The following is an 85,814-nucleotide window of genomic DNA, read 5'->3' as shown; positions in this document are numbered from 1 at the left end:
GGTTTGTGTCCCCTTCGTCTAGTGGCCTAGGACACCGCCCTTTCACGGCGGTAACAGGGGTTCGAGTCCCCTAGGGGACGCCACGATTACCCGCTTTGCGGGATTTATAAGGGTCATTCGATTATTGAATGACCCTTTTGTTTGTCTGCAGTTTTTTAATTCCAGCTCTTCAAGTTTCCCGTCGCCCCCTCTGCGTTACACTGCGCTCCTTATTTATGTACAGGGAGACAAGGCATGAGTTGGGATTTGGCAGCGCCGTTTATCATTGACCTGCAGGTGCAGGCCGAAGACATTGACGGGTTTGGTCATGCCAATAACGCGTCCTATGTGGTCTGGCTGGAACGCTGCGCTTGGCGCCACTCGCAGCGCCTGGGCTTGGACCTCACCGAGTACCGTCGCCTCGACCGCGCCATGGCGGTCTCCCGTCATGAAATCGACTATCTTGCCAGCGCCTACGAAGGCGATGAGCTGCAGCTAGCCACCTGGATTGTCGATTGTGACCAGCGCCTGCGCATGACCCGTCATTTTCAATTGGTGCGCCCCTGCGATGGTGTGACCCTGTTGCGTGCCCAAACCACCTTTGTCTGCATCGAACTGTCCACGGGCAAGGCCAGGCGCCTGCCGCCCGAGTTCCTTGACGGTTATGGCCCGGCTGTCGTGACGGCCTGACCGTCAGCGCCTGCGCATACCGATTGCCCGCAGAACCGCGTAAACTGCCGCACGTTTTTCATGAGAGTCACCCATGCAAATTGCTTTGGCGCCGATGGAGGGGTTGGTCGACAACATCCTGCGTGATGTCCTGACCCGCACCGGCGGTATTGATTGGTGCGTGACCGAATTTATTCGGGTCACCGAACGGCTTTTGCCCGAAGCCTACTTCCATAAACTCGCTCCCGAGTTGCAGCACAGTGCGCAAACGCGTTCCGGCGTGCCGCTGCGCGTGCAGTTGCTGGGCTCGGACCCGGCGTGCCTGGCCGATAACGCGGCATTGGCCTGTGAGCTGGGCAGCGGGGTGATCGACCTCAATTTTGGTTGTCCGGCCAAGACCGTGAACAAGTCCCGTGGCGGGGCGGTGTTGCTCAAGGAGCCCGAACTGCTGCACGCCATCTTGCTGCAAGTGCGTCGCACCGTGCCTGCGCATATTCCGGTCACCGCCAAGATGCGCCTGGGCTTCGACACGCCCGACAGCGCCAATGAGTGCGCAATCGCCCTGGCCGAAGGCGGCGCCAGCCAGATCGTGGTGCATGCGCGGACCAAGATGGATGGCTACAAGCCGCCTGCGCATTGGGAATACATTGCCCAGGTGCAGGAAGCGGTCAAGGTGCCGGTGTTTGCCAATGGCGATATCTGGTCGGTTGAAGATTGGCGTCGTTGCCGCGAAATCAGTGGCGCTGAAGACATCATGCTCGGCCGTGGTCTGGTGTCGCGCCCCGATCTGGCCGCGCAAATTGCCGCTGCCCGCGCCGGTGTTGAGGTAGTGCCGATGACCTGGGCCGATTTGCAGCCCATGATCCGCGACTTCTGGGCCCAGGCCGAGGCCCAGCTGACCCCGCGCTCGGCACCGGGGCGGCTCAAGCAGTGGCTGGCAATGTTGACCCGCAACTATCCTGAAGCGGTGGTGTTGTTCAATGCCATGCGTCGTGAAACAGACTGTGAGAAGGTCCGGCACATGGTCAACAACCCGCCTGTCGATGTGGCTTGAAGCGTCTGAAAAAAATTTCAAAAAAAGCCTTGAAATGGTTTTGACGGTCCCTATCTAAGGGGTACGCGATGCCGAAACCGGGTCGCGTAACAAAATCTCGCTGAAATCAGGAGGATGAAATTATGAGCAACGCTTTTTCAATGGCGCCACTGTTCCGTAATTCTGTCGGCTTTGACCGTTTTAGTGATTTGTTTGAAACCGCACTGCGCAACGATTCAAGCGGCGGCTACCCACCTTACAACGTTGAAAAACGGGGTGAAGACAGCTACCGCATCGTGGTAGCAGCTGCAGGCTTCCAGCAAGATGATCTGGACCTGCAAGTAGAGAAAGGTGTGCTGAGCGTCAGCGGCAGCAAACGCGAAAGCACCAGCGAAGAAGGCGTGACCTTCTTGCATCAAGGTATTGCACAGCGGGCATTCAAATTGTCCTTCCGCCTTGATGATCATATCGAGATCAAAGGCGCAAACCTGAGCAATGGTTTGCTGAGCATCGACCTGCAGCGGGTGGTGCCGGAAGAGGCAAAAGCCAAACGCATCCCGATCAATGGGGATTCGCAGCCTGCTCTGCAAAACTGATCTGAGCCTGTGCCAGGCAAGAACCCCGTCCAGGTGACGGGGTTCTTTCTATCCGCAGTTTGTAACGAGCAGTACGCAGGCATTTGTCCCCGATCCTCTCCCCGGGGCAAGTGCCTGCATTTCATCTCACCCGTACTTCTTCACTTACCCGCCTGACCTGCTGTCAGCTGGTTTTTCTGCAGGTTTTTTTCGGCTTTGTAGCGCAGGGCTACGTCGGGCACACCGCCACTTTTGCCGGTTTCCACCCAGTTGCGAATTCGACCGGCATCGGCGAAGTGGGTGTACTTGCCAAAGGCATCCAGAATGACCAGGGACACCGGGCGCCCACCCATTTCAGTGACCAGCACCAGGCAATGACCGGCCTGATTGGTAAAGCCGGTCTTGGTGATCTTGATATTCCATTTGTCTTTTCTGACCAGGTGATCGGTGTTGCTGAAACCCAGGCTGTAGTTGGGTTTGCGGAACGCCACGGTCTTTTCCTTGGTGGTGCTCAACTGGCTGAGCATCGGGTAATGCCGCGCCGCTGCCAGCAGCTTGCTCAGGTCGCGGGCAGTGGATACGTTGTGGATCGACAACCCGGTCGGCTCAACATAGTGAGTGCTCATCATGCCCAGGCTTTTGGCCTTGGCATTCATCGCCGCGATAAAGGCTACATAACCCCCCGGATAGTGGTGGGCAAGGCTGGCGGCTGCCCGGTTTTCCGAAGACATCAGGGTGATCAGCATCATTTCGTGACGCGACAGCTCGCTGCCGATTTTTACCCGCGAAAACACGCCCTTCATCTCCGGGGTGTCGCTGATATTGACCGAAATGGATTCGTCCATCGACTGCTTGGCATCCAGCACTACCATGGCGGTCATCAATTTGGTGACGGAGGCAATTGGCACGATGGCGTCAGGGTTGCTGGCAAAAATCACTTTGTTGGTTTGCAGGTCGATCAGCAGCGCACTGCCTGAGGCGATGTGCAGTTGCGAGGTATCCCGTGGGGCCGAAGTGCTTTCAGCCGCTGCGGCGATTGAAGAAGCACTGGTGCCTGCCAGAACTAAACACAGGCTCAAAATGGAAAAATGAATTTTCACGCAGAATGACTCAAGAAGGGTTGGGAAGTACCGGGCTGCAACGGCTGTTATACACATGACGTTACATTTAGTCAGTATGGATCAGTGGCGGCAGAAATGCCTGATTTTGCGGAGGTTTGTCAGAGAAAATCCGAATATACCGGTAAAAAGGTTGGGTGCCGCGGCGAGCCTAGCAGGAGGATGCTGTTGGTTGGCTGAACGGACTGGAGGCTTTGAAGTGCAGGCAGGCAGAGCCTGGTGCGCCACCTGCGAGGGCTTGGCCTCGCAGGCGTGCGTGCTTACGATTCCGGTTGATAATGCAGCAAGTCCCCCGGTTGACAATCCAGTGCGATGCAAATGGCTTCCAGGGTTGCCAGCCTGATGCCCTTTACTTTCCCTTGCTTGAGCAGTGACAGGTTCTGCTCGGTAATGCCCACCCTGTGCGCCAGGTCCTTGGATTTGACCTTGCGCATGGCCAGCATGACGTCCAGCTTGATCTCGATCGGCATTTTGGCCTCTTAAACGAACTGCTGATTTTCCCGCGCCAACGAACACGCCTTGTACAGGCTGCGGGCGATGATCATAAGGGAAGCCGAGAGGAACAAGGCAACAAGATGCGACGGCTCGAAGCTGATCGTGAGCAAGCGCTCGCCCGCAGGCCGCAAAATGGTGACCCAGACACTCATGACCGGGGTTAACAGGAGGCTGGCCAGCACCCATATAGAAACGCTTTTACCCACTTTACCCAGCAGCTCGGCAGATTCGGTCGAGAAATACTCGCCCTTGCTGTAGGCCAGAAACAGGCTGCGCAGGGCCAGCAAGCCTTTGGCGAGTATCAGCAGGGGGATGCTGGACAGGGTTATGGCACCAGCAACCTGCCACCAGGGCATCAACGGGATGTCGGCCTGCAGTGTCTCGGTCATGGCGCTCAGGTTGAACCCGCCCACATAAGTGCCTATGGCGTTGGGGAAAATCCAGTAAGCGATATTGGCCAGCAACATACCCGCGACAAGTGCCAGCGTGGTTGTGGCCAGGATGCGGCTGCGATTGGCAAGGGGATCGGTTTTCATCGAACAGTCCTTCTGGTTCTGCTTGTGGTTGTAAAAAGCCCGGAATCCGCCCAGGGAAAGCGTATTGCCCTGCGCAGTGAAACTATCGTATTGCGATAAAAAATTATTGTAAAACGATAATATCGCCCTCTGTATTAACAAATATTTCCACTGTGCCGATTAGGCAGGGCAGTGCAATTGTGTAAAATGCCGGCCCCTTGAAATTGACCGGTCGGCCTGATGACTCCTGAAGCGTTAACCACCCTGCACCAGCACTTATTGACTGCACTGCAGGCTGTGCCTGCTGAAACCCGGCGTTTGTTCCATGGGCGTGGACGTTGCTGGCCCGGGCTTGAGCAGTTGACGGTGGACTGGTTGCAAGGCGTGGTGCTGGTTTCTCTGTTCAAGGAGCCCGAGGCCCTGCAACTGGCTGCACTCAAGCAACTGCTGCAAGCCATCGTTCAGTCAGCCGCGTGGCAGGCCAGCGGTGCACACACACTGGTGCTGCAACATCGCTATACGCTGCAAAGCGACACCGAGTGGCTGGTGGGCGAGGCAATTGACGAGTGGACGCTGACTGAAGGCGGATTGCGCTATCGCGTGGACCTGGGCCGCAAACAGAACAACGGCCTGTTCCTGGACATGCGTTATGGTCGTGACTGGGTAAGGGCCAATGCCGGGGGCAAGCGAGTGTTGAACCTGTTTGCCTATACCTGCGGTTTTTCAGTGGCCGCCATAGAAGGCGGCGCCCAGCATGTGGTCAACCTCGACATGTCCCGTGCGGCCCTGAGCCGTGGCCGCGACAACCATCGCCTGAACGGGCATGACATGAGCAAGGTGACGTTTCTGGGTCATGAGCTGTTCAAGTCCTGGGGCAAGGTGAAAAGCACCGGGCCTTACGATCTGGTGATCATCGATCCGCCGTCATTTCAGAAAGGCAGCTTTTTGCTGACCAAGGACTACCAGCGCGTGGTGCGCCGCCTGCCGGAGTTGCTCGGTGAAAACGGCACAGTACTGGCGTGCATGAATGACCCGGCACTGGGTTCGGATTTTTTGATCGATGGCGTGACCCGTGATGCGCCGAGCCTGCGTTTTGTTCAGCGCCTGGACAACCCGCCGGAGTTCCCGGACGCCGATGTCGAGTGCGGCCTCAAGGCGCTGGTGTTCAGGCAGGGCGTTTGACAGGCAAAAAAAAGCCCGCAGGGGAGGTGCGGGCAAGGGGTTCATTGAATGAGCAATGAGCGCAGCGAATATACCGCTCGTTGCGTTCGAAGACTGTGAAACAAAATTCATGGTTCTGCGGGTGCTCGTGACCGTAGCAGCTGGCGCAGGAACAAGGCTGCGTCCGGCGGCGAAGCCGTCGTAAAGTCAGAACACAGGTTTTTACAGATAAACCGCATGCTCAGGTTTTACGATCGCTTGGCAATCGAACGCAGCCTCGTTCCTTCGGCAGCTGCTACGCAGGGGTTATTTGGTACGCGACGACTCAAACAGGAACCACACGCGGCGCTCGGCCTCGTCGATCCAGTTTTCCAGCAGGCTGGTAGTCGCCACATCGCCCAGCTCGGAGCACATGTCGTGAGTCTCACGCATATAGGCGGCCAGCTGGATATTGTCTTCGCGCAGTTCTGCCAGCATGTCTTCCGGTGTCACGAAGTCGGCGTCGTTGTCCAGCAGGCGTTGCAGCTTCTTGATGTGGCCGATGGAGCGGATTGTGGTGCGCCCCAGCTTGCGCACACGCTCGGCGATGGCATCGGTGGTCGCGTAGATCTGGTCAGCCTGCTCGTCGAGCAGCAGGTGGAAATCACGGAAGTGCGGGCCGGACATGTGCCAGTGGAAATTCTTGGTCTTCATGTAGATGGCGAAGGTGTCTGCGAGCAGCGCGTTCACTTCGGCTGCGATATCGATACAGGCTTTTTCGCTCAGTGCCGTAGGTGTCCGCAGATCGGCCTTTCTGCTTTCCTTGGCGGATTTCAGGTCTTTCATGGTGGTTCCTCGTGGCAGCGGTTGATCGGAATTAACGTCTCTTGAATGCGGCTGACTAAAGACCAGGTTTGCTCTCTCGTCAAACGCGGCGGGCTGTTTTCACGCGGTCCGCGTCAAGTTATGAGGGCAGCAGAGCAAGATCGTTCAAGACTTTTTACCCTGATGTTGCGACCCTTTGCCGCTGCTTACTGCCGGAATGTTTTTGATGCCTGATGCCCTTGCTCGAACCGCGTTTATGCGCGGCGCAATTGCCTGCCTGCCGCTGACCCTGGCGTGTGCCCCCTGGGGGCTGCTGGCCGGTTCCACCGCAATCGATGCCCAGTTGACCCCCGCGCAAAGCCAGGGGCTGTCACTGTTTGTGTTTGCCGGCGCGGCGCAACTGGTTGCCATTGGCATGATCAAGGGCGGTGCCAGTGCGATTTCGATTCTGGTCACCACCTTGCTGCTGACCTCGCAACACTTGCTCTATGCCATGCACTTGCGCCCGCTGGTGGCGCCGCTCGAGCCCAAATGGCGCTTCGGGCTGGGCTTTTTGCTCACCGATGAGTTCTTTGCCCTGGTCAGCCCCTTCGACCAGAATACCTTCAATCGCTGGTATGCCCTGGGTGTGGGGCTGTGCATGTATGTGGGCTGGAATATTTTCACCCTGCTGGGCGTGGTGCTGGGCAAGAGCATCCCGGGGCTGGATCAGCTAGGGCTGGAGTTCTCGATCGCGGCCACCTTTATCGCGTTGATTACCCCGGTGGTGCGCAATATCCCGACCGTGGTCTGCGTGGCGGTCTCTTTGTTCACGGTGGTGGTGTTCAGTCACTGGCAGTGGGAGTCGGCGATTGTGCTGGCCGGGTTGGCGGGTATGGTCGCGGGCTATGCCTGCAAGCGGCTGGGAGGGTACTGGGCATGATCTGGGCAATTATTGGCGGGATGACGTTGATCCTGTTTTTCAACCGCTACCTGTTTCTGGAACCACGCTTGCCGATTCGCCTGAATCGCGGGGTGAAGGAGTTTTTGGGCTTTGCCGTACCGGGGATGCTGACGGCGATTTGCGGGCCGATCATTTTCGTCAAGGACCATCAGCTGGATCTGAGCCTGGCCAACCCCTACCTGCTGGCCGGGTTGTGCGCCATCGGGCTGATGCTGTGGAGCCGCAATGTGCTGCTCAGTGTCGCGTTGAGTGTGGCGCTGTTTTATCTGTTTCGCTGGTGGCTTTGAGCTGGGCGGCGGCGCGCGAGGTAAACGGGCCGCTGACGGCAACGCCGTCACTGACCACATACCAGCATGCCAGCAGGCCGTCGGCACGCAGCGGGGCGGGAACGGCACTGCCGATCACCGACATGACATGAATCTTGGGCATACAGACCTCCTTCAACAATGGCGCTACCTTACGGGCTGTGCCGCTGCGCAAGAAATCATTGCGCGTGATAGTGGTCATTGATGTCGATGAGGTGTCAGTCAACCACCTGATCGAGCATGTGCATCACTTCCTGATCACTCAGCAGCCCTTCGCGAACCAGGTGCTGGGTCAGCAGGGAGAGCAGTTTGGCGGTGCGGTGACCTTCGAGCTGCTTGAGCTCGGTCAGAGTGTTGTACACCTTGCTGGAGGTGCAGAGCCCGACGATATGGTGCGGGTTTTGTGTAGGCATAAAGGTCGTCCTTGTTTTTATGAATGTGCCGATTGTTGCGCCAGCCAAGCTGCATGATGCCGCAGTCCGGGGCGTTACGGTGTCTTGTCCGCGACATTCACATGATCTATCCGGACCTGCCGGCAGCTGTCCAAGCCTGCCGGCTGCCAGCACCGGTTACCAGCGCGGCGGGCCGTAGTAACCCCGTGGCGGACCGTAGTACACCGGTTGCGGTCGACCGTAGTAGCCCTGATAGTAAACGGGCTGGGGCGGCTGGACATACACCGGTTGCGGTTGGTAATAAACAGGTGGGGCCTGTACGTAAACCGGCTGTGGCTGCACATACACCGGTTGCTGCACATACACCGGGCGCTGTTCGTGGCCAGCGATAACCGAGCCAACCACCGCGGCACCCACCACCGCGCCAAAAATTGCAGGCCCGGGGCCCCAGCCACCATGGGCCGATGCCTGCCCTGCAACAGCCAGGGTGCCGATAAGCAAAGCGATTTTGGGGATGCTACGCATCATGACGATTCCTCGAATTCCCGCCCCGACGATTCGGCCTGCACCAGACCGCAGTTAAAGCCGGGGATAACATTAAGACCGTATTTATTTTAAAAACTGCGAAGCGCCCGGGTAAATTTTGTGTAAGGTCTGCGGGCGCTGAGACGATTCAGCGTTGGCGCTCCACTATGATCCAACAAAACTCCCGGTACGGCTTGTGCCGTCCATCTAAAAGCATTCAGCAAGGAGATGAGCATGCAAATGAATCCGGACAAAGACACCCGACTGTGCATATCGTTGTCGGGTCGACCGGGTAATTTCGGGCTGCGTTTTCATAATCATCTATACGAACAACTGGGCTTGAACTTTTACTACAAGGCCTTCAGCAGCAAGGATCTGGCGGGCGCAGTGACCGGTATCCGGGCATTGGGCATTCGTGGTTGCGGCGTGTCGATGCCGTTCAAGGAGGCCTGCATCGAGCTGGTGGACGAACTGGACACGTCAGCCCGGGCCATTGCCTCGATCAACACCATCGTCAACACCGACGGCCACCTCAAGGCCTATAACACCGACTACATAGCCATTGCCCAACTGCTGGACAGCCATAAAGTACCCAAAGACACGACCTTTGCCCTGCGCGGCAGTGGCGGCATGGCCAAGGCGGTGGCATCGGCCCTGCGCGATGGCGGTTATCGCAATGGCCTGATCGTTGCGCGCAACGAGGCAACAGGGGCGGCGCTGGCGGCAAGTTGCGGTTATGAATGGCAGCCTGAGCTGGGCGAGCGCAGGCCGCACATGCTGATCAATGTTACACCTGTCGGCATGGCGGGCGGGGCCGAGGCCGATGATCTGGCTTTCGAGGCAGATGCCATTGATCGTGCGGATATTATCTTCGACGTGGTGGCGATCCCGGTTGAAACACCCCTGATCGTGCGCGGTCGTGCCCAGGGCAAGCAGGTCATCACCGGGCTTGAGGTTATTGCCATTCAGGCCCTGGAGCAGTTTGTGCTGTACACCGGTGTGCGGCCCACCGCCGAGCAGTTCCAGGCGGCCGTGGCATTCGCGCGCAGCTGATGGCGATTGGGGGCGAGTGAGCTCGCCCCCAAAACGCTTTTACTCCAGCTCTGCCAGACGGGCTTCGAGGGCTGCAATGCGCGCCTCAAGGGCTTCGAAACGCTCTATAGAGACTGCCTGCGCGCTTGAGCGTTCTGCAGGTTGCTGGCGTGCAGTCATGATGGTTTCGATATCGGCCGGGTCGCCCAGGGCGTGCATGTAACGGTCTTCGCGTTGGCCGCTCTGACGCGGTACCAGCAGGGCCAGGTCGCGGGCAATCAGGCGTTCCAGCTGATGCTGGACCTGTTCGGTGTCTTCAAAGTCGTGCATGCGCGAACTGCGGGTCAGCAACTCGTTGAGGGTTTGCGGACCGCGCAGGAACAGCAGGCCCAGCAACACCACTTGCGCAGGCACCAGCTCCAGCGCCTTGTCGACCTTGTGTTCCCAGCGATCAGCGCGGCTGCCCATCACCAGGCGGGTAAAACCACGCCCTTCGAGGACGCGCAGGCTTTGCCCGACCTGGCCCTGGGTCAGGTTGAGCACCGGCTCGCGGCTGGTTTTCTGGTTGCACGCCAGCACCAGGGCATTGAGCGTCAGCGGGTAGGTTTCCGGGTTGGTGGCCTGTTTCTCGATTAGGGAGCCGAGAATACGGATCTCGGTACTGTTGAGCAGAGGTCCTGCGTCAGCATCGTTTGGTACCTGTTCTGAGAACTGATCAGCGGGAACGTCCATTTTCATCTCCAATTTGAGTAACCGTTGCCAGCGACCATTGTGGTGTTTTTTGCGCGGTAGAGCGACTGGCATCTAGCCCCGTCTGTGGCAGAGAGTCTTTTTGCGTGTCAGCGGTTAACCACTTTGGCAGGCAGCGCGATCACCAGCAGGCAGCTCACTAGCAGGCAACTGGCGAAGAACCACAGCGCGCCGGAACTGCTGCCCGTTACGTCGATGGCGATACCCATCAGGGAATTGCTCACCAGCCCTGCGATATTGGCCAGCGAACACGCGAGGGCGAAGCCGGTAGCGGCAGCACGGCCCTTGAGAAAGGTGGCCGGCAAGCTGAAAAACACCGGTACGGCGCCAATGATGGCGGCCGAGGCAATGGCAAACAGCAAAACGATCACAAGCAGGTTGTCGCTGAAAAAAGTGCTGGCTGCCATCGCGGCCGCGCCAATCACAAAGGGCACAATGATATGCCAGCGGCGTTCTCGATGGTGGTCGCTGCTGGCGCCAATCATTAGCATGCCGATCAGGGCGGCAACGCTGGGCAGGGCGGTGAGCAGGCCAATATGGAAGTTGTCGGCCACACCGGCGTTACGGATAAACGTCGGCATCCAGAATGCCATTGCGTAGGCGCTAAGCAGGATGGAGAAGTCGATACCCCCCAGCATCCAGATCTTGAGGTTAAAGAACCCGTCGCGAAAACTGTGCTTGCTGTTCTGGCCTTCGGCGTTGTCCTGGTGCAGTTGCTGTTCCAGTAACGCTTTTTCGTCGGCGTTCAGCCATTTTGCCGTGTGATGGCTGTCTGGCAGAACCCAAAAGGTCAGGATGCCCAGCAGTACGCTGGGGATCGCCTCAAGCACAAACAGCCACTGCCAGCCGCGCAGCCCCGCCGTATTGTCGAAGGCGACCATGATCCAGCCCGACAGTGGCCCGCCAACGACACTGGACAGCGGCATGCCGATCATAAACAGGGCAATGATGCGGCCCCGTCGCTGGGTCGGGAACCAGGTGGTCAGGTAATACAGCACCCCGGGCAGAAAACCGGCTTCGGCCACCCCCAGCAGAAAGCGTACAACATAGAACTGGGCAGGCGTGGTGACCAGCAGGGTGCAGGCCGAAAGCAGGCCCCAGCTGATCATGATCCGGGCTATCCAGACCCTGGCGCCGACTTTCTCCAGAAGCAGATTGCTGGGTACCTCGAACAGGATATAGCCGACAAAAAACAGCCCCGCCCCCAGGCCAAATGCCGTTTCGCTGAACTGCAGGTCACCTAGCATCTGCAATTTAGCGAAGCCGATATTGATCCGGTCCAGATAAGCGGCCAGATAACAGAAGCAGAGAAAGGGAATGAGTTTGCGGGTGATTTTGCGATAGAGCGCCTGGGTCGGGTCCGCTGCTGGAGCTGTAGAGGGATGAGCGGAGGGCATATGGGTGTCCAGGGGCTGAGCTTGGGGTTGATCTTCATACACCAGATGGGCGCTGGCGTGTCTATAATCGGCGCACATTGCATTCCTGCCCACAGACTGTCGAGACTTCCATGACTATCTCTCTGTACGCCGCTTCCGTTCCAGTGTTCAAACAAATGCTCAACGCCCTGAGCGGTGTGCTGGCCAAGGCTGAAGCTCACGCAACGGCCAAGAACATCGACCCGAGCGTGTTTTTGCAGGCGCGCCTGGCCCCGGACATGTTCCCGCTGGTGCGTCAGGTGCAAATCGCCGTTGATTTCACCAAGGGTGTTTCGGGCCGTCTGGCTGAAATCGAATTGCCAAAATATGACGACAGCGAAGTGACCTTTGCCGACCTGCAAGCCTTGATCAGCAAAGTGCTGGCGTTTGTCGACGGGATCAAGCCAGAGCAAATCGATGGCAAGGAAGGCATCGAAATCATCACCCGTCAGGGCACGCCTAAAGAAAAACGCTTCACTGGCCAGGCTTACCTGCTGACCTACGGCCTGCCGCAGTTCTTCTTCCATGTGACCACGGCTTACGCGATCCTGCGCCACAATGGTGTTGAGATCGGCAAGCGTGACTACATGGGCGCGTTCTAATCAAGCGCACTGTGTCAGCGCCTTGGTCATTCAGACCTACCGGGTTGTAAGCATCGCAGGCAAGCCAGCTCCCACAGGTTCATTGGCACCCTCAGCGTCAGGTGCTGGCCTGATCCACTGTGGGAGCGGGCTTGCTCGCGATGGCAGCGCCCCGGTTATTTAGACAGACCGAGTTGCAAGCATCGCAGGCAAGCCAGCTCCCACAGGTTCATTGGCACCCTCAACGCCAGGTGCTGGCCTGATCCACTGTGGGAGCGGGCTTGCTCGCGATGGTAGCGCCCCGGTTATTTAGACAGACCGAGTTGTAAGCATCGCAGGCTTGCCCGCCCACATGGCCTCAGCCCTGTTGCAGCGGCTTGTCTTCCTGGGCCATACAGGCCGCCGCAGTAAAGAGTACGTCGGTGGAGGAGTTGAGCGCGGTTTCCGCCGAGTCCTGCAGGATGCCGATAATGAAGCCCACGGCCACCACCTGCATGGCAATCTCGCTCGGGATGCCGAACAGGCTGCACGCCAGCGGAATCAACAGCAGCGAACCGCCCGCCACACCCGATGCGCCGCAGGCGCAAATGGCTGCAACCACACTCAGCAAAATAGCAGTCGGAATATCGACCGCAATCCCCAGTGTATGCACGGCAGCCAGGCTCAACACGGTGATGGTAATCGCCGCGCCCGCCATATTGATGGTGGCCCCCAGCGGGATGGACACCGAGTAGGTGTCTTCATGCAGGCCCAGACGCTCGCTCAACGCCATGTTCACCGGAATGTTGGCCGCCGAACTGCGGGTGAAAAACGCGGTAATCCCGCTTTCGCGCAGGCACAGAAATACCAGCGGATACGGGTTGCGACGCAACTTCCAGAACACAATCAGCGGATTGACCACCAGCGCCACAAACAGCATGCAGCCAATCAACACTGTGAGCAGGTGCATATAACCCAGCAGGGCACCGAAGCCCGAAGAGGCGAGGGTGGCAGCCACCAGGCCGAAAATGCCCAGCGGTGCAAAGCGGATAACTACGCGCACGATCAGGGTGACACCGTTGGACAGGTCATTGAGTACGGTGCGGGTAGTGTCGCCGGCATGACGAATGGCAATGCCCATGCCGATGGCCCACGCCAGGATGCCGATAAAGTTGGCATTCATCAGTGCGCTGACCGGGTTGTCGACCACACTCAACATCAGGCTTTGCAGTACCTCGCTGATACCCCCGGGGGCGGTAATGGCGATGTTCTCGGTGGCCAGTACCAGATTCGACGGGAACAGCATGCTGGCGATAACGGCCACCACAGCAGCAGCAAAGGTGCCGAACAGGTACAGAACCAGAATCGGGCGGATATGGGTTTCCTGGCCGTGCTTGTGGTTGGCAATCGAGGCCATGACCAGTACAAACACGAGAATCGGCGCAACGGCTTTCAAGGCGCTGACGAACACCTTGCCGATAAAGGCCACCGAAAGCGCTGCCGAGGGCGCAAGCCATGCCAGCAAAATACCTGCAATCAGACCGATCACAATCTGGGTTACCAGGCTGGTGCGCATGAGCTTTTGCAGCAGGGTAGGTGGAGCGTCAGTCATAAAGGTTTCTCTAGTTGTTCTGGGTAGCGCATTGAAAAACTGTGGGGCGATCGGCGGCAAACGGGCAGGCTGATCGACGCAAGTCGGCGGGATACGAACTTTATCATAGACGTGTAGGTGCTTTCCTACGCAGGGGCAATCTGCCACATCCGTGGTTGAACTTGTTTCGGGTTACATCGCTTCAAGGTGAAGCATTCTGTTACCATTGCTCATCCCCCACTTTTCTTCAAATCAGCGGGCCTTTCGGGCTTTCGCTGGCCTCGTTGTCTCTGGAGTTATTCATGCTGTTGCCCATCCTGCTGCTGTCTGCGGCCGGCTTTACCGTGCTCACCACCGAATTTGTCATCGTCGGCCTGCTGCCTTCGATAGCCCGCGACTTGGAGGTCAGCGTGCCCCAGGCCGGTTTGCTGGTGACCTTGTTCGCCTTTACGGTCGCTGCCCTCGGGCCGTTTTTGACCGCCTACTTTGCGCGTTTTCAGCGCAAGCGCCTGTTTATCTCGATTTTGCTGATGTTCGCCTTCGCCAACACCGTGGCGGCGCTGGCGCCGAACATTTGGGTGATGGCTTTTGCGCGGCTGCTGCCGGCATTGGGGTTGCCGGTGTTTTGGGCTCTGGCTAGCGAAACGGCGGTGGATATCGTAGGCCCGGATTACGCCGGGCGGGCGATTGCCAAAATCGGCTTCGGCATCGTTTGTGCGACGGTATTTGGCATTCCTGTAGGCACCCTGATCTCGGATGCTTGGGGCTGGCGCAGTGCCTTCGGTATTCTGGCGGTGGTCGCCCTGGCCAAGGCGCTGTTGCTGTGGATCTATTTACCTGTCACCCGGGCAGTGAAAGAAAGCGTCACCCTGAGTTCGCAGTTTGCCCTGCTGCGCAGCCCATTGATGATTGGCCATATCGTGTTGTCCGTTCTGGTGTTCAGCGGCATGTTTACGGCCTACACCTATCTGGCCGATATTCTTGAGCGCCTGGCAGGCTTTGACGGCACGCTGGTGGGGTGGTGCCTGATGGGCTTTGGCGCCGTAGGCCTGATCGGCAACTCGTTGGGCGGGCGCATGGTGGATCGCCATCCGCTGATCGCCTCGATGGTGTTTTGTGCCTTTATGATCGGCGGCCTGGTGGCGCTGGTGCCGAGCATTCACTCAACCCTGGGCCTGGCGGCGGCCATGGGCATTTGGGGGGTGACCCAGGCGGCCATGTTTCTGGTCAGCCATGTGCGGCTGATGAAAGTTGCCCCCCATGCCCCGGCATTTGCCGCGTCGCTGAACATTGCCGGGGCCAATCTGGGGATCGGCCTGGGTGCGATGGTGGGGGGCCGGGTAATCGATAGCTATGGCCTGGGTAACCTGGGGTTTGCTGCCGCCGGGTTTATCCTGGTATCGATTCTGCTGGCGCTGGTGCTGATGACTGCCAAGGCGCCGCCAGTGTGTGCTAGCGCGGGGTAAACAACTCGCGGCGTGCCCCCTCGGTAATTGCAACGATGCCGGGGTGGCGGATCTTGCGCTCCACGGTAATGGCGTAGAAGGATTCGGTGACCGCCTCGGTGTGGCCGATCAGTTCGACATCAAACTGACGCATCACTTCCTGGGCAATCACGCTGGGTGCGATAAAGACGCCGATCCCCGACTGACCAAAAGCCTGCATCAGCGCGCTGTCATCAAATTCCCCCACGATTCGCGGCTGGATCTGCTGCTCGGCCAGCCAGCGCAACAAGCGGCTGCGCAGCATGGTTTCGGGCCCGGGGATCAGTAGCGGCGCGCCTTGCAGGCAATGCGGAAAGTTTTCGGCATAGTCTTGGGCCAGCGTCGCAGTAGCAAAAAAACTGATGCCGCACTCGCCCAGTTTTTGACTGAAACCCTTGATATCCAGGTGCGAAGGCATAGGGCTGTCGGAAATTACCAAATCAAGACGCTGAATAGCGAGGTCCGCGAGTAGCCGGTCAAGCTTGTCTTCGCGACAGGTGATGCGAATCGGTTTATCCAGCTCCATGGTCGGAGCAATCAGGCGGTACACAATCGACTTGGGCACCACGTCGGCCACACCCACTCGAAACAAGATCTGTTGTTCCTTGGGCGCCATGCGCAGCATGCTTTCCAGTTCACTGCCGACCTGAAAGATCTGCTCGGCATAAGGCAGCACCTGGCGTCCGGTCTCGGTCAGCTCCAGTTGGCGTCCGACCCGGCGAAACAACGGCAGGCCATAGGTGTCTTCGAGCAGGCTGATTTGCCCGCTGATCGTCTGCGGCGTGAGGTTAAGTTGCTCGCAAGCGCGAACAATGCTGCCGGTCTTGGCCACGACCCAGAAGTAATGCAATTGGCGGTAATTAAGCATCAGCGTCGCAACACTTCGTAAAAACCGAAGTATAGCGTTTAAAAATACGAATTTTCCTGAAGTGTTAGATTCTCTAGAATCCCGCGTTATGCGCAAGCCACTTTGGTGGCCGCCGGTTTAGAGAGGGAAATGACCATGAACATGAAAAAAGCAGCAGTAGCCGTACTGTTATCGGCAGGTTTGCTGACGATTGCGGGTTGCGACCAGGCTGAAAAAGCCGCGCAACAGGTGCTGAGCAAAACCGCTGAATCCGCTAAACAGGCAATTGATGACACTCACAAGGCTGCGGAGCAAGCGCTCAGCGAAGCCACCGGTGGGCTGATTGAAAAAGAAAAGCCTGAGCAAGAAAAGCAAGATTCATCTAAAGCTATTTAACTGGTCTTACTGCAGAGTCCGAATACACCTATGGAATATCTTTTACAACTGGCTGCCAGCCCCGCAGCCTGGGTCGCTTTAGCCACGTTGATCGTGATGGAAATCGTGCTGGGTATCGATAACCTGATCTTTATCTCGATTTTGACCAACAAACTGCCTGAGCAATACCGCACCAAGGCACGCCGTATTGGTATCGGCATGGCGCTGATCCTGCGTCTGGGCTTGCTGGGTACCATTGCCTACATCGTGCAACTGACCACGCCGGTATTTGAAGTGCTGGGCAAGGCCTTCTCGTGGAAGGACATGATCCTGATTGCCGGTGGTCTGTTTCTGGTGTGGAAGGCCACCAGTGAAATCCACCACAGCATGACCCCGCAAGTGGAAGAAAAAGCCGACAGCGTGTCGTCGAAAGTCACCTTGGGCTTTGCCGCTGCCATCGGCCAGATCCTCATGCTTGACCTGGTGTTTTCCATCGACAGCATCATTACGGCGGTGGGCATGACCGAGCACTTGCCGATCATGGTGATTGCAGTGGTGGTAGCGGTGATGGTGATGTTGCTGGCTTCGGAGCCTCTGGCCAAGTTCATCAACGACAACCCGACCGTGGTGATGCTGGCCCTGGCCTTCCTGATCATGATCGGCATGACCTTGATCGCTGAAGGGTTCGGTGCCCATGTGCCTAAAGGTTACGTGTATGCAGCGATGGCGTTCTCGGCCACGGTTGAAACACTCAACATTGTGGCGCGTCAGATCCGGGAAAGGCGTCAGGCTGCGCTGATCAAGTAAACGCAGGTTGATGCTAAAAAGCCGTCCACTCTCTTTGGGGTGGACGGCTTTTTTGTGGGTTCAATGTGCGCTTGCTGCGCCAGCTACCGGTTTTTCAGGGACATCTTGCGGTTTTGCCTGCACCTGCGGGTGATGATGGCGGCTAATACGCATCAGGCCCCAGAGCATGGCGCCAGCAACGGCCAGCCAACCGGCGATCAGCAGAAAAATAGTGAGTATCGGGCTCATCAGTGCCTCCTTTGCCCCCTACGGGCTCAAACACACGCTAAGCAGATGACAGTCTAGTCTGTGCAATGTTGCAGTCTATTGACCGAAGGTCGTGTAGGGCTAATCGATTCGCTCTATATCAGCCATTGGGCTGTGGCTTAAGGCTATACCTCGCATTATTGGCGCCCTATGATTGACGGTCATGGCGGACTTTGAGGTCTGGCGTTTATTAAGGGCGAGGCAATATGCGGGCAGTGACAGGGGCAAAATCGGCGCGGCTGTGGCTGATGGGGGTGTTTGCGTTAGCGATGGTGGGCTGCGCCAGTGTCGAACCTCCTGAGTTTCGACGCTTGCCAGAACGGGTAGAGCTCAATGGCGTGCCGTTTTTCCGCGGCAATGCCAACCAGGGTGCCCCGCAAATATTGGCGGGCATGCTCAGTGAGCAAAGAGTCCGCATCACCCCCGGACTTTTGGTCAAACCGCTGCAGTTACCGGGTGCCGAAGCCTCATTGCAATCTAATATCGAGCAGCTTGCGGCGGGTTACGGGCTGATGGTGTACCCGCTGGACAAATCCCTGTCTGCGTTGCTGACTCAAGTGGCAGCTGGCTACCCGGTGATGCTGCGATTTAGCGACGGCACCCTGTGGTCCGAGCCGCGCTACGCGATGCTGGTGGGCTACAACCGCGCCAAAGGCACGGTGTTGCTGCGTTCAGGTATGGAGCGTCGGCGGTTGATGGACTTCAGCAAATTCGAGTCGGCGTGGAAGGATGCTGGCGGCTGGGCCGTGCTGATCCTGTCGCCAACCCAGTTGCCGGCCAACGTCGACAAGACCCGCTGGCTGAAAATTGCCAATGAACTGTCCCGCTCGGGCCAGGAACAGGCCGGGGCTACAGCGATCAAGACTCTGGAGTCCCAAAAGTAAGCGTTGGCATCACCCTGTGGGAGCTGGCTTGCCTGCGATGCAAGCGACGCGGTGTGACTGGCACAACGCAGCGATGCCATCGCGAGCAAGCCCGCTCCCACATAGCCACCACAAGAGTTAAAAGCCGAACTTGTCCCGCAAGCTGTAATACCAGGCACCCAAAGCAGTCAGCGGTGTACGCAACAGCTGTCCGCCGGGGAAAGGGTAGTGGGGCAGATCGGCAAACGCATCAAAACGCTCTGCCTGCCCGCGCAGGGCTTCAGCCAGCACCTTGCCAGCCAGATGGGTATAGGTCACGCCATGCCCGCTGCAACCTTGTGAGTAATAGATGTTGTCACCGATACGACCGACCTGAGGCAGGCGTGACAGCGTCAGCAGGAAATTGCCCGTCCATGCATAGTCAATTTTCACATCCTTGAGCTGCGGGAAAGCCTTGAGCATTTTCGGCCGGATAATCGCCTCGATATTGGCAGGGTCCCGTGCGCCATACACCACGCCGCCCCCGAAAATCAGACGCTTGTCACCGGACAGGCGATAGTAGTCGAGCAAGTAGTTACAGTCCTCAACGCAATAGTCCTGTGGCAACAGAGTCTTGGCCAGCTCATCACCCAGGGGCTCGGTGGTGATTACCTGTGTACCGCAGGGCATGGACTTGGAAGCCAGCTCCGGTACCAGATTGCCCAGATAGGCATTGCCTGCGACGATAATGAACTTGGCTCGCACCTTGCCCTGGGGGGTATGCACCACAGGATTGGCGCCGCGTTCAATGCGAACAGCGGGAGACTGCTCATAAATGGTGCCGCCCAAAGACTCGACAGCCGCGGCCTCACCCAGCGCCAGATTGAGCGGATGAATATGCCCGCCGCTCATATCCAGCAGCCCGCCCTGATACTGATCACAGGCAACCACTTCACGAATCCGGCGCTGATCCAGCAGCTCCAGTGACGTATTGCCAAAACGCTCCCAGAGTTTTTTCTGCGCTTCCAGATGGCCCATCTGCTTGGCGGTGATGGCGGCAAACACGCCGCCGTCTTTCAAATCGCACTGGATCTGATACTTGGCCACACGCTCACGAATGATCTTGCCGCCTTCAAAGGCCATTTGCCCCAGCAACTGAGCCTGCTTGGCGCCGACAGTGCGTTCGATGACATCGATATCGCGGCTGTAACTGTTAACGATCTGGCCGCCATTGCGTCCGGAAGCACCGAACCCCACCTTCGCTGCTTCCAGGACCGTGACCTTGAAACCGGCCTCCAGCAAAAAAAGCGCACTCGACAGCCCGGTATAGCCGGCGCCGATAACACACACATCCGTTTCCACCTCGCCCTGCAGGGCAGGGCGCTCAGGGGCTGGATTGGCTGAAGCCGCATAGTAGGACTGGGGATAGGGGGTGTTCGACATTCTGCAGCCTCTGTTTTATATTTTTTACGAGTGAGGCCGATGCTACCTGAGTTGAAAACCGCCCGCCAGCCACTGGCGGCTGAGTGTTTTCGGGTTAAAAATAAAAAATTCGACTATTCATAGGGTTAGCTGCAAAAAAGGTGTTGACACCCCTCCGCAAATCTATAGAATGCGACCCCACAGCAGGCACGTAGCTCAGTTGGTTAGAGCACCACCTTGACATGGTGGGGGTCGTTGGTTCGAGTCCAATCGCGCCTACCAAACAAAATCCGCTCTGCTGGGCGGTCTAGAAGGGCTCACCGAAAGGTGGGCCCTTTTTTGTTGTCTGCGATTTGCAAAACCCCCACCTCAAAACGCCAAATCAGCCCCCACCTCCAGGTACTCGATACCTTTCTCTGTGTGCCCGTCCTGATAGTGTTTGGTCGCGCGGCTTTGGTGATGGATGGCATGACCTGGAAGGGGCGCAAGACCAGCAGCGAACAGGCTTTGTCCTGGCCACGCCGGGAAGTGCATCTGGATGGCGAGAACAAAGCCGCCAACTATTTGCCTGCGCGTATCCAGTACGGGCAGATGGCCTTGGCGGCCGAAATTCACGCCGACGATATTGACCCAATCGACAAACGCAAAGGGGCCGTGACATTGGAGCGTGTCGAGGGGGCCGTGACACGCGAGTACGCAACGATCCCGAACACCAGCAAGCGGTTATTGCCTGCGGCGCCTGATCGGCCCAGTGCGACGCAGTTTGCGGACTACTTGCTGCAACGAGGATTGTATTCTGTAAAGGTATAAACAGATGATGGCATTCGTAGTGGCCAGTACTAAAAGTTACTAGTAGAAGTTACTTTGAGTGCTTTAGTATGCTCCTCTCAAAAAGGGAGTGATGCATGTTACCTAATCCAAAAAGCAGTAATTTTCGCTCGGCTCTACGTAATGCGCGCAAGGATGCAGGGCTCACATTGACTGAGTTGGCTGATGCTGCAGGCATATCCAATGTTATGCCTGGACGCTACGAGCGAGGCGAATCTCAGCCTACGATGGGCACTTGGCAAGAGTTGAACAAAGCTCTGTTTGAGGTCGATGACGAGGAAGTTGAGGCAGAAGCGAAAAAGCAGGAAATCGGCGAATCACTTTCCGACTCGTCTATTGAGCAGATACTTGAAGAGCTAAAAAGCCGCGGATTCAGCACGGTTAACCTTTCCTACAGCTGATTCGTTGACCCAGCCCCGCTATCTAGTGGGGTTTTCTATCTCAGGTGCCACCATGACTTTCTATGACGAAATGGCCATGATGGCTCTGGAGATGATCACCGAGTTCGGCCAGTCGATACTTGTCGGTAATGTCCTTCCCGGCGAGTACGATCCCGAAACCGGAACGTCAGATCCTGACATTATCACTGAGCAAACTGCCCAAGGCATCCTGCTCGACTTCACTGGCCAGGAATTCCAGAACAACAGCCTCATCAAGCAAGGCGACAAGAAGCTCAAGATTGCTGCGCAGGGGCTTGAGTGGGTGCCTGACCTGCTGAGCAAGATGTCAATTCAAGGCCGCACCTGGTCAATCGTTCCTCCGCTCAAAGAGATCAACCCTGCCGGGACACCGATCCTCTATGAATTGCAGGTGCGATCATGAGCAATCATTACGCAGGCAAGAGCGGCAGTTTCTCAGCTCAAATCCGGGCCTTCGCGGATCGAGCGAAAGATGCCATTGATATGACGATGCGCGACATCATCATCAACATAGGTAACAGCGTTATCACGATGTCACCTGTGGGCACTCCTGATGTCTGGAAGATTAACAAGATCAGTCGCGAGTACAACCAGGCCGTCGCGGAACACAACGAAAACCTGCGCCAAAATCCGCAAAACTTCGACAAACGTGGCTACCTCAAGCGCGGCTTAAAGCTCAATGACGGCATGGGCATACGTGCGCCGCAGGGCTGTGTGGGCGGGCGCTTTCGCGGCAACTGGATGTTCAGTGTCGGATCACCTGACACCTCCACGGTGGATCAGGTAGACCCCCGGTGGTAGCCGTTCCATGGCACGTATCGTCAATGGTGCCCTGGAGTTCAATGCAGGGGAGACGGCTTACATCACCAACTCACTGCCTTATGCCATCCCCTTGGAGTACGGGCATTCAACCCAGGCACCGAGCGGTATGGTTCGGATCACCCTGGGCAACTTTCAAAAGATTGTTGAAGAGGCCATCAGGAAGAACCAGGTATGAGCCATAAGATTGTTCGCGCACTGTTTGAGGCCCGGCTGGCAGCTTGGGCAAAGCTGCAGAAGCCTGTACTGCGCATTGCCTATCAAAATGTGGTGTTCAAGCCTGCTGACGGCGAAACCTACCTGCGGGCTTTCTTGATACCTGCTCACACGGGGAGCGACGACCTCGCTGGCGAGCATCGGGTTTATACCGGTCTGTTTCAAATCACCATCGTCACACCTGCCGGAATGGGTTCCGGTGCGGGCGAAGGGTTGGCAGATGACCTGTCTGCTTTGTTTGCCCTCAATGATCGATTAACCCGGGGTGACTTCACGGTACTGGTGATGACCCCGGTCGAGCCTGGTCCCGAGCAACAAGAAGACACCGGCTGTGCGTTGCCTGTGTCGTTTCAGTACCGTGCCGACACGACTTGATCAGTACTTAGGATTTGGCGCGGCGGCTTCTGAACCACTTCACTAAATACCAAGGCGCGGCCAGTATCAGAACAAGAATCGCCGCCAGGGGCAGAGAGTCAACCCAGAGGGACGCTAGAAGCCTGGATTCGATCAACCAACCTTGTGCACTATTCGGATCGGTTTGGGCGTAGGCCGACAGCAGTGCAATCACTGAGGTGATTATCGCGAACCAAATGGCGCTACGAACTTGCTCTCGATTCATATGTGTTTGATTCCCGGAGTGGCATTAAGTAAGGCGCGCGATCCTATCAACCAGCCGTCATCCGGTCGATGGCTCTATTTGCCAATCCACTGACTTCATCCTAATACGCCCATACCCGAAAGAGTGCTGCGGGCTGCTGCTGGCCATCGGGCGCAAGCAGCAGTACTTCCCGTGCCGGAACATTGCCAGCGAGCCGAATGAAGAGTTTCGTCTCGATCCAGAAGACTACGCAGCAGCGGAAGACCTGGGCGAGGTGATCGGCATTGTTCACTCACACCCGGATGCCACCAGCCGGCCGTCTCCGCATGATCTGGCGATGTGCGAGGCTACGGCGTTGCCATGGCACATCCTGAGTTGGCCTGAAGGCGACTTGCGCACTATTACACCGACCGGAAACACGCCGCTGCTTAAGCGTCCGTTTGTTCACGGCGCGTGGGATTGCTGGCAGGTCTGTGCGGATTGGTACAAGCGCGAGTGGGGGCTGGAGTTTGAAGCTTTTAGACGGGAGGACGGCTGGTGGGAGAGTGCTGGCAACACCAGTTTGTACGAAGCCAATTACGAGGAGGCAGGTTTTGTGCGGGGCGACCAGCCACGGCGTGGTGACCTGATCGTTATGGCGATTGGGCGAACGGTTCACCCGAATCATGCTGGGATTTATCTCGGTGATGATCCGGAGCTGCCTGGAGAAGAATCAGGGGTGTTCGGGCCGGGGCCGTTTTTGTTGCATCACCTGTACGGCAGGCCGTCAGAGGTGATCGTTTATGGCGGCCCTTGGCTGGATCGGACGCAGCTGATCCTCAGGCACACAGATGCAAAATAACTAAAATGACGAGGCTTACCCGCAGGAGATCAACATGCACCAACTTAAAACTCAAATGACGAGTACTGGAGCGCTTGTGGTTACCGGTATTGGTACTGGAATTGAAACCAGTCAGCTTTTGATTTCAGCTGATAGATTTTCGATCAAGAGTGTTGAGCAATTTCTGGCAACAGAGAAAGCCGACCTGTTGGAGCGTCGACTTGCACGGATTGAGAGCAAATTAGGGTTTAGTCCTTTGGGTGATCGCTGAAAAATTCCGAGATCCTCTTGGGGTTCGGACGAACAGGACTGTTCTTGGGCATCGCCTCCGCCACGCGCAATGCAAAGACTCTTGCAGTCTCGAGGCCTTCTTTTCCTTGAGAAGCGGACAATTGATGAACAAGTCCGGAAATTACGCAATTGAGATTTTGTAGGTCTGAGCCATGCGCGTTGACGGCGTCGATCAGTTTCTGACTCAGTTCGCTTTGTTCCATTTTGCCTCCTTGGTAATCCGCGCCGAAATTAGCGCAACCCCAGTCCGTGGGCTTGCAGGCAAAAGACTGGGGAATTCTGTTGCGTAAGTGCTGGAGGCTACTACTACAGGCAACGGGGTGTTACTGAGGATTCGTACATGCTGCAACCATTTGCTAATCTATAGGCAATCTGCGTACACTTTACGCCAATGAAAACAGTCTTCTTTGAAACCACAAGCTTCACCGCCACGGTAGGTGATTACCTGACTGACGATGAATACCGGCAGCTTCAGGTAGAGATGCAGGCGAACCCGGCCGCAGGCGATGTAATGCCGCGCACGGGTGGATTCCGAAAGCTACGCTGGCAAGACGCCCGCAGAGGAAAGGGCAAGCGTGGCGGGTTGCGGGTCATCTATTACTGGCTGCTGGATGATGGTCAGTTCTGGATGTTCGCAATTTACGACAAGGATGAGCTTGAAAACCTGACCGCTGATCAGGAGAAAGCGCTGAAGGCGGCCATTGGTGCAGAATTGAAACAACGAGGTGGGAAATGAAAAAGCGCGATCTGTTTGCCGAGCTGATGCAAGGCGTGAACGAGATGGGCGAACATCGCGAAGGGAAGATCACCCTTCGCCAGTACGAAGTGGAGGCGATGCCGGCCCCCGAGGTGACTGCTGCCGAGATCGTTTCTCTGCGTGAAAAATTGCACATGTCCCAGCCAGTGTTTGCCCGGCAGATCAGAACCAGCCCGGACACACTGAAAAATTGGGAGCAGTCGAAGTCAAAGCCGAATGCCCAGGCAGCACTACTGATCAAGTTGGTCCAGCGCTTCCCTGATATGGTTGATCGCCTCAACGCTGTTTAAGCTGACCTGTATATGAAAGCCCGGCCCTCGCGCTGGGCTTGTTGCATCTGGTGCCTTACCAGCAAACGAGCCGCAAGCCGCCTACTAGATCTAATATTTCATCGGGGCGAATTGGCTGGATCTCCAATATGGAGATCAGACCATCAATCACCCTGCGCGATTCTTGACTGACCGGTTTTCCATGAGGCAGCAGCAAGTCTGCAATCGGATAGCACTCATTCGGCCAGTTTTTAAGCGCATTGATTAGTAGGTTACGTTTTTCTACCAGTGCGTAAGGACCATCGGCTGGATCTGCAAGCGCTAGCCTCAGTTTCGTGAATTCAAGTTGCATTATCTGCATCCTAGCCAGTAAAAAAACGCCCGGCAGCCCAGGCTTGGGCTACCTGTAATGGCGCTGGCGAAGCACTTCGGAGCAGCGCTTGGCGATTGTCAAAAAGTGCCAGCCAGTAAAAAGCATCAGCCCAACGGCACTGTACGCAGCGACTCCCAATGCTGTTATACCTACTTGGTTTGTAGCGTGTATGAGTTCTGGAGCAACGTCTTTGGCTACCCATAAGTAGTAACTGCCGGCCAGAAAACTTGGTCCACCAATTAGGGCAAGCGCCCAACTATTGAGCTCCGACCAGGGCCGCTTACGTTCGTTTCGAAATAACTGTAGAGCTTTATTAAGCGCCTTCAATTGGACTTCCTCAGACTTGGTTATAGGGCACAACGCTACTACTGTGGCGAGTATTTAGGTATTGGCATTTCATCCATGCTGGATGCCCATTCAGGTTCCGACAGAGCGTTATTCTTGGTGGTGGCATTTTGACGCTAAAGTTGCTTTTTTTCAAAGGAACTGAGTCATGGCCCTCAGAATCAGGAAGAGCATCAAAATTGCTCCTGGTGTTCGGATCAACATCAGCAAAAGTGGTGTGAGTACGTCACTAGGCGTGAAAGGTGCCACAGTAAACCTAAGTAAACGCGGTACGCGGGTCACGACCGGAATTCCTGGCACTGGAATATCTTCGTCGAAGTTCTACGGGGTCGGAAAGAGAGAGGCTACCCCTACGCCACCTACACCGGCGTGGGCGCATGTGGCCACCTTGCTAATTATCGCAGCAGTTCTTTGGTGGATATTCAGCTGAGGTCCACGCGCAGCCCTAATGTTTTCGGTGCCCTGAAATGAGAAAGCCCAGCTAAATGCTGGGCTTATTGTGTTTGATTGTTATTACCCGCGTTTGAGAGACACCATTGCATCCACAAACCGTTCAGCTTTCTTCTGCGTATCTACAAGAGAGCTGTTCATGACGTTCCCGCCAGTGCTCCGGGTCTGCACAACCCATCGGCCGCGTTTCGAGTAGAGGGCCACACTACCGATGGAGTTGTAGTAAATACGAGTCTGAACGGCTTTTGAGGATGTTCGTGAGCTGCCTGCTGCTATCGCTCCGCCACCGAGAGGGACTGCACTGGCAAAGCCGCTGGTGGTCGAAAGTATGCCGCTGCCATAGCCAATGTACTCATCAGTAAACACGACCTGCTCCGGCCTGGTCTTGAGAGGTTGTTCCATAAGCACCTGCTCGATTACCGAACGTGCCTGTTCTGGGCTGATCTTGGCCGGAGTGTACTCAACGACCTTTGATACGCATCCTGTGAGCAGAAGCATTAGTGCAGCTATGGCGAAGGGTCTCATCACAGGCTCCGTTATTGTTGGCGGGGCATTCTGCCATGACCGCGTTGCTGATGCTAAAGTCCCGCCAAATCAATAGAGGGAACGACATGCGAATTTTGATAGGTGCGTTGGCAGTAGCGTTGCTGGCGGGGTGTGCGTCTTCACCCATCCCGGTCAGCCAGGCAAAGCCGGTTCCATCGGATGAGCTTTATGCTTTCCAGTCAAAGCCCGCGGGTGAGAGTGGCGTGATTACAATCGTCCGGGATTCTGGAATGGTTGGGTCGGAGTTCAAAACTGTGCGGCTAATCACGCGTAACCTTCCTAGCATTCACGTCGACTGCCAGCATCCTGTGTCGATCCACATGACATCGCACAAATCGACCACCTGAAAGCTGCAACAAAAATTTTATTTATCAGGGCATAATGGCGTTTTGATATTGCCTACTGATTCGAAACTCAAGGACCCAGCATGCCGAAACTGAGCAAATACGAGCAACACGCTCTTAAAGAGATTCACAGCTGGAAGGCGCCGGACATCGGCTGGTTCGGCCAAGCATTAAAGGTGATAAACCAACCGCTCGACAAAGCGGGTGACCTTCTGTTCAAGACGCCTGTAGTTGGTTCCACTATTCAAAGCGCAATCGAGGGCCTAACGAGTGTATGCCACGACGCGGCTCAATGGAGTGTAAGGCCAGAAGCTATTTTTGAAGAGTTTCGCGGCGACGGGCACAGTACAATCAAAACTCATATGGATATTCACGACTTGGATCTGGCGCAAATCGATAAAGTCGTTGGCTTCTTGGGTGCTAAATATAAAGGTATTGCTTTAGTCGAGGGGGCCGGGGCAGGAGCTGTTGGCATAGCTGGCTTGGCGGTCGATATCCCTACGCTAATAACACTAAATCTTCGTGCTATAGGCGAGTATGCTGCGTATTACGGTTTTGATACCTCGCGTCAGGAGGAGCGGCTGTTCGCTTTCAACGTATTAGGCCTCGCATCCTCCCCAAGCGATAGCTCCAAAGCCCTCGCAATGGCTCAACTGATCAAAATTTCTCAAGATGTTGCAAAGAAGGCAACTTGGCAGGAGCTGGAAAAAAGTGTTTTCGTAAAGATTATCCAAGAAATTGCTAAATCTTTAGGCATACGCCTTACTAAAGCAAAGCTCGCACAAACCATTCCTGCGGTGGGTGCGATTGTGGGGGGAGGCTTCAACGCTTACTTCACCATGAAAGTCTGCGACGCAGCCTTCTACCTTTATCGGGAGCGCTTCTTAGCCCATAAGTATGGTCCTGAAGTAATTGAGGTTACCGTAAAACCTGCGGCCGACTATGATCCGCATTACGAAGAAGCTTCGCAAACGGTGTGAAAGCTCAAATTTTCGTCGATCGCCGGGTGTGCAATCAGCAAATTATGGGTTTGAGCCCATCCCCGGCATGGTATGCGATGCGCTTAGATAGGCGTAATGCTATGCAGTTTTACTGTCAATAGAGAGCTGCAGGGAGGGTGGGTTTATGGCCAGAGCCCAAGATAAAACACAGATAGAAAGCGGGCAGTAGGCTGTTGAAAATCACTGATTATTTCAGCGCCAAGGAGGCTCCAAACCACGGTTTTAAAGGACTTTTCACTTGTTTGCAGATCCGTTGTAATAAATATGAACGTTCGTTCGGCAGAACACTGCAGAAGTTTCGTACTTACTGGATCTTAGTCGCTGAAAAGCAATGCCGAGACTGCTCGCACTAAAGACAGAGTGAGATCACAAGGACGCGTCTCAACATAGACTACATGTCATCATAGGGAATGCACTAAACCTGTAGCAAAATACAGTGCTAAGTTATTGATTCTTATAGGGTAGTTGTCTCGGTTTTACGCAATCTGAATCACATGTAAACCCTATACATTTCAATAGCTTACGAAAGGTCATCAGTCAACCTTGACATGGTGGGGGTCGTTGGTTCGAGTCCAATCGCGCCTACCAAACAAAATCCGCTCTGCTGGGCGGTCTAGAAGGGCTCACCGAAAGGTGGGCCCTTTTTTGTTGTTCTCGTTTGGCCAATCATTGGGCAAACCACCAGCGCGCAGCAGTTTCAGATCGGCATGCCCCATCAAACCCTGAATGTCATCCTGAGCAAATCCCTGTTGCTCATATAGCCAGGCACCCAACGCTTGAATCTCATGAAAGGTTGGCCGCTCATTCACCGGAATGTGGTCATAGGCCTTCGCTTGCCCAAATCGAGCGAGTCGCTACTTGATTTGTTATTCAGCAGTTGAATACCGGTGCGTAGCGTTCTTCGCGCTTCTTGAAGTGGACAGGTGCCATCGGGACTTTCTCACCGTTCACGAAAATATCCGGAAAGGTTACGGTGAAGTCATCCATATCCCCATTGCCCAAGGGCGTTCCCTTGAAGCCCGCGTTGAATATTTTCCTCGGATCAAAACCGGTTTCCAGCTGTTCAACGCTGACCTGATAAGACTGCCCTGTGGCCAGTTGCACGGTGACCATAGGCGATGCGGCACTCACCCAAAGGTCGGGCGGGGTCTGTTTGAGCGCAGCGCTGCGTTGTTCCGGGGTGTTCAGGTTGAGCAGGTAAGGCGGTTTGTACAGGCGACCGAAGAGGCGCAGTTCCGTGTCAGTTGAGCGCTTGTTGCTTGGCCAGCTGGATGTACCCGGCGGTGCTGCATAAACCAGCACATGAACCCAGTCGAGTTCTTCAGAAAGAGGCGTATAGCTCATCGCCGCCTTTGGCCCGGGGCAGGTACGCTCGAGGAGGGCGTTTTGGCCCACGGCTGATTCTGGATGCAGATAGGGCCCTGTACTGCATCCCGCGAGCAGTACCAACAGCGCATACAAGGTGTGTTTTTTCATAGGGGCAACTCCATTTGCTGCGCGATAAGCCGCTAGTTCGACGTCTGGGCTGCTTGATTCAAGCTAAGAATTTATTTCGAAATTGCAAAATTGAATGCCGGCTCTTGTAGGCTCGCTTTGATCAATGCTGCGAGTTCACGCGTGGCGGGTGTGGGAGCCTCAGTACAGCTATGAATCATGTAACCAAGGTGTGGTACAGGAGGCAAGCCTGAAACGATGTCGAGATGGCCCGGTAGCCCGATGCGGGTTCTAAGCGTCAAGCCTAACCCAGCAGCAACGGCGGCCCATATACCGGCAACGCTGGGGCTGGTCAGGGCGATTCGCCAGGGGATATTCGCCGCATCCAGTGCCTGGGTGGCGGCACTGCGCAACACGCACGGCGCATCAAACAGGATCAATGGCAGCGGTGAGTCATCCATCATGGTTGGCAGTCGTGTGTTACGAGCCCCGATCCAGTGCATCGGTGTTTCACCCAGTCTCGTCGCAAGCGGCGAATTGCGCTCCGTGTCCCATGTTAGGGCCAAGTCCAGGCCGGCGCTTTCTACCATTGAAAGTAATTCAGCGTTTCGCGCAATCCTGACTTCAAGATTCACCATTGGGTAGGCTTGAACGAAGCGTCGCAGGATGTCGCTGAGGAAATGCTCCCCAAAATCTTCTTGAACTCCGAAGCGAACGGTTCCGGTCGTCTGGCTTTCATGCAGGCTCAAGAAGATCCCGTCGTTGAGCTCCAGTAGCCGGCGGGCGTGGCTGAGCAGGGTTTCTCCCACAGGTGTCAAGACCAGGCCACGTCCTGATCTGGCCAACACCGGGGTGCCCACCTGCTCTTCAAGTTTCTTCAATTGAGCGCTCACTGCGGACGTAGATCGACCGAGGCAATCCGCAGCCTTGGCAAAGCTGTTGAACTCAACGCCGGTAACGAAGGTGCGCAAGACATCGAGATCGAAAGTTGGACGGCGCATCGGATAATCCACAAATTTGGAACAGTTGATCCTATTAAATCTGATATTCGCAATTACCGCGACTTGATAGTTTTGTCCGATTGACAAGGTAATTCGGGGATTAAGGTCGTGAATACATTAAAGGATAGCGGGCGAGAGCACGTGGGCAGATTCCCGCAAAAGTTTGCCGATTTAACTGATCAAACCCTGTTTGGTGATATGTGGAAGCGAACGCAATTGACACCCCGTGAGCGCAGCCTGGTGACGGTGGCTGCCCTAGTGGCGCTGTACCGGCTGGAGCAACTGCCATTCCATTTGAGTCGAGCGCTGGACAACGGTTTGAGTGATGATGAATTGGAGGAAGTCATGACCCATCTGGCGTTCTATTCAGGCTGGCCGACGGCTGCTTCTGGCCTGAAGCAGCTCCGCGATGTGCAAGCCAGTCGTGCTCCCAGCCAAGGGTAACTATTTATGCCATTTGCACGTATTTCACTGCATCGCGGAAAGTCCGCTGCGTATCTGCAGGCGCTATCCCAAGGGGTGCATGACGCTCTGGTCGAGAGTTTTGAGGTGCCTGGCGCAGATCGCTTCCAGGTCATCCATCAGCATGATGTCGGTGAGCTGATTTTCAATCCCGAGTACCTGGGCGGGCCGCGCAGTCATGATTTTGTGTTGATTGCTATCACCGCTGGCCGTTCACGAAGCGTCGAAACGAAACAGCATTTCTACCGCACTCTGGTCGAGAAACTTAACGAGGCTACTGGGCTCAGCGAGGAAGATGTCATGGTGGTAATTACCACCACAGACAGTGAGGATTGGTCGTTTGCTGGCGGTCGGGGTAACTAGCTCGTGGACCTTGCGGGGATTTGCACCACCATGCTGTGCATCGTTTAATTCTGAGATAATGGTGAAACGCCACGCAGCCCTTGATCACGCGGGGCATGGTTTATCATGACTTGACCCAAGCATTAGGTGGTAGAGTCTTGGTTCTCGTTAAGGATGAGACCATGCCCGGGGAAGAGCAGGCCGTTTCTGAGCGCGCCGTAGCGTTTGCAAAGCTAAATCGAACTAGCGTTGCCCGGGAATTGGCATCCTTGGATCGATATCCGTGCGATGAGTACCCCGTCTCGGTGTTTATGGCGGGGTCGCCAGGAGCAGGGAAAACTGAAGTGTCCAGGGCGTTTATTCAAATGATGCAGGCCGGAGGATCGTGTGCGTTACGAATCGATCCGGATGATTTTCGGTGCTACTTCCCTGAATACACGGGGCTTAACTCCAGTCTTTTCCAGCGAGGGGTGACCATTTTTGTTGAGCGCACCTTGGACTTGGTTTACCAGCAGCGTCAGTCGTTTTTGCTGGATGGGACACTTGCGAATCTCGATGTAGCAAGGCGGAATATCTCCCGCGCTCTTGATAAAGAAAACAGGTCGGCCCAAATTATCTACGTGTACCAGAGGCCAGAACTTGCATGGGAGTTTGTGCTTGCAAGGGAGAAAAAAGATGGAAGGAACATTCCCTGTTTAGAGTTTGTCAGGCAGTTCTATGCTGCAAAGGCATCTGTTTGCGCGCTTAAGCGTGAATTTGACGCTGCTTTGCAGGTAGATGTAATCATCAAGGATATCGATGGTGGAAATGAAGACATTGGGATCGACCTTTCAGCTGGTGAAATTGACGGGTTCGTCAACCAGCCCTATGATCACCTCGAGCTTGAAAGAATTTTGAACGGAGTACCCCAATGAAAGGCGAAAATGCAGCAGTCGCTTCGACGAAGGTGAATGCCTCTTCGAAGATGTCTGAGTTTTTCCGCCACGGCTCCGTGGAGGAAAGGCGAGCGGTCTATCTCATGGCAGCCAATGTCGCCATCAACGAGCAGAAGGATGTCATTCGCTCAGTTAAGTCTGGCGAATTTCTGATCACGAAACGCAAATAGCCTTCTCCGGACGTCCTAAACCCAGCCCTCGTGCTGGGTTTTTTCATTTGGCAGTCTGCCAGTTGCCTCCGAGAGAAACCATCGCACCCACAAAGCGCTCAGCTTTCTTCTGTGTGTCTACGAGTCAGCTATTTATGACGCTCCCACCAGTACTCCGGATCTGCACCACCCAGAGGTCACGCTTCGGGTAGAGGCAACGCTATCGATTGAGTGGTAGTAGATGCTGAAGTGGCCCGGATTCTGCGTATAACGGGCAGTCACCAGACCCATTCAAGGACATAAAATGCTTATTGTCTTCAGCGGCCTTCCAGGCACCGGAAAAACGACTATCGCAAGCGAGCTTGCCGGCAGAACGGGTGCCGTCTACCTAAGGGTCGATACCATCGAACAGGCGATTCGAAACGCCGGCGTTCTTGCAAAAGAGGTGGGCAAGAGCGGTTACATGGTCGCCAATGAGCTTGCTCTGAGCAATCTTCGTTTTGGCCACACGGTTATAGTCGACTGTGTAAACCCGGTCGTTGAAAGCCGACAGGCATGGAGTGATATTGCTCAGCGCGCTGATGTGCCCTTGGTCAACATTCAGGTGATCTGTTCTGACAGGCGCGAGCACCAGCGTCGGGTGGAAACCAGGGAGGTCGATATTCCCGGGCTGACGCCCCCAACCTGGCAGTCTGTTCTCGATCATGAATATGAGGCGTGGGGCACTGCTCCATTCAGCATCGACACGGCCTTGACTTCAAAGGCGCAGGCTGTGGCGCTGATCACTGAAACGCTTTTATCCAGGGCGCGTCTGCTCTGAAGGCGTTCAATGCGCCCCCCGGTTCTCCTGGAGCCGGTTATCTGTCCGCATCGGAGTGCGATCTGCCTGATGCTTGTCAGCTGCGCTTGTGCGCTGGCCGGCAGCCCCGGATCACACTCCGATGCGACCTCCCGTGAGGGATCGGGCAGTTAGCGACAGGCTGTCGTTGGCGCTGGTTGTTCGGTGCGGTTCTATACCTGTAATTGAAGCTTGATCAGGTCAACTTGCACTGCTTTTTGCAGATTTATTGACCGTCGGTTGTCATTCTGCTCCCCAATTAACCAACACCAGGCAGGCGAAAGTGGTGGGGTCAGGTAGGGCGTGTGCCCCAGTACGCAGTCTTTGCGAGGGCGGGAGCAGCCGCGGGTGTCGAGGAATCATTGGTCGTTTTTATTGTCATATTTATGACCTTTTCTTTCAGGACGCTCAAATGAAGCGCACAACCCTATTGATCCTGGCCGTCTCAGGCGCTTTTCTGCTGGGCGGCTGCGCGCCTGTCTGGTACGACGGGGGGCGGCATGGTCACGATCGAGGTTACGACTCGGGCCGTGGATACGATCGCGGGCATGATGATCGGGGTTATGACCGCGGCTACGATCGTCGCGACAATGATCGCCGTTATGACCGCAATCGCGATCGTGATGACAGGGACGACTGATCCTCTGGTGCTTTAACTGCGCAGCGTGTCATCCACGCTGCGCTTCAGGTTATTAACTGCTGGCTCAATCAATTCCCGCCATTTGTTTCACCTCTGCAATATCCCTGCTTCGCGGAAACAAACCGGACATCTGCCAGCAATTGCGTTCAGGCAAGCTGTGCGCAATTAGTCCCGCCGCGCTCGTTCTGGCACCCGGGGCTGATGAGAACCCTCCTGTAAAACATCGTCCCGGGAATTCCTGCTCCATGCGAACCAGTCTTTCGCTGCCGCTGCTGGCTGCCTTGTCCATTTTGCTTGCGGCCTGTGCCAGCAAGACCATCCCGCCCGAAGAGTTTTCGGGCTATCTGTCCGATTACAGCCAGTTGGCGCAAAAGCAGTTGCCTTCCGGGCAGGCCGTACTGTCCTGGGTAAGCCCTGATCTGGATATCAGCCATTACACCGGCGTCTATATCGAGCCAAGCCAGTTTTACCCGTGGGTGCTACCGACCGGGCGGGGGCCACAGTCCACGCTGTCGGCCGTAACCGGTTATTACGATGCTGCGCTCAAGCGCGAACTGGGCAAGGTCATGACGGTTGTCGCGGCCCCGGGCCCTGGCACGCTGATTGTCAGGCCGGCCATAGTCTCGCTCTCGGCTAGTACCCAGGGCCTGCGGTTTTATGAGTATTTGCCCGTGACCCTGCTCGCCGCTGGGGTCAGCACGGCGGTCGGGATGCGTGATCAGGACAGTGAAATCAGCACCGAGATCGCCGTGATCGATGCCGCTGACCAGCAGGTGGTCGCGCAAGTGGTGCGCAAGGGGACAGGGTTGGCGCTGGAAAATGATTCTCAGGTCATGACGCTGGATGATTTCAAGCTGGTGCTCGATGGCTGGGCGCTTGATATGCGCCGCGAATACTTGTCCAGCCGCCATTGAGAGCCGGTCAAGGGTTGGTCCGGGGCTCGCCGAAAGGCGGGCTTTTTTTTGTCTGCGATTTGTCTGGCTCCTTCACACGACTTCAAGTGCCGCCTGAATCTGATCGGCGTACTTGCTCAGGTTATTCATCTCTGTCTGTAACTGACCGGAGCTGGCTGAGTTCAGGACCTTGGACTGGATCAAGGTCAAAGCAGCCGCGACGGCCAGTTCACGTTTGCCTTCCGGACTGGCAGCACCAAAGGGGGTATCGCCCCGGAGGTTTTTGAAGTGCTCAGACATGATGCTCTCCTTATCGTTGCGGGTTTGAAACCTGTTACTACCGGTAACCGGTAATAACTAAAGTTTAGGGTAGGATTGATGGCGCGCATCGAAAAGGGCCTGAAAACAGCCTGGTAGACATGGTTGTGCCCGAAAGTACCGGCATGAATCTGAGGAACCGATCAGGGTGACCAGCGGTGCACCGTTAGTCGCTGCGTAACGTTCAACTTTGTTCATAATGGCGCGCTAATTGCTGTCTGTCGGTCCGCCAATGGATCACTCGTCTAATTGATGTGCATTTCCTGCGCATTTTCCGGTCTTTCCGGCCTTCGCGTATAAGCCTCGTCATTACAAAGGATTGGGTTGATTGGTTGAGAGCGACGCGAGCAGCGCCAAATAAAAATAGCCGTATTCGTCAATAAAATGGCGAATAGCCTGATTATTTGTGCTTGCAATTACGATATTAATCCAAATTTGTTCAATTTATTGACGATATCATTGTGATGGCTTATTTTGACGCCCTGTTGCTGGCCATGCGTCGTGAATACTCAGTCCGGAAGGAACCTACTTATGAGTCGTACAGACGACATATCGAACTTGTTCAGCAGGTTCGGCGCCACTTCGGACAGTTATCACGAGTTCGACAGTCAGTTCGAATACCCCAATACGCCGCCAGCTCAAGTTAAAGCCTCTGAGCCTGAAGAAGTCACGGCCCCGGTACTTGCTGCTCTGCCACCGGTTGCGCCAGTCTGCGTGGCATTGGCGAAAGCCGAAGATCCGGCACCGCTGATGAGCACTGCCGACGTTGCCATCCCGCTGCGTAATTTGCTCGCTGAAGTAGCGCTTGCTCGTCAGGCCGAAACCGAGGCCCTGCAGGCACAATTGCGCACGCCGCAGTGCAAGGCTCGTGTCGTGGTGCTGGTCTCGGCCAAGGGCGGCGTTGGCAAGACCACGCTGGCCGCCAGCCTGGCAAGCAGCCTGCGTCTGGAGGGTGGCCAGACCCTGGCCATCGACCTTGATCCGCAAAATGCCCTGCACCATCACCTCGGCGTTGAATCCGGCGTGACCGGCATCGGCAGCGCCTGCTGGAGCAGCAATCTGCAGCAGGGATTCAACGATGTACAAGTGCTGCCCTACGGCGTGTTGAGCGATGACCAGCGCTGTGCCCTGGAGCGCGAAGTAAGCCAGGACCGCCACTGGCTGGCACGGCAACTGGAACGCATGGACCTGGGCACACATGACCTGGTGATTGTCGATACGCCCACCGGCCGCTCGGCGTACCTGCAGCAGGCGCTGGATGTGGCCGATCAGGTGCTGGTGGTCACTGCTGCCGACGCGGCCAGCTTTATTGCCCTGGAGCATATGGACCGTCTGCTGGGAGCCAACGTTGCGCGCAGCTATGTGGTCAATCAATTTGAGCCCGGGCGCGAGTTTTCCCGCGACATGCTCGAAGTGCTCAAGCGCCGTCTGGGTGCGCAGTTGACGGGGGTAGTAGAGCAGGATCACGGTTTTGGCGAGGCCTTGGCTTACGGCCGCAACCCGTTGACGGTGCCCGTCCGGTCTGTAGGTGGTGAAGGGGTTTTACTGCTTGGCGAACACCTTAAGGCTGCTTTGCAGAACGTCCGTGTAACCGAGAACTCAGCTTCATGAGTCAGTCAAACAGCCCCCCCCAGGTTGCGCAAAGCCGGTTTCAGCGTTGGGCCCAGTCGCTGTCAGATCATCTTGATCAGTGGCCGGCTGCGGCACGCCGTGCGCTGCTTGCCGGTACCGCAGTGTTTTGCGGGCTTTTGGGCCTGCTGATTATTACCGTACCGTTCGAATTCTATGCGCAGTGCATCTTTGCCATCGGCTGCTTTGTTGCAGCATTGGTGCTGCGCAGGATACCCGGGCGCCTGACCATCCTGATCATGATCGGCCTGTCACTCACGGCCTCGTTGCGCTATATATACTGGCGCTTGACCGAAACCCTGGGGTTCGACGACTGGGTCGACATGGCGTTCGGTTATGGCCTGGTGCTGGCCGAAATCTATGCCCTGGTGGTGCTGGTGTTTGGCTACCTGCAAACGGCCTGGCCGCTGCGGCGCCAGCCGGTATTGCTCAAGGGCCCGCCGAGCGAATGGCCAGTGGTTGACGTGTTTATCCCGTCATACAACGAGACGCTCGATATCGTGAAGCTGACCATCTTTGCCGCTCAGGCAATTGACTGGCCACAGGACAAGCTGCGCGTGCATGTGCTCGATGACGGTCGCCGCGAAGACTTTCGCGAGTTCTGCGAGCAGATCAACGTCAACTACATCACCCGTGACAACAATCGTCATGCCAAGGCCGGTAACCTCAACGAAGCATTGCAGGTCACCAGTGGCGAGTTCGTAGCATTTTTCGATGCCGACCACGTGCCGACCCGCTCTTTCTTGCAAGTGAGCATTGGCTGGTTCCTCAAAGACCCCAAGCTGGCGATGTTGCAAACGCCGCACTTTTTCTTTTCGCCCGACCCATTCGAAAAAAATCTCGACACCTTCCGTTCGGTGCCCAACGAAGGCGAGTTGTTTTATGGTCTGGTGCAGGACGGCAACGACCTGTGGAACGCCACGTTTTTCTGTGGCTCTTGCGCAGTGATCCGTCGCAAGCCGCTGATGGAAGTCGGCGGGGTGGCGGTCGAAACTGTGACCGAAGATGCCCATACCGCGCTCAAGCTCAACCGCGCCGGCTACAACACTGCTTATCTGGCGATACCGCAGGCAGCGGGTCTGGCCACGGAAAGCCTTTCACGCCACATTAGCCAGCGTATTCGCTGGGCGCGGGGTATGGCGCAGATTTTCCGCACCGACAATCCGCTGTTCGGCAAGGGCCTGAACCTGGGCCAGCGCCTGTGCTACCTCAACGCAATGCTGCATTTCTTCTATGGTTTGCCGCGCTTGGTGTTTTTGACGGCGCCGCTGGCTTTTCTGTTTTTTGATGCGCAAATCTTTCATGCCTCGGGCTTGATGATTGCCGCCTATGCATTGCCGCATATTTTTCATGCCAGCCTCACCAACTCCAGCATTCAGGGGCAATACCGGCATTCGTTCTGGAACGAGGTCTACGAGACAGTACTGGCCTGGTACATCATGGCCCCGGTGCTGGTGGCGCTGGTCAACCCCAAGTTCGGTGGTTTCAACGTGACCGACAAGGGCGGGATCATTGACGAGAAGTACTTCGACTGGAAGCTCGCCCGTCCATATATCGTGCTGCTGACCCTTAACATGGCAGGGATGGCGTACGGGATCGCGCGGCTGGCAATGGGTGAGGAGGGCGCCACGACCACGCTGTTGATCAACCTGTTGTGGACGCTCTACAACGTGATCATCACCAGTGCCGCCGTGGCAGTGGCCAGTGAAACCCGGCAGGTTCGTGCCGAGCCGCGGGTTGCTGCCACATTACCGGTGCGCCTGGTCCGTGCCGATGGCAGTGTGATAGACGGCGTTACCCAGGACTTTTCGCAAAAAGGCATGGGCTTGCGTTTGCCACAGGGCGTCAGCGTACCTCAAGGCGAGCAGGTGCAGATTTCGCTGTTGCGCAGCCAGCACTTGAGCCTGTTCCCGGCTGTGATTGTATTCAGTCGCGGTGAATTGCTCGGCGTTCAATTTGAAGCCCTGACTCTGCGCCAGCAAAGTGATCTGGTACGTCTCACCTTTTCCCGTGCCGACACTTGGGCATCGACCTGGGGTAGCGGGCAGGTTGATACCCCGCTGGTGGCCCTGCGCGGAGTCAGCCGAATTGGTTTTCGCGGTATCCAAGAACTCTTCAAAGCCTCGCTCATGGAAGTGCGCAGCTTGCTGCGCCGTCGCCGCGTCGCCCCATCAAAGCTAGAAAACATCCAGGATAAGTGATGAATTCAACGTCTTCAGTCTTCGCCAATTTGCGCGATCCGCGTCGTGCCCTGGCACGCATTGCGTGTGCCTTGCTGGCTTTGAACAGCGGCGCTGCCTGCGCCGAGAGCGCTCCAGCCGTTGCTGCAACCGGTAGCAATAATTACACCGTGACCCTCAAACAGTTGGGCCGCAATTATCCGATGAACCTGCGGGGTGTGGAATCGAGCGACAGTGTCAGTTTCGATGTGCGGGCCGACTCGATTGTGACGGGTGCCAAGTTGAACTTGCAGTACACTTACTCGCCGGCATTGCTGGAAGAGCTGTCGCAAATCAACGTCATCATCAACGATGAAGTGGCGGCAAGCCTGCCGTTGCCCAAGGACAAAGCCGGGCAACTGCAACAGCATGTCGTCGACATACCGGCGCACCTGATTACCGAGTTCAACCGTCTGAGTTTGCAGTTTATCGGGCACTACACCATGAGTTGCGAAGATCCGCAGCACACCAGCCTGTGGGCCAAGATCAGCAACGCCACCAGCTTGAGCATTGATGTATCGCCCTTGGGTTTACCCAATGATCTGTCCATCTTGCCGTTGCCATTTTTCGATCGTCGCGATACCCGGGCCCTGGATTTGCCGTTTGTGTTCGTCTCTGCGCCTGACAACGCCACGCTCGAAGCAGCCGGTGCACTGTCGTCGTGGTTTGGCGCCCAAGCCAGTTTTCGGGGTGCACGGTTTTCCTCGAGTTACAACCAGATTCCCGCCAGCGGCAGTGCGGTGGTTTTGATCAGTGGTCCGGATGCGCTGCAGATTGGCAGTATTAGTCTACCGCCAGCGAAGGGCCCGACCCTGACCTTGATGACCAATCCGAATGACGTCAATGCCAAGCTGCTGGTGGTCAGCGGTCGCGACGGTGCCGAACTCAAGAGTGCCGCAACTGCTTTGGTACTGGGCAGCCAGGCCTTGTCGGGCAGCAGCGTGGTGATCGATCGATTGCAGGTGGTGCAGCCCCGCAAGCCCTATGACGCGCCGAACTGGTTGCCCAGTGATCGCCCGGTAAAGATTGGTGAGTTGATGCAGGCCAAGCAACTGGCGGTGTCCGGCTACAACCCGGGTGACATCACCGTGCCGTTGAATTTTCCGCCGGATTTGTTTACCTGGCGTAACGAAGGCGCGCCGCTGAATCTTAAATACCGCTATACGCCGCAAGAGAAGTCCTACAATTCGTCGTTCATTATCAGTTTTAATGACGCGCTGATTCAGTCGCAGAACCTGCTGTCCCGGGACAGGCTCGACAGCAGTGTGCTCAGAACACTGAAGTCAGACGACAGCCTTGACCGCGAAACCAATGTGTTGCTGCCCCTGAACTCGGTGGCCCTGCAGTCCCGCCTGCAGTTGCGCTATATGTTCGATTACATCAAGCAGGGCCAATGTAACGACATCATCATTGACAATATGCGCGGTGCGATTGATCCCGAGTCGACCCTTGATTTGAGCGGCTACGACCACTTTATCGCCATGCCCAACCTGGGCGTGTTCAAGGATTCCGGCTTTCCGTTTACCCGTCTGGCTGACCTGTCGCAAACCGCCGTGGTGTTGCCGGATGATGCCGGGGTTGCTGATTTGAATGCCTACCTCACACTGCTCGGCCGATTTGGCCAGTCCACCGGCTACCCGGCTACTGGCGTACAGGTGATTCAGGCGGATCAGGTGGCGGGCGCTGCGGACAAGGACTTGCTGGTGCTGGCGTCCGGTGCCAATCAGCCCTTGCTGGCACATTGGGCCGATCGCCTGCCCGCTAACGATGGCGAAGGCCAGCAGAGCTTCCATTTATCTGACTTGCCGATGCGGCTACGTGACTGGTTTAGCCCCGATCCTGAAGCCAATATTCGCAAGACGCGGTTGGCGATGGCGTTTTCCGGTGGCGCGCGTAGCACTTACCTGACCGGTTTCGAATCGCCGCTTAAAAAAGGGCGCAGTGTTGTGGTTATCGCCAGTGGTCAACCGCAAGGTCTGGCCGATGCCACAAATGCACTGATCGGAGGTGAGGATTACACCCATTCGATCCAGGGCAGTCTGGTGGTGGTACGCGGTAAAAACATCGAGCCTCTGGTGGCGGACGAGCAGTACTACGTTGGCAGCCTGGGGCCTATCAAGTACCTGCAATGGTTGATGTCGCGCCATGTGGTCCTGTCCCTGCTGCTGACCGGTCTGGGGGTGATTTTGCTCAGTGGTCTGGCTTATCTGGCACTGCGCGCACGCGCCAACAAACGACTAGGTAACTGACGGCTCATGGGGTTCTTCGCGATCAAACGTTTTAATTCCTCACCGCGGCGCCTGCATCGTGCGCTGCTGTGGTTGGCAGGCGCTCTGGCAGGTATCGCCCTGACCCCCGCGATGGCCAAGGACACCAGGTGCCAAAAAGCAGACTGGCCGCTGTGGCAAGCCTACGCTTCGCGCTTTGTACAGGCTGACGGCCGTATGCTGGAGTCCAGCCCACAGCTCAACCAAAGCTCTTCCGAAGGTCAGTCCTACGGGATGTTATTTGCATTGATCGGCAATGATCAGGCGCGCTTTGACAGGTTATGGCAATGGACCCTGGCCAATATGGCTGGCGCCGACGTGAGCACGCGTTTGCCAGGCTGGTTGTGGGGGCAGGGCAAGGACGGGACGTGGCAATTGCAGGACGCCAATTCAGCGTCCGACTCGGACTTGTGGATTGCCTATTCGTTGCTCGAAGCGGCACGTCTGTGGCAGCGCCCGGACTACCGCGAGGCAGCCTTGCATCTGCTTGAAAACATCCAGAGCCAACTGGTCGTGAGCTTGCCCGGTCTGGGCAAAATGGTGTTGCCCGGGCCTCAAGGCTTTGTGCAGCCAGATCATCTGTGGCGCTTGAATCCCAGCTATCTGCCGCTGCCGTTGCTGCGGCGGCTGGCCATGCAGGCACCGGCCGGGCCGTGGAAAGAAATTGCCGAAAACACCGTGAAAATGGTCAAGGCTTCCAGCCCCAAGGGCTATGTTGCCGACTGGATCGGCTATCGTGCCACCGGGCCGAACAGCGGTCTGTTCGTGGTCGATCCGGTTAATGGCGAACTGGGCAGTTACGACGCGATTCGCGTTTACCTGTGGGCAGGCATGACGCCCAAATCCGATGTGTTGGCAGCACCGTTGCTGGCGCGACTGGAGGGTATGGCGAACAGCACGGCTTCCACCGGCATTCCACCGGAAAAGGTCCAGGTCAGGAGCGGTACGCTAGAGGGGCAGGGGCCGTTCGGCTTCTCCGCCGCGCTGATTCCTTACTTCCAGGCCAAAGGCCAGCCCTGGCTTGCCCAAGCTCAGCAGCGTCGAACCGAGCTAGCCCTCACGAAGGCGCTGGGGCAGGCCGATGGCGAACGTACCGAGCCTTTGTATTACAACGTCATGCTTAGCCTGTTCGCACTCGGCTGGGCAGAAAACCGCTTTCAGTTTCGTGATGACGGAACACTCAAACTGTCTTGGGAGACGTCATGCGTCCGCACCGCCACGCACTAGCTATCGGGATTCTAACCGCAGTCATCGGCACAGCCGTCCACGCCGATACCAGCGACGTGCAAGCGCGGCTGGTCGAACAGGGTCAGTACTGGCAAGGCCGCGCCAATGCACAACGGGCGGCCGAGGCCTGGGAAAAAGTCTTGCGTCTGGACCCCAATCAAGTGGATGCCCTTTATGGTATGGGCTTTGCCAGCCTCAAACAGAACAAGCCCGAGCAAGCCAGGCAATACCTGGCGCGTTTGCAGGCCCTGTCGCCCCGACCGTGGCTGGCGGCGCAGCTGGAACAGGATATTGCCCTGACTGAGACGCAGAACAAAGCACTGCTGGATGAGGCCCGACGTCTGGTCGATAGCGATCAGCGAGATGAGGCGACTCAGGTGTTTGCCAAACTGTTTGCCGGTCGCACACCGTCAGGTACGGTGGGACGTGAGTATTACAACAACCTGGCGTTCAATCCTGCAGGTTGGCCAGAAGCGCGAAAAGGCATGGAGCGCTTGCTGCGCGAGACGCCCAACGACTCGACTCTGGCGCTGTTTCTGGCCAAGCAACTGATTCGTTACGAAGACAGTCGCCCTGAAGGTATCCGTAATCTGGCCAAGCTATCGACCCGGCCCGACATCGGCGGTGACGCTGATGAAAGCTGGCGTCTGGCGCTGGTCTGGTCCGGTCCGCCGAGTGCTGCCCAGGTGCCGTTGTTCGAAGCCTTTTTAAAGGCTCATCCAGATGATCAGGAAATTCGTGACCTGCTGAACAAAGGTAAATTGAAAGCCAGCACTGCAGACCGTGTACCGGCCTGGCAACCTGATCCGCTGGTCGAGCGTGGGCTCAAGGCGTTGGATAAAGGTGATCAGGCGGGTGCCGAGCAAGCCTTTGCCGCACGCTTGAAAAACAAGGCGAATGATCCTGATGCTTTGGGTGGGCTCGGTGTGGTGCGTCAGCAACAGGACCGTCTGAGCGAAGCTGAGCAACTTTTGAACCGCGCTATCGGCAACGGCGGCTCGCGCTGGAAGCCGGCGCTGGATAACGTGCGCTACTGGGCTTTGCTGCAACAGGCGCGCAACCAGGCCAAGAGCCAGCCCGCCAAGGCCCGGGAAAGCATTGCCCAGGCAATGCGAGTGAACCCCAGGGGCATCGAGGCACGTTTGGCCCTCGCGGATATTCAGGCTCAGAACGGTCAGCTCGATGAGGCTCAAGCCAGTTACCGTCAGGTGCTGAGTGTGCAGAAGGACAATGCTCAGGCCGTACAAGGGCTGGTCAATGTTCTGTCGCAAGCGGGGCAGGCCGATGAGGCCTTGCGCCTGCTAGATACCCTGACCCCGGCCCAGCAGGCCGAAATGGGCGGTGGCGGTCGACTGCGTGCGCTGCGCTACACGCAGGCTGCGGCATTGGCCGAGCAGCGTGGCGATACCCGGGGCGCACAACAAGCTTTGGTGCAAGCGGTCAAAGATGACCCGGACAACGTCTGGACCCGTTTTGATCTCGCCCGCCTTTACCTGAAAACCGGTGAGCCGCAAAAAGCCCGCGTTCTGATCGACAGCTACCTCAAAGCCCATCCGACAGATGTTGACGCCCTCTATACCAGTGCTCTGCTCTCAGTGGAAATGGAGCAGTGGGACGCTGCCCAGGCTGCCATAAGCCGGATTCCAGTGGGTCGTCGCACCGCAGATATGAACGATTTGGCGGATCAGATCACGCTGACGGTGCAGGTCAAGCTCGCTGCCACCATGGCCAAGCGTGGCCAGCGTCAGGAAGCCCTGGCACTGCTCGACCGGTTGCAACCGATGGCGAGCCGCAGTCCGGATCGTATGGCAACGCTGGCCTCGGCTTATGTGGACACAGGAGATTCCACGCGAGCGTTGACCATGATGCGCGATGTGATCAACCAGACACCGACACCTTCCGCCGACTTGATGTTGCAGTACGCCAATCTGCTGCTCAAGACGGGTAATGATGCCCAGGTCAACTCGATCCTGCGCGGCCTGCAAAACCAGCGAATGAGCGTTGCCACACGCAAACGTTTCGACGACCTGCTGTATCAGTACCGCATTCGTCAGGCCGATCTGCTGCGTGAAGGCGGTGACCTGGCGGGCGCTTATGACACTCTGGCACCGGCGCTGGCATCGCGGCCTGGGGACGCCGGTGCGACTTCGGCGCTGGCGCGGATGTACGTCAGCAGCGGCAATAACGCCAAGGCGTTTGAGCTGTACAAGCCTTTGCTGCAACGTCAGCCCAACGATCCGCAAATCCTCCTCAATGCCGCGGACGCTGCGGTTCTGGCCCGAGATAACGGCTACGCCGAGCGTGCGCTGGAGCAGTTTGTGAAACTGCAAAACTACGACCCGCAGTCTTTGACCGAAGCGGCACGAATCTACCGCAGCATGGGCAAGAGCGCTCAGGCTGCGCACCTGTTGCGCAAGGCCGTGGACATCGAGCAAACCGAGAAAAAACGCAACCTTACGGCTCAGGCCGGCGTATCTGGCGTTGCGCCGAACCCGTTCGCCGGCTTGTCGGGCCCAGCCAATCAGATGGGGCGTGGGGCCATCGATGCGATTCCCGCGCCCGCCCAAACCACGCTCGATTCGAGCGCTTATATGGCAGACGACAATGCGCTGTTGGCCAGCGATGTCTATCCGGGGCAACCCCTGCCTTCCAGGACAGGCAATGGCACCTTGCCGGTGGGACGTAATGCTGGTGCCGGGGCTAATCCATTTTTACCCCAAGGCACGGTCAATGTGGCGGTGGACCAAGCCAGTTCGGCCCAGCGTGCGCTGGACAGTATCCTCCAGGAGCGCAGTGCCTACGTGACCCAGGGCGTCACTATTCGCAACAACGACAGTGAGCCTGGCCTTGGCAAAATGACCGATATCGAAACACCGCTGGAAATTAACTTTCCGGCGGGTGACAACCGTATCGCCGTACGTGTGACACCGGTGTCCCTGAATGCGGGTAGGGTGGGTGTTTATGCCGCCGAACGCTTTGGTAGTGGCAAAGAGTCAACCGAGGGGATTGGCGCCCAGCGTGAGAGTGGTGTCGGTGTGAGCGTTGGCTACGCTCGCCCGGATGAAGGCATCAAGGCCGACCTCGGTACCACGCCGATCGGCTTTCAATACAGCACCGTGGCCGGTGGCGTGAGTGTCGATCGCCCGCTCGCCAGCAATTCCAATGTGCGTTATGGCGTCAATGTTTCACGCCGCCCGGTGATCGACAGCGTAACGTCATTCGCCGGTACCACTGATGAGCGCACCGGGCAGACGTGGGGTGGCGTAACGGCTAACGGCGGCCGTGGTCAGCTGAGCTATGACAACCAGGCTGTCGGCGCCTATGGCTACGGCGCCTGGCACAAGCTGCTGGGTCATAACGTCGAATCCAACAGCCGTGCCGAACTGGGCGGTGGAGTGTATTGGTATTTGCAAAACACCGAGGACAGCAAGCTGACCCTGGGTCTGAGCGCTACCGGCATGAGTTTTGAGAACAACCAGAACTTCTTTACTTATGGCCACGGCGGCTACTTCAGCCCGCAAAGCTACTTTGCCCTGGGCGTGCCGGTGGCCTGGTCGCAGCGCACCGATCGCTTCAGCTACCAGGTCAAGGGCTCGGTGGGCGTTCAGTACACCCATCAGGCCGGTGCCGACTACTTCCCCGGTGACAAGGACATGCAGGCCGCCAACGATCAGCGCTACTCCGGCGAGAGCAAGACTGGCGTCGGTTACAGCCTGGCCGCGGCCGGTGAGTACAAGTTCGGGTCGAGCGTTTTCCTGGGGGCCAATTTGGGTCTGGATAATGCTCAGGACTACCAGCAAATCACCGGGGCGATGTACCTGCGCTATATGTTTGAAAATATGAATGGCCCTATGGAGCTGCCGGTCAGCCCATACAGTTCGCCTTATTCCAATTGATGTCCTGGAGACTTTAAATGCCTTCTTCCGTTCTTGCCGGTATGACCCTTCTTGTTCTAGGGGAAAGCCACATGAGCCTGCCTAACTGTTTGATGGAGCCGCTGCACGCCAACCTGACCCAGCAGGGCGCAAATGTGCACTCGATTGGCGCGTGCGGTGCCAGTGCCGGCGATTGGTTGATTACCAAAAAAGTCGATTGTGGAGCCGAAGAAAAGGGTAACGGTAAAATTGTGATCAGGGGGCGTGACGCGACCACTACGCCGATCAAGGAGTTGCTTGCAGCGGATAAACCGGATCTGGTGGTGCTGGTGATTGCAGACACTATGGCCTCTTACGACAAGCCGGTGTTTCCCAAGGCGTGGGCGTGGCAAAACGTGTCTGCCCTGGCCAAGGAAATTACCGCCAATGGCGCCAAGTGCGCCTGGGTAGGCCCGGCGTGGGGCAAGGAAGGTGGCATGTACAAGAAGAACGATGCCCGCACCAAGCTGATATCTGCGTTCCTGGCGACCAATGTTGCACCTTGTACTTACATCGATTCGCTGGAGTTTTCCAAGCCGGGGCAGTGGGTGACCACTGATGGCCAGCATTTTACTGTGGCGGGTTACAAATCCTGGGCCAACGCCATCGGTGATGCATTGGGCAAGCTGCCCCCTGAAGCGGTCAGTGCCAAGGGTGCAAACAAGTGATCCGAGCTGTATTGAGCGCGGCAGTGTTGTTTTGCAGCGCGCATGCGCTGGCTGCCGACGTTGCGCTGTACCCCACTGGCCCCGATCAGGACGCCGCCTTTATCCGCTTCGTCAACGCCACCGCTGCCCCTCTGGACGTAATGGGCCAGCCCGGGCAACCACCGTTGCGCCTTGAAACGGCAGCGCCTGCTTCATTGTTGTTCCCGGTGGATTCGGGCAAGGCCGTCAAGGGCTCGCTGGCCAGTGGTGCGCACCAGTTGGCCCTGGACCTCAAGGTCGAGCCCGGTGAGTTCGCGACCATTGTGGTGGTGCCGCAAGGCGACGGGATCGAACAAGTCGCGGTGCGCGAAACACCGGATGACTTCAACGGCCTCAAGGCTTCGCTGGCGTTTGTCAATGTCGACAAGTCCTGCAGCGATGCCAGTCTGCGTCCTGCCGGGCGCACGGGCGATCTGTTCAAGGCGGTACCGTTCACCAGTCTGCAGCGACGTTCAATCAACCCGGTAAACCTGTCAGTGCAACTGGTATGTGCCAACGCCAACACCGGTGCGCCGCTGGACCTGGGCGCACTCAAGGCTGGCGAACGCTACAGCGTGCTGCTGCTGCCATCTGCCAGCGGGCCGCGTTTGTTGAGTACCACGGACACGCTGTCCCACTGATCGGATTCTGCTGCCACCATGGTCTTCGCCTCACTCGAGTTCCTGACGCTGTTTTTACCGGCCTTTATGCTGGTCTACGCCCTGGGCAAGCCGCAGTGGCGCAACGTGATTCTGTTGATCGGCAGCTGGCTGTTCTATGGCTGGTTGAACCCGATGTTCCTCGCGTTGCATGTGGCTTTGACGGTCGTGGCATGGCTTGGCGGGTTGCTCATCGATCGCAGTCGTGAGGACTCCCGGGGCAGGGTGCGGCTGTTGATTGCGTTGATTGTGTTCAACACGGCGGTGCTGTGCTGGTACAAGTACGCCAATATCCTGGCCGCGACCTGGATTGACTGGATCACGTATCCGGGGGCGATGCCGCTGGAATGGCAGCGGGTGGCGCTGCCCGCCGGGCTGTCGTTTATCGTGCTGCAGGCGATTTCCTATCTGGTGGATGTACATCGCCACACCGTGCCGGTGGAGCGCAGCTTTATCAATTACGCCACCTATATCTCGATGTTCGGCCACTCGATTGCGGGGCCGATCATTCGTTATGACTGGGTGCGTCGCGAACTCACCCAACGTTATTTCGACTGGCAGAATTTCTCCCTGGGTGCGCGCCGTTTCATGATCGGCATGTGCATGAAAGTGCTGGTTGCCGACACCCTGTCGCCGCTGGTGGATGTTGCGTTTCACCTCGACAACCCCTCTTTTGTCGACGCCTGGATCGGCTGCCTGGCCTACTCGCTGCAATTGTTTTTCGACTTTGCAGGCTATAGCGCCATGGCCATTGGCCTGGGCCTGATGCTGGGTTTTCATTTCCCGGAAAACTTCAACCAGCCGTATCTGGCCAGCAGCATTCAGGACTTCTGGCGGCGCTGGCACATGTCGTTATCCAGCTGGCTGCGGGACTATCTTTATATCGCCCTGGGCGGCAACCGCAACGGTGCCTGGAAAACCTATCGCAACCTGTTCCTGACCATGGCCATTGCGGGGCTGTGGCATGGCGGTGACAGCTGGAACTACCTGCTATGGGGCGCGGCCCACGGTATTGCGCTGTGTGTGGACCGGTTGTGGTCGCGTTCCAGCCTGCCGCGCATTCCGTCATGGTTGTCACATACATTGACGCTGCTGTTTGTGTTTATGGCCTGGACCTTGTTCCGCGCTCAGGATTTTGCTTCAGCCCTGAATATGTACGCCGGTCAGTTGGGTTTGCACGAGTTTGCCCTGGGCGACGCGCTGTCCGTGACCCTGCGCTCGGCTCACGGCCTGGCGGCATTGCTGGGGGTGGCGTGCATCATCGCGCCGCTGTTCAAGCACCGGTATGAAGAGCGTTTTGGTGCGCAATTCTGGTTTGCGCCGATGGCGGCGCTGTGGCCAGTCGCGGGTTTTCTGCTGTCGTTCGCCTTGATAGCGAGCCGCGAAGCGGTGCCCTTTCTGTACTTCCAGTTCTGATGGTCGCGCCCATGTCCTCGTCATCGCCCAAACCGGCTGTAGCCACTGAATTCACTGCCCGTGTGAGCAGATTTGGCGGTGCAGTGTTTGTGCTGTTTCTGGCGGCGAGCTTTGCCTCGTCCCTGTGGTTGTTTGCCAGCGGCAAAATACAGATGCTTGCCCCCGACCTGAGCCGTGATGCGGTGCTGCATGGCGAGGTGACCCACAGAATTGCCAAGCAGTTGTCCGAGTCCGGCGTTGCGCAAAGGGCGGCCGATCTGGAGCGTGGCTCCAGCTGGTTGCTGTTCCACGACACCGGCGCGCGGGTGCGTCCGGGCTGTACGGGCTGGCTGTTCTTGACCGATGAAATGCGCATCAATCGTCATGCTCAGGTTAATGCTCAAACCAAGGCAGCAGCGGTGCGTCAAATCCAGCAGCAGTTAGCCGGGCGTGGTATCCGCTTGCTGGTGGCCGTGGTGCCGGACAAGAGCCGGATTGCCAGTGCGCAACTCTGTGATTTACGCCGCCCGGTGCAGTTGCAACATCGCGCCGAAGCCTGGGTTGAGGGATTGAACAAGGCAGGGGTGAGCGCTGTGGATCTCGCGCCAGTTCTTCAGTCTGTGGGCAGCGATGCCTATCTGCGCACTGATACCCACTGGAGTGAAGCCGGGGCCTCGGCGGCAGCCATGGCCATTGCCGTGCAGGTACAGGCAATGGGGATCAGCGCCACGCCGCACAAGGATTATGAAACTGTGCTGCAAGACCTGTCGCGTCGCCCGGGAGATCTGGTGCGACTGGCCGGTCTTGAATGGTTGCCAGTGGGGTTGCAACCCGCTGCGGAATCGGTGGCGGCCAGCCGGTTCAGTGAGGAAATCGATTCATCCCAAAGCGATGCAGATAACCTGGATGATCTGTTTGGCGATGACAACCTGCCCAACGTTGCTTTGATTGGCACTTCGTTTTCGCGTAACTCCAACTTTGCCGGTTTTTTGCAGCAGGCCTTGGGTGCGCCTATAGGTGACTTTTCCAAGGACGGTGGCGAGTTCTCCGGTGGTGCCAATGGCTACTTCAGCAACCCTGCATTCGTGCAGACACCGCCAAAACTGGTGATCTGGGAAATCCCCGAGCGTGATTTGCAGACGCCTTACAGCGAGCCAATAAAACTGTAACCCGTAGCAGCTGCCGCAGGAACGAGGCTGCGTCCGGCGACGCAGTCGCCGCAAAATCAGGCACTGCGGTGTGCCAGGTAAACCCGACTCGCAGGGTTTACGGTCGCTTCGCAACCGAACGCAGCCTCGTTCCTGCGGCAGCTGCTACGGACGGTCAGCCAAGGTGCTAGTCTGGTGATCAGACACCTGCCCATCACGGTCACGCTACCATGCCCGCAAGCCCGTCAACACACTGCGCTACACCCCGGTTCTGGCGGGACGCGCAGTTGCCCTTTATCGAAGCGCGCTCCATCGCCGATGGCCGTAAGGTCTGCTATGCCCGACACTCCCACGAGATTTTCTCCATCGGCGCCATCACCTCCGGCTGCTGCACTTACCTGCATGAGAAAACCAGTCACGGTATCAGCGCCGGCACGGTGGTGTTGATGAACCCGGGAGATGTCCACGCCTGTAATCCGCTGGACGACCAGCCATGGTCCTATGTGATGCTGTATGTCGATGCGCAGTGGCTGGCAGGCATTCAACAGGCGTTTGACGATCAGGCCAGCGGGGTGTTCCAGCCCCTGGCGGCCACCCACACCCGCTCGCCGGGGTTGTTCAATGGCCTGACCGCCCTGTATGCGCAGCTGGTCGACCCGCACCTCGAGGGGCTGGCCAAGCACGAGTCGGCGGTCAAGTTCTTTTCAGCGATGCAGCAGGAACTGGGCGGCCCGCTGGTGCTTCGCAAGAGCGCCAATGCACGGGTGGAGCGCGCCGCCAAATTTATCGACGAGCATTTCCTGCACACCATTCGCCTGCAGGATATCTGTGCCGCCGCCAGCCTGTCGGAGGCTTACCTGATCCGTGCCTTCGAGCAGCGTTACCATATGACGCCCCACGCCTATCTGATCAATCGGCGCATTCAACATGCCCAGGCGCAACTGCGCGAAGGGGCGTTGATCGCCGATATCGCCCAGCAAACCGGTTTTGCCGATCAGGCGCATTTCCAGCGGGTGTTCAAAAAACACCTCGCGGCCACGCCCGGACAGTACAAGGGCTAAAACCACAGCAAGGACACCGCGCAGCCCACCAGCATGGCCGCCATGCCGCGATTGAACAGGCGGATGCGCCGGGTGCTGTGCAGGTAACGGCTCAGAAAGGCGCCGGTGTAGGCCCAGCAAGCCACTGACAGGTAGCAGACTACAAAGTAGATCAGTGCAAATGCCCAGATCAGCGTGGCTTCGCCCCCCGAAACAAACGCGCCCATACCTGCAACCGCCGCCAGCCAGGCTTTGGGGTTGAGCCATTGCATGGCGGCGCCGGTAAAAAACGATGGCTGCCGGGCGTCCCCGCCAAACTCGATGCGGCCGTTATCCATCGCCAGTTTCCAGGCCAGGTACAACAAAAATGCCATGCCGGCCCAGCGGATCAGGTCGGTGAGGATCGGCCACTGCTTGAGCACTTCATGCAGGCCAAAACCGGTAAACAGCAGCAACACCACAAAACCGACGGTGGCCCCCAGCACATGGCGCAGACTGGGCCCCAGGCCGAACTGCATACCCGAACTCAGGGCCACCACATTCACCGGCCCCGGTGAGATGGAGGCTGCCAGGGCGAACGCCGCCATTGAAATCAGCACGCTCATCGTTATTGTTCTCCGTTCCAAGGTTGAGCCCTGAGGTTATGGGGCGCGGACCCAAGCGTATTGAACAAAACTCCCCTGTACGGAGGCACCTTGCGTTTATGAAATTTAATCTGTATTTTTTCATGAAAATAAATGATTTAAATTTCATGGCGGCCCGGGATGAACAAGCAAGAAGAGATGGCCGCCCTGGCCATCCTTATCCACGACCTGCGCAAGCACAAGAAGTACACGCTCAAGGAACTGGCCGATAAAATTGGCCGCTCCGTGGGTTTTTTGTCCCAGGTCGAGCGCGGCCTGTCCCAGCCCACGGTGGCCGACCTGACGGCCATCAGTGAAACCCTGGGTGTGCCCACCACCTATTTCTACAGTTTGCCCAAGCCCAAGCAGTTGCCCTGGGTGACCCGCCCGGACGAGCGACGCACGCTGTACCTGGGCAACGGCATCACCGATATCCTGGTCTCGCCACAAATCCGTGCGTCGTTCTCCATGCTCGAAAGCCTGCTGGAAGCCGGCGCCAGCAGCGGCGAACGGCTTATGACCGACAGCTCGGAGCAGGGCGGCTATGTCATTGAAGGGCAATTGACCCTGTGGCTGGGCGACGACGCTGAGCCTGCCACCCTCAATGCCGGTGACAGTTTCCAGTTCGACAGCCATACGCGCTGTCGCTACGCCAACCTGACACAGCAGCTTGCCCGCGTGCTGTGGGTTTACACCTGATAACAACAAAGGAACCTTGAAGATGGATGCTGCCTGCTCTGATCTGCTGGCCGAAGTGCGTGCGTTTCGTCAGCGCAACCCCGAGGTGCGTTATGTCGACCTGATCTCCCTGGATATCCCCGGGCATTTCTACGGCAAGCGTTACCCCATCGACATGCTGGAAAAAGTCGCAGCCGGCAGCGTCCTGAAACTGCCGCAGAACTGTGTGTTGCTAGGGGTGCAGGGCGGATTGTTCAAGATAGGCGACTATTGTTTCAACGATGGCGACCCGGATGCCGTGCGGCGTCTGGTACCGGGCACGCTCAAGCCGGTGACCTGGGAAGACAAGCCCCTGGGCCAGATGCTGATCACTTCTGACGGCACTGAACAGCCGATCGTCTTTGAGCCCCGCGAAGTCCTGGCCCGGGTGCTGGCCCGGCTGGCGCGCAAAGGCATTCGCCCGGTGGTGGCGTTCGAGCTGGAGTTCTACCTGTTCGACAAGAAGCTGCGCGATGGCTTGCCGCAGTTCCCCCGTGATCACTTGAGCGATGATGCCGACGATCAGCCCACTATGCATATCGAGCGGTTGTCGCGCTTTGCCCCGGTGCTGGATGACATGGTCGATGCGGCCCAGGCCCAAGGGATTGATGCCACCGTGATTACGGCCGAGCTGGGCCCGGGGCAGTTCGAAATCAATTTCGCTCACCTCGATGACGGTTTGCGTGCCGCGGACTGGGCGGCGCTGTTCTGTCGCAGTACCCGCGGGGTGGCGCTCAAGCATGGCTATCGCGCCAGCTTTATGGCCAAACCCTACCTGGAGCACCCGGGCAGCGGCATGCATGTGCATGTCAGTCTGTACGACGCGGGCGGCAACAACTTGCTGGCGGCCAACCAGCAGCAGCCCTTGCGCCACGCTATCGGCGGTTGCCTGGAATTACTGCCGGCGTGCATGCCGATATTTGCACCTAACCTCAATGCTTTTCGCCGCCTGGGCGGTACGACCAATATCGCCACCCAGGCCAGTTGGGGGTATGAGGACCGCGATGCGTGCTTGCGTATCCCGGAATCGGACAGTAAAAACCTGCGGGTCGAGTATCGCCTTGCGGGCGCTGATGCCAATCCGTATCTGGTATTGGCGGCGATTCTGGTGGGGCTCGAACACGGGCTGGAAGCGGGCAAGGAGCCGATCCTGCCCCTGAACGAAGACCGCAGCAGCGGCATCGCCTTCCCGCTGGACATGCTTGAGGCCGTGCGCGCCATGCAGCACCAGCCGCAGCTGCGTGAAGGGCTGGGCGGCGAATTTGTCGATGTGTACTGCGAGAACAAGCGCCAGGATCATCTGGCCTTTATGCAGGAAATCAGTGCCCGGGAATATCGCTGGTTTATGTAAAAACCCATACAAGAGTTTTTGATCGCAACAATGCCTACTCCTGACAGCAGGTTTTCAGGTGAGAGCTGCTATACCTAATGATCAAATCAGATGCTGGTCAGTCAGGGCGATGAAAAATACAAGGTTCAATAGAGCTGCAACGGCTTTGCCGCTGTTGCTGTTCGTGCAGGTGGCACATGCTGATCAGCCTGCGGACTCACAATGGTTATTGCTGGCCAGCCCCTTTGTCTGGGCGCCCTCCATGAGCGGGCAGGCGGCGCTTGGCGGGGTCAATACCAAGGTTGATGTTCCGTTTGCGGATGTCTGGGAAAACCTGAGCACGGTATTTATGGGCAATCTGGAATTGACCAATCGCACACTGGGTTTTTATATCGACGGCGTCCACGCTAAAACCGATCAGTCCGAACGGGTGTACGGGCGCAAGGTGGGCCTGGCGATCACCCAGAGCACCCTGGCTGTCGGCACCTATTATCGGGCCTATGAGTATGAGTTGGGTGGCCAAACGATTTTTGGCGAGCCGCGCACCTGGCGTGTCGAACCTACGATCGGTGTGCGCTGGACCAAGCTGTCAACCAAGCTGGACATAGACTCGCTGGGGTTCAGCACCAAGAAAAAAACCGAGTGGACCGACCCGTTCGTGGGGCTGCGCATGCAGGCTGACCTGACCGACCGCTGGACCCTGTCCGGTGAAACCGACACCGGCGGGCTGGATACCTCCTCGAAGAAAACCTGGAATGCCCAGGGCTACCTGGGTTATCGCATGTACCTGGCCGATCACCCCACGATCATCCGCGTCGGCTATCGGGTTCTGGCGCAAAATTACCGCACCACCGACTTTACCGGCAACAAGTTCAAGTACGACGTGACCCAGCGCGGCCCGGTACTGGGCCTGTCCATGCGCTTCTGACAAGTACCGAGGAGACAAGGGAATGCAACTGCTCAAACACACCCGCAACCTGACGCTGGCCCTGGCGGGCTTTATGCTGGCGCTGCCGGTGGCTACTGCCTGTACCCGCCTGGTGTATCTGGGGGACAACGACAGGGTGATTACGGCGCGTTCGATGGACTGGAAAACCGACGTGGCCACCAACCTGTGGATCTTCCCCCAGGGCATGCAGCGCACAGGTGAAGTAGGGCCGGGGTCGCTGAAGTGGACATCAAAGTACGGCAGCGTGATTGCCAGCGGCTATGACATTTCCACCACCGACGGCGTCAACGAAGCGGGGCTGTCGGCTAACCTGCTGTGGCTGGTCGAGTCCGAGTACCCGCCGGTCAATCAGGGTAAACCGGGGCTGAGCATTGCCGCCTGGGCCCAGTATGTACTGGACAATTTCAGCAGCGTTGCCGAAGCGGTGGCGGTGCTCAAGACTGAACCCTTTACCGTGGTTACCGCCAATGTGCCGGGTGAAAGTCGCCTGGCGACCTTGCATCTTTCAATGTCCGATGCATCGGGTGACAGCGCCATCATTGAGTTTATCGATGGCAAGCAGGTGATCCACCATGATCGCAGCTATCAGGTCATGACCAACTCCCCGGCGTTCGATGCCCAACTGGCTATGAACGCCTACTGGCAAGCCATCGGCGGGACGGTAATGCTACCGGGTACCAATCGCTCGGCGGACCGTTTTGCCCGGGCCTCGTTTTACGTCAATGCGGTGCCGAAAAACCAGGACTCGCGCTTGTCGCTGGCCAGTGTATTCAGCGTGATCCGCAACGTTTCAGTGCCGTATGGCATCACCACTCCCGGCGAGCCGAATATTTCCTCGACGCGCTGGCGCTCGGTAATCGACCACAAGCAGGGGCTGTACTTTTTCGAGTCGGCCATTACACCAAACACCTTCTGGGTGGACTTGAACAAGATCGATTTCACCAGGGCTACAGGCGCGGTCAAAAAACTGGATCTGGGCCCGGACCAAAGCACCATTTACTCCGGGGAGGTTTCAAGCCGCTTCAAGGCCACTCCGGCCTTCAAGTTTGAAGGGGCGTAAGGGGTTAACCCTGTTCGGCTGTGTGCACCGGAACCAGACGAATTTCTACGCGTTGGCCTAATGCCCGTGCGGCGCTGGCCAGGGTGGCCAGGGTCATGCCTGGGTCATTCTGGTCGAGCGCCCGATCCACCGCCGTGCGGCTGGTATGCATGCGGTCGGCCAGGTTTTTTTTGCTGACGTGCTGCTCTTTCATGGCCTGGGTTATCTGCCAGGCAATAACGCGTTTGAGTGCGGCGGCCGAAACCTCTTCTGCAAGGCCTTGTTCCGAGAGAAAGTCGTCAAAGTCGGAGCCGATATGGTTATTCATGCGCTGTACCTCGTAGTTTTGCATGGCGCTGCCTGGCGGTTTGCAGATCCACCGCCGGGGCTTTCTGACTTTTCTTGATAAATCCGTGAAGCAGGATCATCTGTGAGCCGATTACCGTAAAGATTATACGGGCAATGACGCCATCCAGATCAGAGCGAACTTCCCACAGTTTTGGCTCCAGTTTGCGAACAACCGGCATGCCAATCGGCCAGCCAAGTTACACGGTCTTAATATCGGTGCCAATCAGTCGTCTTTGCTCGCGCCCAAGGCCGATTAACCATTCGCGAACGGGTTCGTTACCGGCTTCGGTGCGAAAAAATGCAACCGTCAGGATGGGAGGGATTCCAGTCATGAACTTGAGTGTACCTAAAATGGTACATCTATCAAGCGCGCCTGATCGCCAGATGACCAGTGGCTCAAGCCCGTGCGATCACCTGTCGTGCTTTTAAAACGTCTGCCCCATGGAGAACTGGAACACCTGTGTTTCTGCATCATCCGGTTTGCGGATGGGCAGCGCGAGGTTGACGCTCAGCGGGCCCATCGGGCTGTACCAGGTCACGCCCACCCCTACGGAACTGGCCATCTGGCTGAGGTCCACGCCGCCACAGCCGGTGGTGGTGCTCAGGTAGCATTTGTCCGAGTACACGCTGCCCACATCCCAGAACAGCGAGGTGCGCAGGGATTTGTTGTCCTTGATAAAGGGCATCGGGAACAGGTACTCGACCCCGCCGGTGATCATGATATTGCCGCCTAGCGCCTCGGTGTCGCGGTCGGAGTAGTACGCCTGCCCGGCGCTGCTATAGGTGCCGGTGGCCGGGGTGTTGCGCGGGCCCAGGGTGCCGCTTTCAAAACCGCGCACCGTGCCTTCACCGCCCGCAGTGTAGTTTTCATAGAATGGCAGGCCATCGGTGGAGCCATAGCCGTTGCCGTATCCCAGCTTGGTGTGAAAGCGCAGTGAGGTGGATGCACTGACGGGCAGGAAGGTCTGGCCGGTGTAGTCGATCTTGTAGAAGCTCAGGTCGCTGCCGGGCACCGTGACCATCAGGTTAAGGTTTTGCGCATAGCCGCGGGTAGCCAGGATGCCCTTGTTCAGGGTCGATTCCGACCAGCCCAGGTTGGCCTTGAAATTGGTAAATTCCTTGCCTTCGCGGTCGATAAAATCATAGATCTCGTCGGCACTGTAGGTGCCGGGCTCGATGCTGTCGTGCTGCGCGGTGAGGCCGAAATTGATCCGTGAGGTTTCATTGATCGGGTAGCCCAGGGTGGCACCGGCGCCATAACTGTTGATCGAGTAGTACGACACGCCATCGTCGTAGTAATCGTTGTAGTCGGTCTTGTTGTAGAACGCGTTGTAGCCAAGGCTGACGCCATCCTTGGTGAAGTACGGATCGGTAAAACCGATGTTGTACTTGCTCTGGTACTCGGAGCGGGTCAGGCCCAGGCTGGCGGAGTTGCCCGTGCCCAGAAAGTTGTTCTGGGTGATAGAACCACCAAGAATCAGGCCGGCACTCTGGGCAAAGCCGACGCTGGCAGTGATCGAGCCGGAAGACTGCTCTTCAACGCTGTAATTGACGTCAACCTGATCGTCGACTCCCGCCACCGCCGGGGTCTCGACGTTGACTTCCTTGAAGTAACCCAGGCGCTCAAGCCGCGTTTTGGACTGGTCGATCAGGTAGGTCGAAGCCCAGCCGCCTTCCATCTGGCGCATCTCTCGGCGCAAGACCTGGTCTTCGGTCTTGGTATTGCCGCGAAAGTTGATGCGGTTGGCATACGCGCGCTTGCCCGGGTCGACCACGAATTCGATATCTACCGTGTTGCCGTCCTTGCTTGGGACCGGCACCGCGTTGACGTTGGCAAAGGTATAGCCTTCGTTGCCCAGGCGGCGGGTGATCAGGTCCGAGGTGGAGGTCATCAGCTTGCGCGAAAATACCTGGCCCTTTTGTACCAGCAGCAAGGCGTGGATCTGATCTTCGGGTACTTTAAGGTCACCGCGCAGCGTAATGTCGCGCACGGTGTATTTGGCGCCTTCGCTGATATTGACGGTGATGAAGACCTGCTTTTTGTCCGGGCTGATCGACACCTGGGTCGACAGGATTTCCATATTGATATAGCCGCGGTCCATGTAGTACGAGCGCAAACGCTCCAGATCGCCGGACAGTTTTTCCCGGGCATACTTGTCATCGTTCTTGAAGAACGACAGCCAGTTGCTGGTCTTGAGGGTGAACTGATCGTCCAGCTCGGTCTGGTCGAAGACGGTATTGCCCACCACATTGATGTGCTTGATCGCGGCCACTTCGCCTTCGTCGATCCTGATCTTGAGGCCGACGCGGTTGCGCGGCTGGGCCACCACCTCGGCGTCCACCGCGGCCGAGTAACGCCCCTGGGCTACGTACTGACGCAGCAGCTCATTGCGTACACCTTCGAGTGTGGCGCGCTGGAACACTTCGCCTTCGGCCAGCCCCGATTGCTTGAGGCCTTTCATCAGGTCATCGGTGGAGATCGCCTTGTTGCCCTCGATGTCGATACTGGCAATGGACGGCCGCTCAACTACGGTGATCACCAGGACGTCGCCGTCGCGGCCCAGCTGAATATCTTGAAAGAATCCGGTCTTGAACAGTGCGCGTGTGGATTCCACCAGTTGCTGGTCATCGACCTGTTCGCCAACGTTCAAGGGCAGGGCACCGAACACGCTGCCGGCGGACACCCGCTGCAGGCCGTTGATGCGGATATCGGCAATCTTGAAGCCCTGGGCGTGGGCCAGTGAGGCATTGAGCAGCAGTGCAACCGAGCAGAGCAGGCGCGCAAAATTCATGTAGATCATTTATCCAGGACACATCGACAAACAGCACAAGCAGGCTGGTGGAGGTCCAGCATAAAAGCTCGGGGCGTATGGTGCGGTTAACCGAGTGTCAAGTTAGGTAAAGGTTGGCTGCAGGCAATGACGCTGCGGGCCGCAAGGACGATAATGGGCAGATCCCCCCTTCAAGAGTTCGCCATGATCCGTGTATTGCTCGTCGACGATGACCAGGAACTGACCGGTTTGCTCAGTGAGTATCTGGAGCGCGAAGGCTTTGAAGCGACTGCGGTGCATACCGGCGAGGAGGGCGAGGTGCAGGCGCTGTCCGGGCAATACAGCATTGTGGTGCTGGATGTGATGCTGCCGCGACTGTCGGGGATCGAAGTGCTGCGGCGCATTCGCGCGCGCAGTCAGGTGCCGGTGGTGTTGCTCACTGCCCGTGGCGACAACATCGACCGCATCACCGGCCTGGAGCTGGGTGCCGATGACTATGTGCCCAAACCCAGCTCGCCGGGGGAGCTGGTGGCGCGTTTGCGCGCCATCATGCGCCGGGTGCAGCCGGCGGAGCAGGCCACCACCGAGGTGATCAAGACCGGCCCGCTGGTATTGTGGCCCGGCAAGCGCCAGGCGCTGTGGCAGGGGCGGGAGCTGGGGGTAACCAGCACCGAGTTCAGCCTGCTCGAAGAGCTGGCCCGCAGTGCCGGGCAAGTGGTGAGCAAGCAGGACTTGTCGCTCAATGCCCTGGGCTGCCCGTTGACCCGCTATGACCGGCGTATCGACGTCCATATCAGCAGCATCCGCCAGAAGCTCGGCCCGCGGCCTGACGCCAAGGCGTGGATTCAGAGCGTGCGTGGGCTCGGCTATCTGTTGATCGCGGAATGATGAAACCCAGCCGGCTGTTCTGGAAACTGTTCCTGGCCTTCTGGCTGGCTACCAGCCTGACGTTTTTTGTCGGTATCGGCATTATTACCTTGAGTCGCCAGGGCCCTGGCAATCCGCATCTGGATACCATTCTTGAAAGCGAGGAACAGTTGCTGCGCCAATTTGGTGTCGAGGCCGGCAAGCAGTTGCTGCAGGTATGGCACCACCCCGATGACGAGGCCATTGCAGTGTATGACAGTGGCGGCCGACTGCTGGCCGGGCTGCCGATCGTGAATCCGGCGTTTGAGCGCACGGTGATCAGCAAGGAAGGCCTCAGCCTGTCTCTCAGGTCGACGCGAGTACCGGGTAATGGTGGTGGCGGGGAAGGAGGGCCGGGGCTGATGCCATTGCTTATCGGCACCGTGATGAGCGCGCTGTTCAGCAGCTTTATGGCTTTTTATCTGGCCTGGCCGCTGGCTTATTTGCGCCGGGCGATGAGCGATGTGGCCCAAGGGCGATTCGAAACCCGGGTAAAGCCGTTTATGGGCGCGCGACGTGATGAAATTGTCGACCTGGCCGAAGACTGCGACCGTATGGCCAACCAACTCAAGCTGCTGGTTGATGCCCAGCAACACTTGTTGCATGACATCTCCCATGAATTGCGTTCGCCCCTGACACGCATGCAGGCCGCCATCGGGTTGTTGCATCAAAACCCGTCCCGCGCCGATATGGTCGAACGCATCGAGCGCGAATCGCAGCGCATGGACACCCTGATCGAAGCCCTGCTGACCCTGGCCCGGGTGCAGGGGCGGCCCGAGAGCATCGCACGCGAGCCGGTGGACATCATCGAGTTGTTGCACTTGATAGTCGAAGACGCGCAGTTCGAAGCGGGCATCAAGGGTTGTCGGGTGATCCTGGAAGGGTGCCCGTCCTTTGTCAGCCGGGTCAGTGGCGAGTTGTTGTATCGCTGCTTTGAGAACGTGATCCGCAATGCAGTGCGCCATACCCGTGCCGACAGCACGGTGCTGGTAATGGCTGAAGCCAGCCCGGCGGGCCACTGCCTGACAGTACGGATCAGCGATCAGGGTCCGGGTGTTGAAGAATCGCGGTTGCAGCGGATTTTCGACCCGTTTGAGCGGGGTGTCAGTGAGACGGGTAGCGGTTTTGGCCTGGGTCTGGCGATTGCTTCAAGGGCGGTGGAAATGCACGGCGGCAGCATCAAGGCGAGCAACCTGCCGGGAGGCGGCTTGAGCGTGGCAATCACCTTGCCGCTGTAGATACTCTGTTGCAGGTCAAGCCCTATTGTGGGAGCGAGCCTGCTCGCGAACGACCTTCGCGAGCAGGCTCGCTCCCACAGTTGCAGTGTTCCTGTAGATACTACGGGATCGCCGGGGATCTTTACACGAAATTACATTGCCTTGACGGCCCTGTACGCCATGCCCCCGTAGACTTTACCGCTCAATATCGAGCGGAGTTGGGCATGTTTCTGGTGCATAAAAAAGGGTTCGTTGCTGGCAAGAAAATGGTCGATGGCCTGGTGCCTTATGACTTTTTTTGCGAGGACAATCCGGCCATCAATCTGTTTGTGTTTACCGGTGCCGGCGCGTTGGGCAAACCGGTAGAAGAGCAGACGCTATGGGGCTTTACCCGCCTTGAACGCTTTGAAGCGCTGAGCAGTACCCTGGTCGCCAACAAAAAGAACCAGGGCTGGTTTCAAAGCGTCAATGTGCTCACCGGGCCCGCACAGAACGGCACCCAGACAGTGAAGTTCCAGCGGGTGCTGAAGATCATCAAGCATGTCAGCGTCAACAATCGCGTAGCCAGCAAGGCGGGCTACGAGATCCTGACCGAAGAGGGCGACACCTACTTCACCCTCAGGCATGCAGCGGGGCATAGCGCCCAGACCGTGATTTACGCCGCCGATCAGTGACCCAGCGGATTGCGGCTGTGGCTGCCGTTGACCAGACGCTCGATACCCAGCGGGTTGGCGTTTTTCAGCGCATCCGGCAGCAGGCTGTCAGGGTAGTTCTGGTAGCACACCGGGCGCAGGAAACGGTCGATGGCCAGGGTGCCGACCGAGGTGCCACGGGCATCTGACGTCGCCGGGTAAGGCCCGCCATGCACCATCGCGTCACACACCTCGACACCGGTAGGGTAGCCATTGAGCAGCAGGCGCCCGGCCTTGTGCTCCAGCACGGGCACCACCTCGGCGAAGGCTTCAAGGTCGCCAGGTTCAGCAATCAGCGTAGCTGTCAGCTGCCCATGCAGGCTGTGCAGCGCTTGCAGCAACTGCGCCTTGTCCGCGACCTCGACCACCAGGGTGGTTGGCCCGAAGACTTCCTCCTGCAACACCTCGGCACCACCGATCAACAGGCTGGCACTGGCCTGGAACAACTGCGGGCTGGCCTGGTTGCCCTGTTGCGGCGCACCGGCAAGGTGGCGGATGCCATCGACCTGGGCCAGACGCTGGATGCCTTTGCTGTAACTGGCCAGGCCCCCGGCGTTGAGCAGTGTTTGCGCCGGTTGAGCACTGAAGAACTGGCCAAGCGCGGCGACAAAGGCGCTGAATTCGGGGGAGCGGATACCCAGTACCAGACCGGGACTGGTACAGAACTGCCCGGCGCCAAGCATCACCGAACTGCCCAGCTCCTGTGCGATCTGCTCGCCACGCTTGAGCAGTGCCTGGGGTAATACCAGCACCGGGTTGATGCTCGACATCTCGGCAAACACCGGGATTGGCTGGGGTCTGGCGGCGGCCATATCGCACAGGGCGCGACCACCGGACAACGAACCGGTAAAGCCGACGGCCTGAATCGCCGGGTGCTTGACCAGCGCTGCGCCCACACCCGCGCCGAAGATCATATTGAATACACCGGCGGGCATGTCGGTGCGCTCGGCAGCGCGAACTATGGCCAGGGCAACTTGTTCAGCAGTTGCCATATGCCCGCTGTGTGCCTTGAACACCACCGGGCAACCTGCGGCCAGTGCCGAAGCGGTATCACCGCCAGCGGTGGAGAACGCCAGCGGGAAGTTGCTGGCGCCAAACACGGCCACCGGGCCCACGCCGATGCGGCATTGACGCAGATCTGCGCGCGGCAGGGGCTGACGGTCCGGTAGCGCCTGATCGATGCGTGCGCCATAAAAATCGCCGCGCCGCAGTACGTTGGCGAACAGACGCATCTGCCCGCTGGTGCGTCCCCGCTCGCCCTGGATCCGGGCGGCAGGCAGGGCGGTTTCGCGACAGACGATGGCAACAAAGTCGTCACCCAGCGCGTCTATTTCTTCGGCGATAGCTTCCAGAAACTCGGCCCGGCGTGTGGCCGGCAAACTGCGAAAGGCCGGGAAGGCGGTATTGGCCGCGCTGACAGCGGCATCCACTTCGGTTTCGGTGGCCTGCACAAACGCGTATGGCAATGCCTCGCCAGTACTGGCATCCACGCTGTACAGGTGAACGGTGCCGGCGCCGCTGCGCTGACCGCCAATAAAGTTCTGGCCGGTGATGGGGAACATAGGGATTTCCTTTAGGTGGGAAGGCAGAGACGCGCTGTTGCGAGACGAATCATGTCGCCGCTGACGAGCGCAGCGAGGCTGCGGCAAGGCCCGAAGGGCCTTGAACAGGCAGGGGCCGCTAGCAGCCTCGCTGCGCTCGTCAGCGGCTACAGGGGATTGCCACCCAAGTACAGGCAGTGGCAGCGTTTTCGCCGCCTATTGTCGTTATAAGTTGCACCGCAGTTATCCCGATAGCGAGCCATAAGGGCTCTTTCAGGCGACCACTGTAGGTTTTGTCGGGGGCACTGCCCAATGACGAATATTGATTGGCCGATAACCAGCGCTCATCCCTCAGGCGCGCGCGGCATCCCAAGTGCTCATCACCTGGGTGATCGCAGCGTCCAGTACGGCATGGGCTACACCATCCCGGGCCAGGGTGGTCAGGCCCAGCAGAAAACTCTCGAACACCGTGGCCAGCGCTCGCGGATCAGTCTGGGCGGCAAGCTCACCCTCGCGGATGGCGCGCTCGACACAAGCCATAAACCCGGCCCGGTTACGCGCCCTCGCTTCGGCCAGAGGGGCGCTTATCGCCACCGCTTGAGCTGAACTGGCACTCATCAGCCCCAGAGCGACCAGACAACCCCGTGGGTGACCCGGCTCACATTGCATTTTGGCGGAGCTGCGCAACGTTCGCTCGATCGCTTCGCGTGGGGGCAGGTGAGTGTCGAACAGGCTTTCGGTGACCCTGCCATGGCTGTTCAGGTAGCGCGTCATGACCTCTTTGAACAGCGCCTCCTTGGAGCCGAAAGCTGCGTAAAAGCTGGGCGCGGAAATGCCTGAGCCCATATTGGCCTTGAGCTGGCTCAGCGATGTCGAGTCATAACCGTGCTCCCAGAACAGGTGCATGGCCTGGGTGATTGCCGCGTCCCGATCAAATGTGCGCGGGCGTCCCATCTGTGCCATTTGAGTCTCCTTCGTAGCGAGATATAAATACTAGTCGATACAAAAGTCATTGACCAATATTTCCCGTCGCCCTACATTTGTACCTATCGATACATAACTAGCAGGAGCAGGGCATCCATGGGCAAAGAGCAAAACACCACTGAGCGATTACCCATGGGCGCGCTGCTGGCGCTGGCCATGACCGGTTTTATTTGCATTGTTACCGAGACCTTACCCGCAGGCCTGTTGCCGCAAATCAGCAGCGGCCTGCAAGTGTCATCGGCGCTGGCGGGGCAGATGGTTACGGTCTACGCGCTGGGCTCCCTGCTGGCGGCGATCCCGTTGACCATCGCGACCCAGGGCTGGCGGCGTCGCAACGTACTGCTGCTGACGATTGTCGGGTTTCTGCTGTTCAATTCGATTACCGCGTGGTCGTCTCAGTACGGCGTGACCCTGATTGCACGTTTTTTTGCCGGCGCATCAGCCGGGTTGGCCTGGAGCCTGCTGGCAGGTTATGCGCGGCGCATGGTTGCCCCGCAGTTGCAGGGCCGGGCCATGGCGGTGGCGATGGTGGGCACGCCGATTGCCCTGTCACTGGGTGTGCCATTGGGCACCTGGCTGGGTGCGCTGGTAGGGTGGCGTACGGCATTTGGCCTGATGTCGGCCTTGACCCTGGTGCTGATGGCCTGGGTAGTGCTCAAGGTGCCTGATTACCCAGGGCAGTCTGCTTCGCAACGTATCGGCTTGCGACAGGTGCTGCTGACACCGGGAGTGCGCTCCGTGCTTGCCGTGGTACTGACCTGGATGCTGGCGCACAACATGCTCTACACCTATATCGCGCCTTTCGTGGCATCGGCGGGCCTTGCCGATAAGGTCGATAGTGTGTTGCTGGTCTTCGGATTGGCGGCGCTGCTGGGAATCTGGCTGACCGGGCGACTGGTAGACCGGCATCTGCGCAAGGCAGTCATGGCTTGCCTGGCGACATTTGCTGCGATTTCGCTGCTGTTCGGTTTCTTCTCGCAGTCGGTGGCTGTCGTATATGCAGGGATTTTTGTTTGGGGGTTGTCCTTCGGCGGTGCCGCCACCCTGCTGCAAACCGCTCTGGCCGATGCGGCAGGCGAGGGCGCCGATGTTGCGTTGTCGATGAACGTGGTGGTGTGGAACAGCGCCATTGCCGCGGGGGCATTGACCGGTGGCATATTGCTCGATCAATTCGGGGTGAACGTCTTCCCCTGGGTGTTGCTGGTGTTGTTGCTGGTCGGGCTGGGGATCGTGTTCAGTGCCCGTGCCCATGGTTTCCCGCAAGGGCACCGGCAGGCGGGGGCGGCGGTTGTCGGTCATTAGGCCGATAGCCGTGTTGGTCAGGCAGCGACTACCAATCGTGCCCGGTTTCCAACGCGTTATCAGCTGACCTGGCCACCACCTTCAAGTACATCATCTTCGGTATTCAGGGCCGTGATTACGGCGATGCGCAACCCTTCCACCTGGGTGGCCAGTGCCATGGACGGGCCACCAGCCACCACCGCCTGTTGCGGCAGAGGCGGGACGTGGATAAAACCACCGCGTACGCCGGTCCCGGCCAATGCATGCTGTAGGCAATAGAACACCTGATTGCAGACAAAGGTGCCCGCCGTATGGGAAACCGACGCGGGAATCCCGCCGGCCCGGATCGCCCGCACCATTGCCTTGAGCGGCAAGGTACTGAAATACGCCGCTGGCCCTTGCGCCACCACGGGTGTATCGATCGGTTGATAGCCAAGGTTGTCAGGGATGCGGGCGTCGTTGATATTGATCGCTACCCGCTCGATGCAGATGTCCGTGCGACCGGGGCCAAGCCCGACGGCGATCACCAGCGTCGGGGTGAACTCCTGCAGAAGTTGGCTCAGTCGCTCGGGCGCTCCGGCAAACGTACAGGGCAACTGACGGGCGATGATCTGCATATCGCCCTGCAAGGTGCCGTCCAGAAGGCGTACGGCCTCCCAGGACGGGTTGACGGTGTCTTGGTCGAACGGTTCGAAACCGGTCAGCAGTACAGTGCGCATGCTGTTCTCACATCAGTACGTAAAGAAGCACGATATTGACCACCAGCATCATCAGAGCGGTGGGCATTTGAGCCTTGATCACGGCGTATTTGTCCGGCAGCTCCAGCAGGGCCACGGGCACGATATTGAAGTTGGCTGCCATTGGCGTCATCAGCGTGCCGCAGTAGCCGGAAAACATGCCGATTGCCGCCATGACAGCCGGGTTGGCATCGTAGATGCCGACCAGTACCGGCACGCCGACCCCGCCGGTCATGACCGGGAATGCAGCAAAACCGTTGCCCATGATGACCGTGAACAGCGCCATGCCCAGCACGTAGACCATCACCGCTACCAGGCGATAGTCCATGTTGATATAGGCGGTGGTGACATGAGCAACGGCGGTACCGACCCCGGCGTCATTGAACAGCAGGCCAAGCATGGCCAGCATTTGCGGCAGCACCATGGTCCAGCCCAGGGCTTCGGTCAGGCGGCGCGATTCACGCAGGCCTTGCAGCGGCGTATCACGGGTCAGGATGCAGGCCAGAACCAGGGCCACCATGCAGCCGATGCCCAGGGACACGAAGGTGGTGTTTTTCGGGTCAAGCAGCGGTACGCCACCGATCTGGGTGTTTTTCAGCAGGATCGAACCGATCACGGTCACCAGCGGAATCGACAGGGCCGGGATAAACAGCTTGTGCCCCAGACGGCCAGCACTGGCCCGTGCAGCCTTGACATGCAACTCGGCGTGGGTGCCTCGGCCAACACCGCCAATGCCGGCAATGCCGGCCATGACCAGCACGCCAATACCTACCACGAACGGCGAAAGGCGATCGCCAATCAGGAACACCATGGCGAACAACGCCCAGAACAGGCCACTGGTCCAGCGTTTGGGGTGGGTGCGGTCTGTCAGGATCATGCCCGCGGTGATCAGCAGCAGCACTCCCGCCAGCCAGTAGAAGTACTCAATAGAAATAATCATCGTGCCAGCTCCTGAGCTGCGTCAACTTCTTCCCGGGCAACTTCGGCCATGCTGCGCTCCAGCATCAGGTCAAAGCGATACAGGCGCAGGGCATGCACGATAAAGGCGCAAATCGCCGTCGGAATTCCCCAGAAAGCGATGTGCAGCGGCTCGACATCAAGCCCCGAACCCAGCAGGAAGGTGTGCATCAGCGCGATTGCGCCGAAGGCCACAAACACGTCTTCACCAAAAAACAAACCGATGTTGTCGGTGGCGGCACACATGGCCAGGACTTTCTGCCGCACAGGAGCAGGCAGCTTGCCGTACTTGTTCTCGGCTGCGCCTTCGGCCATCGGGGCCAGCAGCGGGCGGACCATTTGCGGATGCCCGCCCAGACTGGTCAGGCCTACAGCAGCGGTGGTCTCACGCACGAACAGGTACATAATCAGCAACCGGCCGACCGTTGCGCGCTGGAAGCTGGCGATCCAGTTTTGCGCGTGCAGACGCAGGCCGTGACGCTCCAGCAAGCCGATCACGGCCAGGGGCAGCAGCAGAATCAATTGCAGGGCGCGGGTTTGCAGGAAGCCTTCACCCATTTCACTGATGATTTTTTCCAGCGGGAAGTTGGCAGCAAGGCCGGTGACGATAGCCGCCGCGCTGACCACCAACAGTGGGTTAAAGCGCAGCACAAAGCCGATGATGATGACGAACACGCCAATCAAGGGCCAAAGGTTTACGACGGTTTGCATGAGGGGGCAATCCCTTTAGCTGATTGCCGCAGCACCAGGGCAGGCTGGTGAGGGCAAGTCGAAAGCGGTCAGGCACACTTTCGAAAAATCGGTACGCTGCCGGACTCAGCGTGTTTTTTTATTGTTGAGACCCTATGGGCCTCATTGCCCGATATGGTTGGTGGCTTTGGGTTGTGCGTCCAGTCAATAAAAGTTGTCACCCCCGAACAGAAAAGTTTTATCAATCACCGACTTAAGCCGACTGGCCTGTCCCTGCGGCAAGGGTTTACAGTGCTGCCCTGGTTTTGATTGGGTGGGGCGTCCTGTATGAATATGCGATTTCTTCTGACATTCGTCTGGGTAGCGCGCCTTGGCAGTTTTCGGCTGACCGCCGAAAAGTTATCCAGTACCCAGGCAGCCATTTCGAGCCGTATTTCAGTCCTCGAAACCGAGCTTGGCGTGCAGTTGTTCCAGCGCGATTCCCGTGGTGTCAACCTCACCCGTGAAGGCCATCAGGTGCTGGGTTACGCCGAAGAAATGCTGGCCACCCAGCAACGCCTTCTGCAATCGCTGGGGCAGGCGGACAGGTTTGCCGGGCGCCTGCGCATCGGCGTGATGGACACGGTTATCCATAGCTGGCTGAGCGATCTGATCAGTGCGCTGAGCCGCGACTACCCCCAGGTAGAGGTTGAACTGACCGCCGATACGGCGCTGAACCTTAATGAACAATTGCTTAAAGGTCAGCTGGACCTGATTTTTCAGACGGATTTATTGCGTGCCGACGGCGTGCGCAATGTACAACTGGCCAGTTACCCGTTGAGTTGGATTGTGGCCAGGGACGCAGCTCTGAACCGCAGCTACCGTGACCTGGCGGATCTTTGCGAGGAGCGCTTGCTGACCTTTTCACGCTTGTCGCGGCCGCATCAGGACATGCTCAATTTTCTGCATCAGCACGATATTGCCGCGCCACGCATCAGCTGCATCAACTCGGTGGCGGCGATTATCAAACTGGTGGCGGACGGCTTTGGCATCGGTGCCCTGCCGCCGGTACTGGTCAGTCGCGAATTGCAGAGCGGGGCCATGATTGCGTTGCCGATCGAGACTGCACCGGGCTTTGCGGTATACGCCAGTTGGCGCACGGGGGCGGGGCTGGAGCTGAATGAGGCGGTGGTCAACCTGAGTCAGGCGGTTGTTGCCGAGTACCAACACAGCGTTGAGCCTGGGCATTTTGTGCTGCCGGGCATCTGATCCGTATTTTTTCGCGTTATCTGCACCTGTTATGTGTGCAGTTTGCGGCGCAAAATTTCCTCCAACCTTCCGAGACAGACGAGGACGCGACTACACAGCAGCACCTGTGTGTGGTCGGCAGCTGTTCTGCGCCTGTTTTATGACGAACGACTGACGGGGAAACATCATGAACAAGATGGCTTGGTTTTTGGGCGGTTTTTTGGTGCTGACCATCGGCATCGGTATTTTGGCGACAATTCCGCCGGGTTGATATTTCATCCTGTCCTCCACACGGCTTGTAGCAGCTGACGAACGCAGCCTCGTTCCTCGGCAGCTGCTAGGTCTGAAGGGAATTTTAACTGTGGGAGCGAGCCTGCTCGCGAAAGTCGTTCGCGAGCAGGCTCGCTCCCACAGGGAGGGTTGACCGGCAACAGAGTATCTACAGGGGAGGCTGGCGCTGCCCCCCTATAATGCCTGCTCTATATCCGCCAGCAAATCGGCGACATCCTCCAGCCCCACCGCCAGACGCACCAATCCTTCACTTATTCCGTGTCGTGCCCGTTCCTCCAGGGTGTAGGTAGAGTGGGTCATGCTCGCGGGATGCTGCGCCAGTGACTCGGCCCCCCCCAGGCTGACCGCACGGCTGAACAATTGCAGGGCATTCATAAAGCGCTGTCCTGCAGCCATGCCGCCCTTGAGCTCAAAGGCAATCATGCCCCCCGGCAGTTTCATCTGCCGGGATGCCAGCTCGTATTGCGGGAAAGAGGGCAGGCCGGGGTAGGCCACCCATTCCACGGCAGGGTGATCCTGCAACATATGCGCAATGGCCTGGGCGCTGCTGCAATGGCGGTCCATGCGCAGGGCCAGGGTCTTGATGCCGCGCATCAGCAAATGCGCATCATGGGGCGACAAGACTGCCCCGGTCAGGTCCTTCAAGCCTTGCAGACGGATCCGGTCAGCCAGGAGCTGGCTGGTGACCACCATGCCAGCGGTGATATCACTGTGCCCGCTCAGGTACTTGGTGGCCGAATGCACCACCACGTCGGCGCCCAGTTCCAGTGGACGCTGCAGATAGGGCGTGCAGTAGGTGTTGTCGATCACCACGAGCAGGTTGTCATGTGTGTGGGCAATCCGCGCTACGGCAGGGATGTCCACCAGTTGCATGTTCGGATTGGCCGGCGTCTCGAAGTAGATCATGCGGGTTGCAGGGCTGATCGCGGCTTGCAGTTCGGCCGGGTTGGCCATGTCCACATGTTTGACTACCACCCCGAATTCACCGATGCCGTGGTGCAGCAGGGCAAAGGTGCAGCCATACAAGGTGCGGTTGACGATGATTTCATCGCCGGGCCGCAGCAGGGTCCAGAATGTTGCGGCGATCGCGCCCATGCCGGAACTGAACGCCACACCCGCTTCGCCGTTTTCCAGCGCCGCCATGCGTGCTTCCAGCAGGGCCAGGGTGGGGTTGGAAATGCGGGTGTAAAAATGCCCGTGCTCTTCACCGGAAAAACAGCCTGCGCCGTATTCGGCCGTGGCAAAGGCAAAGGTTGAGGTCATATAAACAGGGGGGATTACCGCGCCGTTGTGTTCCAGCGGGTTATAACCGTAGTGGATGGCGCGAGTAGAAAAGCCGAAGTTGTTGTTCTTATCGTTCATGGTGAACTCTCCGATATTTCCTACAATGCTATGCTTTAAATGAACGTGGAAAATTCCAAATTTACCTGTAAATACACCACTTACCAGAACAAAAAACCGCCACGCTGACCGCTAGGGGCAAAACATGCCAAACGCTCTGGACAGAACCGATAAAGCCTTGCTTTGCGCACTGCAGGGCAATGCCCGACTTACCGTTGCAGAGTTGGCCGAGAGTGTCTCACTGACCACCTCGCCGTGTTGGCGACGGGTCAAAATGCTGGAAGAGAGCGGGATCATTACGGGCTATCAGGCGGTTCTTTCGCCAAAGGAACTGGGATACGGGGTCACGGCGTTTGTCAGCATCATGATGGCCTCTCACTCGCAAGAACTGGCCAGAAGCTTTGAACAACGGTTATTGGAAATTCCCGAAATCGTCGCGTGTCACAACGTGTCGGGTCGTTACGACTTTTTATTGGAAGTCGTGGCCAGGGATCTCGAATCCTTTGGCGAATTTGCCCGTGAAGTCCTGCAGACATTGCCCGCGGTCAAAGAGATTTACTCGAGTTTTTCGTATAAGTCGGTCAAGCCAAGGCGAGAGGTGCCTGTTGAAGGTTGAGTGCATCAAGGGTGCATTCAAGTCTTATCTGTAAAATAACTTTTCGATGAGTTGTAAGTGTTTTCTTTGAGTAGAGTAGTTCTGGCCTGATTACTCTTTTTGTGACGGCAGGTGCGTGTTTTTAGTGCTTGGCTTTTACTTTTAATTACATTGATTAAGAGTAAATCCCCATGTTGAACCGCGAAGTAATGCTCCAGCTGTTCCCCAAAAGTACGGCCTGCGTCGATCTGTATTTGCCCCTTGTGCAGGCCGTTAGCCGTCAAGTGTTGATCAATACCCCCCGACGCCTTGCTGCATTTCTAGCTCAGGTAGGCCATGAAAGTGCAGGGTTCACGGTACTTGTCGAAAACCTTAATTACAGTGCCGGTGGCCTCGCGGCCACCTGGGGCTCCCGCTTTGCGCAGAAGGATGGCGAAGGTCAATACATTACCGTAACGGACGGCAATCGCTCCCGGCGCGTACCCAATGCTGACGCGCTTATGCTTCAGCGCCGGCCGCAGGCGATTGCAAACCGGGTCTACAGCAACCGCCTGGGCAATGGCTCAGAGGCGTCGGGGGAAGGCTGGTTATATCGGGGCAGGGGATTGATTCAAGTCACCGGTAAAACCAACTACTGCCAGTGCAGCCAGGGGTTGTTCGGGGATGAGCGCTTGCTCACCAGCCCGCAACTGCTGCAAGAGTGGCAATGGGCAGTGGCGTCGGCGGGCTGGTACTGGAACTCGCGCAGTATAAATACCCTGGCAGACGGGGAGGATTTTGAACGCGTAACAAGAGCTATCAATGGTGGTCTCAATGGTCACGCCCAGCGTGCGGCGCTATACCGCAAGGCACTGGTTTTATTGCACGCCTGAGCGGTTCAATCAGGCCATAATGCCCGCGCAGTTTGTTCGCAGCCATCAGGAGCCATAGATCAGTGATGTTCGAGATAAAGCCGATTAACCCCGAGACATATCGTCAGCAAACTCGCCGCAGTACGCTGTATATCGCGTTGACGTTTGTCTTGCTGGCGCTGCTGTTGTCAGGTGTGCTGGTCATGGTTTTGGGTGTCGCCGGTGGCGACAATTTTCGCCTGAATCTGGCCGGGGTCATTGTTGCCCTGATCACGACCTTCCTGCTGGTGCGCTACCTGTTCTGGTCTCAACCCTGGATGGCGCCCGCAGTCTACGGCTGGCAACTCAAGCGTAGCCTGATGAAGGTCACCAATGTCATGCATCACGTAACGGCGGGAGTCATGGCGGGAGATGTGGCGGCGATGAAGCTGCTGCGCTTCTATCATCTGGGCGTGACCCAGATGTACCAGCTGGACGCCAATTCCAGCGCGTTAAGCCAAATGGTTCGCGAGATCGATTTGCACAAGGCACGTCTTGAAGCACTGGGCATCGACACCGGGCAGACCCGGCTCGATCCGCAGTGGATTGATGCGGTGAAAAAATTTGCGCCGCTGAAGTAATGCTGCTCACCAGATCTGCGCTGTTTGAGTGGGAGCGAGCCTGCTCGCGAAGTTCGTAAACGACAGGCTTTCTTTACGCGATAATGGCGATGATCGGGAGGTCTTCGCGAGCAGGCTCGCTCCCACCGTTGGGGCACGCGAGCCTTATGGGTGGGTTCAGCTTACGACGCGATAGCACGGCTCATAGGCCGCACCGCCTGGCAGTTTCATACGGTGCTGCTCAACAAATGCCTGCAGCAGTTTGTCCAGAGGTTTCATCACGGCAGCGTCACCGTGGATCTCGTAAGGCCCGTATTGCTCGATCAGATGGATGCCTTTCTCTTTTACGTTACCCGACACAATCCCGGAGAAGGCCTGACGCAGGTTGATGGCCAATTCATGTGCTGGCATGTCGCTGCGCAGTTTCAGGCTGGCCATGTTGGCGTGGGTCGGGTCGAACGGGCGCTGAAAGCCTTCGTCGATTTTCAGTAACCAGTTGAAGTGGAAAGCGTCGTTGCGCTCGCGGCGGAATTGTTTAACCTCCTTGAGCCCGGCGGTCATATGACGGGCCACTTCGGCCGGGTTGTCGATGATGATCTGATACTGCTGTTGCGCTTCTTCACCCAGGGTAGCGCCGACAAACTCATGCAGTTGCTGCAGATAGGGTTCGGCTTCCTTGGGGCCGGTCAGGACAACCGGGAACGGCACATCTTTGTTCTCCGGGTGCATCAGAATGCCCAGCAGGTACAGGAATTCTTCTGCCGTGCCAGCACCGCCCGGGAAGATAATCACCCCGTGACCGACCCGCACAAAGGCCTCAAGACGCTTTTCGATATCCGGCAGAATGACCAGTTCATTGACGATGGGATTCGGCGCTTCGGCAGCAATGATGCCCGGCTCGGTCAGGCCCAGATAGCGGCCACCGGTCAGACGTTGTTTGGCGTGGGAAATGGTGGCGCCCTTCATTGGCCCTTTCATCACACCGGGACCGCAGCCGGTACAGATATCCAGGCTGCGCAGGCCCAGTTCGTGGCCGACCTTTTTGGTGTATTTGTACTCTTCGGTATTGATGGAGTGGCCACCCCAGCACACCACGATTTTCGGTTCGACGCCCGGGCGCAACGTGCGGGCATTGCGCAGCAAGTGGAACACGTAGTCGGTGATGCCCGCCGAGCTGCTCAGGTCAATGCGAGGGCTGTCCAGGCCGCTCTGGGTATAGACGATGTCGCGCAGGGCGCTGAAGAGCATTTCACGGGTACTGGCGATCATTTCGCCATCGACAAATGCATCGGCAGGGGCGTTGAGCAGTTCAAGCCGCACGCCGCGGTCTTGCTGGTGAATCCGCACCTCGAAGTCCTGATAGGCCTCAAGGATGGTCTTGGCGTTATCGACGTGAGCGCCGGTGTTGAGGATAGCCAGTACGCACTGGCGGAAAAGCGTGTAGCTGGTGCCTGAGCCAACCTCGCTCAGCTGTTGTACTTCACGTTGGGAAAGTGTTTCCAGGCTGCCTTTCGGGCTGACCGAGGCGTTGATGACTTGTCTTTGGACCATTGCGAGCTTCCTTGAGCGGGGTCGAAAAATTGCTTGGCGCAGCTTTTGAATTCATGTCATCAGTGCGAGCGAGGCGTCCCGACTCTTGCGTCTTTGGATTGCATTTCTGTAAGCATAGTAGCCTTGGTCCTGTAATTAAAAGAGCCGCAGTTAACTCCAGTTACAGTACCAGCAGTGAGCACGGCAGCGATAAGGTAACCTCGCAAGTCACTGAAACAGAAAAAGGACGGGCAGATGATCATCACCACCACTCACAGCATTGACGGCAGAAAAGCCACTGAATACCTGGGGATTGTCAGTGCCGAATCGGTTCACGGCATCAATGTGGTACGAGATTTTTTTACCGGAGTACGCGACTTTTTTGGTGGACGCTCTCAGACGCTGGAGCGAGCACTGAAAGAAGCGCGAGCAGAGGTCACGGACGAAATTCGAGACAGGGCTAAAGCCATGGGAGCGGATGCGATTATGGGGCTGGGGTTTGAAATCAGCATGCCGTCAGGGCGTGGCGGCATGCTGGTGGTGTTTGCCACGGGCACGGCTGTGCGCTTGAACTGAGGCACCAGGATTCGACCGCACAGGGCGGTCGAATGGGCTTTACGAATTAAACCGTTTTCGCCAAAGGTACGCCTGCAGTGGTTTTGGACAGCGCGTCCTGCAGTTTTTGCTCTTGTTCCGGGGACAGGGAGGTACGCAGGACCTTGCCCTTGAAGTCCGAGTCTTCCAGTTCCTTCAGCACTTTTTCCGGCTGGAATTTGCGCAGCAGAACGAACAGGGCCGAGGAATCATTCGGAATGGTCTCGCTCAATGACTTGATGAAATCATCATCGATCCCGTAATCGCTCAATGAGCCCGACAAAGCGCCGGTACCGGCACCCAGTGCGCCGCCGATGGCAAAGCCTGCCAGCGGGTTGAGAAACAGCAGCCCGACCAGTGCGCCCCACAGGCCGCCGGTGACCAGGCCTGAAGTAGCCCCGATCGCTGTCAGGTTAACGCTTTGCTTGATATGGATCTTGCCTTCGGCATTACGCACCACAATCACCGCATCTTCCAGTTCGACCAGATGCTCTTTGCTCAGCGAAACCATCTTGGTGAGGGCACGATCTGCTTTTTCGGTGTCTGAAAATCCCACTACGATTAAATCGGACATGTCTTTCATTCCTTGACGGTACAGGTCCAGCCCGGCGAAGGGCTGAAGGGTGGAGGGGTTTCTCAAGGCGGCACAATGCAAACACCCTGGCGCGCAGTGGTTCAGCTTTCTGGAGCCTGCTGCGAGGAATGAGCGTGGTCGCTAACCTTGAAACGGTCAAGTCGACGAGACATATCTCTTGATAAAGAGAGGGGTGCGGCAAGGGGATAATGCCGTGGCAGGTGCAGTGTGCAAATGATTTGAGGAGGGCTGGCTGAGCAGCCCTGACCTCAAGCCTTGGGCTGATACCTCACAGGCTTATGGCTGTTCGTTCTTTTCAGGTGCATTCAGGCCGGCCTGGATACGTTGGTAAATTTCTTCACGGTGAACGGCTACATCCTTCGGCGCATTGATGCCGATTCTGACCTGTTGTCCGCTGACACCTAAAATAGTGATCGTAATATCGTCACCGATGTTTATGCTTTCACCAACTTTGCGGGTGAGTATCAGCATTTTTTTCTCCTTGATGGCTTTGTAAGGCACGTCTCTGAGACGGTGCGGCTTCGGTCATGACTACAGAATACTGCTAAGTACGTATTATTGCGCCGCTCATTACAGACGACATGGCCAGAGGTTTAATTCCCTTTACGGGGAAAATTCTCGCGCATAAGCCTTAAATTGGGGCACTTTGGATTTGTTCAAGGAGAGCAAGGCCGCTGCCCCAGTGATAAAATCTACCCATTCAAACAGACAGGGGAAACGCAGTGCGTATAGTCATCGTGATGACAGCAATATTGGCCTTGACGGCTTGCGGTCAGGAGTCTAACGATAAAATCCAGCGGGCTAAAGCAGCTTCTGAAGCAACGATGGCCCAGGCCCCTGTTGCTCACTGGGCTTTGGAGATCACTGAAGGCCAGAGAGCGACCATTCCGGACACGACCGGCAGGCTTCTTGACAACGGTTTTACTCCTTACATTTACGAGAGTGGCGGGGTTCAGCACTTCCTGATCGGACCATTCACCACCCAGGCTCAAGCGCTTGAGGCCCAGCAAAAGATGAAACTCAAGCCCAAGCTGGACGGTATTGAAACCAACGTGATCGAACTGCCCGCCGCGAAATAGTCTGATACAGCGTCGGGTACCCGCCTGAGCTTAGCTGCCGCTGGCGTTATTCGACGCTTTGTGCAGGAAATATTTGTTCACTCGGCGCACATCAGAGCAACACGACGGCAAGGGCCATCGCCATGAGCAATCACAAGATCGAAATTCGACGCAGCAATGTCGAAAAAATCCTTCTGGGGGCTGAAAAGGTTTTTGCCGAAAAAGGCTTTGCCGGTACGGCGATGGCGGACATTGCGGCGCAAGTCCAGTTGCCACGTTCCAACCTGCATTACTACTTCAGCACCAAGACGGATCTTTACAGCGCGGTATTGCTGGGGTTGCTGGAAGTGTGGAAACAGGATGCGCTGTGTTTCGAGACCTACGACGATCCTCGTCTGGTATTGAGCAGTTACATTCGTGCCAAAATGCACCACTCACGTACCCGGCCCCATGGTTCGAAAGTCTGGGCCAATGAAATGATCCATGGCGCCCCGACCCTGGGTCTTGCGCTTGATGCCAGTTTGTATGACTGGGCCAAGATCAAGGAGGCGAAAATTCGCCAATGGGTGCAAGACAAGCGAATCCTGCCTGTTGAGCCGTCCAGCCTGCTGTATATGATCTGGGCATCAACCCAGCATTACGCTGACTTTGACCATCAAGTGATGATCATCAACGATCACCAGCCGTTGTCCGATATCCAGTTTGAACGTGCGGTGCAGACCGTCACCAGCGTGATCCTGCGCGGGATCGGGCTGGAGCCGTAAGCAACCCTGCTTATCGATCGTGTGGGAGCGGGCTTGCTCGCGATGGCATCACCCCGGTGTACCTGACACACCGCATTGCCTGCATCGCGAGCAAGCCCGCTCCCACAGGGGTGATTTACGAAGCCACGCAGTACGGGTTACGTGGGTCGTGGTTCCAGTCCAGAAATGGCAGGCCATTGTTGTGTGGCACCATCTCGATACAGTCCTGCACCGGGCAGGTTATCTGGCACAGGTTGCAACCCACACATTCATCGTCGATCACCTCATACCGATGTGTGCCGTCGGCCTGCTTCAAGCTGGCGATGGCCTGGTGCGAAGTATCTTCGCAGGCAATATGGCAGCGCCCGCAACCAATACAGGCGTCCTGATCGATCCTGGCGATAACCTGATAATTGATATCCAGATATTTCCAGTCAGTAGTATTGGCCACTGCACGGCCGGAAAAGTCCTCCAGGCTGGTATAGCCTTGACTGTCCATCCAACGCGACAAACCGTCTTTCATTTCTTCAACAATTCGAAATCCGTGAAGCATCGCTGCGGTGCATACCTGTACCGAGCCACAGCCCAGGGCAATAAACTCTGCAGCATCACGCCAACTGCCAATGCCGCCTATCCCGCTGATAGGCAAGCCTTTGGTCAGCGGGTCGCGGGCAATTTCCGCCACCATATTCAGGGCTATCGGCTTGACTGCCGAACCGCAATAGCCACCGTGGGTGCTCTGGCTGCCCACTACGGGTAGCGCCACCATGCGTTCAAGGTCGACACTGGTGATCGAGTTGATGGTGTTGATCAATGACACCGCATCGGCGCCGCCACGATGGGCCGCCCGGGCGCTAAGGCGCACATCGGTGATATTGGGCGTCAGTTTGACGATCACCGGCAATGAACAGTAGGTCTTGCACCAGCGTGTGACCATTTCCACGTACTCGGGCACCTGGCCCACGGCCGCGCCCATGCCGCGCTCCGGCATGCCGTGGGGGCATCCGAAATTCAGCTCGATGCCATCGGCACCGGTGGCCTCCACCAGTGGCAGGATGTATTTCCAGGACTCTTCTTCGCAGGGCACCATCAGCGACACGATAAGGGCCCGATCCGGCCAGTCCTTCTTGACCTGGGTGATCTCGCGCAAGTTGATTTCAAGGGAGCGATCGGTGATCAGCTCGATATTGTTGATGCCCATGACTTCGCGGTTGGGGCCGTAGTGTGCCGAGTAACGCGAGGACACGTTAACCGCGGCCGGGTCCTCACCCAGGGTTTTCCAGACCACGCCACCCCAGCCTGCCTCGTAGGCTCGTACCACGTTGTAGGCTTTGTCGGTAGGTGGCGCAGACGCCAGCCAGAACGGGTTGGGGGCCTTGATACCGGCGAAAACAATCGAGAGATCGGCCATTTATGCAGCCTCCTGATCAAGCATGAGTTGGGCATGCATGGCTTCTGCGGCCAGCTTGCCGTGTTGCACGGCCTGTACGGTCAGGTCTTGCCCCAGAGAGGTGCAATCGCCTCCGGCATACACACCGGGAATATTGGTGCGCAGGTGTTCGTCTACTTCGATGCGATCGCCCGTGCGCTTGAGTGTTTGCGCCAGCGGATCGCTCAGGGCTGCATCATCAAAGGCCTGGCCTATAGCCTTGAACACCGCGTCTGCGGCCAGCTCGAAGGTTTCACCGGTGGTCACCAGGCGCCCGTCTTCCAGGCGTGTGCGGGCAAAGCGCATGCCGCGCACCTTGCCGGTGTTGTCCAGCAACACGCCCTGTGGCTGTGCCCAGGTCATTAGTCGCACCTGATTGGCCTTGGCAATGTCCTGCTCGTGCCCGGTGGCGCCCATGTCCTGCAGCCCGCGGCGATACACCAGATTCACTTCGCGAGCGCCAAGACGGGCCATTTGCACGGCCATATCGATCGCGGTGTTGCCAGCGCCCAGCACAATGCAGCGCTCGGCCAGGGGTAACCGGGTCAGGTCGTCGCTCTGGCGCAACTCGCGGATGTAGTCGGTGGCAGCCAGCAGCCCCGGAGCATTTTCATGGGGCAAACCCAGCTGGCGACTGGCAGCCAGACCCAGCCCGAGAAATACCGCATCGAATTGCTGGTGCAGTTCGCTCAGGCTCAGGTTGTCGCCCAAGCGCTGGCCGTGGCGCACTTCAATGCCGCCAACCTGCAGGACGAAATCCACTTCGCGCTGGGCAAAATCGTCCACCAACTTGTATTTGGCAATCCCGTACTCGTTAAGCCCGCCGGATTTCTCCCGCGCTTCGAAAATCACCACCTCATGCCCGTGCAGTGCCAGGCGATGGGCGCAAGCCAGCCCCGCAGGTCCGGCGCCGACCACCGCGATGCGTTTGCCGGTGGGCGCGGCACGCTTGAACGGATGCTCGCTGAACTGTGCATGATCGACCGCATAGCGCTGTAACAAACCGATCAGTACAGGCGCGCATTCCTGGCTGTTGTTGCGCACGCAGGCTTGCTCGCACAGTACCTCGGTAGGGCACACCCGGGCACAACTGCCGCCGAGGATATTGGCCGAAAGAATTTTCTGTGCTGCGCCCTGGATGTTTTCCTGTTGGATATTGCGAATAAACGACGGGATATCTATATCGCTGGGGCAGGCATTGACGCAGGGGGCGTCGTAGCAATACAGGCAACGTGAGCTTTCCAGCACGGCCTGGCGAGCATTGAGGGGCGGCGCCAGATCGGTAAAGTGGCTGGCCAGCACCTGCGCAGATTCATGGGGGTGGGGTAAATGGTTCAAGGACTTGATCACGGTGCTTACCTCAGGGGTGAGGAGATCTTTGTGCCTCTGTCGGGCAGTGTTTTTATGCTCAGCGTTTAACAGCCACCGGTTGCTGATGCTCGGCGCGCTTTTTCAGCAAGTCGAACACCGCAGGGTAGGCCGGGCGTTCGATATAGCGACCGGCTCCGCGTTCGGCCCGCAGGTCACCGTCAACCCACACCAGGCGACCCTGACTGATGGTATGACTAGGCACACCGCGTACGGTCTTGCCTTCAAAGATGTTGAAGTCGACATTTTGATGGTGGGTTTTGGCGGAAATGGTGCGGGTGCCCTGAGGGTCCCACAGCACCAGGTCGGCATCGGCACCGACCCGGATCGTGCCTTTGCGCGGGTAGATATTGAAGATCTTCGCGGTGTTGGTGGAGGTCAGCGCTACAAACTCCTGCATCGACAGGCGCCCGGTATTCACGCCTTCATCCCACAGCAGCGCCATGCGGTCTTCGATACCCGCCGTGCCGTTGGGGATCTTGCTGAAATCGTCACGCCCGGCGGCCTTTTGTTCGGCGCAAAAGCAGCAGTGGTCGGTGGCGGTAGTGTGCAGGTTGCCCGATTGCAGGCCGTGCCACAGTGCCTCCTGATGCCCGCGAGGGCGGAAGGGCGGGCTCATCACGTAGCCTGCTGCCGTTTGCCAGTCGGGATGCTGGTACACGCTGTCATCCAGCAGCAAATGCCCGGCCAGTACTTCGCCATATACCGGTTGGCCCTGACTGCGGGCGTAGGTGATTTCGTCGAGTGCTTCACGGGTCGAAACATGCACCAGGTACAACGGCGTACCGAGGGTCTGAGCGATGCGGATCGCCCGGCTGGCCGCTTCGCCTTCCACCTGGGAGGGACGTGACAGCGGATGGGCTTCCGGCCCCGTCATGCCCTGGGCCATAAGTTTGCGTTGCAGGTGGTACACCAGTTCGCCATTTTCGGCATGCACGGTCGGGACCGCACCCAGCTCCAGGCAACGCTCGAAGCTGGCCACCAGGGTGTCGTCTGCGGCCATGATCGCGTTCTTGTAGGCCATGAAATGCTTGAAGCTGTTGATGCCGTGATGGCTGACCAATTCGGCCATTTCTTCACGTACCTGCTCGCTCCACCAAGTGATTGCGACATGAAAGCCATAGTCTGCTGCCGACTTTTCGGCCCAGCCCCGCCACTGATGAAAAGCCTCAAGCAGGGACTGCTGCGGGTTGGGAATGACAAAATCGATAATCGATGTTGTACCGCCTGCCAGACCGGCCGCAGTGCCACTGAAAAAGTCTTCGCTGGCGACGGTGCCCATAAACGGCAATTGCATATGCGTGTGGGGGTCGATACCACCGGGCATCAGATATTGGCCGCGACCATCGACAACTTCGCAGCCTGGGGGAACATCAAGATCAGTGCCAATCGCGCGGACCAGACCGTCAGCGCAATATACATCCGCACAATAACTTTCATCATGGGTCACAAGCGTAGCGCCACGGATTAACAGCGACATACGGAGTTCCTCGCAGGCTGACCGGCTAGAGCCGGTTCTAACTGTTGTTATTGAAATTTAGTGGGAAGTTTGCATTCCTGCCACTGGTGACAGGAATAAAATCTAGTGGGTTGTTGAAGAATGATCAAACTTTATTTTTAACGGGGTTAGATATGTATAACTATATGATTTTTAAAGTTAATTATTTTAAATCACCAAAATGATGCACGGCCTCACCATTTTGACGCACTTGACAGGATTCAAATATAAGCGAACTTTCTTATGCGAAATCAGGTGCTTGAGCTTGCGGATGAAGGGAGGTGAGTCGATTAAGTTAATAAGCACGCACCGAAGTGTTTCGTTTGGCGATATAAAAAAACTGATAAAGGCCTTTAACGGGAATGAGAGTCATTTGGCTGGTGTTTAAAACGGTTTTAAAAGCAGCGTGTTGCCAGTCATGCAGGACGGTTTGAGCAGGCGAGGGAAGTAACACGGCACAGTTCTTGATTGTTGCTGCCATGACCGGGCGGGATAGGCAAGTAAGTGTCCAGGCAAGGGAGCGCTTTGTGTCCATACGCAGCGCCAGGCAGTTCAACCAGGAGCAGCACAACAAGAGAGTGATCGACTATGCAACCGAGCAGATCAAAAGTCACCGAACGTAACGGTTTGTACGAACTGGATGCCGGGCCTGAAGTCCTCGATAGCCCCCGGTACAACCACGACATCGCCCCCACCAAAGTTCATGAGCGCACCTGGAACAAGTGGCATATCACTGCCTTGTGGGTCGGCATGTCCATTTGCGTACCCACCTATACCCTGGGCGGGGTTCTGACAGCCTATTTCGGGCTTTCAGTGGGTGAAGCACTGCTGGCGATTCTGCTGGCAAATATCGTGGTATTGATCCCTCTGACTCTCAATGCCTTTGCGGGCACCAAATACGGCATTCCCTTTCCGGTGTTGCTGCGTTCTTCCTTCGGCATTATCGGCTCCAACGTACCGTGTCTGATCCGTGCTCTGGTGGCCTGCGGCTGGTTCGGGATCCAGACACTGTTCGGCGGTCTGGCCATCCACCTGTTTCTGGGCTCGGTGTTCGAGGGCTGGAAAAGCCTGGGCGGTACGGGTGAAGTGATCGGCTTCATGATTTTCTGGGCGCTCAACCTGTGGGTGGTATTGCGCGGTGCCGAGTCGATCAAGTGGCTGGAAACCCTGTCTGCACCCTTGCTGGTACTGGTCGGTCTGGGCCTGCTGGTGTGGGCTCTGCCCAATGTGTCGATGAGTGAACTGCTGGCCCAGCCGCCCAAGCGCCCGGAAGGTGCCAGTGTGTACGGCTACTTCTTTGCCGGCCTGACTGCAATGGTGGGTTTCTGGGCCACCTTGTCCCTGAATATTCCGGACTTCAGCCGATACGCAAAAAGCCAGAAAGACCAGATCCTGGGGCAGATTTTTGGCCTGCCGCTGACCATGTTCCTGTTCGCCGCTCTGGGCGTGGTGATGACGGCAGCGTCCGAAAAACTGGTAGGCGTTACCGTATCCGACCCGGTCAGCCTGATCGGCCATATCCAGAGCCCGGGCTGGGTGGCACTGGCCATGGCGCTGATCATCATCGCCACGCTGTCGACCAATACGGCGGCCAATATTGTGTCGCCCACCAATGACTTCCAGAACATCGCTCCCAAGTTGATCAACCGCACCACGGCAGTGATCTTGACCGGCCTGGTGGGCTTGGCGCTGATGGCTCATGAATTGCTGAAGAAACTCGGCCTGCTGGTCTCGGATGTGAGCCTGGAAACCGTGTACTCCAACTGGTTGCTGGGTTACTCCAGCCTGCTTGGGCCGATTGCCGGGATCATGGTGGTCGACTATTTCGTTATCCGTCAGCAAAAACTCGACCTTGCCGGGCTGTACCGTGACGGGGTGTACCCGGCCTGGAACTGGAAGGGTTTTATCGCTTTTGGTGTACCTGTGGCGCTGACGTTGCTGTCGTTGGGCAGCAGTGCCTTCAGTTGGTTCTATGACTTCGGCTGGTTTACCGGGTCGTTGCTCGGGGCCGTGATTTATTACGGGTTGTATCGCCTGAACAGTCAGCAAGCAGAAGCCGTCAAAGGCACGGTTTGAAGCGCCTTCCTATAAAAACTGCCTGAGGAAACTATCATGAACGCCGCACACGACCTTCAGCAGCACCGCGCGCCATTGATCAACGGCGAGCGCCTGTGGGCCTCGTTAATGGAACTGGCCCAGCTGGGTGCCACGGTAAAGGGCGGTGTATGCCGCCTGGCCCTGACCGACCTGGACCGCCAGGCCCGGGATATTTTTGTACGCTGGTGTGAGGACGCCGGTTGCACCGTCAGCGTGGACGCCGTGGGCAATATCTTTGCCCGCCGCCCGGGGCGTAATCCAGACTTGCCGCCGGTGATGACCGGCAGCCATATCGACACCCAGCCCACCGGCGGCAAGTTCGACGGCTGCTTTGGCGTACTGGCCGGGGTTGAAGTACTGCGCACCCTCAACGACCTCAATATCGAGACTGACGCGCCGCTGGAAGTGGTGGTGTGGACCAATGAAGAAGGCTCACGCTTTGCGCCTTGCATGATGGGTTCCGGGGTTTTTGCAGACAAGTTTACCCTTGAAGAAACCCTGGCCAAAACCGATGCCCAGGGCGTGACCGTGGGTGAGGCCCTGAATGCAATTGGCTATGCTGGCAGCCGCCAGGTCAACGGCCACCCGGTGGGGGCCTACTTTGAAGCTCACATCGAACAGGGGCCGATTCTGGAGGACGAGCGCAAAACCATCGGCGTCGTACTTGGCGCCCTGGGGCAGAAATGGTTCGACCTCAACCTGCGCGGTGTAGAAGCCCATGCCGGGCCTACGCCCATGCACCTGCGCAAGGATGCATTGGTCGGGGCGGCGGCCGTGGTTGCCGCCGTCAACAAGGCAGCTCTTGGCCATCAACCCCACGCCTGCGGGACCGTGGGTTGCCTGCAAGCCTATCCGGGCTCGCGCAATGTTATCCCCGGTGAAGTACGCATGACCCTGGACTTCCGGCATTTGCTGCCCGAGCGGCTGGACTCGATGATCGAGCAAGTGCGTGGGGTGATTGAAGCCACCTGCGAGGAGCATGGCCTGAGTTTCGAACTGACTCCCACAGCAGACTTTCCGCCGCTGTACTTCAACCCTGATTGCGTTAACGCCGTGCGGGATGCGGCCAATGAGTTGGGCTTGTCGAACATGGATATCGTCAGCGGGGCAGGGCACGACGCCATCTTCCTGGCCGAGTTGGGTCCGGCAGGGATGATATTTGTGCCCTGTGAAGGCGGCATCAGCCACAACGAAATCGAAAACGCCGATCCCAAGGATCTGGCAGCGGGATGCGCGGTATTGCTTAAGGCAATGTTGGCGGCGTCGAAAAATGTAGCGCATTGATGCTTTTTTAAAGATCCAGCACTTTCTCCTGTCTATGGGAGCGGTAAAAACCGCTCCTGTTTCCATATTTTCTTGTTCTTTAGATGCTCGCGAGATCGAATATTTGTTTCGTGATGTTTCGTTTCGCCTGCTGTGTCGGCATTTTTGTATTTTAAGTTTGCGCAATAACAATGGCTTAGTTTTGTCCTAAAGATGATTCTGTAAGATGGTGTAGGATCTTTCTATGTGTATTTGTTTGCGGCTATGGTCTCTTGAGGGTAATGTTTATTTGAGAGCTTGTTGAGTTATTAATAACTGGGAAGTTATCAGGCTTAAGGTCGTGGGGGTTTTATGAATCTGGACGATATTGGCAATACACCACTCGTTGAGCTAATGCGATTTGCCTGCAATGGAGGTCGCTTGTTTTCGAAGTGTGAATATATGAATCCTTCTGGCAGTCATAAAGATCGAACTTATTTGAATATCATCACTTCGCTAGAGCGTGAGGGTGTCATTCGTAAAGGTATGACGCTGGTTGACTGCTCGACCGGTAACGGTGGGGCGGCGCTAGCATGGATTGGAAAGAAGAAAGGTTATTCCATCACAATATTCATGCCGGAAGGGATGACATGTGAACGTAAAGAGCAAATAAGAACGTATGGAGCACATGTGGTCGAAACGCCCAAAGGTTGTCTATGAAGCCTGAAAACTTGGGTGTTATATTAGGGTTGTTCTTTTGTTTTATCAGCGCCGCCTTTGACGTGTATGTCGCGTTTATAACGCAGGTACTTGATAC

93 protein-coding genes, 2 tRNA genes and 3 pseudogenes (1 of these 98 only partly in view) are annotated in these 85,814 nt (G+C 57.4%); 61 read left to right on the top strand and 37 right to left on the bottom strand.

Annotation, left to right across the window (positions count from 1 at the left end):
- The first annotated feature begins 7 nt into the window (after positions 1-7).
- From FHL07_RS21435 to FHL07_RS21420, 4 genes are all read left to right on the top strand, one after another.
- A tRNA-Glu gene (locus FHL07_RS21435) sits at positions 8-83 on the top strand.
- Positions 84-234: 151 nt separating this feature from the next.
- Positions 235-669 (top strand): acyl-CoA thioesterase, encoded by a 435-nt coding sequence (locus FHL07_RS21430; RefSeq protein WP_095002275.1) that lies wholly within the window; start codon positions 235-237, stop codon positions 667-669.
- A 73-nt stretch (positions 670-742) separates the two neighbouring features.
- Positions 743-1,702 carry a tRNA dihydrouridine synthase gene (locus FHL07_RS21425; RefSeq protein ID WP_138738897.1) on the top strand — a complete coding sequence of 320 codons (960 nt, stop codon included), beginning with the start codon at positions 743-745 and terminating at the stop codon, positions 1,700-1,702.
- Between the two features lie 122 nt (positions 1,703-1,824).
- Entirely contained in the window at positions 1,825-2,277 is a 453-nt protein-coding gene (locus tag FHL07_RS21420; protein WP_016780349.1) for an Hsp20 family protein, read from the top strand.
- 140 nt (positions 2,278-2,417) lie between these two features.
- Here the strand turns inward: FHL07_RS21420 and pbpG are convergent, their stop codons facing one another.
- From pbpG to FHL07_RS21405, 3 genes are all read right to left on the bottom strand, one after another.
- Positions 2,418-3,356: a D-alanyl-D-alanine endopeptidase gene (gene pbpG, locus FHL07_RS21415; protein WP_095021194.1), complete on the bottom strand. Its 939-nt coding sequence runs from the start codon at positions 3,354-3,356 to the stop codon at positions 2,418-2,420.
- Between the two features lie 278 nt (positions 3,357-3,634).
- Positions 3,635-3,844: a helix-turn-helix domain-containing protein gene (locus tag FHL07_RS21410; RefSeq protein ID WP_095002278.1), complete on the bottom strand. Its 210-nt coding sequence runs from the start codon at positions 3,842-3,844 to the stop codon at positions 3,635-3,637.
- 9 nt (positions 3,845-3,853) lie between these two features.
- A complete protein-coding gene (locus FHL07_RS21405) occupies positions 3,854-4,405 on the bottom strand; it encodes a DUF2975 domain-containing protein (RefSeq protein WP_095018964.1) in 552 nt (183 codons plus the stop codon).
- A 219-nt stretch (positions 4,406-4,624) separates the two neighbouring features.
- Between FHL07_RS21405 and FHL07_RS21400 the strand changes: the two genes are divergently transcribed.
- Entirely contained in the window at positions 4,625-5,566 is a 942-nt protein-coding gene (locus FHL07_RS21400; protein WP_095024552.1) for a class I SAM-dependent methyltransferase, read from the top strand.
- A gap of 285 nt (positions 5,567-5,851) precedes the next feature.
- Here the strand turns inward: FHL07_RS21400 and FHL07_RS21395 are convergent, their stop codons facing one another.
- On the bottom strand, positions 5,852-6,370 hold the full coding sequence (locus FHL07_RS21395) for a Dps family protein (RefSeq protein ID WP_095002281.1): 519 nt from the start codon (positions 6,368-6,370) through the stop codon (positions 5,852-5,854).
- Positions 6,371-6,575: 205 nt separating this feature from the next.
- On the opposite strand from FHL07_RS21395, the gene FHL07_RS21390 reads away from it, so the two are divergent.
- Together FHL07_RS21390 and FHL07_RS21385 are read left to right on the top strand one after the other, a co-directional pair.
- On the top strand, positions 6,576-7,271 hold the full coding sequence (locus tag FHL07_RS21390; protein WP_095002446.1) for an AzlC family ABC transporter permease: 696 nt from the start codon (positions 6,576-6,578) through the stop codon (positions 7,269-7,271).
- Positions 7,268-7,579, top strand: coding sequence for an AzlD domain-containing protein (locus FHL07_RS21385; protein WP_095002282.1), 312 nt, complete (start codon positions 7,268-7,270; stop codon positions 7,577-7,579). The genes FHL07_RS21390 and FHL07_RS21385 overlap by 4 nt, the downstream gene beginning before the upstream one ends.
- Here the strand turns inward: FHL07_RS21385 and FHL07_RS21380 are convergent.
- The 3 genes from FHL07_RS21380 to FHL07_RS21370 all read right to left on the bottom strand — a co-directional run bounded on the left by FHL07_RS21380 (position 7,527) and on the right by FHL07_RS21370 (position 8,517).
- Positions 7,527-7,721 (bottom strand): hypothetical protein, encoded by a 195-nt coding sequence (locus FHL07_RS21380; RefSeq protein WP_095002283.1) that lies wholly within the window; start codon positions 7,719-7,721, stop codon positions 7,527-7,529. The two genes, FHL07_RS21385 and FHL07_RS21380, sit on opposite strands and share 53 nt — an antisense overlap.
- Before the next feature lie 94 nt (positions 7,722-7,815).
- Positions 7,816-8,010 (bottom strand): hypothetical protein, encoded by a 195-nt coding sequence (locus FHL07_RS21375; RefSeq protein WP_016780355.1) that lies wholly within the window; start codon positions 8,008-8,010, stop codon positions 7,816-7,818.
- Positions 8,011-8,166: 156 nt separating this feature from the next.
- Positions 8,167-8,517, bottom strand: coding sequence for a hypothetical protein (locus FHL07_RS21370; protein ID WP_095002284.1), 351 nt, complete (start codon positions 8,515-8,517; stop codon positions 8,167-8,169).
- Positions 8,518-8,748: 231 nt separating this feature from the next.
- On the opposite strand from FHL07_RS21370, the gene FHL07_RS21365 reads away from it, so the two are divergent.
- Positions 8,749-9,567: a shikimate 5-dehydrogenase gene (locus FHL07_RS21365; protein WP_095021191.1), complete on the top strand. Its 819-nt coding sequence runs from the start codon at positions 8,749-8,751 to the stop codon at positions 9,565-9,567.
- Between the two features lie 39 nt (positions 9,568-9,606).
- On the opposite strand, the gene FHL07_RS21360 is transcribed toward FHL07_RS21365, so the two are convergent.
- On the bottom strand, positions 9,607-10,278 hold the full coding sequence (locus FHL07_RS21360; protein ID WP_138738896.1) for a YceH family protein: 672 nt from the start codon (positions 10,276-10,278) through the stop codon (positions 9,607-9,609).
- A 107-nt stretch (positions 10,279-10,385) separates the two neighbouring features.
- A complete protein-coding gene (locus FHL07_RS21355) occupies positions 10,386-11,693 on the bottom strand; it encodes an MFS transporter (RefSeq protein ID WP_095002447.1) in 1,308 nt (435 codons plus the stop codon).
- Positions 11,694-11,803: 110 nt separating this feature from the next.
- Between FHL07_RS21355 and FHL07_RS21350 the strand changes: the two genes are divergently transcribed.
- Positions 11,804-12,313 (top strand): DUF1993 domain-containing protein, encoded by a 510-nt coding sequence (locus tag FHL07_RS21350; RefSeq protein WP_016780360.1) that lies wholly within the window; start codon positions 11,804-11,806, stop codon positions 12,311-12,313.
- A gap of 337 nt (positions 12,314-12,650) precedes the next feature.
- On the opposite strand, the gene sstT is transcribed toward FHL07_RS21350, so the two are convergent.
- A complete protein-coding gene (sstT, locus tag FHL07_RS21345; RefSeq protein ID WP_138738895.1) occupies positions 12,651-13,883 on the bottom strand; it encodes a serine/threonine transporter SstT in 1,233 nt (410 codons plus the stop codon).
- 281 nt (positions 13,884-14,164) lie between these two features.
- Here sstT and FHL07_RS21340 point away from each other — a divergent pair, with 281 nt between their 5' ends.
- Positions 14,165-15,328 carry an MFS transporter gene (locus FHL07_RS21340; protein ID WP_095024555.1) on the top strand — a complete coding sequence of 388 codons (1,164 nt, stop codon included), beginning with the start codon at positions 14,165-14,167 and terminating at the stop codon, positions 15,326-15,328.
- Here the strand turns inward: FHL07_RS21340 and nhaR are convergent.
- A complete protein-coding gene (gene nhaR / locus FHL07_RS21335; RefSeq protein WP_095002289.1) occupies positions 15,315-16,214 on the bottom strand; it encodes a transcriptional activator NhaR in 900 nt (299 codons plus the stop codon). The genes FHL07_RS21340 and nhaR overlap by 14 nt on opposite strands.
- A gap of 135 nt (positions 16,215-16,349) precedes the next feature.
- Here nhaR and FHL07_RS21330 point away from each other — a divergent pair, with 135 nt between their 5' ends.
- A complete protein-coding gene (locus tag FHL07_RS21330) occupies positions 16,350-16,589 on the top strand; it encodes a hypothetical protein (protein ID WP_138738894.1) in 240 nt (79 codons plus the stop codon).
- A 30-nt stretch (positions 16,590-16,619) separates the two neighbouring features.
- Positions 16,620-17,375, top strand: a complete 756-nt coding sequence (locus FHL07_RS21325) for a TerC family protein (protein WP_095002290.1) — start codon at positions 16,620-16,622, stop codon at positions 17,373-17,375.
- Between the two features lie 60 nt (positions 17,376-17,435).
- Here the strand turns inward: FHL07_RS21325 and FHL07_RS23715 are convergent, their stop codons facing one another.
- Positions 17,436-17,603: a hypothetical protein gene (locus FHL07_RS23715; RefSeq protein ID WP_170943736.1), complete on the bottom strand. Its 168-nt coding sequence runs from the start codon at positions 17,601-17,603 to the stop codon at positions 17,436-17,438.
- Positions 17,604-17,827: 224 nt separating this feature from the next.
- On the opposite strand from FHL07_RS23715, the gene FHL07_RS21320 reads away from it, so the two are divergent.
- On the top strand, positions 17,828-18,505 hold the full coding sequence (locus FHL07_RS21320) for a hypothetical protein (RefSeq protein WP_095021187.1): 678 nt from the start codon (positions 17,828-17,830) through the stop codon (positions 18,503-18,505).
- A gap of 117 nt (positions 18,506-18,622) precedes the next feature.
- On the opposite strand, the gene FHL07_RS21315 is transcribed toward FHL07_RS21320, so the two are convergent.
- Positions 18,623-19,906 carry an NAD(P)/FAD-dependent oxidoreductase gene (locus tag FHL07_RS21315; protein ID WP_095002292.1) on the bottom strand — a complete coding sequence of 428 codons (1,284 nt, stop codon included), beginning with the start codon at positions 19,904-19,906 and terminating at the stop codon, positions 18,623-18,625.
- Between the two features lie 184 nt (positions 19,907-20,090).
- On the opposite strand from FHL07_RS21315, the gene FHL07_RS21310 reads away from it, so the two are divergent.
- The 8 genes and pseudogenes from FHL07_RS21310 to FHL07_RS21270 all read left to right on the top strand — a co-directional run bounded on the left by FHL07_RS21310 (position 20,091) and on the right by FHL07_RS21270 (position 23,856).
- A tRNA-Val gene (locus tag FHL07_RS21310) sits at positions 20,091-20,167 on the top strand.
- Positions 20,168-20,329: 162 nt separating this feature from the next.
- A pseudogene (locus tag FHL07_RS21305) lies at positions 20,330-20,695 on the top strand (DnaT-like ssDNA-binding protein); the annotation flags it as partial.
- 95 nt (positions 20,696-20,790) lie between these two features.
- Positions 20,791-21,114: a helix-turn-helix domain-containing protein gene (locus tag FHL07_RS21300; protein ID WP_095018789.1), complete on the top strand. Its 324-nt coding sequence runs from the start codon at positions 20,791-20,793 to the stop codon at positions 21,112-21,114.
- A gap of 52 nt (positions 21,115-21,166) precedes the next feature.
- Entirely contained in the window at positions 21,167-21,535 is a 369-nt protein-coding gene (locus tag FHL07_RS21295) for a hypothetical protein (RefSeq protein WP_095018790.1), read from the top strand.
- Positions 21,532-22,129, top strand: a pseudogene (locus FHL07_RS21290) (hypothetical protein). The gene FHL07_RS21295 and the pseudogene FHL07_RS21290 overlap by 4 nt, the downstream one beginning before the upstream one ends.
- Positions 22,126-22,542 carry a phage tail terminator-like protein gene (locus FHL07_RS21285; RefSeq protein ID WP_095018791.1) on the top strand — a complete coding sequence of 139 codons (417 nt, stop codon included), beginning with the start codon at positions 22,126-22,128 and terminating at the stop codon, positions 22,540-22,542. Before FHL07_RS21290 ends, FHL07_RS21285 begins: the two are co-directional and overlap by 4 nt.
- A gap of 320 nt (positions 22,543-22,862) precedes the next feature.
- Positions 22,863-23,606 (top strand): C40 family peptidase, encoded by a 744-nt coding sequence (locus tag FHL07_RS21275; RefSeq protein ID WP_095018793.1) that lies wholly within the window; start codon positions 22,863-22,865, stop codon positions 23,604-23,606.
- 34 nt (positions 23,607-23,640) lie between these two features.
- Positions 23,641-23,856 (top strand): DUF1983 domain-containing protein, encoded by a 216-nt coding sequence (locus FHL07_RS21270; RefSeq protein WP_130871701.1) that lies wholly within the window; start codon positions 23,641-23,643, stop codon positions 23,854-23,856.
- On the opposite strand, the gene FHL07_RS21265 is transcribed toward FHL07_RS21270, so the two are convergent.
- A complete protein-coding gene (locus FHL07_RS21265) occupies positions 23,834-24,079 on the bottom strand; it encodes a hypothetical protein (RefSeq protein WP_095018794.1) in 246 nt (81 codons plus the stop codon). The two genes, FHL07_RS21270 and FHL07_RS21265, sit on opposite strands and share 23 nt — an antisense overlap.
- Before the next feature lie 188 nt (positions 24,080-24,267).
- Here FHL07_RS21265 and FHL07_RS21260 point away from each other — a divergent pair, with 188 nt between their 5' ends.
- On the top strand, positions 24,268-24,612 hold the full coding sequence (locus FHL07_RS21260; RefSeq protein WP_019827010.1) for a hypothetical protein: 345 nt from the start codon (positions 24,268-24,270) through the stop codon (positions 24,610-24,612).
- A complete protein-coding gene (locus FHL07_RS21255; protein WP_019827011.1) occupies positions 24,609-24,923 on the top strand; it encodes a helix-turn-helix domain-containing protein in 315 nt (104 codons plus the stop codon). The genes FHL07_RS21260 and FHL07_RS21255 overlap by 4 nt, the downstream gene beginning before the upstream one ends.
- A gap of 55 nt (positions 24,924-24,978) precedes the next feature.
- Here the strand turns inward: FHL07_RS21255 and FHL07_RS21250 are convergent, their stop codons facing one another.
- Positions 24,979-25,254: a hypothetical protein gene (locus FHL07_RS21250; RefSeq protein WP_095018795.1), complete on the bottom strand. Its 276-nt coding sequence runs from the start codon at positions 25,252-25,254 to the stop codon at positions 24,979-24,981.
- A gap of 514 nt (positions 25,255-25,768) precedes the next feature.
- On the opposite strand from FHL07_RS21250, the gene FHL07_RS24095 reads away from it, so the two are divergent.
- Positions 25,769-26,050, top strand: a complete 282-nt coding sequence (locus FHL07_RS24095; protein WP_095031843.1) for a DUF4236 domain-containing protein — start codon at positions 25,769-25,771, stop codon at positions 26,048-26,050.
- Between the two features lie 83 nt (positions 26,051-26,133).
- On the opposite strand, the gene FHL07_RS21240 is transcribed toward FHL07_RS24095, so the two are convergent.
- The gene (locus FHL07_RS21240) at positions 26,134-26,595 is read right to left on the bottom strand and encodes a hypothetical protein (RefSeq protein ID WP_095018797.1); all 462 of its coding nucleotides are present in this window, start codon (positions 26,593-26,595) and stop codon (positions 26,134-26,136) included.
- A 448-nt stretch (positions 26,596-27,043) separates the two neighbouring features.
- Here FHL07_RS21240 and FHL07_RS21230 point away from each other — a divergent pair, with 448 nt between their 5' ends.
- Positions 27,044-27,940 carry an EcsC family protein gene (locus tag FHL07_RS21230; protein ID WP_095018799.1) on the top strand — a complete coding sequence of 299 codons (897 nt, stop codon included), beginning with the start codon at positions 27,044-27,046 and terminating at the stop codon, positions 27,938-27,940.
- Positions 27,941-28,831: 891 nt separating this feature from the next.
- Here the strand turns inward: FHL07_RS21230 and FHL07_RS21220 are convergent.
- Positions 28,832-29,437: a hypothetical protein gene (locus tag FHL07_RS21220; protein ID WP_138738893.1), complete on the bottom strand. Its 606-nt coding sequence runs from the start codon at positions 29,435-29,437 to the stop codon at positions 28,832-28,834.
- Positions 29,438-29,508: 71 nt separating this feature from the next.
- Complete coding sequence (locus tag FHL07_RS21215; protein ID WP_095039181.1) at positions 29,509-30,396, bottom strand: LysR substrate-binding domain-containing protein; 888 nt, start codon at positions 30,394-30,396, stop codon at positions 29,509-29,511.
- A gap of 108 nt (positions 30,397-30,504) precedes the next feature.
- Here FHL07_RS21215 and FHL07_RS21210 point away from each other — a divergent pair, with 108 nt between their 5' ends.
- The 7 genes from FHL07_RS21210 to FHL07_RS21180 all read left to right on the top strand — a co-directional run bounded on the left by FHL07_RS21210 (position 30,505) and on the right by FHL07_RS21180 (position 34,676).
- Positions 30,505-30,840 (top strand): carboxymuconolactone decarboxylase family protein, encoded by a 336-nt coding sequence (locus FHL07_RS21210; protein ID WP_095002314.1) that lies wholly within the window; start codon positions 30,505-30,507, stop codon positions 30,838-30,840.
- Between the two features lie 6 nt (positions 30,841-30,846).
- Entirely contained in the window at positions 30,847-31,221 is a 375-nt protein-coding gene (locus FHL07_RS21205; protein ID WP_095018803.1) for a tautomerase family protein, read from the top strand.
- A gap of 161 nt (positions 31,222-31,382) precedes the next feature.
- Positions 31,383-32,114, top strand: coding sequence for a zeta toxin family protein (locus tag FHL07_RS21200; protein WP_095031896.1), 732 nt, complete (start codon positions 31,383-31,385; stop codon positions 32,112-32,114).
- Entirely contained in the window at positions 32,111-32,305 is a 195-nt protein-coding gene (locus FHL07_RS21195; RefSeq protein WP_095018804.1) for a hypothetical protein, read from the top strand. Before FHL07_RS21200 ends, FHL07_RS21195 begins: the two co-directional genes overlap by 4 nt.
- A gap of 283 nt (positions 32,306-32,588) precedes the next feature.
- Positions 32,589-33,104, top strand: a complete 516-nt coding sequence (locus FHL07_RS21190) for an AAA family ATPase (protein ID WP_095018805.1) — start codon at positions 32,589-32,591, stop codon at positions 33,102-33,104.
- 430 nt (positions 33,105-33,534) lie between these two features.
- Complete coding sequence (locus FHL07_RS21185) at positions 33,535-33,762, top strand: hypothetical protein (protein WP_095002317.1); 228 nt, start codon at positions 33,535-33,537, stop codon at positions 33,760-33,762.
- Positions 33,763-34,007: 245 nt separating this feature from the next.
- Entirely contained in the window at positions 34,008-34,676 is a 669-nt protein-coding gene (locus FHL07_RS21180) for a DUF3313 domain-containing protein (RefSeq protein ID WP_095002318.1), read from the top strand.
- 72 nt (positions 34,677-34,748) lie between these two features.
- On the opposite strand, the gene FHL07_RS21175 is transcribed toward FHL07_RS21180, so the two are convergent.
- Positions 34,749-34,955 carry a hypothetical protein gene (locus tag FHL07_RS21175; RefSeq protein ID WP_095002319.1) on the bottom strand — a complete coding sequence of 69 codons (207 nt, stop codon included), beginning with the start codon at positions 34,953-34,955 and terminating at the stop codon, positions 34,749-34,751.
- Between the two features lie 549 nt (positions 34,956-35,504).
- Between FHL07_RS21175 and bcsQ the strand changes: the two genes are divergently transcribed.
- The 10 genes from bcsQ (at position 35,505) to FHL07_RS21125 (ending at position 51,178) form a co-directional block, all read left to right on the top strand.
- Positions 35,505-36,584 carry a cellulose biosynthesis protein BcsQ gene (bcsQ, locus tag FHL07_RS21170; protein ID WP_138738892.1) on the top strand — a complete coding sequence of 360 codons (1,080 nt, stop codon included), beginning with the start codon at positions 35,505-35,507 and terminating at the stop codon, positions 36,582-36,584.
- Positions 36,581-38,803, top strand: coding sequence for a UDP-forming cellulose synthase catalytic subunit (gene bcsA / locus FHL07_RS21165; RefSeq protein WP_095026985.1), 2,223 nt, complete (start codon positions 36,581-36,583; stop codon positions 38,801-38,803). The genes bcsQ and bcsA overlap by 4 nt, the downstream gene beginning before the upstream one ends.
- A complete protein-coding gene (gene bcsB, locus FHL07_RS21160) occupies positions 38,803-41,070 on the top strand; it encodes a cellulose biosynthesis cyclic di-GMP-binding regulatory protein BcsB (protein WP_095031850.1) in 2,268 nt (755 codons plus the stop codon). The genes bcsA and bcsB overlap by 1 nt, the downstream gene beginning before the upstream one ends.
- A gap of 6 nt (positions 41,071-41,076) precedes the next feature.
- Positions 41,077-42,315: a cellulose synthase complex periplasmic endoglucanase BcsZ gene (bcsZ, locus tag FHL07_RS21155; RefSeq protein ID WP_095018810.1), complete on the top strand. Its 1,239-nt coding sequence runs from the start codon at positions 41,077-41,079 to the stop codon at positions 42,313-42,315.
- Positions 42,291-46,211, top strand: a complete 3,921-nt coding sequence (locus FHL07_RS21150; RefSeq protein WP_138738891.1) for a cellulose biosynthesis protein BcsC — start codon at positions 42,291-42,293, stop codon at positions 46,209-46,211. The genes bcsZ and FHL07_RS21150 overlap by 25 nt, the downstream gene beginning before the upstream one ends.
- A 17-nt stretch (positions 46,212-46,228) precedes the next feature.
- On the top strand, positions 46,229-46,897 hold the full coding sequence (locus FHL07_RS21145; RefSeq protein WP_095018812.1) for an SGNH/GDSL hydrolase family protein: 669 nt from the start codon (positions 46,229-46,231) through the stop codon (positions 46,895-46,897).
- Complete coding sequence (locus FHL07_RS21140) at positions 46,894-47,556, top strand: alginate O-acetyltransferase AlgF (protein WP_138738890.1); 663 nt, start codon at positions 46,894-46,896, stop codon at positions 47,554-47,556. The genes FHL07_RS21145 and FHL07_RS21140 overlap by 4 nt, the downstream gene beginning before the upstream one ends.
- 18 nt (positions 47,557-47,574) lie before the next feature.
- Entirely contained in the window at positions 47,575-48,990 is a 1,416-nt protein-coding gene (locus FHL07_RS21135; protein ID WP_095021179.1) for an MBOAT family O-acyltransferase, read from the top strand.
- Positions 48,991-49,001: 11 nt separating this feature from the next.
- Positions 49,002-50,138, top strand: a complete 1,137-nt coding sequence (locus tag FHL07_RS21130) for an alginate O-acetyltransferase AlgX-related protein (protein WP_138738889.1) — start codon at positions 49,002-49,004, stop codon at positions 50,136-50,138.
- A 209-nt stretch (positions 50,139-50,347) separates the two neighbouring features.
- Entirely contained in the window at positions 50,348-51,178 is an 831-nt protein-coding gene (locus FHL07_RS21125) for an AraC family transcriptional regulator (RefSeq protein ID WP_095026981.1), read from the top strand.
- Here the strand turns inward: FHL07_RS21125 and FHL07_RS21120 are convergent.
- The gene (locus tag FHL07_RS21120) at positions 51,175-51,762 is read right to left on the bottom strand and encodes a LysE family translocator (protein WP_095026980.1); all 588 of its coding nucleotides are present in this window, start codon (positions 51,760-51,762) and stop codon (positions 51,175-51,177) included. The two genes, FHL07_RS21125 and FHL07_RS21120, sit on opposite strands and share 4 nt — an antisense overlap.
- Before the next feature lie 159 nt (positions 51,763-51,921).
- On the opposite strand from FHL07_RS21120, the gene FHL07_RS21115 reads away from it, so the two are divergent.
- From FHL07_RS21115 to FHL07_RS21100, 4 genes are all read left to right on the top strand, one after another.
- Positions 51,922-52,479, top strand: a complete 558-nt coding sequence (locus tag FHL07_RS21115) for a helix-turn-helix domain-containing protein (RefSeq protein WP_095002329.1) — start codon at positions 51,922-51,924, stop codon at positions 52,477-52,479.
- Positions 52,480-52,501: 22 nt separating this feature from the next.
- Positions 52,502-53,848 (top strand): glutamine synthetase family protein, encoded by a 1,347-nt coding sequence (locus FHL07_RS21110; protein WP_138738888.1) that lies wholly within the window; start codon positions 52,502-52,504, stop codon positions 53,846-53,848.
- Between the two features lie 145 nt (positions 53,849-53,993).
- On the top strand, positions 53,994-54,755 hold the full coding sequence (locus FHL07_RS21105) for a hypothetical protein (RefSeq protein ID WP_095002331.1): 762 nt from the start codon (positions 53,994-53,996) through the stop codon (positions 54,753-54,755).
- Positions 54,756-54,777: 22 nt separating this feature from the next.
- On the top strand, positions 54,778-55,836 hold the full coding sequence (locus tag FHL07_RS21100) for a linear amide C-N hydrolase (RefSeq protein ID WP_095031856.1): 1,059 nt from the start codon (positions 54,778-54,780) through the stop codon (positions 55,834-55,836).
- A gap of 4 nt (positions 55,837-55,840) precedes the next feature.
- Here FHL07_RS21100 and FHL07_RS21095 read toward each other — a convergent pair whose 3' ends face one another.
- The 3 genes and pseudogenes from FHL07_RS21095 to bamA all read right to left on the bottom strand — a co-directional run bounded on the left by FHL07_RS21095 (position 55,841) and on the right by bamA (position 58,955).
- On the bottom strand, positions 55,841-56,143 hold the full coding sequence (locus tag FHL07_RS21095; RefSeq protein ID WP_178084402.1) for an XRE family transcriptional regulator: 303 nt from the start codon (positions 56,141-56,143) through the stop codon (positions 55,841-55,843).
- Positions 56,136-56,495: pseudogene (locus FHL07_RS21090) on the bottom strand (type II toxin-antitoxin system RelE/ParE family toxin). The gene FHL07_RS21095 and the pseudogene FHL07_RS21090 overlap by 8 nt, the downstream one beginning before the upstream one ends.
- Positions 56,496-56,588: 93 nt before the next feature.
- On the bottom strand, positions 56,589-58,955 hold the full coding sequence (gene bamA, locus FHL07_RS21085) for an outer membrane protein assembly factor BamA (RefSeq protein WP_138738886.1): 2,367 nt from the start codon (positions 58,953-58,955) through the stop codon (positions 56,589-56,591).
- 183 nt (positions 58,956-59,138) lie between these two features.
- Between bamA and FHL07_RS21080 the strand changes: the two genes are divergently transcribed.
- From FHL07_RS21080 to FHL07_RS21070, 3 genes are all read left to right on the top strand, one after another.
- Entirely contained in the window at positions 59,139-59,822 is a 684-nt protein-coding gene (locus tag FHL07_RS21080) for a response regulator transcription factor (protein WP_133144673.1), read from the top strand.
- On the top strand, positions 59,819-61,078 hold the full coding sequence (locus tag FHL07_RS21075; protein ID WP_138738885.1) for an ATP-binding protein: 1,260 nt from the start codon (positions 59,819-59,821) through the stop codon (positions 61,076-61,078). The genes FHL07_RS21080 and FHL07_RS21075 overlap by 4 nt, the downstream gene beginning before the upstream one ends.
- A gap of 203 nt (positions 61,079-61,281) precedes the next feature.
- On the top strand, positions 61,282-61,731 hold the full coding sequence (locus FHL07_RS21070) for a hypothetical protein (protein ID WP_095002338.1): 450 nt from the start codon (positions 61,282-61,284) through the stop codon (positions 61,729-61,731).
- On the opposite strand, the gene FHL07_RS21065 is transcribed toward FHL07_RS21070, so the two are convergent.
- On the bottom strand, positions 61,725-63,311 hold the full coding sequence (locus FHL07_RS21065; RefSeq protein WP_095024263.1) for an aldehyde dehydrogenase (NADP(+)): 1,587 nt from the start codon (positions 63,309-63,311) through the stop codon (positions 61,725-61,727). The two genes, FHL07_RS21070 and FHL07_RS21065, sit on opposite strands and share 7 nt — an antisense overlap.
- 330 nt (positions 63,312-63,641) lie before the next feature.
- Entirely contained in the window at positions 63,642-64,253 is a 612-nt protein-coding gene (locus tag FHL07_RS21060; RefSeq protein WP_095018821.1) for a TetR/AcrR family transcriptional regulator, read from the bottom strand.
- Between the two features lie 117 nt (positions 64,254-64,370).
- On the opposite strand from FHL07_RS21060, the gene FHL07_RS21055 reads away from it, so the two are divergent.
- Entirely contained in the window at positions 64,371-65,576 is a 1,206-nt protein-coding gene (locus tag FHL07_RS21055) for an MFS transporter (RefSeq protein ID WP_138738884.1), read from the top strand.
- Positions 65,577-65,635: 59 nt separating this feature from the next.
- Here the strand turns inward: FHL07_RS21055 and pcp are convergent, their stop codons facing one another.
- From pcp to FHL07_RS21040, 3 genes are read right to left on the bottom strand one after another with little or no spacing between them, the layout of a single operon-like run.
- Positions 65,636-66,274, bottom strand: coding sequence for a pyroglutamyl-peptidase I (pcp, locus tag FHL07_RS21050; protein WP_095026975.1), 639 nt, complete (start codon positions 66,272-66,274; stop codon positions 65,636-65,638).
- 7 nt (positions 66,275-66,281) lie between these two features.
- Positions 66,282-67,232: a DUF979 domain-containing protein gene (locus FHL07_RS21045; protein ID WP_095002343.1), complete on the bottom strand. Its 951-nt coding sequence runs from the start codon at positions 67,230-67,232 to the stop codon at positions 66,282-66,284.
- Complete coding sequence (locus FHL07_RS21040) at positions 67,229-67,960, bottom strand: DUF969 domain-containing protein (RefSeq protein WP_095002344.1); 732 nt, start codon at positions 67,958-67,960, stop codon at positions 67,229-67,231. The genes FHL07_RS21045 and FHL07_RS21040 overlap by 4 nt, the downstream gene beginning before the upstream one ends.
- A 306-nt stretch (positions 67,961-68,266) precedes the next feature.
- On the opposite strand from FHL07_RS21040, the gene FHL07_RS21035 reads away from it, so the two are divergent.
- A complete protein-coding gene (locus FHL07_RS21035) occupies positions 68,267-69,187 on the top strand; it encodes a LysR family transcriptional regulator (RefSeq protein WP_095002345.1) in 921 nt (306 codons plus the stop codon).
- Positions 69,188-69,277: 90 nt separating this feature from the next.
- Here the strand turns inward: FHL07_RS21035 and FHL07_RS23710 are convergent, their stop codons facing one another.
- The gene (locus tag FHL07_RS23710; protein ID WP_165446484.1) at positions 69,278-69,445 is read right to left on the bottom strand and encodes a hypothetical protein; all 168 of its coding nucleotides are present in this window, start codon (positions 69,443-69,445) and stop codon (positions 69,278-69,280) included.
- Between the two features lie 186 nt (positions 69,446-69,631).
- On the bottom strand, positions 69,632-70,819 hold the full coding sequence (locus FHL07_RS21025) for a methionine gamma-lyase (protein ID WP_095026973.1): 1,188 nt from the start codon (positions 70,817-70,819) through the stop codon (positions 69,632-69,634).
- A gap of 124 nt (positions 70,820-70,943) precedes the next feature.
- Here FHL07_RS21025 and FHL07_RS21020 point away from each other — a divergent pair, with 124 nt between their 5' ends.
- From FHL07_RS21020 to FHL07_RS21010, 3 genes are all read left to right on the top strand, one after another.
- A complete protein-coding gene (locus FHL07_RS21020; RefSeq protein ID WP_095002348.1) occupies positions 70,944-71,414 on the top strand; it encodes an Lrp/AsnC family transcriptional regulator in 471 nt (156 codons plus the stop codon).
- 170 nt (positions 71,415-71,584) lie between these two features.
- Positions 71,585-72,265, top strand: coding sequence for a glycoside hydrolase family 19 protein (locus tag FHL07_RS21015; RefSeq protein WP_095018824.1), 681 nt, complete (start codon positions 71,585-71,587; stop codon positions 72,263-72,265).
- Positions 72,266-72,330: 65 nt separating this feature from the next.
- Positions 72,331-72,864 (top strand): DUF3087 family protein, encoded by a 534-nt coding sequence (locus FHL07_RS21010; RefSeq protein ID WP_095018825.1) that lies wholly within the window; start codon positions 72,331-72,333, stop codon positions 72,862-72,864.
- Positions 72,865-73,020: 156 nt separating this feature from the next.
- Here the strand turns inward: FHL07_RS21010 and ppnN are convergent, their stop codons facing one another.
- Entirely contained in the window at positions 73,021-74,394 is a 1,374-nt protein-coding gene (gene ppnN, locus FHL07_RS21005) for a nucleotide 5'-monophosphate nucleosidase PpnN (protein WP_138738883.1), read from the bottom strand.
- A 234-nt stretch (positions 74,395-74,628) separates the two neighbouring features.
- On the opposite strand from ppnN, the gene FHL07_RS21000 reads away from it, so the two are divergent.
- Positions 74,629-74,949 carry a YbjQ family protein gene (locus FHL07_RS21000; protein ID WP_095002452.1) on the top strand — a complete coding sequence of 107 codons (321 nt, stop codon included), beginning with the start codon at positions 74,629-74,631 and terminating at the stop codon, positions 74,947-74,949.
- Between the two features lie 46 nt (positions 74,950-74,995).
- Here FHL07_RS21000 and FHL07_RS20995 read toward each other — a convergent pair whose 3' ends face one another.
- Together FHL07_RS20995 and csrA are read right to left on the bottom strand one after the other, a co-directional pair.
- Positions 74,996-75,541 carry a DUF1269 domain-containing protein gene (locus tag FHL07_RS20995; protein ID WP_016780418.1) on the bottom strand — a complete coding sequence of 182 codons (546 nt, stop codon included), beginning with the start codon at positions 75,539-75,541 and terminating at the stop codon, positions 74,996-74,998.
- A 297-nt stretch (positions 75,542-75,838) separates the two neighbouring features.
- A complete protein-coding gene (csrA, locus tag FHL07_RS20990; protein WP_016780419.1) occupies positions 75,839-76,033 on the bottom strand; it encodes a carbon storage regulator CsrA in 195 nt (64 codons plus the stop codon).
- A gap of 251 nt (positions 76,034-76,284) precedes the next feature.
- On the opposite strand from csrA, the gene FHL07_RS20985 reads away from it, so the two are divergent.
- Together FHL07_RS20985 and FHL07_RS20980 are read left to right on the top strand one after the other, a co-directional pair.
- A complete protein-coding gene (locus tag FHL07_RS20985; RefSeq protein WP_095002352.1) occupies positions 76,285-76,641 on the top strand; it encodes a hypothetical protein in 357 nt (118 codons plus the stop codon).
- A gap of 122 nt (positions 76,642-76,763) precedes the next feature.
- A complete protein-coding gene (locus tag FHL07_RS20980) occupies positions 76,764-77,384 on the top strand; it encodes a TetR/AcrR family transcriptional regulator (RefSeq protein WP_095002353.1) in 621 nt (206 codons plus the stop codon).
- Positions 77,385-77,499: 115 nt separating this feature from the next.
- On the opposite strand, the gene preA is transcribed toward FHL07_RS20980, so the two are convergent.
- From preA to FHL07_RS20960, 4 genes are all read right to left on the bottom strand, one after another.
- The gene (gene preA, locus FHL07_RS20975; protein ID WP_095002354.1) at positions 77,500-78,774 is read right to left on the bottom strand and encodes an NAD-dependent dihydropyrimidine dehydrogenase subunit PreA; all 1,275 of its coding nucleotides are present in this window, start codon (positions 78,772-78,774) and stop codon (positions 77,500-77,502) included.
- On the bottom strand, positions 78,775-80,142 hold the full coding sequence (locus FHL07_RS20970; protein ID WP_138738882.1) for an NAD(P)-dependent oxidoreductase: 1,368 nt from the start codon (positions 80,140-80,142) through the stop codon (positions 78,775-78,777).
- Between the two features lie 58 nt (positions 80,143-80,200).
- A complete protein-coding gene (gene hydA / locus FHL07_RS20965) occupies positions 80,201-81,640 on the bottom strand; it encodes a dihydropyrimidinase (protein WP_095002356.1) in 1,440 nt (479 codons plus the stop codon).
- A gap of 313 nt (positions 81,641-81,953) precedes the next feature.
- A complete protein-coding gene (locus FHL07_RS20960) occupies positions 81,954-82,193 on the bottom strand; it encodes a hypothetical protein (RefSeq protein WP_133144381.1) in 240 nt (79 codons plus the stop codon).
- Positions 82,194-82,246: 53 nt separating this feature from the next.
- Between FHL07_RS20960 and FHL07_RS20955 the strand changes: the two genes are divergently transcribed.
- The 4 genes from FHL07_RS20955 to FHL07_RS20940 form a co-directional block, all read left to right on the top strand.
- Positions 82,247-83,734, top strand: coding sequence for an NCS1 family nucleobase:cation symporter-1 (locus tag FHL07_RS20955; RefSeq protein WP_095002357.1), 1,488 nt, complete (start codon positions 82,247-82,249; stop codon positions 83,732-83,734).
- A gap of 36 nt (positions 83,735-83,770) precedes the next feature.
- Entirely contained in the window at positions 83,771-85,039 is a 1,269-nt protein-coding gene (locus tag FHL07_RS20950) for a Zn-dependent hydrolase (RefSeq protein WP_095002358.1), read from the top strand.
- Between the two features lie 330 nt (positions 85,040-85,369).
- Positions 85,370-85,717 carry a pyridoxal-phosphate dependent enzyme gene (locus FHL07_RS20945; protein ID WP_138738881.1) on the top strand — a complete coding sequence of 116 codons (348 nt, stop codon included), beginning with the start codon at positions 85,370-85,372 and terminating at the stop codon, positions 85,715-85,717.
- On the top strand, positions 85,714-85,814 hold the 5' end (the start) of the coding sequence (locus FHL07_RS20940) for a DMT family transporter (RefSeq protein ID WP_138738880.1). 814 nt of this gene lie beyond the right edge of the window; the window shows 101 of its 915 coding nt (coding positions 1-101); its start codon is at positions 85,714-85,716; its stop codon lies beyond the right edge, outside the window. Before FHL07_RS20945 ends, FHL07_RS20940 begins: the two co-directional genes overlap by 4 nt.

The organism is Pseudomonas sp. FSL W7-0098 (assembly GCF_005930585.1).
Lineage (GTDB): Bacteria > Pseudomonadota > Gammaproteobacteria > Pseudomonadales > Pseudomonadaceae > Aquipseudomonas > Aquipseudomonas bubulae.
Note: the sequence above shows the minus strand (reverse complement) of the source record. Positions and strands in the feature narration are given on the sequence as shown.

Coding starts and splice junctions, on each gene's coding strand:
- FHL07_RS21430 (WP_095002275.1), top strand. CDS start 235: ATGAGTTGGGATTTGGCAGCGCCGTTTATCATTGACCTGCAGGTGCAG.
- FHL07_RS21425 (WP_138738897.1), top strand. CDS start 743: ATGCAAATTGCTTTGGCGCCGATGGAGGGGTTGGTCGACAACATCCTG.
- FHL07_RS21420 (WP_016780349.1), top strand. CDS start 1,825: ATGAGCAACGCTTTTTCAATGGCGCCACTGTTCCGTAATTCTGTCGGC.
- FHL07_RS21410 (WP_095002278.1), bottom strand. CDS start 3,844: ATGCCGATCGAGATCAAGCTGGACGTCATGCTGGCCATGCGCAAGGTC.
- FHL07_RS21405 (WP_095018964.1), bottom strand. CDS start 4,405: ATGAAAACCGATCCCCTTGCCAATCGCAGCCGCATCCTGGCCACAACC.
- FHL07_RS21400 (WP_095024552.1), top strand. CDS start 4,625: ATGACTCCTGAAGCGTTAACCACCCTGCACCAGCACTTATTGACTGCA.
- FHL07_RS21395 (WP_095002281.1), bottom strand. CDS start 6,370: ATGAAAGACCTGAAATCCGCCAAGGAAAGCAGAAAGGCCGATCTGCGG.
- FHL07_RS21390 (WP_095002446.1), top strand. CDS start 6,576: ATGCCTGATGCCCTTGCTCGAACCGCGTTTATGCGCGGCGCAATTGCC.
- FHL07_RS21385 (WP_095002282.1), top strand. CDS start 7,268: ATGATCTGGGCAATTATTGGCGGGATGACGTTGATCCTGTTTTTCAAC.
- FHL07_RS21380 (WP_095002283.1), bottom strand. CDS start 7,721: ATGCCCAAGATTCATGTCATGTCGGTGATCGGCAGTGCCGTTCCCGCC.
- FHL07_RS21375 (WP_016780355.1), bottom strand. CDS start 8,010: ATGCCTACACAAAACCCGCACCATATCGTCGGGCTCTGCACCTCCAGC.
- FHL07_RS21370 (WP_095002284.1), bottom strand. CDS start 8,517: ATGATGCGTAGCATCCCCAAAATCGCTTTGCTTATCGGCACCCTGGCT.
- FHL07_RS21365 (WP_095021191.1), top strand. CDS start 8,749: ATGCAAATGAATCCGGACAAAGACACCCGACTGTGCATATCGTTGTCG.
- FHL07_RS21360 (WP_138738896.1), bottom strand. CDS start 10,278: ATGGACGTTCCCGCTGATCAGTTCTCAGAACAGGTACCAAACGATGCT.
- FHL07_RS21355 (WP_095002447.1), bottom strand. CDS start 11,693: ATGCCCTCCGCTCATCCCTCTACAGCTCCAGCAGCGGACCCGACCCAG.
- FHL07_RS21350 (WP_016780360.1), top strand. CDS start 11,804: ATGACTATCTCTCTGTACGCCGCTTCCGTTCCAGTGTTCAAACAAATG.
- sstT (WP_138738895.1), bottom strand. CDS start 13,883: ATGACTGACGCTCCACCTACCCTGCTGCAAAAGCTCATGCGCACCAGC.
- FHL07_RS21340 (WP_095024555.1), top strand. CDS start 14,165: ATGCTGTTGCCCATCCTGCTGCTGTCTGCGGCCGGCTTTACCGTGCTC.
- nhaR (WP_095002289.1), bottom strand. CDS start 16,214: ATGCTTAATTACCGCCAATTGCATTACTTCTGGGTCGTGGCCAAGACC.
- FHL07_RS21330 (WP_138738894.1), top strand. CDS start 16,350: ATGAACATGAAAAAAGCAGCAGTAGCCGTACTGTTATCGGCAGGTTTG.
- FHL07_RS21325 (WP_095002290.1), top strand. CDS start 16,620: ATGGAATATCTTTTACAACTGGCTGCCAGCCCCGCAGCCTGGGTCGCT.
- FHL07_RS23715 (WP_170943736.1), bottom strand. CDS start 17,603: ATGAGCCCGATACTCACTATTTTTCTGCTGATCGCCGGTTGGCTGGCC.
- FHL07_RS21320 (WP_095021187.1), top strand. CDS start 17,828: ATGCGGGCAGTGACAGGGGCAAAATCGGCGCGGCTGTGGCTGATGGGG.
- FHL07_RS21315 (WP_095002292.1), bottom strand. CDS start 19,906: ATGTCGAACACCCCCTATCCCCAGTCCTACTATGCGGCTTCAGCCAAT.
- FHL07_RS21300 (WP_095018789.1), top strand. CDS start 20,791: ATGTTACCTAATCCAAAAAGCAGTAATTTTCGCTCGGCTCTACGTAAT.
- FHL07_RS21295 (WP_095018790.1), top strand. CDS start 21,167: ATGACTTTCTATGACGAAATGGCCATGATGGCTCTGGAGATGATCACC.
- FHL07_RS21285 (WP_095018791.1), top strand. CDS start 22,126: ATGAGCCATAAGATTGTTCGCGCACTGTTTGAGGCCCGGCTGGCAGCT.
- FHL07_RS21270 (WP_130871701.1), top strand. CDS start 23,641: ATGCACCAACTTAAAACTCAAATGACGAGTACTGGAGCGCTTGTGGTT.
- FHL07_RS21265 (WP_095018794.1), bottom strand. CDS start 24,079: ATGGAACAAAGCGAACTGAGTCAGAAACTGATCGACGCCGTCAACGCG.
- FHL07_RS21260 (WP_019827010.1), top strand. CDS start 24,268: ATGAAAACAGTCTTCTTTGAAACCACAAGCTTCACCGCCACGGTAGGT.
- FHL07_RS21255 (WP_019827011.1), top strand. CDS start 24,609: ATGAAAAAGCGCGATCTGTTTGCCGAGCTGATGCAAGGCGTGAACGAG.
- FHL07_RS21250 (WP_095018795.1), bottom strand. CDS start 25,254: ATGCAACTTGAATTCACGAAACTGAGGCTAGCGCTTGCAGATCCAGCC.
- FHL07_RS24095 (WP_095031843.1), top strand. CDS start 25,769: ATGGCCCTCAGAATCAGGAAGAGCATCAAAATTGCTCCTGGTGTTCGG.
- FHL07_RS21240 (WP_095018797.1), bottom strand. CDS start 26,595: ATGAGACCCTTCGCCATAGCTGCACTAATGCTTCTGCTCACAGGATGC.
- FHL07_RS21230 (WP_095018799.1), top strand. CDS start 27,044: ATGCCGAAACTGAGCAAATACGAGCAACACGCTCTTAAAGAGATTCAC.
- FHL07_RS21220 (WP_138738893.1), bottom strand. CDS start 29,437: ATGAAAAAACACACCTTGTATGCGCTGTTGGTACTGCTCGCGGGATGC.
- FHL07_RS21215 (WP_095039181.1), bottom strand. CDS start 30,396: ATGCGCCGTCCAACTTTCGATCTCGATGTCTTGCGCACCTTCGTTACC.
- FHL07_RS21205 (WP_095018803.1), top strand. CDS start 30,847: ATGCCATTTGCACGTATTTCACTGCATCGCGGAAAGTCCGCTGCGTAT.
- FHL07_RS21200 (WP_095031896.1), top strand. CDS start 31,383: ATGCCCGGGGAAGAGCAGGCCGTTTCTGAGCGCGCCGTAGCGTTTGCA.
- FHL07_RS21195 (WP_095018804.1), top strand. CDS start 32,111: ATGAAAGGCGAAAATGCAGCAGTCGCTTCGACGAAGGTGAATGCCTCT.
- FHL07_RS21190 (WP_095018805.1), top strand. CDS start 32,589: ATGCTTATTGTCTTCAGCGGCCTTCCAGGCACCGGAAAAACGACTATC.
- FHL07_RS21185 (WP_095002317.1), top strand. CDS start 33,535: ATGAAGCGCACAACCCTATTGATCCTGGCCGTCTCAGGCGCTTTTCTG.
- FHL07_RS21180 (WP_095002318.1), top strand. CDS start 34,008: ATGCGAACCAGTCTTTCGCTGCCGCTGCTGGCTGCCTTGTCCATTTTG.
- FHL07_RS21175 (WP_095002319.1), bottom strand. CDS start 34,955: ATGTCTGAGCACTTCAAAAACCTCCGGGGCGATACCCCCTTTGGTGCT.
- bcsQ (WP_138738892.1), top strand. CDS start 35,505: ATGAGTCGTACAGACGACATATCGAACTTGTTCAGCAGGTTCGGCGCC.
- bcsA (WP_095026985.1), top strand. CDS start 36,581: ATGAGTCAGTCAAACAGCCCCCCCCAGGTTGCGCAAAGCCGGTTTCAG.
- bcsB (WP_095031850.1), top strand. CDS start 38,803: ATGAATTCAACGTCTTCAGTCTTCGCCAATTTGCGCGATCCGCGTCGT.
- bcsZ (WP_095018810.1), top strand. CDS start 41,077: ATGGGGTTCTTCGCGATCAAACGTTTTAATTCCTCACCGCGGCGCCTG.
- FHL07_RS21150 (WP_138738891.1), top strand. CDS start 42,291: ATGCGTCCGCACCGCCACGCACTAGCTATCGGGATTCTAACCGCAGTC.
- FHL07_RS21145 (WP_095018812.1), top strand. CDS start 46,229: ATGCCTTCTTCCGTTCTTGCCGGTATGACCCTTCTTGTTCTAGGGGAA.
- FHL07_RS21135 (WP_095021179.1), top strand. CDS start 47,575: ATGGTCTTCGCCTCACTCGAGTTCCTGACGCTGTTTTTACCGGCCTTT.
- FHL07_RS21130 (WP_138738889.1), top strand. CDS start 49,002: ATGTCCTCGTCATCGCCCAAACCGGCTGTAGCCACTGAATTCACTGCC.
- FHL07_RS21125 (WP_095026981.1), top strand. CDS start 50,348: ATGCCCGCAAGCCCGTCAACACACTGCGCTACACCCCGGTTCTGGCGG.
- FHL07_RS21120 (WP_095026980.1), bottom strand. CDS start 51,762: ATGAGCGTGCTGATTTCAATGGCGGCGTTCGCCCTGGCAGCCTCCATC.
- FHL07_RS21115 (WP_095002329.1), top strand. CDS start 51,922: ATGAACAAGCAAGAAGAGATGGCCGCCCTGGCCATCCTTATCCACGAC.
- FHL07_RS21110 (WP_138738888.1), top strand. CDS start 52,502: ATGGATGCTGCCTGCTCTGATCTGCTGGCCGAAGTGCGTGCGTTTCGT.
- FHL07_RS21100 (WP_095031856.1), top strand. CDS start 54,778: ATGCAACTGCTCAAACACACCCGCAACCTGACGCTGGCCCTGGCGGGC.
- FHL07_RS21095 (WP_178084402.1), bottom strand. CDS start 56,143: ATGAATAACCATATCGGCTCCGACTTTGACGACTTTCTCTCGGAACAA.
- bamA (WP_138738886.1), bottom strand. CDS start 58,955: ATGAATTTTGCGCGCCTGCTCTGCTCGGTTGCACTGCTGCTCAATGCC.
- FHL07_RS21080 (WP_133144673.1), top strand. CDS start 59,139: ATGATCCGTGTATTGCTCGTCGACGATGACCAGGAACTGACCGGTTTG.
- FHL07_RS21075 (WP_138738885.1), top strand. CDS start 59,819: ATGATGAAACCCAGCCGGCTGTTCTGGAAACTGTTCCTGGCCTTCTGG.
- FHL07_RS21070 (WP_095002338.1), top strand. CDS start 61,282: ATGTTTCTGGTGCATAAAAAAGGGTTCGTTGCTGGCAAGAAAATGGTC.
- FHL07_RS21065 (WP_095024263.1), bottom strand. CDS start 63,311: ATGTTCCCCATCACCGGCCAGAACTTTATTGGCGGTCAGCGCAGCGGC.
- FHL07_RS21060 (WP_095018821.1), bottom strand. CDS start 64,253: ATGGCACAGATGGGACGCCCGCGCACATTTGATCGGGACGCGGCAATC.
- FHL07_RS21055 (WP_138738884.1), top strand. CDS start 64,371: ATGGGCAAAGAGCAAAACACCACTGAGCGATTACCCATGGGCGCGCTG.
- pcp (WP_095026975.1), bottom strand. CDS start 66,274: ATGCGCACTGTACTGCTGACCGGTTTCGAACCGTTCGACCAAGACACC.
- FHL07_RS21045 (WP_095002343.1), bottom strand. CDS start 67,232: ATGATTATTTCTATTGAGTACTTCTACTGGCTGGCGGGAGTGCTGCTG.
- FHL07_RS21040 (WP_095002344.1), bottom strand. CDS start 67,960: ATGCAAACCGTCGTAAACCTTTGGCCCTTGATTGGCGTGTTCGTCATC.
- FHL07_RS21035 (WP_095002345.1), top strand. CDS start 68,267: ATGAATATGCGATTTCTTCTGACATTCGTCTGGGTAGCGCGCCTTGGC.
- FHL07_RS23710 (WP_165446484.1), bottom strand. CDS start 69,445: ATGAAATATCAACCCGGCGGAATTGTCGCCAAAATACCGATGCCGATG.
- FHL07_RS21025 (WP_095026973.1), bottom strand. CDS start 70,819: ATGAACGATAAGAACAACAACTTCGGCTTTTCTACTCGCGCCATCCAC.
- FHL07_RS21020 (WP_095002348.1), top strand. CDS start 70,944: ATGCCAAACGCTCTGGACAGAACCGATAAAGCCTTGCTTTGCGCACTG.
- FHL07_RS21015 (WP_095018824.1), top strand. CDS start 71,585: ATGTTGAACCGCGAAGTAATGCTCCAGCTGTTCCCCAAAAGTACGGCC.
- FHL07_RS21010 (WP_095018825.1), top strand. CDS start 72,331: ATGTTCGAGATAAAGCCGATTAACCCCGAGACATATCGTCAGCAAACT.
- ppnN (WP_138738883.1), bottom strand. CDS start 74,394: ATGGTCCAAAGACAAGTCATCAACGCCTCGGTCAGCCCGAAAGGCAGC.
- FHL07_RS21000 (WP_095002452.1), top strand. CDS start 74,629: ATGATCATCACCACCACTCACAGCATTGACGGCAGAAAAGCCACTGAA.
- FHL07_RS20995 (WP_016780418.1), bottom strand. CDS start 75,541: ATGTCCGATTTAATCGTAGTGGGATTTTCAGACACCGAAAAAGCAGAT.
- csrA (WP_016780419.1), bottom strand. CDS start 76,033: ATGCTGATACTCACCCGCAAAGTTGGTGAAAGCATAAACATCGGTGAC.
- FHL07_RS20980 (WP_095002353.1), top strand. CDS start 76,764: ATGAGCAATCACAAGATCGAAATTCGACGCAGCAATGTCGAAAAAATC.
- preA (WP_095002354.1), bottom strand. CDS start 78,774: ATGGCCGATCTCTCGATTGTTTTCGCCGGTATCAAGGCCCCCAACCCG.
- hydA (WP_095002356.1), bottom strand. CDS start 81,640: ATGTCGCTGTTAATCCGTGGCGCTACGCTTGTGACCCATGATGAAAGT.
- FHL07_RS20960 (WP_133144381.1), bottom strand. CDS start 82,193: ATGGACACAAAGCGCTCCCTTGCCTGGACACTTACTTGCCTATCCCGC.
- FHL07_RS20955 (WP_095002357.1), top strand. CDS start 82,247: ATGCAACCGAGCAGATCAAAAGTCACCGAACGTAACGGTTTGTACGAA.
- FHL07_RS20950 (WP_095002358.1), top strand. CDS start 83,771: ATGAACGCCGCACACGACCTTCAGCAGCACCGCGCGCCATTGATCAAC.
- FHL07_RS20945 (WP_138738881.1), top strand. CDS start 85,370: ATGAATCTGGACGATATTGGCAATACACCACTCGTTGAGCTAATGCGA.